Source organism: Salinarimonas ramus, assembly GCF_014645695.1.
Lineage (GTDB): Bacteria > Pseudomonadota > Alphaproteobacteria > Rhizobiales > Beijerinckiaceae > Salinarimonas > Salinarimonas ramus.
On record NZ_BMMF01000007.1, the window covers coordinates 1 to 111,281 of the forward strand.

General features: G+C 71.6%; 104 protein-coding genes and 2 tRNA genes (1 of these 106 running past the window's edge). 55 read left to right on the forward strand and 51 right to left on the reverse strand.

Translation table 11 applies throughout. From position 1 onward, the window contains the following. Positions 1-304, forward strand: a 304-nt coding sequence (locus IEX89_RS12540) for a transketolase C-terminal domain-containing protein (protein ID WP_280513921.1), incomplete at its 5' end; no start/stop codon positions are given. An 80-nt stretch (positions 305-384) separates the two neighbouring features. On the opposite strand, the gene IEX89_RS12545 is transcribed toward IEX89_RS12540, so the two are convergent. Then, positions 385-1,290 (reverse strand): PRC-barrel domain-containing protein, encoded by a 906-nt coding sequence (locus IEX89_RS12545; protein WP_244645358.1) that lies wholly within the window; start codon positions 1,288-1,290, stop codon positions 385-387. A 179-nt stretch (positions 1,291-1,469) separates the two neighbouring features. Next, complete coding sequence (locus tag IEX89_RS12550) at positions 1,470-2,747, reverse strand: O-acetylhomoserine aminocarboxypropyltransferase (protein WP_188913440.1); 1,278 nt, start codon at positions 2,745-2,747, stop codon at positions 1,470-1,472. 278 nt (positions 2,748-3,025) lie between these two features. Here IEX89_RS12550 and IEX89_RS12555 point away from each other — a divergent pair, with 278 nt between their 5' ends. From IEX89_RS12555 to IEX89_RS12575, 5 genes are all read left to right on the forward strand, one after another. Continuing rightward, positions 3,026-4,345, forward strand: coding sequence for a homoserine dehydrogenase (locus tag IEX89_RS12555; RefSeq protein ID WP_188913442.1), 1,320 nt, complete (start codon positions 3,026-3,028; stop codon positions 4,343-4,345). Between the two features lie 61 nt (positions 4,346-4,406). Then, positions 4,407-5,405, forward strand: a complete 999-nt coding sequence (gene glpX, locus IEX89_RS12560) for a class II fructose-bisphosphatase (RefSeq protein ID WP_188913444.1) — start codon at positions 4,407-4,409, stop codon at positions 5,403-5,405. A 121-nt stretch (positions 5,406-5,526) separates the two neighbouring features. Next, a complete protein-coding gene (locus IEX89_RS12565) occupies positions 5,527-6,372 on the forward strand; it encodes a rhomboid family intramembrane serine protease (RefSeq protein ID WP_188913446.1) in 846 nt (281 codons plus the stop codon). Positions 6,373-6,466: 94 nt separating this feature from the next. After that, complete coding sequence (locus IEX89_RS12570) at positions 6,467-7,735, forward strand: multidrug effflux MFS transporter (protein WP_244645359.1); 1,269 nt, start codon at positions 6,467-6,469, stop codon at positions 7,733-7,735. An 84-nt stretch (positions 7,736-7,819) separates the two neighbouring features. After that, positions 7,820-8,056 (forward strand): Lrp/AsnC ligand binding domain-containing protein, encoded by a 237-nt coding sequence (locus tag IEX89_RS12575; RefSeq protein WP_188913449.1) that lies wholly within the window; start codon positions 7,820-7,822, stop codon positions 8,054-8,056. Positions 8,057-8,069: 13 nt separating this feature from the next. Here IEX89_RS12575 and IEX89_RS12580 read toward each other — a convergent pair whose 3' ends face one another. Further along, a complete protein-coding gene (locus tag IEX89_RS12580; protein WP_188913450.1) occupies positions 8,070-9,122 on the reverse strand; it encodes an ABC transporter ATP-binding protein in 1,053 nt (350 codons plus the stop codon). 79 nt (positions 9,123-9,201) lie between these two features. Then, positions 9,202-10,008 (reverse strand): undecaprenyl-diphosphate phosphatase, encoded by an 807-nt coding sequence (locus tag IEX89_RS12585; RefSeq protein ID WP_188913452.1) that lies wholly within the window; start codon positions 10,006-10,008, stop codon positions 9,202-9,204. 177 nt (positions 10,009-10,185) lie between these two features. Here IEX89_RS12585 and IEX89_RS12590 point away from each other — a divergent pair, with 177 nt between their 5' ends. Continuing rightward, complete coding sequence (locus IEX89_RS12590) at positions 10,186-10,878, forward strand: glutathione S-transferase family protein (protein WP_188913454.1); 693 nt, start codon at positions 10,186-10,188, stop codon at positions 10,876-10,878. Further along, positions 10,875-11,987 (forward strand): tRNA epoxyqueuosine(34) reductase QueG, encoded by a 1,113-nt coding sequence (gene queG / locus IEX89_RS12595; protein ID WP_188913809.1) that lies wholly within the window; start codon positions 10,875-10,877, stop codon positions 11,985-11,987. The genes IEX89_RS12590 and queG overlap by 4 nt, the downstream gene beginning before the upstream one ends. Positions 11,988-12,003: 16 nt before the next feature. On the opposite strand, the gene IEX89_RS12600 is transcribed toward queG, so the two are convergent. Together IEX89_RS12600 and IEX89_RS12605 are read right to left on the reverse strand one after the other, a co-directional pair. Then, a complete protein-coding gene (locus IEX89_RS12600) occupies positions 12,004-13,095 on the reverse strand; it encodes a quinone-dependent dihydroorotate dehydrogenase (RefSeq protein ID WP_188913456.1) in 1,092 nt (363 codons plus the stop codon). Beyond that, entirely contained in the window at positions 13,092-13,472 is a 381-nt protein-coding gene (locus tag IEX89_RS12605; RefSeq protein WP_188913458.1) for a DUF952 domain-containing protein, read from the reverse strand. The genes IEX89_RS12600 and IEX89_RS12605 overlap by 4 nt, the downstream gene beginning before the upstream one ends. Before the next feature lie 228 nt (positions 13,473-13,700). Here IEX89_RS12605 and IEX89_RS12610 point away from each other — a divergent pair, with 228 nt between their 5' ends. Beyond that, positions 13,701-14,327, forward strand: coding sequence for a S24 family peptidase (locus IEX89_RS12610; protein ID WP_188913460.1), 627 nt, complete (start codon positions 13,701-13,703; stop codon positions 14,325-14,327). A 111-nt stretch (positions 14,328-14,438) separates the two neighbouring features. Continuing rightward, a complete protein-coding gene (locus IEX89_RS12615) occupies positions 14,439-15,128 on the forward strand; it encodes a hypothetical protein (protein WP_188913462.1) in 690 nt (229 codons plus the stop codon). Positions 15,129-15,149: 21 nt separating this feature from the next. Here the strand turns inward: IEX89_RS12615 and IEX89_RS12620 are convergent, their stop codons facing one another. Further along, positions 15,150-16,916: a methyl-accepting chemotaxis protein gene (locus IEX89_RS12620; protein WP_188913473.1), complete on the reverse strand. Its 1,767-nt coding sequence runs from the start codon at positions 16,914-16,916 to the stop codon at positions 15,150-15,152. A 235-nt stretch (positions 16,917-17,151) separates the two neighbouring features. On the opposite strand from IEX89_RS12620, the gene IEX89_RS12625 reads away from it, so the two are divergent. Next, positions 17,152-18,102 (forward strand): DMT family transporter, encoded by a 951-nt coding sequence (locus IEX89_RS12625; RefSeq protein WP_188913475.1) that lies wholly within the window; start codon positions 17,152-17,154, stop codon positions 18,100-18,102. Next, positions 18,099-19,295 (forward strand): multidrug effflux MFS transporter, encoded by a 1,197-nt coding sequence (locus tag IEX89_RS12630; protein ID WP_188913477.1) that lies wholly within the window; start codon positions 18,099-18,101, stop codon positions 19,293-19,295. The genes IEX89_RS12625 and IEX89_RS12630 overlap by 4 nt, the downstream gene beginning before the upstream one ends. A gap of 3 nt (positions 19,296-19,298) precedes the next feature. Here IEX89_RS12630 and IEX89_RS12635 read toward each other — a convergent pair whose 3' ends face one another. After that, positions 19,299-19,505: a hypothetical protein gene (locus tag IEX89_RS12635; RefSeq protein ID WP_188913480.1), complete on the reverse strand. Its 207-nt coding sequence runs from the start codon at positions 19,503-19,505 to the stop codon at positions 19,299-19,301. A 27-nt stretch (positions 19,506-19,532) separates the two neighbouring features. Continuing rightward, complete coding sequence (locus IEX89_RS12640; protein WP_188913482.1) at positions 19,533-19,754, reverse strand: hypothetical protein; 222 nt, start codon at positions 19,752-19,754, stop codon at positions 19,533-19,535. A 230-nt stretch (positions 19,755-19,984) separates the two neighbouring features. On the opposite strand from IEX89_RS12640, the gene IEX89_RS12645 reads away from it, so the two are divergent. Continuing rightward, positions 19,985-20,182, forward strand: a complete 198-nt coding sequence (locus IEX89_RS12645) for a con-10 family general stress protein (protein WP_188913484.1) — start codon at positions 19,985-19,987, stop codon at positions 20,180-20,182. 167 nt (positions 20,183-20,349) lie between these two features. Here IEX89_RS12645 and IEX89_RS12650 read toward each other — a convergent pair whose 3' ends face one another. The 3 genes from IEX89_RS12650 to IEX89_RS12660 all read right to left on the reverse strand — a co-directional run bounded on the left by IEX89_RS12650 (position 20,350) and on the right by IEX89_RS12660 (position 23,614). Continuing rightward, on the reverse strand, positions 20,350-22,005 hold the full coding sequence (locus IEX89_RS12650; protein WP_188913486.1) for a methyl-accepting chemotaxis protein: 1,656 nt from the start codon (positions 22,003-22,005) through the stop codon (positions 20,350-20,352). A 365-nt stretch (positions 22,006-22,370) separates the two neighbouring features. Then, positions 22,371-22,937, reverse strand: a complete 567-nt coding sequence (locus IEX89_RS12655; RefSeq protein ID WP_188913488.1) for a hypothetical protein — start codon at positions 22,935-22,937, stop codon at positions 22,371-22,373. A 398-nt stretch (positions 22,938-23,335) separates the two neighbouring features. Further along, entirely contained in the window at positions 23,336-23,614 is a 279-nt protein-coding gene (locus IEX89_RS12660) for a hypothetical protein (RefSeq protein WP_188913490.1), read from the reverse strand. A 319-nt stretch (positions 23,615-23,933) separates the two neighbouring features. On the opposite strand from IEX89_RS12660, the gene cysS reads away from it, so the two are divergent. From cysS to cimA, 3 genes are read left to right on the forward strand one after another with little or no spacing between them, the layout of a single operon-like run. Further along, the gene (gene cysS, locus IEX89_RS12665) at positions 23,934-25,370 is read left to right on the forward strand and encodes a cysteine--tRNA ligase (protein WP_188913492.1); all 1,437 of its coding nucleotides are present in this window, start codon (positions 23,934-23,936) and stop codon (positions 25,368-25,370) included. Beyond that, on the forward strand, positions 25,367-25,882 hold the full coding sequence (locus tag IEX89_RS12670; protein ID WP_188913494.1) for a GNAT family N-acetyltransferase: 516 nt from the start codon (positions 25,367-25,369) through the stop codon (positions 25,880-25,882). Before cysS ends, IEX89_RS12670 begins: the two co-directional genes overlap by 4 nt. Continuing rightward, positions 25,879-27,471 carry a citramalate synthase gene (cimA, locus tag IEX89_RS12675; protein WP_210317628.1) on the forward strand — a complete coding sequence of 531 codons (1,593 nt, stop codon included), beginning with the start codon at positions 25,879-25,881 and terminating at the stop codon, positions 27,469-27,471. Before IEX89_RS12670 ends, cimA begins: the two co-directional genes overlap by 4 nt. 115 nt (positions 27,472-27,586) lie before the next feature. On the opposite strand, the gene recA is transcribed toward cimA, so the two are convergent. The 8 genes from recA to flgB all read right to left on the reverse strand — a co-directional run bounded on the left by recA (position 27,587) and on the right by flgB (position 34,960). Then, entirely contained in the window at positions 27,587-28,678 is a 1,092-nt protein-coding gene (gene recA / locus IEX89_RS12680; protein WP_188913498.1) for a recombinase RecA, read from the reverse strand. Between the two features lie 305 nt (positions 28,679-28,983). Continuing rightward, the gene (gene cckA / locus IEX89_RS12685; RefSeq protein ID WP_188913500.1) at positions 28,984-31,515 is read right to left on the reverse strand and encodes a cell cycle histidine kinase CckA; all 2,532 of its coding nucleotides are present in this window, start codon (positions 31,513-31,515) and stop codon (positions 28,984-28,986) included. A gap of 33 nt (positions 31,516-31,548) precedes the next feature. Then, entirely contained in the window at positions 31,549-32,616 is a 1,068-nt protein-coding gene (flhB, locus tag IEX89_RS12690) for a flagellar biosynthesis protein FlhB (protein ID WP_188913502.1), read from the reverse strand. A 13-nt stretch (positions 32,617-32,629) separates the two neighbouring features. Continuing rightward, positions 32,630-33,388, reverse strand: a complete 759-nt coding sequence (gene fliR, locus IEX89_RS12695) for a flagellar biosynthetic protein FliR (RefSeq protein ID WP_188913504.1) — start codon at positions 33,386-33,388, stop codon at positions 32,630-32,632. Positions 33,389-33,464: 76 nt separating this feature from the next. Then, positions 33,465-33,731: a flagellar biosynthetic protein FliQ gene (locus IEX89_RS12700; RefSeq protein WP_188913506.1), complete on the reverse strand. Its 267-nt coding sequence runs from the start codon at positions 33,729-33,731 to the stop codon at positions 33,465-33,467. A 45-nt stretch (positions 33,732-33,776) separates the two neighbouring features. Beyond that, positions 33,777-34,106 (reverse strand): flagellar hook-basal body complex protein FliE, encoded by a 330-nt coding sequence (fliE, locus tag IEX89_RS12705; protein WP_188913508.1) that lies wholly within the window; start codon positions 34,104-34,106, stop codon positions 33,777-33,779. 24 nt (positions 34,107-34,130) lie between these two features. After that, complete coding sequence (gene flgC / locus IEX89_RS12710) at positions 34,131-34,541, reverse strand: flagellar basal body rod protein FlgC (RefSeq protein ID WP_188913510.1); 411 nt, start codon at positions 34,539-34,541, stop codon at positions 34,131-34,133. Positions 34,542-34,561: 20 nt separating this feature from the next. Continuing rightward, a complete protein-coding gene (flgB, locus tag IEX89_RS12715; RefSeq protein ID WP_188913512.1) occupies positions 34,562-34,960 on the reverse strand; it encodes a flagellar basal body rod protein FlgB in 399 nt (132 codons plus the stop codon). A 283-nt stretch (positions 34,961-35,243) separates the two neighbouring features. On the opposite strand from flgB, the gene IEX89_RS12720 reads away from it, so the two are divergent. Together IEX89_RS12720 and fliP are read left to right on the forward strand one after the other, a co-directional pair. Continuing rightward, positions 35,244-37,163 (forward strand): flagellar biosynthetic protein FliO, encoded by a 1,920-nt coding sequence (locus tag IEX89_RS12720; protein ID WP_188913514.1) that lies wholly within the window; start codon positions 35,244-35,246, stop codon positions 37,161-37,163. Between the two features lie 93 nt (positions 37,164-37,256). Beyond that, the gene (fliP, locus tag IEX89_RS12725) at positions 37,257-38,027 is read left to right on the forward strand and encodes a flagellar type III secretion system pore protein FliP (RefSeq protein ID WP_188913516.1); all 771 of its coding nucleotides are present in this window, start codon (positions 37,257-37,259) and stop codon (positions 38,025-38,027) included. Positions 38,028-38,054: 27 nt separating this feature from the next. On the opposite strand, the gene IEX89_RS12730 is transcribed toward fliP, so the two are convergent. The 9 genes from IEX89_RS12730 to IEX89_RS12770 all read right to left on the reverse strand — a co-directional run bounded on the left by IEX89_RS12730 (position 38,055) and on the right by IEX89_RS12770 (position 51,639). Then, positions 38,055-41,609, reverse strand: a complete 3,555-nt coding sequence (locus IEX89_RS12730) for a tetratricopeptide repeat protein (protein WP_188913518.1) — start codon at positions 41,607-41,609, stop codon at positions 38,055-38,057. Between the two features lie 125 nt (positions 41,610-41,734). Next, positions 41,735-42,577, reverse strand: coding sequence for a YhjD/YihY/BrkB family envelope integrity protein (locus IEX89_RS12735; protein WP_188913520.1), 843 nt, complete (start codon positions 42,575-42,577; stop codon positions 41,735-41,737). Next, positions 42,574-43,815 (reverse strand): CCA tRNA nucleotidyltransferase, encoded by a 1,242-nt coding sequence (locus IEX89_RS12740; RefSeq protein ID WP_188913523.1) that lies wholly within the window; start codon positions 43,813-43,815, stop codon positions 42,574-42,576. Before IEX89_RS12740 ends, IEX89_RS12735 begins: the two co-directional genes overlap by 4 nt. Next, entirely contained in the window at positions 43,815-44,072 is a 258-nt protein-coding gene (locus IEX89_RS12745; protein WP_188913525.1) for a DUF6111 family protein, read from the reverse strand. Before IEX89_RS12745 ends, IEX89_RS12740 begins: the two co-directional genes overlap by 1 nt. A gap of 22 nt (positions 44,073-44,094) precedes the next feature. Then, a complete protein-coding gene (locus IEX89_RS12750; protein ID WP_188913527.1) occupies positions 44,095-44,721 on the reverse strand; it encodes a CoA pyrophosphatase in 627 nt (208 codons plus the stop codon). 54 nt (positions 44,722-44,775) lie between these two features. Next, positions 44,776-46,848, reverse strand: coding sequence for a hypothetical protein (locus IEX89_RS12755; RefSeq protein WP_188913529.1), 2,073 nt, complete (start codon positions 46,846-46,848; stop codon positions 44,776-44,778). Between the two features lie 13 nt (positions 46,849-46,861). Then, on the reverse strand, positions 46,862-49,681 hold the full coding sequence (locus IEX89_RS12760; RefSeq protein ID WP_188913532.1) for a DUF4159 domain-containing protein: 2,820 nt from the start codon (positions 49,679-49,681) through the stop codon (positions 46,862-46,864). A gap of 1 nt (position 49,682) precedes the next feature. Then, complete coding sequence (locus tag IEX89_RS12765; protein ID WP_188913534.1) at positions 49,683-50,615, reverse strand: DUF58 domain-containing protein; 933 nt, start codon at positions 50,613-50,615, stop codon at positions 49,683-49,685. Between the two features lie 10 nt (positions 50,616-50,625). After that, a complete protein-coding gene (locus IEX89_RS12770; RefSeq protein WP_188913535.1) occupies positions 50,626-51,639 on the reverse strand; it encodes an AAA family ATPase in 1,014 nt (337 codons plus the stop codon). A gap of 248 nt (positions 51,640-51,887) precedes the next feature. Here IEX89_RS12770 and IEX89_RS12775 point away from each other — a divergent pair, with 248 nt between their 5' ends. The 3 genes from IEX89_RS12775 to IEX89_RS12785 all read left to right on the forward strand — a co-directional run bounded on the left by IEX89_RS12775 (position 51,888) and on the right by IEX89_RS12785 (position 54,297). Next, positions 51,888-52,487: a DUF1285 domain-containing protein gene (locus tag IEX89_RS12775; protein WP_188913542.1), complete on the forward strand. Its 600-nt coding sequence runs from the start codon at positions 51,888-51,890 to the stop codon at positions 52,485-52,487. A gap of 181 nt (positions 52,488-52,668) precedes the next feature. After that, the gene (locus IEX89_RS12780) at positions 52,669-53,277 is read left to right on the forward strand and encodes a transglutaminase-like cysteine peptidase (protein ID WP_188913544.1); all 609 of its coding nucleotides are present in this window, start codon (positions 52,669-52,671) and stop codon (positions 53,275-53,277) included. A 330-nt stretch (positions 53,278-53,607) separates the two neighbouring features. Then, complete coding sequence (locus tag IEX89_RS12785; protein ID WP_188913547.1) at positions 53,608-54,297, forward strand: transglutaminase-like cysteine peptidase; 690 nt, start codon at positions 53,608-53,610, stop codon at positions 54,295-54,297. Between the two features lie 34 nt (positions 54,298-54,331). Here IEX89_RS12785 and IEX89_RS12790 read toward each other — a convergent pair whose 3' ends face one another. Next, positions 54,332-54,862 carry a gamma carbonic anhydrase family protein gene (locus IEX89_RS12790; RefSeq protein WP_188913549.1) on the reverse strand — a complete coding sequence of 177 codons (531 nt, stop codon included), beginning with the start codon at positions 54,860-54,862 and terminating at the stop codon, positions 54,332-54,334. A 164-nt stretch (positions 54,863-55,026) separates the two neighbouring features. Here IEX89_RS12790 and IEX89_RS12795 point away from each other — a divergent pair, with 164 nt between their 5' ends. Both IEX89_RS12795 and IEX89_RS12800 read left to right on the forward strand, forming a co-directional pair. After that, complete coding sequence (locus IEX89_RS12795; protein WP_244645360.1) at positions 55,027-55,281, forward strand: DUF6460 domain-containing protein; 255 nt, start codon at positions 55,027-55,029, stop codon at positions 55,279-55,281. Between the two features lie 11 nt (positions 55,282-55,292). Further along, the gene (locus IEX89_RS12800; protein ID WP_188913553.1) at positions 55,293-56,657 is read left to right on the forward strand and encodes an MATE family efflux transporter; all 1,365 of its coding nucleotides are present in this window, start codon (positions 55,293-55,295) and stop codon (positions 56,655-56,657) included. A gap of 108 nt (positions 56,658-56,765) precedes the next feature. Here the strand turns inward: IEX89_RS12800 and IEX89_RS12805 are convergent, their stop codons facing one another. The 3 genes from IEX89_RS12805 to IEX89_RS12815 all read right to left on the reverse strand — a co-directional run bounded on the left by IEX89_RS12805 (position 56,766) and on the right by IEX89_RS12815 (position 61,258). After that, complete coding sequence (locus tag IEX89_RS12805; protein WP_188913555.1) at positions 56,766-57,497, reverse strand: Bax inhibitor-1/YccA family protein; 732 nt, start codon at positions 57,495-57,497, stop codon at positions 56,766-56,768. Between the two features lie 459 nt (positions 57,498-57,956). After that, the gene (locus IEX89_RS12810) at positions 57,957-60,551 is read right to left on the reverse strand and encodes an ABC transporter permease (protein ID WP_188913557.1); all 2,595 of its coding nucleotides are present in this window, start codon (positions 60,549-60,551) and stop codon (positions 57,957-57,959) included. Positions 60,552-60,565: 14 nt separating this feature from the next. Then, positions 60,566-61,258 carry an ABC transporter ATP-binding protein gene (locus IEX89_RS12815; protein WP_188913559.1) on the reverse strand — a complete coding sequence of 231 codons (693 nt, stop codon included), beginning with the start codon at positions 61,256-61,258 and terminating at the stop codon, positions 60,566-60,568. A 90-nt stretch (positions 61,259-61,348) separates the two neighbouring features. On the opposite strand from IEX89_RS12815, the gene IEX89_RS12820 reads away from it, so the two are divergent. The 3 genes from IEX89_RS12820 (at position 61,349) to IEX89_RS12830 (ending at position 64,270) form a co-directional block, all read left to right on the forward strand. Then, positions 61,349-62,023 (forward strand): arylesterase, encoded by a 675-nt coding sequence (locus tag IEX89_RS12820; RefSeq protein WP_188913561.1) that lies wholly within the window; start codon positions 61,349-61,351, stop codon positions 62,021-62,023. Positions 62,024-62,070: 47 nt separating this feature from the next. Next, positions 62,071-63,120: an aldo/keto reductase gene (locus IEX89_RS12825; protein WP_188913563.1), complete on the forward strand. Its 1,050-nt coding sequence runs from the start codon at positions 62,071-62,073 to the stop codon at positions 63,118-63,120. A 79-nt stretch (positions 63,121-63,199) separates the two neighbouring features. Then, on the forward strand, positions 63,200-64,270 hold the full coding sequence (locus IEX89_RS12830) for a dipeptidase (protein ID WP_188913565.1): 1,071 nt from the start codon (positions 63,200-63,202) through the stop codon (positions 64,268-64,270). A 13-nt stretch (positions 64,271-64,283) separates the two neighbouring features. On the opposite strand, the gene IEX89_RS12835 is transcribed toward IEX89_RS12830, so the two are convergent. Continuing rightward, positions 64,284-64,910, reverse strand: a complete 627-nt coding sequence (locus IEX89_RS12835; protein ID WP_188913568.1) for a glutathione S-transferase family protein — start codon at positions 64,908-64,910, stop codon at positions 64,284-64,286. 158 nt (positions 64,911-65,068) lie between these two features. On the opposite strand from IEX89_RS12835, the gene IEX89_RS12840 reads away from it, so the two are divergent. Continuing rightward, complete coding sequence (locus IEX89_RS12840) at positions 65,069-66,502, forward strand: PQQ-dependent sugar dehydrogenase (RefSeq protein ID WP_188913570.1); 1,434 nt, start codon at positions 65,069-65,071, stop codon at positions 66,500-66,502. Positions 66,503-66,563: 61 nt separating this feature from the next. Here IEX89_RS12840 and IEX89_RS12845 read toward each other — a convergent pair whose 3' ends face one another. Both IEX89_RS12845 and IEX89_RS12850 read right to left on the reverse strand, forming a co-directional pair. Then, positions 66,564-67,223, reverse strand: a complete 660-nt coding sequence (locus tag IEX89_RS12845; protein ID WP_188913578.1) for a haloacid dehalogenase type II — start codon at positions 67,221-67,223, stop codon at positions 66,564-66,566. A gap of 62 nt (positions 67,224-67,285) precedes the next feature. Then, positions 67,286-68,938, reverse strand: coding sequence for a sensor histidine kinase (locus IEX89_RS12850; RefSeq protein ID WP_188913580.1), 1,653 nt, complete (start codon positions 68,936-68,938; stop codon positions 67,286-67,288). A 263-nt stretch (positions 68,939-69,201) separates the two neighbouring features. On the opposite strand from IEX89_RS12850, the gene IEX89_RS12855 reads away from it, so the two are divergent. Then, positions 69,202-70,320 (forward strand): GNAT family N-acetyltransferase, encoded by a 1,119-nt coding sequence (locus IEX89_RS12855; RefSeq protein ID WP_188913582.1) that lies wholly within the window; start codon positions 69,202-69,204, stop codon positions 70,318-70,320. 9 nt (positions 70,321-70,329) lie between these two features. Here the strand turns inward: IEX89_RS12855 and IEX89_RS12860 are convergent, their stop codons facing one another. Genes IEX89_RS12860 through IEX89_RS12870 form a run of 3 tightly spaced genes read right to left on the reverse strand, consistent with a single transcriptional unit; the run spans position 70,330 to position 75,375 of the window. Beyond that, positions 70,330-73,494 (reverse strand): efflux RND transporter permease subunit, encoded by a 3,165-nt coding sequence (locus tag IEX89_RS12860; RefSeq protein WP_188913584.1) that lies wholly within the window; start codon positions 73,492-73,494, stop codon positions 70,330-70,332. Positions 73,495-73,554: 60 nt separating this feature from the next. Next, positions 73,555-74,667 (reverse strand): efflux RND transporter periplasmic adaptor subunit, encoded by a 1,113-nt coding sequence (locus tag IEX89_RS12865; RefSeq protein ID WP_188913586.1) that lies wholly within the window; start codon positions 74,665-74,667, stop codon positions 73,555-73,557. 9 nt (positions 74,668-74,676) lie between these two features. After that, complete coding sequence (locus IEX89_RS12870; RefSeq protein ID WP_188913588.1) at positions 74,677-75,375, reverse strand: TetR/AcrR family transcriptional regulator; 699 nt, start codon at positions 75,373-75,375, stop codon at positions 74,677-74,679. 335 nt (positions 75,376-75,710) lie between these two features. On the opposite strand from IEX89_RS12870, the gene dctP reads away from it, so the two are divergent. The 3 genes from dctP (at position 75,711) to IEX89_RS12885 (ending at position 78,653) form a co-directional block, all read left to right on the forward strand. Continuing rightward, positions 75,711-76,739: a TRAP transporter substrate-binding protein DctP gene (gene dctP, locus IEX89_RS12875; protein WP_188913591.1), complete on the forward strand. Its 1,029-nt coding sequence runs from the start codon at positions 75,711-75,713 to the stop codon at positions 76,737-76,739. Positions 76,740-76,833: 94 nt separating this feature from the next. After that, entirely contained in the window at positions 76,834-77,331 is a 498-nt protein-coding gene (locus tag IEX89_RS12880; protein ID WP_188913593.1) for a TRAP transporter small permease subunit, read from the forward strand. Then, entirely contained in the window at positions 77,331-78,653 is a 1,323-nt protein-coding gene (locus tag IEX89_RS12885; protein WP_188913595.1) for a TRAP transporter large permease, read from the forward strand. Before IEX89_RS12880 ends, IEX89_RS12885 begins: the two co-directional genes overlap by 1 nt. A gap of 72 nt (positions 78,654-78,725) precedes the next feature. On the opposite strand, the gene gltA is transcribed toward IEX89_RS12885, so the two are convergent. The 3 genes from gltA to IEX89_RS12900 form a co-directional block, all read right to left on the reverse strand. Then, positions 78,726-80,018 (reverse strand): citrate synthase, encoded by a 1,293-nt coding sequence (gene gltA, locus IEX89_RS12890; RefSeq protein ID WP_188913597.1) that lies wholly within the window; start codon positions 80,016-80,018, stop codon positions 78,726-78,728. Between the two features lie 227 nt (positions 80,019-80,245). Beyond that, on the reverse strand, positions 80,246-81,670 hold the full coding sequence (gene gltX, locus IEX89_RS12895) for a glutamate--tRNA ligase (protein ID WP_188913599.1): 1,425 nt from the start codon (positions 81,668-81,670) through the stop codon (positions 80,246-80,248). Positions 81,671-81,758: 88 nt separating this feature from the next. After that, a complete protein-coding gene (locus IEX89_RS12900; protein WP_188913601.1) occupies positions 81,759-82,724 on the reverse strand; it encodes a nuclear transport factor 2 family protein in 966 nt (321 codons plus the stop codon). Positions 82,725-82,879: 155 nt separating this feature from the next. On the opposite strand from IEX89_RS12900, the gene IEX89_RS12905 reads away from it, so the two are divergent. The 11 genes from IEX89_RS12905 (at position 82,880) to IEX89_RS12955 (ending at position 95,013) form a co-directional block, all read left to right on the forward strand. Next, positions 82,880-83,986 (forward strand): ABC transporter ATP-binding protein, encoded by a 1,107-nt coding sequence (locus tag IEX89_RS12905; RefSeq protein ID WP_188913603.1) that lies wholly within the window; start codon positions 82,880-82,882, stop codon positions 83,984-83,986. Between the two features lie 46 nt (positions 83,987-84,032). Continuing rightward, entirely contained in the window at positions 84,033-85,256 is a 1,224-nt protein-coding gene (locus IEX89_RS12910) for an ABC transporter substrate-binding protein (RefSeq protein ID WP_188913611.1), read from the forward strand. Between the two features lie 68 nt (positions 85,257-85,324). Next, on the forward strand, positions 85,325-86,353 hold the full coding sequence (locus tag IEX89_RS12915) for a carbohydrate ABC transporter permease (protein ID WP_188913613.1): 1,029 nt from the start codon (positions 85,325-85,327) through the stop codon (positions 86,351-86,353). A 4-nt stretch (positions 86,354-86,357) separates the two neighbouring features. After that, on the forward strand, positions 86,358-87,533 hold the full coding sequence (locus IEX89_RS12920; protein WP_188913615.1) for a carbohydrate ABC transporter permease: 1,176 nt from the start codon (positions 86,358-86,360) through the stop codon (positions 87,531-87,533). A 244-nt stretch (positions 87,534-87,777) separates the two neighbouring features. Further along, positions 87,778-89,085 carry a histidinol dehydrogenase gene (gene hisD, locus IEX89_RS12925; RefSeq protein ID WP_188913617.1) on the forward strand — a complete coding sequence of 436 codons (1,308 nt, stop codon included), beginning with the start codon at positions 87,778-87,780 and terminating at the stop codon, positions 89,083-89,085. Beyond that, positions 89,082-89,882, forward strand: coding sequence for an SDR family NAD(P)-dependent oxidoreductase (locus IEX89_RS12930; RefSeq protein WP_188913619.1), 801 nt, complete (start codon positions 89,082-89,084; stop codon positions 89,880-89,882). The genes hisD and IEX89_RS12930 overlap by 4 nt, the downstream gene beginning before the upstream one ends. Continuing rightward, the gene (locus tag IEX89_RS12935) at positions 89,879-90,922 is read left to right on the forward strand and encodes a LacI family DNA-binding transcriptional regulator (RefSeq protein ID WP_188913621.1); all 1,044 of its coding nucleotides are present in this window, start codon (positions 89,879-89,881) and stop codon (positions 90,920-90,922) included. Before IEX89_RS12930 ends, IEX89_RS12935 begins: the two co-directional genes overlap by 4 nt. A gap of 2 nt (positions 90,923-90,924) precedes the next feature. Beyond that, positions 90,925-91,902, forward strand: coding sequence for a nuclear transport factor 2 family protein (locus IEX89_RS12940; RefSeq protein ID WP_188913623.1), 978 nt, complete (start codon positions 90,925-90,927; stop codon positions 91,900-91,902). Positions 91,903-91,909: 7 nt separating this feature from the next. Continuing rightward, complete coding sequence (locus IEX89_RS12945; protein WP_188913626.1) at positions 91,910-92,890, forward strand: cupin domain-containing protein; 981 nt, start codon at positions 91,910-91,912, stop codon at positions 92,888-92,890. Between the two features lie 170 nt (positions 92,891-93,060). Beyond that, positions 93,061-94,203, forward strand: coding sequence for a cobalamin-independent methionine synthase II family protein (locus tag IEX89_RS12950; RefSeq protein ID WP_188913628.1), 1,143 nt, complete (start codon positions 93,061-93,063; stop codon positions 94,201-94,203). Positions 94,204-94,212: 9 nt separating this feature from the next. Beyond that, positions 94,213-95,013 (forward strand): alpha/beta fold hydrolase, encoded by an 801-nt coding sequence (locus tag IEX89_RS12955; RefSeq protein ID WP_244645362.1) that lies wholly within the window; start codon positions 94,213-94,215, stop codon positions 95,011-95,013. Here the strand turns inward: IEX89_RS12955 and IEX89_RS12960 are convergent. Further along, a complete protein-coding gene (locus IEX89_RS12960; RefSeq protein WP_188913630.1) occupies positions 94,939-95,913 on the reverse strand; it encodes a nucleotidyltransferase family protein in 975 nt (324 codons plus the stop codon). The two genes, IEX89_RS12955 and IEX89_RS12960, sit on opposite strands and share 75 nt — an antisense overlap. A 337-nt stretch (positions 95,914-96,250) precedes the next feature. Between IEX89_RS12960 and IEX89_RS12965 the strand changes: the two genes are divergently transcribed. The 6 genes from IEX89_RS12965 to IEX89_RS12990 all read left to right on the forward strand — a co-directional run bounded on the left by IEX89_RS12965 (position 96,251) and on the right by IEX89_RS12990 (position 102,054). After that, complete coding sequence (locus IEX89_RS12965) at positions 96,251-96,418, forward strand: lasso RiPP family leader peptide-containing protein (RefSeq protein WP_210317629.1); 168 nt, start codon at positions 96,251-96,253, stop codon at positions 96,416-96,418. Between the two features lie 106 nt (positions 96,419-96,524). Beyond that, positions 96,525-96,863, forward strand: a complete 339-nt coding sequence (locus IEX89_RS12970) for a PqqD family protein (RefSeq protein WP_188913632.1) — start codon at positions 96,525-96,527, stop codon at positions 96,861-96,863. Further along, positions 96,841-97,287: a lasso peptide biosynthesis B2 protein gene (locus tag IEX89_RS12975; RefSeq protein WP_188913634.1), complete on the forward strand. Its 447-nt coding sequence runs from the start codon at positions 96,841-96,843 to the stop codon at positions 97,285-97,287. Before IEX89_RS12970 ends, IEX89_RS12975 begins: the two co-directional genes overlap by 23 nt. Beyond that, complete coding sequence (locus IEX89_RS12980; RefSeq protein ID WP_188913637.1) at positions 97,284-99,200, forward strand: asparagine synthetase B family protein; 1,917 nt, start codon at positions 97,284-97,286, stop codon at positions 99,198-99,200. The genes IEX89_RS12975 and IEX89_RS12980 overlap by 4 nt, the downstream gene beginning before the upstream one ends. Then, positions 99,197-100,159, forward strand: coding sequence for a serine kinase (locus IEX89_RS12985; protein ID WP_188913639.1), 963 nt, complete (start codon positions 99,197-99,199; stop codon positions 100,157-100,159). The genes IEX89_RS12980 and IEX89_RS12985 overlap by 4 nt, the downstream gene beginning before the upstream one ends. Continuing rightward, positions 100,156-102,054, forward strand: a complete 1,899-nt coding sequence (locus IEX89_RS12990) for an ABC transporter ATP-binding protein (protein ID WP_210317630.1) — start codon at positions 100,156-100,158, stop codon at positions 102,052-102,054. Before IEX89_RS12985 ends, IEX89_RS12990 begins: the two co-directional genes overlap by 4 nt. A gap of 34 nt (positions 102,055-102,088) precedes the next feature. Here the strand turns inward: IEX89_RS12990 and IEX89_RS12995 are convergent. Both IEX89_RS12995 and IEX89_RS13000 read right to left on the reverse strand, forming a co-directional pair. Continuing rightward, positions 102,089-102,162: transfer RNA gene (locus IEX89_RS12995), tRNA-Gly, on the reverse strand. A gap of 33 nt (positions 102,163-102,195) precedes the next feature. Further along, positions 102,196-102,280: transfer RNA gene (locus IEX89_RS13000), tRNA-Tyr, on the reverse strand. 186 nt (positions 102,281-102,466) lie between these two features. Between IEX89_RS13000 and IEX89_RS13005 the strand changes: the two genes are divergently transcribed. Continuing rightward, positions 102,467-103,330, forward strand: coding sequence for a TrmH family RNA methyltransferase (locus tag IEX89_RS13005; RefSeq protein ID WP_188913641.1), 864 nt, complete (start codon positions 102,467-102,469; stop codon positions 103,328-103,330). A gap of 41 nt (positions 103,331-103,371) precedes the next feature. On the opposite strand, the gene IEX89_RS13010 is transcribed toward IEX89_RS13005, so the two are convergent. The 3 genes from IEX89_RS13010 to IEX89_RS13020 all read right to left on the reverse strand — a co-directional run bounded on the left by IEX89_RS13010 (position 103,372) and on the right by IEX89_RS13020 (position 104,909). Further along, positions 103,372-103,674 carry a hypothetical protein gene (locus tag IEX89_RS13010; RefSeq protein WP_188913644.1) on the reverse strand — a complete coding sequence of 101 codons (303 nt, stop codon included), beginning with the start codon at positions 103,672-103,674 and terminating at the stop codon, positions 103,372-103,374. Between the two features lie 113 nt (positions 103,675-103,787). Further along, positions 103,788-104,318: a protease adaptor protein RcdA gene (rcdA, locus tag IEX89_RS13015; protein WP_188913646.1), complete on the reverse strand. Its 531-nt coding sequence runs from the start codon at positions 104,316-104,318 to the stop codon at positions 103,788-103,790. 384 nt (positions 104,319-104,702) lie between these two features. Continuing rightward, entirely contained in the window at positions 104,703-104,909 is a 207-nt protein-coding gene (locus IEX89_RS13020; RefSeq protein WP_188913648.1) for a DUF1192 domain-containing protein, read from the reverse strand. A gap of 178 nt (positions 104,910-105,087) precedes the next feature. Here IEX89_RS13020 and IEX89_RS13025 point away from each other — a divergent pair, with 178 nt between their 5' ends. The 6 genes from IEX89_RS13025 (at position 105,088) to IEX89_RS13050 (ending at position 108,441) form a co-directional block, all read left to right on the forward strand. After that, entirely contained in the window at positions 105,088-106,116 is a 1,029-nt protein-coding gene (locus tag IEX89_RS13025; protein ID WP_373290581.1) for an NAD(P)H-quinone oxidoreductase, read from the forward strand. Positions 106,117-106,240: 124 nt separating this feature from the next. Further along, positions 106,241-106,429: a hypothetical protein gene (locus tag IEX89_RS13030; protein ID WP_188913650.1), complete on the forward strand. Its 189-nt coding sequence runs from the start codon at positions 106,241-106,243 to the stop codon at positions 106,427-106,429. 260 nt (positions 106,430-106,689) lie between these two features. Further along, positions 106,690-107,430 (forward strand): DUF1013 domain-containing protein, encoded by a 741-nt coding sequence (locus tag IEX89_RS13035; protein ID WP_188913652.1) that lies wholly within the window; start codon positions 106,690-106,692, stop codon positions 107,428-107,430. Between the two features lie 217 nt (positions 107,431-107,647). Then, positions 107,648-107,881, forward strand: a complete 234-nt coding sequence (locus tag IEX89_RS13040) for a DUF1127 domain-containing protein (RefSeq protein ID WP_188913654.1) — start codon at positions 107,648-107,650, stop codon at positions 107,879-107,881. 18 nt (positions 107,882-107,899) lie between these two features. Continuing rightward, a complete protein-coding gene (locus tag IEX89_RS13045) occupies positions 107,900-108,226 on the forward strand; it encodes a hypothetical protein (RefSeq protein ID WP_188913656.1) in 327 nt (108 codons plus the stop codon). Positions 108,227-108,249: 23 nt separating this feature from the next. Further along, entirely contained in the window at positions 108,250-108,441 is a 192-nt protein-coding gene (locus tag IEX89_RS13050) for a hypothetical protein (RefSeq protein ID WP_188913658.1), read from the forward strand. 32 nt (positions 108,442-108,473) lie between these two features. Here the strand turns inward: IEX89_RS13050 and IEX89_RS13055 are convergent, their stop codons facing one another. The 3 genes in view from IEX89_RS13055 to IEX89_RS13065 are tightly spaced (at most 38 nt apart) and all read right to left on the reverse strand, a layout consistent with a single transcriptional unit that may run on beyond the window. Then, positions 108,474-109,220 (reverse strand): response regulator, encoded by a 747-nt coding sequence (locus IEX89_RS13055; protein ID WP_188913661.1) that lies wholly within the window; start codon positions 109,218-109,220, stop codon positions 108,474-108,476. Then, positions 109,217-110,980 carry an ATP-binding response regulator gene (locus IEX89_RS13060; RefSeq protein WP_188913663.1) on the reverse strand — a complete coding sequence of 588 codons (1,764 nt, stop codon included), beginning with the start codon at positions 110,978-110,980 and terminating at the stop codon, positions 109,217-109,219. Before IEX89_RS13060 ends, IEX89_RS13055 begins: the two co-directional genes overlap by 4 nt. 38 nt (positions 110,981-111,018) lie before the next feature. Beyond that, positions 111,019-111,281 carry the end of an ABC transporter substrate-binding protein gene (locus IEX89_RS13065; protein WP_188913665.1) on the reverse strand. It continues 1,333 nt past the right edge of the window, so the window shows 263 of its 1,596 coding nt (coding positions 1,334-1,596); its start codon lies off the right edge, out of view; it ends in the stop codon at positions 111,019-111,021.

Genomic DNA, 111,281 nt, shown 5'->3' on the forward strand with positions numbered 1-111,281 from the left:
CAAGCCCCTCGACCTCGACCTGATCGCGCGCCTCGCGCGCGAGCACGAGGTGCTGATCACGATCGAGGAGGGCTCGATCGGCGGCTTCGGCTCGTTCGTCATGCAGGCGCTCGCCGAGAGCGGCGCGCTCGATCGCGGCCTCAAGGTCCGCGCCATGGTGCTGCCCGATACCTTCATCGACCAGGACAAGCCCGCCAAGATGTACGCCAAGGCCGGCCTCCACGCGGACGGCATCGTCGAAAAGGTGTTCGCGGCGCTGGGCGGGGTTCAGGCGCAGTCGACGGCAGGCCGCGCGCGGGCGTGACGTCCTCTCCCGAAAACGCATGAGGGCCGGGCGGCACGTGCCGCCCGGCCCTCCGGCCTTACGCTCTACTCGGGCCGTGCTTACTGGCGCGGCTGCCCCTCGGTCGCGGGCATGTCGCCGGCGGGCGGGACGATCGTCGTCTCGCTCTCGGTCTCCATCTCGGTCGTGCCGGTGGCGCCCGTGGCCTCGACCGGCTCGGTCGCCGGAACGGTGCCCTCGGCCGTCGCCTCGGGCTCCTCGCCGAGGCGCGTGAAATCGGGGGCCGCCTCGAGCTGCTCGCGCGTGAAGTCGACGACGATCATCTCGATGTCGACGCCGCCCGTCGCGGCGAGGTTCGAGCCCGGCTGCACGGAGAGGGTATCTCCCTCCCGGGCGTCCGCCGCGGCCATGTCGGTCTCCATCTCGGCGCTGTCCGCCGCCGGGAGACCGGCGCCGGCTTCCGCCTGCATCTCCATCGCGTCGTCGAAGCGGACCTCGATCGACTCCGTGGGGATCGCCACCCGCTTCTCGCCGATGCCGAGGAAGCCGCCGACGCCCACGACCACGCCGAGGACGCGGCCCTGCGCGCTGATCAGCACGTCCTCGACGCTGCCGAGGGATTCGTCGGCGACGGTGCGGACCTCGGCGTCCATCAGCTCGGAGCCCAGCAGATGGTTCTCGCCCTGGCGGGCGATGAAGCCGCCCTGGAGCTCGACGTCCATCGAGCCGCCTTGCGCGGTCTGCATCTGCTGGTCGGACGGAACGACCTCGACCGGCACCGACTCGGCCTGGATCGGCTGCGAGCCCGTCTGCATCCCGGAGCCGGCACCGCGGGTCGCCTCGCTGCCGGTCCCCTCGGGAGCGGCGGGAAGCGTGTTCATCATCTGCTGCGACGTGCCCGCCTGCCCGGCGCCGGCGGCACCGTCGGTCGCGGTCTGGGCGAGAGCCGGCGCGGCCACGATCAGCGCGCCGAGCGCGCAGGCAGTAGCCAAGTGCTTGGAAAGCATGTACGATCTCCTGCGATCTGCTTCCATGAGGAAGCTTCGGCCCGGCAACGCCCCGCCCGGTCGGCGGTTCCGCTGATGCCGTGCGCGAATACGCAGCGAGATCAGAGATAATACTGTGGAACTTTCTACGAGGACGGAGGCGCGCACGCCCCCGTCCTCTGCGTCTCGCTCGCCGTGCCTCAGGCGAGGGCCTGGGCGAGGTCGGCGACGAGGTCCTCGGGATCCTCGATGCCCACCGAGAGGCGCACGACGTCCGGCCCCGCGCCCGCGGCGACGCGCTCGGCGTCCGTGAGCTGGCGGTGCGTCGTCGAGGCGGGATGGATCACGAGCGAGCGCGTGTCGCCGATATTGGCGAGATGCGAGAACAGCTCGAGCTTGGAGACGAGCTTCACGCCCGCGTCGTAGCCGCCCTTGAGGCCGAAGGTGAAGACCGCGCCCGCGCCCTTGGGCGTGTAGCGCTCCGCCAGCGCGGCGTACTTGTCCCCCGGGAGGCCCGGATAGGACACCCATTCCACCGCCGGATGCTCGGAGAGGAAGCGCGCCACCGCGAGCGCGTTGTCGCAATGGCGCTGCATGCGCAGCGGCAGCGTCTCGATGCCCTGCAGGATCATGAAGGCGTTGAAGGGCGAGAGCGCGGGCCCGAGATCGCGCAGGCCGAGCACGCGCACGGCGATGGCGAAGGCGAAATTGCCGAAGGTCTCGCCCAGCACCATGCCGCCGTATTCCGGGCGGGGCTTGGAGAGCATGGGATAGCGCTCGTCGCCGACCCAGTCGAACGTGCCGGCGTCGACGATGACGCCGCCGATCGAGTTGCCGTGGCCGCCCAGGAACTTCGTCGCCGAATGGATGACGATGTCCGCGCCGTGCTCGATCGGGCGGCAGAGATAGGGCGTCGCCATGGTCGAATCGACGATGAGCGGCAGCTTGTGGCGCTTGGCGATGGCCGAGATGCCGGCGATGTCCACGACGACGCCGCCGGGATTGGCGATCGATTCGATGAAGATCGCCTTCGTGCGCTCGTTGATCGCCGCCTCGAAGGTCGAGAGGTCCTCCGTGTCGGCCCAGCGCACCGTCCAGCCGAAGTTCTTGTAGGAATGGTTGAACTGGTTGATCGAGCCGCCGTAGAGCTTCTTCGCCGCCACGAACTCGTCGCCCGGCTGCATCAGGGCGTGCATCGTCAGGAACTCGGCCGCGTGGCCGGACGCCACCGCGAGCGCCGCCGTGCCGCCCTCCAGAGCGGCGACACGCTCCTCGAGCACCGCGCAGGTCGGGTTGCCGATGCGCGAATAGATGTTGCCGAAGGCCTGCAGGCCGAAGAGCGACGCGGCGTGGTCGACGTCGTCGAACACGAAGGAGGTCGTCTGGTAGATGGGCGTCGCGCGCGCACCCGTCGTCGGGTCCGGCGTGGCGCCGGCATGGATGGCGAGCGTGTTGAACCCGGGGGTGCGGTCGGTCATGAGCGCGTCCTCGTTGGCGTCTTGACGAAAGAACGATCGTTCTTTTAAGAGAACGCGACCGGGGCGTCAACAGCCCCTCATTCGTGGAAAATGCGCGGCGAAACGTTGCGCGCCCGGGGCTTCGTCGGGTCGAGCCCGGCGGCGAGGACACATTCGGTTTTCCGAACGCGACGCCTTCCGTCCCGCCGGGCTTCCTTGAAAGCCTTCGCGAAAGGGTGCAATACCGTCAAGCCGTGCGCCGGCCGGCCGAAGGGCTGGCGTGCCGAGGGAGCTCGTCTATGAAACAGCCGTTGCGGGTCGGGATCGCCGGGTTGGGTACGGTCGGTGGGAGCGTCGCGCGTCTCCTCGCGCGCCATGCCGAGGGCCTCGCCCTGCGCGCGGGCCGGCGGGTGGCGCTCACGGCGGTGTGCGCGCGCGATCGTACGCGCGATCGCGGCGTCGACCTCGGGCAAGCGACCTGGCACGAGGACGCCGTCGCGCTCGCCCGCGACCCGCAGGTGGATTGCGTCGTCGAGCTGATCGGCGGCGACGAAGGACCCGCGCGGACGCTGGTGGAGACGGCGCTCGCCGCCGGCAAGCACGTCGTGACGGCGAACAAGGCGCTCTTGGCCAAGCACGGCATGGGGCTCGCGCGCATCGCGGAGGAGAACGGCGTCGCGCTCGCCTTCGAGGCGTCCGCGGCGGGCGGCGTGCCCGTGGTGAAGACGCTGCGCGAAGGCCTCGCCGGCAATGCCGTCTCGCAGGTCTCCGGCATCCTGAACGGCACCTGCAACTACATCCTCTCGCGCATGGAGGCCGAGGGGCTCTCCTTCGCCGAGTGCCTCGCCGACGCCCAGCGCCTCGGCTACGCGGAAGCGGACCCGACCTTCGACGTCGAAGGCTTCGACACCGCCCACAAGCTCGCCATCCTCACCTCGCTGGCCTTCGGCGTCGCGCTCGATCCGGAGGCGATCTACGTGGAGGGCATCTCCAAGATCGCGCCGCTCGACCTGAAGATGGCGTCCGAGCTCGGCTATCGCATCAAGCTGCTGGGCGTCGCCGAGCGCACGCAGACGGGAATCGAGCAGCGCGTCCATCCCACCATGGTGCCGCGCATCTCCTCGCTGGCGCAGGTGATGGGCGTGACGAACGCCGTCACCATCGACGCGGACGCGGTCGGCGAGCTCACCCTGATCGGCCCCGGCGCGGGCGGCGACGCCACCGCCTCGGCGGTGATCGCCGACATCTGCGACGTGGCGGCGGGCGTTGTGCGCCCGGCCTTCGGCCTGCCGGCCGCGCGGCTCGCGCCGCCGGAGCGCGCGCCGATGCAGCGCCACGAGGGCGGCTACTACATCCGCCTCTCCGTCTACGACCGGCCGGGCTCGGCCGCGGGCATCGCCACGCGCATGGCCCAGGCGGACATCTCGCTCGAGAGCATCATCCAGCACCGCGCCCGCACCGCCGACGCCGACCCGACGGGGCGCTCCGGGGCCCCCGTCCCGGTGGTGCTGATCACCTACGCGACGACCGAGGCCGCCATTCGCGAGGCGCTCGCGCGCATCGACGCGGACGGGCACGTGGCCGAGCCGCCGCAGGTGATACGGATCGAGCGCGAGTGAGCGCCGTTGTAAGCAAGCGGGCGCGAAGAGCCCGCGAGGACCTCTCGAGGAGACCCGCTCAATGAAGCCGCCGTCACACATCGCCCCCAACGTCTTCATCGAGCGGATCCTGACGTTGGAGCTCGTGCGCGTGACGGAACGCGCCGCCGTCGCGGCCGCGCGGCTGCGCGGGCGCGGCGACGAGAAGGCCGCCGACCAGGCCGCCGTCGACGCCATGCGTCGCGAGCTCAACCGGCTCGGCATCGACGGCACCGTCGTCATCGGCGAGGGCGAGCGCGACAAGGCGCCGATGCTCTTCATCGGCGAGCGCGTGGGCAACGGCTCGGGCCCGAAGGTCGACATCGCCGTCGATCCGCTCGAGGGCACGACGCTCTGCGCCAAGGACATGCCGGGCTCCATCGCCGTCATGGCCATGGCCGAGGGCGGCACGCTGCTCGCCGCGCCCGACGTCTACATGAACAAGATCGCGGTGGGCCCCGGCTATCCCACGGGCGTGGTCGATCTCGACGCCTCCGCCACCGACAACATCCACGCGCTCGCCAAGGCCAAGGGCGTCGCGCCCTCGGAGATCACGACGCTGATCCTCGACCGGCCCCGCCACCACGACCTGATCGCGGAGGTCCGCGCCACCGGCGCCGCCGTGCGGCTGATCTCGGACGGCGACATCGCCGGCGTGATCTACACGACCGATCCGGCGAGGACCGGCATCGACCTCTATCTCGGCATCGGGGCCGCACCCGAAGGCGTCATCGCCGCCGGCGCGCTGCGCTGCATCGGCGGCCAGATGCAGGGCCGCCTCGTCCTCGACACCGAGGAGAAGCGCGAGCGCGCCCTCGGCATGGGCGTGAAGGACCCCAACAAGAAATACGACGTCGGCGAGCTGGCCTCCGGCGACGTCATCGTGGCCGCCACCGGCGTGACCGATTCGGCGCTGACCGCCGGCGTGAAGTTCGGCCCCGAGGTGATCGAGACGGAGACGGTGGTCTACCGTTCGGCCACGGGGACCGTGCGCAAGATCGCGGCCGAGCACCGGGAATGGGCGAAGTTCCACCTCGACTGAGGATTGCGCGAGCGGGCGCGGCGCCCTTTCCGCCGCGCCGCTTCCCTTTCGCGGCGCTCTCGGCCAAGCTCCGGTGCCCGGTGGGAAGCCGCGGCGCGCCTCGCCTTCGGAGCCCTCCCCCATGCTGGTCATCGGCGACGACAACCCGCTGCGGCACATCGGCCGCGCCTGGGTCAACCATGCGCTGATCGGCGTGATGATCGTGGCCTTCCTCGCGGGCCCCGCGCTCGAGGGCCTGATGCTGTTTCCCGCGCAGGTGACGGGCGTGGCCGATCTCGGGCCGGAGATCGACGCCGTGCCGGCGTGGGCGCGCCTCGTCGGCTACGCCTTCCTGCATGCGGGGCTTCTTCACATCGCCGGCAACCTGATCACCCTGTGGGTCTTCGGCGACAACGTCGAAGATGCGATGGGGCACGTGCGCTACGTGCTCTTCTTCGTGCTGGCCGCCGTCGCGGGGGGGCTCGCGGAGGCGTACATGACGAGCGATCCCACGCTCCCCGTCGTCGGGGCGAGCGGCGCGGTGTCGGGGGTCATGGGCGCCTACCTCATGCTCCACCCGCGGGCGAAGGTCTTCGTGCTCGTGGGATACCGCGTCCCCGTGGCGGTGCCGGCGGGGATCTTCGTGGGCTTCCTCATCGCGCTCAACCTGCTGATGGCGCTGAGCGGTGCGGGCGAGGGCTCCATGGTGGCGTGGTGGGCGCATCTGGGCGGCTTCGCGGCCGGCATGATCCTCGTCGTGCCGCTGCGCCACCGGGACGTCGCCCTGTTCCAGCCCGCGCACGCCTTCCCCGAGCGCACGGGCCGCTTCGCCTCGGCCAAGCGCTTCGCGGAGCGCTTCGTCATCGACCTCACGCCGAAGCGGTCCGCCGGGATCGCGCGCAGCTTTTCCGATCGGACGGTCGCGGTGATCAAGGCGCTTGCCTTCTTCATCGGCATCACCCTCGTCGTGGAGCTGTTCGTTCCGTGATCGGCGCGCGCGGGCCCGCGGCCCTGCCATGCGCGATCCCGGCTTGCTCGGCGACGCGGGCGGGCGCACAAAACCCGCTCGCGAGGATCCCCCGATGAACGACACCGCCCCCGCCGGCCTCTCGGCGGCCGCCCCCGCGCCGGCCGAGGACGATTCGCGACGCCACGCGCCGATGACGTTTCGCGAGTTCGTGGCGATGATCGCGGCGCTGATGGCGCTCAACGCGCTCGCCATCGACATCATGCTGCCGGCCCTCCAGGACATCGGCGCGGCGCTCGGCGTCGCCGACGAGAACGACCGGCAGGCGATCCTGCCGGCCTACCTCATCGGCTTCGGCGCCGGCCAGCTCCTCATCGGGTCGGTGTCCGACCGGTTCGGCCGCCGCCCGGTGCTGCTGGTGGGCCTCGTCTTCTACGTCGCCGCCGCCATCCTGTGCGCCTTCGCGCCGAGCTTCACGGCGCTCCTGATCGGGCGCTTCGTCCAGGGGCTCGCCTCGGCCGCGCCGCGCGTCGTCACCACCTCCATCGTGCGCGATTGCTACGGCGGGCGGCGCATGGCGAGCGTGCTGTCGCTGGCGATGACGATCTTCATGGTCGTGCCGGTGATCGCGCCCTCGATCGGCCAGGGCATCGTGCTGTTCGCGCCCTGGCAGGGCATCTTCTGGCTCCTCGCGCTCTACGGGCTCGGCATGCTGGCCTGGACCTGGGCGCGCCTGCCGGAGACGCTCGAGCCCGAGCGGCGCCGCGCCATCGGCCCACGCGCGCTGGCGGTCGCGTTTCGCGAGGTCTTCACGACGCGCCAGACCTTCGGCTACGCCGTCGCGGCGGGCGCCATGTTCGGCGCTTTGTTCAGCTTTCTCGTCACCGGCGAGCAGATCTTCGCCCAGCTCTACGGGCTCGGGCCGCTCTTCCCCGTCGCCTTCGCGGGGATGGCCGGGGCGATGGCGGTGTCCTCGCTGATCAATTCGCGCCTCGTCGGGCGGCTCGGCACGCGGCGGCTCTCCCACACCGCCATGACGGGCTTCGTTCTCGTGGCAGCGGCGCTGCTCGCGCTCGCGCTCCTCGACGTGCTGACCATCGTGCCGCTCGTCGCGCTGATGTCCTGCGCGCTCTTCCTCGTGGGCATGATCTTCGCCAACCTCAACGCGCTCGCCATGGAGCCCATGGGCCACATCGCCGGCACGGCCTCCTCCGTCTTCGGCTCGGTGACGACGCTGATGGCGGCGACGATCGGCGCGGTGCTGGGCCAGGCCTTCGACGGCACGGTGGTGCCGCTCTTCACCGGCTGGACAATACTCGGCGTCGCCGCGCTCGGCGTCATCGCGATCACCGAGCGCGGGCGGCTCTACGGGCGGGGGGCTTGAGGGCTCGCGCCACCACCACCTTGCGCCGCGCCTCCGGGCGCCGTACCAAGGGGCGTCGATCGTGAGCCATCGGGGAGCGCCGCCGTGCAGACCTTCTTCGTCGAGATCAAGTGCAAGCTCGGCAAGACCTACGACGTCGCGCGCGAGCTGGCGGATCGCGAGATCGCGTCCGAGATCTACTCGACCGCCGGCGATTACGACATCCTGGCCAAGTTCCACATCGATCGGGACGTGGACATCGGCCATTTCGTCGCCCAGAAGGTGCAGACGATCCCGGAGATCGACGACACCAAGACGGTGATCACCTTCAAGGCCTTCTGAGGCGTAGCCCTGCTTACGCGGGGAGCGCCCACGCGTCCTCGATCGCGAGCCCCACGGGTGCGCCGGACGCGAGTGCCTCGCGGGAGGCCACCTGCACGAGCGCGCCCTCGACGCCGTCGATCGCGATGTCGAGCGTGTGGAAGCCCCCGCGATAGACCGCGTCCACGACCCGCGCCGGCACCCCATCGGGCGCATCCGAGAGCGCGAGCGTCTCCGAGCGCAGGACGAGGCGGCCCGGGCCCGCGGCCTCGGCGGCGCTGCGCACGACGAGCGTGCGGCCGGCGAGGCGCACGGGCGCGCGGCCCTGGCGTGCGGGCTCCAGGATCTCGACGGGCAGGAGCGCGCCGCGGCCGATGAAGCGCGCCACCATCTCCGTCGCCGGCGCGGCGTAGAGGTCCTGCGGCGGCGCCACCTGCTGGAGGCGGCCCTCGTGCATCACGGCGATCGTGTCGGCGAGCGCCATGGCCTCCGCCTGATCGTGCGTCACGACGACAAACGTGGCGCCGGTCTCCCGGTGCAGCCGGCGGAACTCGCGCTGCATCGTCTCGCGCAGGTGGGCGTCGAGATTGGCGAGCGGCTCGTCGAGGAGGACGAGGGGCGGCTCCAGCGCGAGGCAGCGCGCGAGCGCCACACGCTGGCGCTGGCCGCCGGAGAGCTGGGCGGGCTTGCGATCGGCGAAGGCGTCGAGCCCCACCATGGCGAGCGCGTCGGCGACGCGCCGGCGACGCTTCTCGGCGGGGAGCTTGCGCACCCGCAGGCCGAACGCGACGTTCTCGGCCACCGACATGTGCGGCCACAGCGCGTAGGACTGGAACACCATGCCGAGCCCGCGCTCCTCGGCCTCGACGAAGCGGCCCGGGTCGGAGACGACGCGCCCGGCGATGGCGATGCGCCCCGCGCTGGGGCGCTCGAGCCCGGCGACGAGGCGCAGGAGCGTGGTCTTGCCGCAGCCCGAGGGGCCGAGCAACGCGAGGAACGCGCCGGGCTCGACGCGCAGGCTCACGTCGTCGACGGCTCGGCTCGCGCCGAACGCCTTCGTCACGCCTTCGAGCTCGAGCCCACCCATCGCCTCACGCTTTCGCCCTTCGTGTGTCGAGCCGTGTGTCCTGCGCACGGGTCATGACGCGCTGATGACGTGCGCCGCCTCAGCCGAAGACGAGGAGGCCGACGAAGCCCACGCTGCCCACGATGATCCGCCACCAGCCGAACAGCGCGAAGCCGTGCTTCGAGACGTAGTCGAGGAGCGAGCGCACCACGAACAGCCCCGCGACGAAGGCCGACACGAAGCCGATGGCGATCATCGTCGCGTCGTCCGCGGAGAGGTCGCCGTAGGATTGCCCGAGCTCCCAGACGAAGGCGCCGGCCATCGTGGGCATCGCGAGGAAGAACGAGAATTCGGCCGCCGCACGCTTCGACGACCCCATCAGCATGGCGCCGACGATGGTCGCCCCCGAGCGCGACACGCCGGGGATCATGGCCAGGCACTGGATGATGCCGATCTTCAGGTACATCGAGATCGGGAAGCGCGTGGCGTCCTCGTGCCTCTGCGGCAGGTTCATGCGGTCGACGAAGAGCAGCACGATGCCGCCGAGGATCAGCGTCGTGCACACGACGCGCGGATCGAACAGCACGCCCAGGATGAAGTCGCGCGCGAGCACGCCGATGATCGCCGCCGGCAGGAAGGCGACGAGAACGCCGATCACGAAGCGCCGGGCCTTCGGGTCGTGCGGCAGCGCGAGCGCGATCGACCACAGCCGCGCGAAATAAGCGGACAGGATCGCGAGGATCGCGCCGAACTGGATGAGGATCGCGAAGGTCTTGTCCGCGTGCCCGTCTAGCCCGAACAGGCTCTGCAGGAGGATCAGATGCCCCGTCGAGGAGACCGGGATGAACTCGGTCGCGCCTTCGAGCAGGCCGAGGAACAGGGCCTTGAAGGCCTCGAGGAGGGTCATGGATCGCCGCTCGCGCTGTGTCGGTGGGGCCGGGTCGCGCAGGGCCCGGTGCGTCGTCGGCTGTCTAGCCGTCCGCGCGCGCGAGCGCCAGCCCGTCGGGGACGGGTCGAGAAGGTTACCGCCCGTTAACGACCCGCGGCCTTAATGTCGCCCGGCTCCGAGCGTTCCCAGGGACTCATGTCGACGCTTCACCACTATCCGCTCTGCCCGCACTCGCGCTTCGCCCGCCTCGCCCTCGCCGAGCTCGGCGTCGAGGTCGATCTCGTCGAGGAGCGCCCCTGGGAGCGCCGCGACGAGTTCCTGGCGCTGGATCCCGCCGGGCAGACCCCGGTTCTCGTCGCCGAGGGCGGCCTCGCCGTGCCCGGCGCGAGCGTCATCGCCGAATGGCTCGACGAGACGGTGGGCGCGGGCGCCGGCGAGCGGCGCCTCATGCCCGACGATCCACGGGCGCGCGTCGAGGTGCGCCGGCTCGTCGCCTGGTTCTCGGGCAAGTTCTGGGACGAGGTGACGGGCTATCTCGTCAACGAGAAGATCTACAAGCGCTTCGTCCCGCCCGCGTCCGGCGGCGGGCCGCCGGACATGGCCTCGATCCGCGCGGCACGGGCGAACGTGCGCTACCACCTGCGCTACATCGGCTTCCTCGCCCAGCGCCGGAATTTCCTCGCCGGCGATGCGCTGACCTATGCGGATCTCGCCGCGGCCGCCCATATCTCCTGCGTCGACTATCTCGGCGACGCGCCATGGGGCGAGGACGAGGCGGCGAAGACGTGGTACGCGCGGGTGAAGAGCCGCCCGAGCTTCCGCGCGCTCCTCGCCGACAAGATCCCCGGCATGGCGCCCGCCGACAGCTACGCGGATCTGGACTTCTGAGACCCGAACGCCTCAAGGACGAGCTCGCCGCGCGCGCCGCCGCGCTCGGCTTCGACGCGCTGCGGGTGACGCGCCCCGAGGCCGTGCCCGACCTCGGCGCGCGCCTCGCCGCCTGGCTCGAGGCCGGCCATCACGGCACGATGGGATGGATGGTCGAAACCGCCGAGCGCCGCGCCAGCCCACGCGCGCTGTGGCCGGAGGTCCGCTCCATCGTCATGCTGGGCATGAATTACGGCCCCGACGAGGACCCGCTGGAGGCCGTGCGCCGACGCACGTCCGCCGCCGTCTCCGTCTACGCGCAGGGGCGCGACTATCACGACGTGATCAAGGGACGGCTGAAGGAGCTCGCCGGCGTGCTCGCCTCCAAGGGCGGCGCGGACGTGAAGGTGTTCGTCGACACCGCGCCCGTCATGGAGAAGCCGCTCGCGGAGGCCGCCGGTCTCGGCTGGCAGGGCAAGCACACGGTGCTGGTCTCGCGCACGCTCGGCAACTGGCTCTTCCTCGGCGCGATCTTCACGACCGCCGAGCTGCCGGTCGACGCGCCCGAGCGCGACCATTGCGGCTCCTGCCGGCGCTGCCTCGACGCCTGCCCGACGAACGCGTTCCCCGCGCCCTACGTGCTCGATTCGCGCCGGTGCATCTCCTACCTGACGATCGAGCATGCGGGAACGATCCCGGAGGACCTGCGCGAGGGTATCGGCAACCGCGTCTACGGCTGCGACGATTGCCTCGCCGTCTGCCCCTGGAACAAGTTCGCGAAAAGCGCCCGCGAGCAGAAGCTCGCCGCGCGGCGCGACCTCGCGGCGCTGCCGCTCGCGGATCTGGCGCGGCTCGACGATGCCGCCTTCCGCGCGCTCTTCGCGGGCACGCCGATCAAGCGCACGGGGCGCGACCGCTTCGTGCGCAACGTGCTGATCGCCATCGGCAACAGCGGCGAGCCGACGCTCGCCACGCCCGCCCGCGAGCGGCTCGACGACGCCTCGCCGCTCGTGCGCGCCATGGCGGTGTGGGCGCTGCGCCGGCTCCTGCCGCCCGCCGATCTCAGTGGCGTGCGCGCCGAGCGGCTCGCGACCGAGACGGATCCCGACGTCGTGCGCGAATGGGGATGAGGCGCGCCGCCTTCTCTCAAGCGCCGCGCGCCAGCTCCGCGGCGCGACGCCCGACGACCGGCGCGAGGCTCGCATGGCCCTCCCGCGCGAGGCGGTCGAGGAGGCCCGTCTTGATGTCCGCGATCAGCCCGGGGCCTTCGTAGACGAGGGCGGTATAGAGCTGCACGAGGCTCGCGCCGGCCTCGATCTTGGCCCAGGCCGCCTCGGGACCGTCGACGCCACCCACCCCGATCAGCGGCACGGCCGCGCCGACGCGAAGCCGCACCTGCGCGAGCACCCGCGTCGAGAGCGCGAAGAGCGGCCGGCCCGAGAGCCCCCCCGCCTCGCCGGCGAGGCGCGCGTCGCGCAGGCTGGCGGGGCGCGCGATCGTGGTGTTGGAGACGACGAGCGCATCCACCCCACGACGCAGCGCCGTCGCCGTCACGGCGTCGAGCGCGTCCTCGGCGAGATCGGGGGCGATCTTCAGGAGAAGCCGCGTGCGTCTTCCGCCCGCCGCCGCGTCGGCCCGATCGCGAGCGTCGATCGCGCGGGCGAGGACCTCGTCGAGGAAGGCCTCGCCCTGGAGGTCGCGCAGGCCCGGCGTGTTCGGCGAAGAGACGTTCACGGTCAGGAAATCGACGAGCCCGGCGAGGCCCTCGACCAGCGTCGCGTAGTCCGCGATGCGGTCGGCGCTCTCCTTGTTGGCCCCGAGATTGACGCCGACGATGCCCGGTCGCCCGCGCCTGCGCTCGAGACGCTCGCGGCAGCGGGCGAGCCCGTCGGAATTGAGCCCGAAGCGGTTGATCAGCGCCCCGTCCTCCGCGAGGCGGAAGACCCGCGGGCGCGCATTTCCGGGCTGCGGGCGCGGCGTCACGCCGCCGAGCTCGACGAAACCGAAGCCGAGCCCCAGCAGCCGGTCGGGCACCTCGCACTGCTTGTCGTAGCCGGCGGCGAGGCCGACGGGGTTGGGGAAGGAAAGCCCCATCACGTTCGTCGCGAGGCGCGGATCGTCCGGCGCCGGCCGCAGCGGCGGGGCCGCGGCGAGGCTGCGGATCGTCAACGCATGCGCCGCTTCGGGATCGAGGCGATGGAGCAGCGGGCGCAGGATCGGGAAGGCGCCGCGGATCACGCCGTCTCCTCCGGGAGGAGCCCCGTGAAGTCGTGCGTGCCGTCGGCCGCGCGCGGCAGCGGCGCCTGCGAGACGACGGCCGTCATCGGCAAGGGCCCGTAGAGATGCGGGAACAGGTCCCCTCCCCGCGACGGCTCCCAGACGAGCGCCGAACCGAGCACGGCGGCGTCGACGGCGACCAGGACGAGGTCGTCCTGCCCGGCGAAGTGCCGCCGGGCGGTCTCGCGCACCTGCGCGGCGGAGGAAAAGTGGATGAAGCCGTCGGCGAGATCGACGGGCGCGCCGGTGAACACGCCCGCCGCCCGCGCCTCCTCCCAGAGGCCGCTCGGCGCGATCTTGTAGACCCGCGACGGGAAGGCGGCGTCTGTCTCAGCCATGGCGGGTCTCCGGGTGCGATGGCGCGTGTGCAACGCCGAACGGCGTTCGTCTACGCCGCGGGCGCCCGCGCGGCAAGCCGCAGGCGCCATCCGGGCGGCATCCGGGCGAGATCGCGGCGCTCGGCGGCGAGAACGCATGGAACCGCGCCGCACCCGGGTGTTTGTCTTCCCCTGAGGCCCGGGGATTTCCTAGGCTTGGGTTTGCGGTCACAGGTACGAGGGAGCTTCATGCTCACGCACGGCCAGATTTGGATGGCGATCGATCGGCTGGCGGAGCGCTACGGGCTCACCGCCTCGGGCCTCGCACGGCGCGCGGGGCTCGACGCGACGAGCTTCAACCGCTCCAAGCGCGTGAGCCCCGACGGACGCGAGCGCTGGCCCTCCACGGAATCGATCGCGAAGGTTCTCAACGCCACGGGAGCGGGGCTCGACGAGTTCACGAGCCTCATCGAGCCGGGCGAGCCCAAGAGCGGCGCGACCGTGCCCATCGTCGGCTGGCGCGACGCGGGCGCGCCGCCGCTCTTCGCGCAGGACGGCATGCCGTCGGGGGCGCGCTGGGACGAGATCGAGTTTCCCGACGTGGGCTCCGAGCGCGTCTTCGCCGTGGAGGTAGCCGGCGGCGCGCACGAGCCGGTCTATCGCGACGGCGACGTGCTCATCGTCTCGCCGAGCGCCGGCCTGCGCAAGGGCGACCGCGTGCTCGTGCGCGACGCGCAGGGCAAGGTGAGCGCCCGCGAGCTCGTGCGGCGCACGGTGCGCACGTTGGAGGTCAAGCACGTCTGCGACGGCGGCGAGGCGAGCCTGCCGGTGGCGGAGCTGGAATATGTCGCGCGCATCATGTGGTGCAAGCAGTGATATAATTAATCCTAATGACAACGGCGTTCAAATAATATATGTTGACGATCTCTAACACGCTTGGCATCTTCCGCCGGTGTTCGCAGCAGGCGATCGCCCAGGACGTGCCGGATGAGCCACCAGCCCCTCACGGACTTCTTCGTCGCATTCGATCCCGGCGCCGACGCCATCGGCGAGGCGGAACTCGTCGCGCGCCTCTGCGCCCTCGTCGGCGCGCCCCCGCACGATCTCGACGCCGCGCTCCACGCGCTCCCGCCGGCGCGCCTCGTGCGCGTGCTTCACGAGCCGGCGTCCGCGCCGCGCCGCCTGCGCGAGCGCCTACGCATCCTCGACCGCAGCACGACGACCCTCGCCGTCGCCGAGGCGCGCCTGCGCTCGGAGATGAACGGAGAGCGTCCGGTGGCGGCGCTCCATGCGGCGCTCCTCGCGCATGCGAGTCGCGCGCCGATCACGGAGCAGGAGCGGCTCGTGGCGGAAATCGAGGACGCGCGCGCGGAGGTCCTCGCCCTGTGGCCCGCCGCCTTCGATGCCGTCGCCCGCTGGGGCGAGATCGACCAGCGCGCGGCCCTGTCGCTCGGCATCGGCCCGCGGATCTGGGGGATGGTCTCGGGCGCGCTCGGGCGCTCCGCCGAGGAGCGGATCACGCGGGCGGAATTCGTCGAGATCTGCCCTCGCCTCGTCGCGTTCTGGCCGCTGACGCCGCAGACGCACGAGGCCATGTACGCTCTGCTCGGCATCGTGCGCGCCGCCGCGCAGGGACGGGCCTGGAGGCCCCCGACGGCGCTCGAGCGGGTCAACTGACCCGCTCCGACGCCGCCTCCCTCAGAGCTTGTAGGCGGTGCGGAAACCGCCCCAATGACGCCCGCCGACGCGGATCGGGGCGTCGACCTCCTGCATCATCACGAGCTTGCCGCCACCCATGTCGCGCGAATAGGCCTGGATCAGGAAGGGCCGCGTCGAGCGCGCCGCGGCGATGCCGGCGCGGTCGTCGAAGATGCGGCGATCGCGGCAATTGGCGGCGTTCCAGACCGGGTCGTCCGGCCGCTGGGGCTGCGAGTAGATCTTGTTGTGGACCGGGATGTAGCCGTTGCGGTCGATGGCGAGGCAGAAGGCCATGCGCTTGTCGGTGCCCAGCAGCGGCTCCATGATGCCGGGGAGGATCTCGGAGAGGATCGGGCGCGCCAGCGTCTCGAATTGCTGCGGGTTCGTGCCCTTGATCGGCCGGTAATCCACGTCGAACAGCGCCTCGCGGGAGAGGCGCCCCTGCGCGATCGCCTCCTCCATGGCGGCGGAGACCTTGGCCGCCGCCTCCTGCGCCCGCACGATGAGCGGCCGGTAGGAGGCCTCGATGCCCCCCACCGCGTCGGCGATACGCGCGCGCACTTCGGCGTCCGCGGTCTCGAACGCGAGATGCACGCCCATGGCGCTGACGTTGGCGACGCGGCCGGGAACGGCGCCGACGCCCTCGATCTCGAGCGACACCCGCGAGCCCGCGGCGAGGCCGTGGCGGGCGGGCGCGGCGACGAGGGCGCCGCCGAGCGAGAGGTCGATCGTCTTCGTCACGGCGTCGAGCCCGCCACCGGAGAGCCGGGCGCGGCGCTCGACGGGGAAGCGGTCGTGGGCGCGGCGCTCGCCGATCTCGCTCTGGCGCACCACGGCGACGAAGCGCCGCGCGAGGCCCTTGGCGCCGTCCTCGGCTCTCGCGGATTCGGCACGCGCCGCCTCGGCGCGCACGGCCGCCTCGGCAGCGGCGACCTCGATGCCGCGGGCGCGCTCGCCCACCTCGCCGACGCGCGCGGACGCCTCGCCGGCGCGGCCGGCGGCCTCCTCGATGGCCCGGTTCTGCTCGCCCACCGTCTCGCGGACCGTGAGGAAGACCGGCTGGATCGCCTCGATCGCCTGCGCCACGCGCTCGACGGCGGCGATCGACGTCTCCGCGCTCTCGCGCAGGGAATCGATGCGGGTGCGGATGTCGCCGGCGGCGGTGCCGGTCTCCACCGAGAGCGCCTTCACCTCGGCGGCGACGACGGCGAAGCCCTTGCCCGCCTGGCCCGCCCGCGCGGCTTCGATCGTGGCGTTGAGCGCGAGCAGGTTGGTCTGGCGCGCCACGGCGGCGATGGTGTCGACGATGCCGACGATCTCGCGGGTCGCCTGGGAGAGCGCGCCGATCATGCCGTTGGCCTCGCGGGCGAGGCCGACGGCGTCGCCGATGCGGCCGTCGGCGACGCCGACCGCGCCGTCGATCGCGGCGACGGTGCCGGCGAGACGCTCCGTGATCGCGGCGAGCGCGCGGGTCTCGGCGCCGGCGGCGTCGCTGGCGCCGGCGAAGCCGTGCATCTCCTCCTCGATGCGCGCGAGGCCGTCCTTGGCCGCGCTCGCCGCGGCGCTCGCCGCCTCGATGGAGATCCCCACGCTTTCGATCGCCCGAAGCACGTCGGCCTCGAGCACGTCGACGATCTCGCCTTCCAGCCCTGCACCGGCCTTGCCCGTGGAGAGGGCTTCGGGCTGCGGCGCGGGCGCGGATCGGCTCTGGGTCTCCTCGACGCCTCGGGGGTTGGCGTTCGAAGCGGCCTTCAGGAATCCGAGCACGGTTCACCTCGCGTGGTTACGCAAAGTGACTTTGGCCGCATTTTCTTAAGGCGTGCCTAATTCCTCATCGGAGTTGCGCGCGCACGAACGGGCGCACCATTCAGGGTGCGGTGAGAGGATGCCCAGCCCGGAACGGCGCCATGCGGGGCTGCGCCGGGGTCGACGGATCGTCGCGGACGCTCTAGGTCGGAGCGTCGGGTGGCGACGTCACCCGCTCCCCACAGGACGTGCTCTCGTGCTCGCCACGGCTTCCTCAGCGGACAATCGCCGCGGCATCCTCGCGATGCTGGTCGGCATGGGTCTCTTCGTCGTGAGCGACGCGACGATGAAGCTCGCCTCCGCCCACTTCCCCACGGGACAGATGCTCGCGGTGCGCGGCGCGTTCGCCAGCGCGCTCGTTCTCGTCCTCGTCGTCGCGATGGGGGAGGCGCACCGGCTGCGCGCCCTGGCGCAGCCTTTCGTCGCGGGCCGCGCGCTGATCGAATCCGTCATCGCCTTCATGTTCATCTCGGCGCTGGCGACGGCGCCGCTGGCTGACCTCACCGCCATCCTGCAGGCGGCGCCGATCATCGTGACGCTGCTCCTCGTCGTTCTCGGCCTCGAGAGGGTGGGCTGGCGGCGCTGGGCGGCGATCCTCGTCGGCTTCGCGGGCGTGCTGCTGATCGTGCGTCCGGGGCCGGAGGGCTTCGACACGAGCGCACTCCTTGCGCTCGCGGCCGCGATCCTGGTCGCGGGGCGCGACCTCGTCACGCGGCTGATCCACGCGGACGTGCCCTCCATCGTCGTCGTGCTCGGCACGACGGCCATGGTGGCGATCGTCGGACCGGCGATCGGCCTCGCGCTCGGCGAGGAGTGGCGGCCGGTCCTGCGCGCCGAGACGCTCATCCTGGTTGGTGCCGCATGCCTCTACGTGCTCGCCAACATCGCCATCGTCACCGCCTTCCGGAAGGCGGACGTCTCCGTCGTGGCGCCCTTCCGTTACGCCTCGGTCGCGGCGGCGCTCGTCGTCGGCTTCCTCGTCTTCGGCGAGTTCCCCGACGCGGTCGCGCTGTCGGGCTTTGCCCTCGTCGTCGGCGCCGGCATCTATTCCTGGCACCGAGAGCGCATCCGCCGCGACGAGGCGCTCGATCCGTCTGCGACGACGCATCAGCCGGCCGCATCCCCCCGCCGAGGAGATCCCGCATGACGGCGCCGCGCCGCCCTCCCCTCGCGATCCTCGTCGCGATCTCCGCGCTCCAGCCCTTCGCGCTGAACGTCCTCGCGCCTGCGACGCCGGGCCTCTCGCGGGCGCTCTCCGTCGATTACGCCACCGTCCAGCTGACGCTGACGATCTACCTCGTCGCGGTGGCGGCGACGCAGCTCTTCGTCGGCCCGATCTCGGATCGCATCGGCCGTCGCCCCTGCATCCTCGCGGGCGCGGCGCTCTTCCTCGTGGGATCGCTCGTCGGGGCGGCGGCGAACGGCATCGAGACGCTGATCCTGGCGCGCGCCATCCAGGCGGCGGGCGGCGGCACCTGTTTCGCGCTCGCCCGCGCCGTCGTGCGCGACACCGCCTCGAAGGACGAGAGCGCGAGCCTCATCGGCTACATCACCATGGCGATGGTGGTCTCGCCCATGGTCGCGCCGCTCTTCGGCGGCTTCCTCGACGAGCGCTTCGGCTGGCGCGCGATCTTCGTCGCCACCGCGATCCTGGCCGCGGGCGTCGGCGTCGCGACCGTGATGCTGCTCGGCGAGACGGCGCCGCGCAACGCGAGCTCGTCCATCGTCACGACTTTGCGCGGCTTCCCGACCCTGCTGCGGGACCGGCTCTTTCTCGCCTATACGCTGGCTCTCGCCTTCACGTCGGCGGCCTTCTTCGGCTTCATCGCGGGAGCGCCCTACGTGGTCGTCGAAACCATGGGCCGGCCCGCCGACGTCTACGGCGCCTACTTCATCCTGAGCGCCGGCGGCTACATGGCGGGCAACTTCCTCACCGGGCGCTTCGGACGGCGGATGGGGACCGAGCGGATGATCGTCTTCGGAACCGCCGCCTCGGTCGTGACGACGGCCTCGGCCGTGGTGCTGGCCCTGATCGGCCCCTGGACGCCCGCGACGCTGTTCGTGCCGCTCGCCCTCAACGCCGTCGCCAACGGCCTCTCGATCCCCAGCGCCACGGCGGCGGCGCTCTCCGTGAGGCCCGACCTCGCAGGCACCGCGGCGGGCCTCGCCGGCTCGACGCAGCTCGGCACGGGAGCGCTCGCCGCCTTCGTCGTCGGCGATCTCGTGACGCGCTGGGCGCCCTCGCTCGTGGTGATCATGTTCGCCTGCACCGGGGCGGGCTTCGCCTGCGCCGTGATGGCACGGCGTACGGAGCGGCTGCGCGCGAAGCCGGCCGCGTGACGCTCAACCGCGCTTGAGCCCCGCCTTGGCGCGGGCGTTGATCATCGGCTTGAGCTGGTTGGAATCCTGCGGATCCGACTCGTCCGGGAACTGCTCGTCGCGGATGCCATCGCGCGGCGTCGTGCGCGCGTGCTCCTCGCGGGCCAGATCCGCACCGGGCGACTTCGCCTTCTCCGGGTCGACCGACTTGACCATGTCCTTGTTGGTCATCGCGTCCTCCGATCCTCGCCGTGGCGATCAGTAGCGGTAGCAGACGTCGCGGCCGTAGAGCTCGTCGAACTCGCACGCGACCCGCTCGCCGCCCGCGCCCGCCCCGCGCTCCACGGTAACGCCCCCGATCGCCGCGCCCGTCGTCGCGCCGGTGGTCGCGCCCGGTCCGTAGGGCGAGCACGCCGCGAGCGATCCCGCGAGGAGGATGCAGATGACAGGTGCGGCAAGGCGACGCAGTGTGACGCGCATGGGACGGGGCTCCTCGAGGCTCGCATCTTCCGAAGCGCGGCCAACGCCCGCGCGCGGCCCAGGTTCCGTCCACGTTCCGCTCCGGCTTCCGCAGCGCTTTGCGCCGGAAGGCGATGGGAGCCTCTCCGATTTCACGGTGCCGCGCACCTAGGGCGGTTTCGCGCCGCGGGAACCCCACCGGAGCCTGTCGGTTGAGGTCGCGTCCAAGCAAGAGGCCCGAGGAGGCGAACATGGCCACTGGCAAGACCGCGTCGAAGCGCGGTTTCGCGTCTATGAGCCCGGAGAAGCAGCGGGAGATCGCGAGCAAGGGCGGGCAGAGCGTCCCCGCCTCCAAGCGCTCCTTCTCGCAGAACCGCGAGCTGGCGTCGGAAGCCGGTCGGAAGGGAGGCCAGTCCTCCACCGTCCCGCGTCCCGCCGAGACGGCTTGAGGGCGCACGCGAGACGCGCGATCGGGGCTCCCCGATCGTGGTGACGAGCGAAGCCCGGACGTCCGCGTCCGGGACCGCGTGACCCACACGTCCGGTCACGTACGGCGCCGCGGCAAGACCTGCCGCGGCGCGGTTCTTTCGCACGGGCGCCGGCGACGTCGCGCGCCTCAGGCCGCGCGAATGCCGTGGACGAAGGCGCTCACCGCCTCGTCGAGCTGGCTCGCCGTCTGCGCGAGCTCGTTGGCCGCGCTCAAGACCTGACCCGATGCCGCGCCGGTGGCGGTCGCCGCCTCGCGCACGCCCCCGATGTTCCCGGTGACGTGCTCGGTGCCGCGCGCCGCCTCGTTGACGTTGCGCGCGATCTCCTTCGTCGCCGCCTGCTGCTCCTCCACCGCCGAGGCCACCGCGGTCGCGATGCGGTTCATGTCCTCGATCGTTGCCATGATGCCGCCGATGGCGGTGACGGCGCGGCCGGTCGTCTCCTGCACGCGGGCGATCTGGCCCGAGATCTCGTCCGTCGCCTTCGCCGTCTGGTCGGCGAGCGTCTTCACCTCGGCCGCGACCACGGCGAAGCCCTTCCCGGCCTCCCCGGCGCGCGCCGCCTCGATGGTGGCGTTGAGCGCGAGAAGGTTCGTCTGGCTCGCGATCTGGCTGATCATGTCGACGACGTCGCCGATGCGCTGCGCCGCCTGGGAGAGATCCTGGACCGACGCGTTGGTGGCGCGCGCCTCGTCCACCGCGTGACGCGAGCGCGAGGCGGTCTCGCCGACCTGCACGCCGATCTCGCCCGCGGAGGCCGCCAGCTCCTCCGTCGCCGTCGCCACCGCCTGGACGTTGGACGAGGTCTGCCCCGCCGCGGAGGCGACCGCGGCCGAGCGACCGTTCGTCTCTTCCGCCGACGCCGTCATGGCGCGGGCCGTCGCCTCCATCTCCGTCGCGGCAGCGCCGACGCTGCGGGCGAGCCCGCCCACCTTCGCCTCGAACTCGTCGGCGAGCGTGCGCATCGCCCGACGCTTCTCTTCTTGCGCGCGCGCGTCGCGGTCGCGGGCCTGCGCTTCCATCTCGCGATTGCGGTGGAGCGCCCCCCGGAAGACCTCGAGCGCCGCCGACATCGCCCCGATCTCGTCGGCGCGTTCCCGCCCGGGGATCGCCGTGTCGAGGTCGCCGTCGGATATCCGCTTCATCGCCGCCGTGATCGCACCGAGCGGGCCCGTGATGGAACGCCCGAGGAGGAAGGCGACGACGACGCCGAACAGCACCGCACCCGCCGTCGCCCAGATGGCGAGCGTCGCGGCCGACGAGATCGTCGCCTCGATGCGCGGGCCGATCTCGTCGCGCTTCGCGTCGAGACGCCGCCCCGCCTCCTCGATCGTCCGGCCGGCATCGCGCCCGGCTTCGAGGAGCGCGAGATAGGCGGGCGTCTCCCCCGTTTCGCGCCGCGCGGCCTCGAAGGCGCGTGCATAGGCGGCAGGCTTCTCGCCGAGGCCGGCGATGATCGCCGTGAGGGACGGGTCGACCGCGATCTCGCGCGCATGCTCCAGAGCCGTGACGGCGTCGGCGAGGCGCTCGTCGTAGCGCTCCACGTGGCTGGCATCGCCGCTGAGCACGTAGCTCTCGGCCGCCACGCGCACGCCGTACATCCGCGCGCGCATCTCGCCGATGGCGGAGGAGACGCGCGCCACCTCGCGGTAATCCTGGTAGAGCGCGCTGGCGTCGAGCAGCGCGAAGGTCGTCTTCACGGCGACGCCGGCGAGCGCCACGAGCACGATCGCGAAGCCGAGCGCGATCTTCGTCTTGATAGTGGCCCGCAGGATTGAGCCCATCGTCTTGCCCTCGGTTGGCCCGGCACGTCACCGGGGTTCGGTCATGTTTCATGGGCCGGCGAGGATCGGGGGCGCCGTGGCGAGCGCGCACGCGACATCGTCCGCTCGCCGCCTCGATGGCGACGGCGTCGGCGCGCCGGTCTCGACCGACGGTCTCCCGATCTCCGCGAGAGCCCCCATGCGGCCGAACGCGCGCGCCGACGAAGCGCGCTGCGGATGTCGGCTCTTGCCGGACGCGTCGTTCCCGTGCGCGTCTGCCTTATGTTAAAAAGTGGACGCCGGACGTAAACGCCGGCTTAAAATCCATTCGGTGAGCGTGAAATTTTGAATATTCACGGGCTCTGGTTGGTCGTTCGCACGACCGGTCAATGCGGCATCGACATCCGGCGCGCAGGATCCCCTTCGGCCTCCGTCACTGCGTCGCGGGAGGCCATGAGCGGGGCCCAGTCCGTGTCGGAGACTTCGAGCCCGGCCGCTTCGAGGCGCGTGCCCATGTCGCGCGACAGCGAGGCGATCGTCGCGTTGAGCCGCACGCCGAGGCGTCGCGCGGCGTCGGCGGCGAGCGCCGTGTCGCCCGCGCGCGCGGCGGCGATGAGCGCGAGCGTCGCGCATTCGTGGGCGGTCGCACGACGCGCGCCGATGGCGTGCATGTCCCAATCACGGTGCGGCCAGCTCGTGTCCGTGCGCTGGTTGCGCAGCGCGAAGCCTAGCAGCAGCGCGTCGGACACCACGGCGCGCGCCGTCTGGCCGTCCGTGGCCCCGGTGAGCCGCTGCTCGAGCATGTCGATCACCGCGACGTCGTAGGACGCCTCGAAATCGCCGAGCGCGCGAAAGATGTCGACGACGAGCGCCGTGGTGGGACCGAGCAGGACGTCGACCGTCGCGCGAGGCGCCGATCGCTCCGTCGTGCCGAGGTTCGTGTCGGTGGTCATGGGCGCCGTCCCGTCCGCGGCGGCCGCTCTACCGGCCGTGTCGAAAGCTATGCCGGGTCTGGGTTTCGGCGACCCGGCGGTGAGGTCGCAGGGCCAACGTCTCCTTTCGCGCGGGGGTTCCTCGCCTGCGGCGTCGCGGCCCGAGGGGATGCTTCTCGAGAGCTGTGCGGGCGGCGTGAGGACGGCTGGAAAAAAAGTTTGAGACCCGCGGAACCGCTCTGCGGCACGTGCGTTGTCGCGACAACCGGCTCTTTCTGCCCCCACGGGCCGGCACCTAGGGCGCGGGCGCTTCGGCGACCGCGCCCTTTTCTGTTTCGCGCCCGCCATGACGAATCGAAACGCCCGCCGCGAGCGAGCCGGGCGGGCGACCGATCCTCCGAAGCGAACTGGATCAGGGCTCAGCGCGCGCAGGAGATCGCGAGCGCGCCCTCCTCGCCGGCGCCGAAGCGCACCGCGCGGGAGAAGCCGTGGGCGTTGCACCACGATTGGGCGACGATGGCGCCGCATTCCTCGCCCCGCTCCAGGCAGCGCGTCGCCCCGTAGCCGTCGGCGGCGGGGATGACGAAGTCGCCGGTCTCCGACGCGGCCCGGGAGGCCTCGGTGGGAACGAGCATGAAGGACAGGGAGAGAGCGGCGCCGAGCGCCAGGAACGCGGTGAGGGCAACGACGCGACGCATGATGGACAGTCCGGTTCTACAGCGGGACGATGCCGCAGATTGACGCGGCCGGGTTTTCGGTTCGTTAAGCGTCGCCCCGCCGCCGGGAACGCATCACGCACGCGGGCGGCGTCTTGACTGATTTGCGCGAAAAAGGCAATCAGGTTCCATGCAGACGGCGCGTCCCATCGCCATTTCCATTTGTCGCTAGCGCTCACCCGCTGGCTGGAGCCGTCACGTCCTCACGACAGGTCGACATCTCCCCGAGCCGGCGGGCACCGGAGGTTGTCGCATGGGTGATCATCGCGTCGAGACATCGGCCGGACCCGCGGAGGAACGTATGCCCGAGAGGCGAGAGGAGCCGGCGCGCGAGACGCCGCTCGTCCTTTACAACACCCGCACCCATGCCAAGGAGCCGTTCGCCCCGATCGATCCGGCCCATGTGCGGATGTACGTCTGCGGACCGACCGTCTACGACGACGCCCATATCGGCAACGCGCGCCCGGTGATCGTCTTCGACGTGCTGTTCCGGCTCCTGCGCCACGTCTACGGCGCGGGCGCGGTGACCTATGTCCGCAACATCACGGACGTCGACGACAAGATCAACGCACGTGCCGCCCGCGACTTCCCCGGGCTGCCGCTCAACGAGGCGATCCGCCGGGTGACCGAGGCGACGCAGGCGCGCTACGAGGCCGCCGTCGCGGCGCTGGGCAACCTGCCGCCCAGCGTCGAGCCGCGGGCGACGGAGCACATCGCCGAGATGCGCGAGATCATCGAGCGCCTGGTCGCGCGCGAGGTCGCGTATGTCGCGCAAGGCCATGTCCTATTCTCGGTCGCCGCCATGGAGCGGGCCTCAGGCGTGCCGCGCTACGGCTCGCTGGCGCGCCGCTCGCTCGACGAGATGATCGCCGGCGCGCGGGTCGACGTCGCCTCCTACAAGCGCGACGAGATGGACTTCGTGCTCTGGAAGCCCTCCTCGGGGGGCGAGCCGGGCTGGCCCTCGCCAGCGGGGATCGAGGGGCTCGGGCGGCCGGGCTGGCACATCGAGTGCTCGGCCATGGCGTGGAAGCACCTCGTCGCCCCCTTCGCCGGGCGCCTCGCCTGCAGCGACGTCGAGGCCGAGATCTTCGACATCCACGGTGGCGGCATCGACCTCGTCTTCCCGCACCACGAGAACGAGGTCGCGCAATCCTGCTGCGCCTTCGAGATCCCGCGGATGGCGAACGTGTGGATGCACAACGGCTTCCTGCAGGTCGAGGGCGAGAAGATGTCGAAGTCGCTCGGCAATTTCGTCACCATCGCCGATGTCCTGAAGGACTGGCCGGGGGAGGTCGCGCGGCTCGCGATGCTCAAGACGCATTACCGCCAGCCGATCGACTGGACCTTCCGCGGGCTGGAGGAGGCCGAGCGCAACCTGACGCGCTGGTACGCCGATCTCGGCGATGCCGACGCGGGTGCCGACGCGGATCCGGCGGTCCTCGCGGCGCTCGCCGACGACCTCAACACGCCCGCCGCCGTCGCGGCGCTGCACCACGCGGCGCCGGCGGGGCGGCGCGCGGCTTTGGCGCTGATGGGCTTCTCGGGCGATCCCGCATCGCTCGCCCGCTCGGCCGAAGGACTCGACGTCGCGGCCGTCGAGGCGCTGGTCGCCGAGCGCGACGCGGCACGCGCGGCCAAGAACTGGGCCGAGAGCGACCGCCTGCGCGACATTCTCGCCGGCATGGGCGTGACCGTGAAGGATTCGAAGGCGGGGACGACATGGGAGGTGGCGCGATGACCCGCACGCCGCCCGTCGCGCTCCGCCCCCTCCTCGCCGACGACGTCGTCGTCTGCGCGCAGATCTTCCGCGACGCCATCGAGGCGCTGACGGGAGAGGATTACGACGTCGGGCAGCAGGAGGCCTGGGCCTCGGCCGCCGACGATCTCGACGCCTTCGGCGCGCGCCTCGGCAAGGCCCTGACCATCGTGGCCGTGGAGGACGGCGAGGTCGTGGGCTTCGCCTCGCTCGAGGGCAACGAGACCTTCGACATGCTCTACGTCGCCCCCGACGCGTCGGGGCGCGGCGTCGCGACGACGCTCTCCGACGCGATCGAGAAGCTCGCCGGCGCCCGCGGCACGAAGGTTTTGTCGGTGAAGGCCTCCGACACCGCCCTGCCCTTCTTCATGGATCGCGGCTACGAGCCGCGCGAACGCGCCACCGTCCATCGTGCGGGCCAATGGCTCGCCAGCACGACGATGACGAAGGCGCTCGAGCCGCCGCAGACGAGCGGCCAAGGAAGACCCTCATGACCGCGCGCATCCACCTGTTCGACACGACGCTGCGCGACGGCGCCCAGACGACGGGCGTCGACTTCTCGCTCGCCGACAAGATCGCCATCGCCGGCCATCTCGACGCGCTCGGCGTCGATTACGTCGAGGGCGGCTATCCGGGGGCGAACCCGCTCGACACCGAGCTCTTCCGCGAGAAGCGCACCCAGCGCGCCCGCTTCACCGCCTTCGGCATGACGAAGCGCGCGGGGCGCTCGGCCGCCAACGATCCAGGCATCGCCGCTCTCCTCGACGCGGAGGCGGACGCGATCTGCTTCGTCGCCAAGGCCTGGGACTATCACGTGCGCGTCGCCCTCGAGATCGAGCCGGAGGAGAACCTCGCCGCCATCCGCGAGAGCGTCGCGGCGGCGATCGCGCGCGGGCGCGAGGCCATGGTCGATTGCGAGCATTTCTTCGACGGCTACAAGGCGAACCCGGACTACGCGCTCGCCTGCGCGCGGGCGGCCTACGAGGCGGGGGCGCGCTGGGTGGTGCTGTGCGACACCAACGGCGGCACGCTGCCGAGCGAGGTCGCGGCCATCGTCACGCGGGTGTCGGAGGTGGTGCCCGGCGACAATCTCGGCATCCACGCCCACGACGATTGCGGCTGCGCCGTCGCGAACTCGCTCGCGGCTATCGAGGCCGGGGCGCGCCAGGTGCAGGGGACGTTGAACGGGCTCGGCGAGCGCTGCGGCAACGCCAACCTCGTGACGCTGATCGGCACGCTCGCCTTGAAGCCGCGCTTCGCGGAGCGCTTCGCGACGGGGGTGACGCCCGAGGCGCTCTCGCGCCTCACCCCGGTCTCGCGGGCCATCGACGAGCTGCTCAATCGCCAGCCGAACCGGCACGCGCCCTATGTCGGCGCGAGCGCCTTCGCCACCAAGGCCGGCATCCACGCCTCCGCCGTGCTCAAGGACCCCAAGACCTACGAGCACGTCGAGCCGGAGCGGGTGGGCAACCTGCGCCGCGTCCTCGTCTCCGACCAGGGCGGCAAGTCGAACCTTCGCGCGGAGCTCGAGCGGCTCGGCCTCGATCTCGGCAAGGACGACCCGCGCCTCGGGCGCATGCTCCAGGTGCTCAAGGAGAAAGAGGCTCTGGGCTACGCCTACGAGGGCGCGGACGCCTCCTTCTACCTCCTCGTCAAGCGCGTCATGGGCGAGGTGCCGGACTTCTTCGACGTGGAGCGCTACTCGGTGAACGTCGAGCGGCGCTGGAACGCCAAGGGCGAGCTCACCACCGTCGCCGAGGCGATCGTCAAGGTGCGCGTCGGCGACGAGGTGCTGATCTCGGCCGCGGAGGGCAACGGCCCCGTCAACGCGCTGGACGTCGCGCTCCGCAAGGATCTCGGCCGCTACCAGGAGCCCATCGCCGGCCTCGAGCTCATCGACTTCAAGGTGCGAATCTTCCAGGGCGGCACGGACGCGGCGACCCGCGTCCTCGTGGAGTTCCGCGACGGCGACGGCAGTCGCTTCACGACGGTGGGCGTGTCGCCCAACATCATCGACGCGTCGTTCGAGGCGCTGACGGACGCCATCGACTACACGCTGCTCAAGGCCGGCGCGACCGCCTGAGAGATCCCGCCGGCCGCGCGGGCGAGGGGGACGGCGCGCGTGCGCGGCGTCCCCTCCCCGTGCCGACCGAGCGCTGCACTGCCGCGCCCGGCGGCGTGCCTGCTCGGTGCGCGGATCAGGCCTCGCCTTCGTCGAGATCCTCGGCCGTCGGCGTCGCCTCGTCGAGGATGCGGTCGGCGAGCACGCCCGAATTCTGCCGGATGGCGTCCTCGATGCGCTTGGCGACGTCGGGATTGTCCTTGAGGAAGGTCTTGGCGTTCTCGCGCCCCTGCCCCAGCCGCTGGCTGTCGTAGGAGAACCAGGCGCCGGACTTCTCGACGATGCCGCCCTTCACCCCGAGGTCGAGCAATTCGCCGACCTTCGAGATGCCCTCGCCGTACATGATGTCGAACTCGACCTGCTTGAACGGCGGGGCGACCTTGTTCTTGACGACCTTGACGCGCACCTGGTTGCCGATCGCCTCGTCGCGGTCCTTGAGCGTCGAGGTGCGGCGGATGTCGAGGCGCACGGAGGCGTAGAACTTCAGCGCGTTGCCGCCCGTCGTCGTCTCCGGCGAGCCGTACATGACGCCGATCTTCATGCGGATCTGGTTGATGAAGATCACCATCGTCTTCGAGCGCGAGATCGAGCCCGTGAGCTTGCGCAGCGCCTGGGACATCAGGCGCGCCTGCAGGCCGGGCTGCACGTCGCCCATCTCGCCCTCGATCTCGGCGCGCGGCGTCAGCGCCGCGACCGAATCGACGACGAGCACGTCGACGGCGCCGGAGCGCACGAGCGTGTCCGTGATCTCGAGCGCCTGCTCGCCCGTGTCGGGCTGGGAGATCAGCAGGTCGTCGAGCTGCACGCCGAGCTTGCGGGCGTAGACCGGATCGAGCGCGTGCTCGGCGTCCACGAAGGCGCAGACGCCGCCCTTCTTCTGGGCCTCCGCGATCGTGTGGAGCGCGAGCGTCGTCTTGCCCGACGATTCCGGCCCGTAGATCTCGATGATTCGCCCGCGCGGCAGCCCGCCGACGCCGAGCGCCACGTCGAGCCCGAGAGATCCCGTCGACACCGTCTCGATCTCGACCAGCGGCTGGTTCTTGCCCATCCGCATGATCGAGCCCTTGCCGAACGAGCGCTCGATCTGGGAGAGCGCCGCATCGAGCGCCTTCGCCTTGTCCTTGTCCATGGAGGAGCCTTCCACCAGCCTCAGCGTAGCCTGAGCCATATCGCGATGTCCTTATTGCACGGGGTGGAGAGAAATCTCAACGCGGCGTCGACATCCCGAATGTACGCACTTCGTTCTCGTACGCAAGGGAGAAAACGAAAGCGGAACGAATTTTTCGTCTCTTGCAGCAGGCATCCTTCAGGGCCTGCAGACGCGCCGGGCGGAAAGCGCGTTCGCGGCCTGTTCCTTGCGCGGATGCATGAACGCTCGGACGCTCCGACGCGCGTCGCAGGCGCCCCCGGCCCGCATCGCTCCACAGGAAAGACCGCTCCGCGACGCGAGCGCGCAGTGCGGTCACCGGCCCCTCAGCGCCCCATCGTCTCCTTCACCGTCTCCACCAGCTGCTTGAGCGTGAAGGGCTTGGGCAGGAAGGCGAATTCCTCGCCCTCGGGGAGGTTCTTCTTGAAGGCGTCCTCGGCATAGCCGGAGACGAAGATCACCTTGAGGTCGGGGTGGGTCTTGCGCAGTTCGCGCAGGAGCGAGGGCCCGTCCATCTCGGGCATCACCACGTCCGAGACGACGATGTCCACGGGCGTCTCCGCCTCGGCGATCGCCTCCAGCGCCTCGACGCCGGACGCGGCCTCGAGCACCGTGTAGCCGCGCGCCTTCAGCGCACGCGAGTTCACCGCGCGTACGGGGTCCTCGTCCTCGACGAGGAGCACGACGCCCTGGCCGGTGAGGTCGGCGGCGGGGCGGCGCAGCGTCTCCAGCCGCTCGGCCGCGACCTCGGCGGAGGTCTGCACGTGGCGCGGCAGGTAGACCTTGAAGGATGCCCCCTCGCCGGGCTTCGAATCGACGTAGACGAAGCCGTTCGACTGCTTGACGATGCCGAACACGGTCGAGAGGCCGAGCCCGGTGCCCTTGCCGATCTCCTTCGTCGTGAAGAACGGCTCGAAGATCTTGTCCATCACCTCGGGCGGAATGCCGGTGCCGGTGTCCGCCACCTCGATGAGGACGTAATCCGCCGCCGGCATGCCCGGCCGCTCCAGCCGCCCGGCCTCCTCGGCGGGGACGTTGGCGGTGCGGATCGTCAGCTTGCCGCCGTCGGGCATGGCGTCGCGGGCGTTCACCGCGAGGTTGATGACGACCTGCTCGAGCTGATGCACGTCCGCGCGGATCGGCCACAGGTCGCGCCCGTGGCGCAGGTCGAGCTCGACGCGCTCGCCCAGCAGGCGCTTCAGGAGCATGGTCAGGTCGGACATGGTGTCGCCGAGATCGAGCACCTCCGGGCGCAGCGTCTGGCGGCGCGAGAAGGCCAGCAGCTGGCGCACCAGGCTCGCCGCCCGGTTCGCGTTCTGCTTGATCTGCATGATGTCCTGGAAGGCCGGATCGGTGGGCCTGTGGTTGGCCAGCAGCAGGTCCGAATAGCCGATGATCGCCTGGAGCACGTTGTTGAAGTCGTGCGCCACGCCGCCGGCGAGCTGGCCCACCGCCTGCATCTTCTGCGCTTGCGCGAACTGCGTCTCGAGCTGGCGCTGCTCGGTGGTCTCGAGCGCGTAGACGATGGCGACCTCGCCCTCGCCGTCGGTCTCGTTGACCGGGCTCGTCCAGATCCGCGCCGAGCGCTCGGCGGGGCCGACGATGCCGATCTCGACGGGCTCGGCCGCGCGCGCCTGCTCGGCGGCGGCGAGGGCACCCAGCAGCGCCTCGCGGTCGCGCTCCAGGATGCGATCGGCGAGATGCGCCTCCTCGCCGCCCGGCTCGGCGCGCGGCATCGTGTTGAACAGCCGCACGAAGGGCGCGTTGGCGCGCAGGATGCGGCCCTCGCGCCCGAGCGTGGCGATGGCGATCGGCGTGTTGTTGAAGAAGCGCGCGAAGCGCACCTCCGCCGCGCGCTGGGCGTCGGCGGAGCCCTCCTCGCCGGCGGAGCGGTTGATGACGAGGGTGCGCGAGGCGCCGCGCTCGCCCTCGATGCCGAAGGCGACGCGGTGGTAGAGCCGCACCGGCAGCGCCTGCCCGGCGCGCCGCACCATGTCGATGTCGAAGATCTCGGTGCGCACCTCGCCGGGGGCGCCTTCGACGGAGGCGAGCAGGGTCGCGACGTCGAAGGGCACCATGTCCTCGAGCGCGAGCCCGCCCGAGCCGACCTTGGCGAGGTCGTGGTCGAGCCAGGCGGCGAGCGTGGCGTTCATGTAGGCGACGGAGCCGTCGGGCTCCACGGAGAAGAAGCCCGCCGGCGCGTGGTCGAGATAGTCGATGGCGTGCTGGAGCTCCTGGAAGACGTTCTCGTGGCGCTCGCGCTCGTGGGTCACGTCGGCGATGGACCAGAGCACGGCGGGCTTGGCGCCGGGGCGCGGCAGCGGGCGCACGCGCACGCGGTACCAGCCGTAATCGGCGCGGCTTCCGAGCGCGGGCGAGAGGCGGATCTCCTCGGCGAGCGCCCGCTCCTCCCGCGCGGCCTGGGCGAGGCGGTAGATCGCCTCGGAGACCTCCGGCGCGCCCACGAAGAGGCGCTCCACGGTCTTGATCTCGGCGAGGTCGGTCGCGGCGGCAAACGAGAGATAGGCCTCGTTGGCGTAGGCCACGCGCCCGTCGCCCTCCACCACGACGAGCCCCTCGGAGGACGAGTCCGCCATCGCCTTCGTCAGGTCGTTGCGCGCGCCCTGGCCGGTGAAGCCGAGCGCGCCGATGGCGTAGGCGGTCACGAAGAACACGCCCGCCATGGCGAGGAGCGCCAGCAGCGCGGTGATCAGCGGCTGGGCCTGCTCGCTCGTGACGAAGGAGAGCCCGAAGAAGGCCGCCGGCAGGACGAGGGCGAGAACGACGAGGAGCCAGATCTTGCCGGGCTTCTCGGTGCGCTCGACCGCGCGGGAAGGCTTGTCGCTCGTCGGAGCCATGGCTCGTGTTCGCTCGTTTTCTCGCATACGCGGTTATGCCCGACGCCGCCTGAGCCGCAAGACGTATCCGATGACTTCGGCCACGGCGGCGTAATGTTCCACCGGGATCTCCCGGTCGATCTCGACCGTCGCGTGCAGCGCGCGCGCCAGCGGCGGGTTTTCGATGATGGGCACGTCGTGCTCGCGCGCCTTCTCGCGGATCTTCAGCGCGAGGGCGTCGACGCCCTTGGCGAGGCAGATCGGCGCGGGCATGCCCTTCTCGTACTTGAGCGCCACCGCGTAGTGGGTCGGGTTGGTGATCACCACCGTCGCCTCCGGCACGGCCGCCATCATGCGCCTGCGGGCGCGCTCCATGCGCAGCTGGCGCTGGCGGGCCTTCACCTCGGGCGAGCCCTCGGTCTGCTTGAACTCCTCCTTGATCTCGCGCCGCGTCATGCGCTGGCGCTTGAGCCAGGCGAAGCGCTGGTAGAGCGCGTCCCCGATCGCGACGAAGAAGAACAGCGCCAGCGTGCCGCCGAGCAGCTTCACCGAGAGGTCCTTGACCTCCACGAAGAGCAGCGTGGGGCTCTCCTGCACCAGCGTGTCGATGCGCGCGCGCTCGTTCCACAGGAGGATTGCGACCAGCGTGCCGATGATGGCGAGCTTGAGCAGCCCCTTGGCGAAGTTGACGAACGCCTCCATGCCGAAGACGCGCTTGAAGCCGGCGATGGGGCTGATGCGGTCGAGCTTGGGCGTCAGCGGCTCGACGGTCCAGAGCGGGCGGTGCTGCAGCCCGCCGCCGACGAGGCCCGCCACGATGAAGATCGCGAAGGGCGCCGCGAGCGCGATCAGCACGGTGGCGATGGCATCGCGCCCCACCGCGAGGTGCCCCGCTCCGTCCGTCACCTGGTGCGCGTTGGCGAAGAAGCCGGTGACGCCCTGCAGGATCGTCTGCGCGCTCCAGCCCGACGTGAGGAGGGCGGCCAGCGTGAAGCCGCCGAGCACGAAGAAGGTGGTGATCTCCTGGCTCTTGGCGACGTCGCCCTTCTGGATCGCCTGCTCGAGCTTCCTGGCGGTCGGCTCTTCCGTGCGATCGTCCTGCTCGGTGTCCTGGTCGGCCACGCGCCCCTCCTCCTCACAGGCCCGAGATCAGGGCGAGGAAGGCGCGCAGGTCCTCCAGGAACACGCTCATCATCACGCCGACGACGATGGCCAGGACGAGGAAGCCGCCGAGGATCGTCGCGGGCAGCGCCAGGAAGAACACCTGCAGCTGCGGCATCAGGCGCGAGAGGATGCCGAGCCCGAGATTGAACAGGATCGCGAAGACGACGAAGGGCGCGGAGATCTGCACCGCGAGCGCGAAGCCGCGCCCCACGGCCTCGATGCCCAGCCGCGCCACGTCCCCGCTCTCCGGCAGGCCGCCGGGGGGCAGCATGTCGTAGCTCGCCCGCACCGCGGCGATGGCGAGGTGGTGCAGGTCGGTGACGAAGATGAGCGTGATGGCGAGCAACGTGAGGAAGTTGCCGACCGCGGTCTGCTGGCCGCCCATGGACGGGTCGACGGTCATGGCGAAGCCCAGCCCCATCTGCTGCGCGATGATGGTGCCCGCCGTCTGCAGCGCGCCGATCACCATGCGCACCGCGAGCCCGAGCACGAGGCCCACCAGGATCTCGCCGAAGAGGAGCGTGAGGGTCTCCGGGCCCGCGACGCCCTGCGGCTCGACCAGCGGGCGCACGGCGGGATAGACGACGATGGTCAGGAGCACCGCGAAGGCGAGGCGCACCCGCGGCGAGATCAGCTGCTCGCCGAGCCCCGGCAGCAGCATGACGAGCGTCCCCACCCGCGCGAAGGCGAGCATGAACGTCGTCGCGACGGCTGGCGAGAGGAGCTCCATGGCCGTGGACGATACGAGATTCGCGCGCCGTGCGCGCGGGTCGGCCGCAATCGCCGGGATCGCGACCGCCCCCACCTCACCCGCCCGCCACGATGCGCTCGGCGACGCGGGTCATGTAGCCGGCGAGCGCGTCGCTCATGAGGGGGAGCATGACGAGCAGCGCCGCGAAGACGGCGATGATCTTGGGCACGAAGACGAGGGTCTGCTCCTGGAGCTGCGTGAGCGCCTGGATGAGCGAGATGACGACGCCGACGCCCAGCGCGACGAGCATCACGGGCGCGCCCACGACGAAGAACACCATGATGCCGTCGCGGGCGATGTCGAGGATGGCGGCACCGGTCATGGGGGATCTCGTCTTTCTCTCGTTTCGTCTTCTCGCGCGTCGCCGTCAGATCGGCATGCGCATGATCTCTTCGTAGGCCTGGATGACGCGGTCGCGCACGGCGACGAGCGTGTTGAGCGCGGCCTCGCTCTCGGCGACGGCGGTGACGACGTCGACGACGTCGGCGCGGCCCGCCGCCGCGGCGCTCGCCTGCGCCTCGGCGGCGCGGCCGGCCTCGGCCACGGAGCCGAGCGCACCCTGGACCATGGCGCCGAAATCGGGGCGCTCGCCCCCCGCGCCGCCGAGGCGGCCGGCGGCTCCGCCACCGCGATCGAGCCCCTGCGCGATCCCTTGCACCGAGGCGTAGGCGTTGGCGGCGAACAGGTTCGTGGACATCGTTCAGATCTCCCCTCTCGCGGCTCAGGCGCGCAGGATGTCGATGGTGCGGCTCAGCATGCGGCGCGTCGCGTTGACGAGATTCAGGTTCGCCTCGTAGCTGCGCTGCGCCTCGCGCATGTCCATGCTCTCGACGAGAGAGGACACGTTGGGCAGCTTGACCTGGCCGTCCTCGTCGGCGGCCGGGTGGCCCGGGTCGAAGCGGCTGCGGAAATCGCTCTGGTCCTCCTGCACGCGGCCGAGCTCGACCGTGCGCACGCCCAGCTCCCGGTCCAAGCGCTCGACGAAGGTGGGGATGCGCCGCCGGTAGGGGTCCGCGCCGGGCGTGGCGGCGGTGGAATCGGCGTTGGCGATGTTCTCCGCGATGACGCGCATGCGCCCCGACTGGGCCTTGAGGCCCGAGGCCGCCACCGCGATCGTCCTGAGGAAGTCCATGATCGGTCTCCGTCCCCTGCTCAGCGACGGCCGACGGCCGTGCGGAGCATCGCGAGGTTCCTCTCGTAGAGCGAGGCGGCGAGCTGGTAGTCGGCCTGGTTCTGGGCGACCTTCAGCATCTCCTCCTCGAGGTTCACGGCATTGCCCGAGGGCCGCACCTCGAAGCGCGCCCCGTCGGTCTCGGACACGTTGCGCGAGGCGTTCGCCGGGGCGATGTGCAGCGGGCTCGTGCGCACCGGCGAGAGCGTCGTCGAGACCGCGCGCCCGTCCGCGCCGAAGCGCGGTTGGGCCACGTCGCGCGGGGCGAAGCCCGGCGTGTCGGCGTTCGCGACGTTCTCGGCGAGCAGCTTCTGGCGCGCCTGATGCCAGTGCAGGCGCGTCTTCAGCATCTCGAGGAGGGGCAGGCCGGCGGCGCTCACGGCGGTGGCTCCGGGTGCGTGTCGGCGGGCGATCCGCCGTTCGGGCGTCGACGGCGCCCGATTCCGGCCCCGCCTTGGGCAAAATTTGCCGGCATGTTGGTTAACGGCGCGTTAAAGAACTCCCACCGTCTGGTGGTTTCGTGTTAACCGCGCGACGGTTATGGTGCAGGGCGCGCTCGCGGGCGCGGCCATCCGCGCGCCTATCGAGAGACGCCGCACGGGATCTCGCGCCCCGACGGCCTCTCGACGGGACGCCGTTCAGTAGAGAGCGCGACGACCTGCCATGCTCGGCTTCGAGAATACCTCCATCGTCCAGTACCTGATCGCCTTCGCCGTGGTGATGGGGCTCCTCGCCCTGTTCGCCTGGCTCGCGCCGCGGCTTCTCGGCCGGCGCATCGGCGGACAGAACCTGTCATCGGGCAAGAACCGTCAGCCGCGGCTCGGTATCGTCGACGTCTACGACCTCGACCGCCAGCGCCAGCTCGTGCTGCTGCGGCGCGACGGTGTGGAGCACCTCCTCCTGATCGGCGGGCCCAACGACGTCGTCGTGGAGAGCGGCATCGGCCGCGCGCCGCCCCGGCCCGCCCAGCGCCCCGGCGGCGCGCAGGCGCCGATGCCGGCGGCCGTGCCGCCCGTGGCAGCGGCTCCCGCGTCGATGCCCTTCGCGCCGCCGCCTCCGGAGCCCGCCCGCGATCTCGGCGTGCAGGCGGCGGTCGGCGCCGCCGCTGCGGGTGTCGCGGCCGTGAGCGTCGCTACCCCGTCCTTCGCGCCGAGCCCCGAGGAGGCGCGTGACCCCGCCGGCGTCTCCGACGCCGCGCTCGCGGCGCGCGCGCCCGATACCGTCGCGCCCGAGGCGCCCGCGCCGGAGACGGTGCTGCCGAAACAGCAGGAGCCCACGTTCCAGGAGCCGGTGCTCCCGGAGCCCGCGCGGCCGGAGCCGATCGCCGCGCCGCGCGTCGAGCCCCGTCCTTTCCCGCGCGCCGGCGAGCCGCAGGCCGTGCCGGCCCCCGCCGCCCCCGCGGTGCCGCCCGCGCGTCGCGGCCTCATGGATCTCGCCCGCGCCGCGGCCGGGGGTGCGCCGGTGATGCCGCAGCGTTCGCGTGCCACCCCGACGGTCCCGCCGCAGGAACCCGCGCCCGCGCCGCGGCGCGAGCCCGTCTTCGACGCTTCGCCCGCGCAGGCGCCCCTCCCGGAGGCGGACGTGCCGCCGCCGTCGGTGGAGACCCAGGCTTCGCGTGGCGACGATGCCGGTGCGCTCTCCGACGTCGCCCGCCAGCTGGAGGAGGCGCTGCGCCGCCCCCTTCCGCACGGCGCGACGCCCCGCCGTCCTGCCGAGAGCGAACCCACCGTGTCGCTCGCACGCCCCGCGCCGCGGCCGGCACCGGCGCGCGAGACCGCCTCCGAGTTCGACTTCGCGAGCCTCCTGCGCCGTCCCGCCACCGCTCCGGCCGCGCGCCAGGCGCCTCCGGTCGTGCCCCCAGTCGCAGCCCCGCCCCCCGCCGAGATGCCCCGCGCGGTCGAGGAGCCGGCGCCGCGCGTCGAGATCGAGCGGGCTGCCGCCGACGACGCGCTGGCGCGTTTCGGCGTCGAGGAGCCCCAGCACGACGAAGCGCCCGTGCGGGACGAGCCGACCATGCGGGACGAGCCGCCCGCGTCGGTGACGGCCCCCGTCGAGGAGGTCGTCGTCGATGAGACCACCTCGGAGGAGACGACGATCGAGGAGCCTGCCATCGAGGAGACCACCGCCCGGGAGCCCGCCGCGGACGAACCGCCGCGCTTCTCCATGGACCCGGAGGAGGAAATCGCCGCCACACCCGAGGCGAGCCCGCCCGAGGAGCTGCCGGCGACCGTCGCCGAAGCCGAGGCCCCCGACGCGGAGCCCGAGCCGCACCTCGTCGACGAGGCGGAGCGCGATTTCGAGCCGGAGCGCTTCCCCGAGGCCGAGACCACCGACCTCGAGACCACCACGCCCGAGCCGGTCGCCACCGTCGTGCCGGTCGAGCCCGAGAGCGCCGCGGAGGCGCCCGCCGAGCCGGAGCCGGAGCCCCTCCCGGCGTCCGCCGCCATCGAGGAGCCCGCCCCGGCGGCTGCCCCCGAGGAGCCGGCCCGGCCGCGCGCCATCGATCCCTTCTCGGTGGAGGAGATCGAGGCGGAGTTCGCCCGCCTGCTCGGCCGCGCGCCGAGCCGCGACGAGAAGTCCTGACCTCGTCCACCGACTTCGCCGCGGCGCCGCTTGCGTAGCGGCGGCCCATTGCGCAGCGTCGTCGGCCGTGGCGGCAATGGGCGAATCAGGAGCATGAACGGTCTCGACATCGAGGCGTCCAGACGGGTCGCGCTCGGCTTCGCTCTCGCCGCCGGGCTCGGCGCCCTCCTCCTGTCGGCCGCGCCCGCTGCCGCGCAGACCCTCACCCTCGATTTCGGCGACGGGGACGGCGTCACGGAGCGCGCGCTCCAGCTCGTCGCGCTCATCACGGTCCTGGCGCTCGCGCCCTCGATCCTGGTGATGATCACCTCCTTCACCCGGATCGTGGTGGTGCTCTCGCTGCTGCGATCGGCGATCGGCACGCAGACGGCGCCGCCCAACGGCGTCATCGTCTCGCTGGCGCTCTTCCTGACCGCCTTCGTGATGGCGCCGACCTTCCGCGTCGCCTACGAGGAGGGCATCCAGCCGCTCCTCGCCAACGAGATCAGCGCCGAGCAGGCCTTCGAGAGCGGCATCGCCCCGTTCCGCACCTTCATGCTGGCGCACGTGCGCGAGCGCGATCTGGAGCTCTTCGTCGAGCTGTCGGGGGATCCGATCCCGGAGACGCCGGAGGACCTCGGCCTGCACGTGCTGGTGCCGGCCTTCATGATCTCGGAGCTGCGCCGCGCCTTCGAGATCGGCTTCCTGCTCTTCGTGCCCTTCCTGATCATCGACCTCGTGGTCGCCTCGATCCTGATGTCGGTGGGCATGATGATGCTGCCGCCGATCACGGTCTCGCTGCCGTTCAAGCTGATCTTCTTCGTGCTCGTGGACGGCTGGAGCCTGGTGGCGGGATCGCTGGTGCAGAGCTACGGCGGGGGGTAGCGCGAGCGCTTCGTGAGCGCCTCGCCGTCAGAGCGCCTCGCGCGTCGCCTCGGCGCGGGCCTCGGGGCCCGGTATCGAGACCGGCGTCGGCTCGGTGATCGGCGCCGGCGCCTCCGCCTCGGGGGCGGCATCGGGCTCGGGCTCGGGCGTGCGCAGGCCCACCTCGACCACCGGCGCGACGGAGAGCGCCGCTTCCGGGTGGCGGGCCTCCAGCGCCGCGAGGAAGTCGAGGAGCGTGTCCTCGCTGGAGATGTCGCGGGCCGCGTCGCGGAAGCCCGGCGTGGCGAGCGCGTCGGGATCGCCGAGCAGCGCGAACAGCCGCGCGTCGGCCGAGGCGTTCATCGGGTCGGCGAACTTCGCTTTCAGCCGATCGAGCCCGATCCCGTCCTGGCCGAGATTGTAGGCGAGCGCCGCGCGCAGCACGTCGGTGCGCTCGCGGTCGGTGAGCTCGCGATCCTCCTGCCAGCTCGTCCCGGCGAGCGCCTCGTGCGCCTCGCCCGCCTCGCGCCAGCGCCGGCCTGTCCACCAGATGTCCGCGCGCAGCCGGTCGATCTCGGGCCCCGCCTCGTCCTCGATGACCTCCAGCGCGAGATCGGTGCGGGAGAGGTCCGAGAGCGCCCGCGCCTCGATGAGGTTGCGTACCCGCCGCACGGCCTGCGGCAGCTCGGCGATGCGGGTGTTCTCGATCGTGGTGAGCGCGTCGGCGGGGTGGCGGTTCATCAGGTGGATCGTCGCGAGCCGCGCCGCCACCGCCGCACGGCCGGCGCCCTCGAGCCGGTTGTCGACCTGGTGCGCCAGGAGCTCGGAGGCCTTGTCGAGGAGGCCCAGCGTCACGAGCCGGTCGGCGAGACGCCGGACGATCTCGTCGCCGCGCCGCCCGATGGGCAGGAACTCCTTGAAGTCGAAGAACAGCGCCACCGCCTCGACCTCGTCGAGGTCGTCGGCGCGCCCCGAGAGGAACAGGTCGTCGAAGGCCTGCGCCGTCGTCTCGTGCAGCGCCAGCGTTACCGGGTGGTCGGGGAAGACGAGGTTCGCCATGTGCGCCGTGAAGAAGGCGTCGCGCCAGCGCCCGGCATCGGCGTAGAGGCGGCCCAGCATGCCCATGGCCTCGACCTCGACGCTGTCGCCGCGCCATGCGATGGCGAGGCGCTCCAGCGCCTCGATCGCCTGGTCGGGCGTGATCTCGTCCTCGACGAGGGCGAGACGCACGCGCGCGAGCTCCGCCTCGGCGGCGATCGGGCGCGCGCCCTCCTGCGCGAGGCGCGTCAGCTCGGCCAGCGCGAATTCCGTGCGCCCGGTCTCCACGTCGACGAGAGCGCGCACGAGGTCGACCTCGTCCGCCGCCACGGCGCCCGGGTGGAGGCGGGCGATGTCGGTGAGCTGCTCGTCGGCATAGCCGAAATCGCGCATGGCGAGGCCCGCCCGCGCGGCGGCGAGGCGCATGCGGCCCTGCAGATCGTCCGGGTAGGCGTCGAGCACCCGCGCGGCGCGGCGAAAGCCGGTGAGCGCCGGCACCCAGCGCTCGCGCATGGCGTCCGCATAGGCGCGCCAGAGGCTCGCCTCCGGGTTCTCCGTCATGGCGTCGGTGGAGAGCAGCGCCTCCGCCTCGTCGAAGCGGCGGCGCTCGGCGGCGAGGATCGCCTCCATCATCTGCACGTCGGCGCGCGCGGCGAGCTCCGGATCCTCTTCGAGCGCGTATTGGAACATCCCCGCGGCCTCCGGCGCGAGGCGGTTGGCGAGGAGCGCGAAGGCGAGGTCGAGCCGGGCGCGGCTGCGCTCGGGGATCGGCGCCTCGACGATGCGATCGAGACGCGCGCGCATCTCGTCGCGGATGTCGCCGCGCTGGGCCTGCGTCCAGGCATCGAAGTCGATCACGAGGTCGAGCGGCACGCCCGCCGCGCCCTCGCCTGGACCGGAGGGGAGCGCGATGGAGAGGCCGTTGCCGCGGGTGACGTGCACGCCGTCGAGATCGGCGCGCACGACGACGTCGTCGGCGAGCGCCGCCACGGCGATGCCGTGAGCGGTGGGCAGGAGCTCCAGCTCGGCGAAGCGGCGGGTCGAGGACATGTTGCGCGCCGGCCCCGGCGCGGTGACGACGGCGAGGCGCTCGCCGCCCTCGTGCAGGTCGGTCCAGTGCACGCCCGTCGCGTCGAGGAGGTCGAGCTCGAGCGCCGTGCGCCCCGCCTCGTCGACGATGGAGCCCACCGCGATCGGGTCCGGCGCCGCGTCGGCCGCGCCGCCGACGGTGAGCGTCCAGCCCGCATCCTCGGGCGTGAGGCGCGCGACGCGGGGCTCTGGCAGCCGCATGCGGGCGGTGACGAAGGGGCCCTCGCGCACCACGGATTCGAGGATCGCATAATCCGACGCCGCACCGCCGAGGTCGGGCTCGGCGAGGGTGGCGGGCGTCTGGAAGACGACCATGAGCACGCCGGCGCGGGTGAAGGCGGCCGCCGGCACCGTCGGCCCGAAGGGGAAGACGACGCGCAGCCCGTCGTCGACGACCGACACCACCGGCACCGAGCGTGGCGGAGCCGGCTCGGCCGGAGCCGCAACGGGGGCGATGGCGGGCGCCTCGGAAACGGCTGCGGCGTCCTCGACGACCGGCTCGTCGGCGGGCTCCTCCACGAGCTGCGTCGCGGCGGCGTCGTCCTCCATGGATGCGCTCGCGGCCGCGGCCTCCGCTCGCGGGCGCGCGGGCGGGATCGGCGCGGCGTCGCCCTCGCCGGGCAGGAACGGCACGAGCCCGAGTGCCGCGCGCACGGGCGCGACGCCGCCGGCTTCCGCGTCGCGGGGCTCGACGTCGAGAACGAAGCCCTCCTCCTCGCGGAAGCCGCGGGCGACGAAGCCGTCGTCGAGGTCGATGCGCACGTAGAGCGCCTCGCCGGTGTCGTCCTCCTCCACCGCGGCGACGCCGGGGATGGTGGGAAGGAGCCGCTCGGGCTCGAGGTCGAGCCGCTCGTCGAAGAAGAGCGTGATCGAGCCGTCGCTGGAGCGCGCCTCCACCGGCACGCCCTCCGGCGCGGCGAAGATCAGGCGGGTGAGCCCGGGCAGCTCGGCGACGCGCACGGGCATCGGGGTCGGCATGCCCTCGCGGCGCGCGGCGCGCTCGGCGGAGAAGCGCGCTTCGGCGGCCTGCGCCCGGCGGGCGAGCTCGGCCACGACGTCCTCCGGCAGGCCCGGCGGCATGCCCCGCCAGGCTTCCGGCAGGAGGTCGACGAAGACGATCTCGCCGGCCGGAAGCACGCTGGCCGAGAAGTTCTGCGTCAGCGCCATGCGCAGGCCGGTCCCGTCGGGATCGCGGCGCACCTGCGAGACGTAGGAGGGGATCTCCTCGCCGATGCGCTCCGCGACGATCTCCACGGGCTCGGCGAAGCGCACGACGAGGACGCCGTTCTCGGCGCGGGCGACCGTGGTGACGGGCGCCGCGAAGTCGAGGCGAATGCGCGCCCAGGTCGGCTCTTGCGTGCTCGTGATCATCAGGGCGGGACGCGTCTCGCCGCCGGCCTGCTGGGCGGCGGCGGGGGCGATCCCGCGCACGGGCGCGTCCGGCAGCGCCGCCAGGAGCGGCACGAGCGCGAGCACGAGGACGCGCCGCGTCCCCCTCGTCCGCCCGTTCCGATGTCCGCAACGCTTCGCCACGTACGCCCCCCACGGCGATCTTCTTCCGCCGCTGGGTCCAGGCTAGAGCGTCGCGGTTAACGGCGCGCTTAACGCCGCGCGCGCCCGGCGAGCACGGCGTTGAGCGCCGCGCCGTAGAGCACCGCGCAAGCGCCCGCGAAGAAGAAGAGCAGCGTCCCGAACGCCGCCGCGAAGGGGCCGTAGAGCGCCTGAGGCGGCGCGACGTGGGTTTGGTAGAGCGCGAGCGCGTTGACGCTCGCGATCCACGCGAGGACGGAGACGGCGATGCCCGGCGCCGCCGCGCGGGGCGACAGGCGGCTTCGCGAGAGCCGCGTGTGCGCCGCGAGCAGCAGCCCCGCGACGATGGCGAGCCCGCCGAGCGTCTGTGCGGCGAACAGGATCGGCCCCGCCCCCGGCGGCGGGGTCGTCGGCTCCACGGGAGGTGCCGTCGGCGGCAGGTCGACGAGGACGGCGACGAGAGTCGCCAGCGCGAAGGCGAGGAGCGCGCCGAGGCCGGCCCACCGAAAGGCCCGCAGGCGACGCCGGAGCGCGCCGTCGGCAGCGCTCGCCTCGCCGTAGAAGCGCGCGAGCCCCCGGCGCAAGACCTCGAGGGCGTTGCCGGCGAGCAGCAGGAAGGCGAGCGCCATGGCCGGCATGGCGGAGACGGAAAGGTCGTCGGCCGCGCTCGCGATCGCCTGCGCCACGGGGCGCGCGATGACCTTCGGCCACAGCGCGAAGACGCCGCGCTCGGCGGCGTAGAGGATGTCGGGCATGTCGAGCGCCCGCGCGGCGAGCGCGATCGCGACGAACATGGGCAGCGTCGCGAAGGTCGCGGTCATGGCGAGGAGCGCCGCATGCGCCGGGCCGTCCCGCTCGGCGAAGAGCCTCCCCGCCCGCAGGAGCGGCGCGAGACGGCGCGCCGGCGCGCTCACGAGTGATCCGCCCCGCCGAGCGCGGTGGTGATCAGCGCTTCCCGCGTGCCCTCGCCCGTCGGGCAGCCCAGAGCGAGCCAGCGGGCGCGCGCACGCGCCATCGCCTCGCCGATCGCGGGACCCTTCGGGACACCGGCGGCGATGAGGTCGCGCCCGCGCAGCGGCAGGACGGGGATGCTCTCGGGATCGGCCTCGAAGCCCGCGAGCGCCGGGCGCGCCTCGTCGTGCACGCGCAGGCGCGGCTCGCCGTCGAGCGCGGCGAGGGCGTCGGCCGCCGCGACCGGCGGGTGATCGGCGACGAGCCGGCGCAGGGCGGCCTCGTCGATGGGATCAGCGGCGTCGTGGAGATGCTCCACCAGCCGCGCGTAGGAGGCGAGCCGCGCGCGCTCCGCGTTCGAGAGCCGCAGCGTCTCGCCGAGCCGATCGGCGTCCTCGCGGGTGCGCACGAGAGCGGCCGCGAGCCGGCCCACGGCGTCGCGTCCCGCCGCCGCCGCGCGCGCGAGCCGCCCCTGATCGGCGACGCCGCCGAGGAGGAGGCCGAGGAAGCCCGCGTCCGAGATGGTCCCAACCACCTCCACCGCGCGCTTCGCCTCGAGAAGGCGCACGATCTCGTTGCGTACGCGCTCGCGGGAGAGGATGGCGAGCCCCTCGCGCTCGACGATCGCCGCGTGCAGTCCCTCCGCGTCCAGGGCGCCGGTGGCGAAGTCCGCGGAGAAGCGGAAGAAGCGCAGGATGCGCAAATAGTCCTCGCGGATGCGCTTGCGCGCGTCGCCGATGAAGCGCACGCGCCCCGCCTCGAGGTCGGCGAGCCCGCCGGCATAATCGTGTAGCCGCCCTTCGGCGTCGAGCGAGAGCGCGTTGATGGTGAAGTCGCGCCGCAGCGCGTCCGCGGCGAAGTCGCGCCCGAAGCGCACCACGGCGTGGCGCCCGAAGGTCTCCACGTCCTCGCGCAGGCTCGTCACCTCGTAGGGCTCGCCGGAGACGACGAGCGTGAGCGTGCCGTGGGCGAGGCCGGTCGGCACCACCTTGAAGCCGGCGGCCTCGCCGCGGGCACGGGTCTCGTCCGGCGTCGCGGTGGTGGCGAGGTCGACCTCGTGCACGTGCCGCCCCACGAGGGCGTTGCGCACCGCGCCGCCGACGATGCGCGTCTCCTCCCCCGCCCCGTTCAAGGCGGCGAGGAGCGCGGCGACCCGCGTATCCACGAGCAGCGCATCGAGACGGGAATGGTCGAGGGGCATCAGTCGAACCGGCCGGGATTGATCTCGCCGGCCTCGTAGGAGGGCGGCACGTAGACGCCCGTGGAGCGCGGGGCGACGACGCCCGTATAGACGAGCGCGGCGACGACGAGAACGAGGCCCGCGACAGCCAGCGGCGGGATCGAGCGCTCCCAATGCGCGAAGGCGAGCGGGTTGCGCCGGCGCAGCAGGAGATAGACGAAGAAGGCGACGAAGGGCAGGAAGAAGATCACTGCCTGCTGCAGCAGCACGCGGGTCATGTCGGCTCCTCGGTCCGGCGCGTCACGCGACCGGCTCCTTCGTGGCGAGCCGCTCGTAGAGGTGCCGCAGGATGCCCGCCGTGACGCCCCAGATATAGTGGTTCTCGTGCGCGATGGCATAGAAGCGGCGCAGATGCCCGTTCCAGCAGCGCACCTGCAGCTCCTGGTTCGCCTCGTCGAAGGCATACGCGAGCGGGATCTCGAAGACCTCCGTCACCTCGGCCGGGTTGAGCGTGAGCGTGAAGCCCTCCGAGACGAGGCCGACGACGGGCGTGACGAGGTAACCCGTCGTCGAGAGGTAGGTGTCCGAATAGCCGAGCCGCTCGACGAAACGCGCCTCGAGCCCGATCTCCTCGTGCGCCTCGCGAAGCGCGGCGTGCCAGGCGCAGGCGTCGCTCTCGTCGATGCGCCCGCCGGGGAAGGCGATCTGGCCCGAATGGGCCCGCAGGCGGCTCGATCGCACGGTCAGCAGCAGCGTCGGCCCCGCCTCCCGGCGCACGACGGGGATGAGCACCGCCGCCCGCTTCGGGTCGCGCGCGCGGGGCGCGCCGGCATTGAGGTCGTGGTCTCCCCGCGCGAGGGCGAGCCGCCCGATCGGCTCCGGCGAGAGCCGGGTCCGGGCGAGGTCGAGGAACTCGGATTCGGTCATGGAGCCACTGTTCCACGCCGAACCCGCCCGTGTCATCCCCGGCATGCGACCGGGTCACGCGCGCCGGCGCGCGCCCTCGGCGAGCCAGCCGGCGAGCGCCGCGCCCAGCAGGAGGACGAGACCGACGAAGCCGAGCGCCAGCGGCGTCACCGAGACGCCGCGCACGATGGCGCTCTCGCTGGGGCGGATGCCGATCCAGTCCGCGCCCGACAGCCGCGTGTCGGAGCGCACAGTCTGGATGCGCGGCACGACCGGCGGGCCGCCTTCGGCCGCGACGCGACGGACGGAACCGCCGGTCGCCTCGGTGATCGGCGCGAGCGCCTCGGTCGTCGAGAACACGTCGCGCATCTCGCGCGGATTGGCGGGGCCGACGCTGACGAAGGCCACGAGCTCGTCGGCGCGCAGCTGGTGAAGGCCGAGCTCCGCCCCGGTCACCCGCGCGCCGTAGAGGCCGGGCTCGCGCTCCACGAGATCGACGCGCACGCTTTCGCCCGAGGGTGCGGTCAGCACCACCGGGGCCGGCGTCTCGCCCATCGTCTGGCGCTCGATGGTGATCGTGCGCCCGTCCGCGGACGCGCGCAGCGCCTCCTCCTCGAGCGCGGGCTCCTTCATCAGCCAATGCGCGGTGCGGCGCAGGAGGTCGAGATAGGGGCCGCCCTCGCGAAAGCCCCGGGCCCAGAGCCAGGCGTGATCCGACAGGAGGAGCGCGACGCGGCCCTCGTCGTAGCGCTCGAGCACGAGGAGCGGGCGCCCGTCGGCGCCGGACATCACCGTGTCCCCGGCATCGACATCCGCGTCGAGAAGGCGCAGCCACTCGCCCCAGGAGGGCGGGGACGTCTGCGAGCCCTCGAGACCGCGGGTGACGGGATGGCGTGCCCCCACGCTCGTGATCTCGGCGCGGTAGGGCTCCTCCACGATCTCGCCGGTGGGCTGGCCCGGTATGATCGGCGACAGCCGGGTGCGCGCCAGCGACGCGACCGTGGCGAATTCAGGCCCGGCGGCGAAGAGCACCGCGCCGCCGTTCTCCACGTAGGTGACGATGTTGTCGAAATAGATCGACGGCAGGATCGACTGGTTGGCGTAGCGGTCGAAGATGATGAGGTCGAACTCCTCGATCTTCTCCTGGAAGAGCTCGCGGGTGGGGAACGCGATGAGCGAGAGCTCGTCGATGGGCGTGCCGTCCTGCTTGTGCGGCGGGCGCAGGATGGTGAAATGCACGAGATCGACGTTGGCGTCGGACTTGAGCAGGTTGCGCCAAGCCCTTTCCCCTGCGTGAGGTTCTCCCGATACGAGAAGGACCCGCAGGTTCTCGCGAATGCCCTCGATCTCGACGACGGCGCGGTTGTTGGCGCGCGTCAGCTCCTGCGGCAGCGGCTCGACCTCGATCTCGACGACGTTGGCGCCGCCGGTCTCGATGCCGACGGGCACGGAGAAGGGCCGGCCCGTGAGCACCTGGCGGCGCGCGAGCACCTCGCCGTCGCGACGAACGGTGACGTTCGCCGAGCCGGTGCCGTTGCGCTCCTCGACCATGGCCTCGATCGTCTGCTCGCGCCCGACGATGCCGAAGCGCGGGGCGCGCACGAGGCGGATCTGGCGGTCGCTCTCCGCCTCGCTGCCGGTGACGAGGGCGTGCATCGGGGCGCGGAAGCCGAGCTGGCCGGCATTCTCGGGGATGTCGTGGACGACGCCGTCGGTGACGAGGATGACGCCCGCGATCCGGTCCGGCGGCACGTCGGCGAGCCCGTTGGCGAGTGCCTGGAACAGCCGCGTCCCGTCGTCCCCCGCACCGTCCTCGACGGTGATGAAGCGGGGAATGACGTTCTGCATGGAAGAGAGGCGCCGGTCGAGCTCCTCGCGCACCGCCTGCGTCATCGCTCCGCGCTCGCCGAGCCCCTGCGAGGCGGTCTCGTCGATCACCACGGCGACGACGTCGTCCACCGGCTCGCGCTCCTCGTCGACGAGGGCGGGGTTGGCGAGCGCCACGACGAGGATCGCGAGCGCGAGCGCGCGCAGGGCCGCCGGCGCGCCGCGGGCCAGGAGGGCGAGCAGCGCGAACAAAGCCGCGAAGGCGGCCGCGGCCCATAGGACGGGCTCGGGGACGAGGGGCGAGAAGGAGAGCGTCAGCAAGACGTTGCGGCCTTCAGTTTCCGAGCCGCTCGAGCAGAGCGGGGACGTGCACCTGGTCGGCCTTGTAGTTGCCGGTGAGCGTGTACATCACGATGTTGATCCCGGCCCGGTAGGCCATCTCGCGCTGGCGCGGATCCGAGCCGGAGACCGGGTACATCGCTTCCCCGCCGGGCCCGATCGCCCAGGCGGCGGCGAGGTCGTTGCCGGTGATGATGATGGGCGAGACGCCGTCGCCGGAGCGGGCGGGTCGCACGATGCCGTCGGGCGAGGCGTCCGGCATCGCCTCGACCCAGGTCTCGGAGCGATCGAAGCGGCCGGGCAATTCGCGCAGGATATAGAAGGTCTTGGTGATGACGTGGTCCGCCGGCAGCGGCTCCAGCGGCGGGATGTCGAGGGTCGCCAGCATGGAGCGCAGATAAGCGGTCTCCGGCGTCGGGGCGCCGGAGGCGCGGGCCGTGAGCGCATCGCGCGTGTCGAAGATCACCGTGCCGCCGTTCTTCATGTAGGCGTCGAGGGCGCGGATCGCCTCGAGCGAGGGCAGCGGCTGGTCGGGGGTGATCGGCCAATAGACGAGCGGGAAGAAGGCGAGCTCGTCGCGCTCCGGATCGACGCCCACCGGATCGCCGGGCTCCAGCGCCGTGCGGCGCGCCAGCGCCCGGGAGAGGCCGTCGAGCCCTGCGCGGCTCGTCTCGTCCACCCGGTCGTCGCCGGTGATCACGTAGGCGAGACGCGTCTCGAAGGCGCCCTCCAGCACCTCGCGCGACAGCGGCGGCAGGTCGTCCGCGGCGGACGACTGCGCACGGGCGATCTCCGGCGCGGCGAGCAGGCCGATCGCGGCGAGCGCGATCGCGGCGGCGGCACCGGAGCCGCGGGCGCGGCCGGTCACGCGCCCGGCGAGGCGCCCGAGATGGCCGCCGAGCCAGAGCGAGGCGAGGGTGTCGAGCATGAGGAGCACCAGGGCGGCGGTGAGAAGCGGCGCACGCAAATCCACAGTCTCCGCCGGCTCGAGCGGCGCGCGCTCGGCGTCGAGAGGGGTGAGATCGACGGGGGCGAGCCGGTCTCCGGGAACGAGGGCGTTGACGGCGAGCGCGGAATCCACCGGCCCGTAGAAGCCCGGCGGGTGCTCGGGCTCCGCGCGCCCGGCGAAGGCGCGGGTCACCGGCATGGCGTTGGGCGGCGGCGAGACGAAGGCGCCGAAGCCGTCGAGCACCTGGCGCGGCGCCACCGGCGGCCCGCTCTCCGCGCCGCCCTGAGCCTGCGTCGAGGCGGGTGCGGCGGAGAAGGCGATGGTGCGCCGGAGCATGTCGACGAACAGCCCCGTCAGCGGCAGGTTCGACCAGCTGGCATCGGCCGTGACGTGGAAGAGGACGACGAGGCCGTCGCCGCGCCGCTCGGCGGTGACGATGGGGGTCCCGTCGTCGAGCGCGGCCCAGGTGCGCTCGGGGAGCGTCGCGTCGGGCTCGGCCAGGATCTGGCGACGCACGCCGAGATCGTCGGGCACCGCGAGGCCCTGGAAGGGGCTCTCGCGGGTGAAGGGCGCGAGCGTGCGCGGCGTGTCCCAGGAGAGCGCGCCGCCGAGCGTTCGCCCGCCACGGCGCAGGCGCACGGGGACGAGATCGTCCGATCCCGCCGACAGCCGCGGCCCGGCGAAGCGCAGCAGAAGGCCGCCGTTCGCGACGAATTCCTCCACGCGGTCCGCGATGGCGGGCTCGAGCGCGCCCACGTCGGCGAGGACGAGCACGGAGACGCCGTCGTCGAGCATGCGCTCGACGCCCTCCGAGGCCGAGCCGCGGGCCTCGCGCACCTCGGCGAAGGGCGCGAGCGCGCGCTCGATGTAGAAGGTGGGCGCCAGCAGCGGCTGGGCCTGGTCGAGGCTCGCGCCGGAGACGATGCCCACGCGCCGGCGCTGCGAGCGCTCGTCGACGAGGGACACCGCCGCCGCGGAGCCCTCGCCGGAGATCTCGACGCGCGCGATGGCGTTGCGCAGCTCGATCGGCAGATCGAAGCGCGCCGTCGCCTCGGTGGCGCCGGGCTCGAAGGCGAAGGGCGTCTCGCCCACGGGCAGGCCGCGCAGGTCCACCGCGCGCAGCACGCCCGCGTCCCGCCCGTTCGGCTCGGCGCGCACGAGCGTCGCGACGAGGCCGGCGGCGGTGTTGTCCGTGCCGGCGAGCGCGCGCGCGGGTGCGCGGGTCTCGCCGAAGACGATGACCGAGCGATCGCCCAGCACGTCCGCGAGGTCGCCGGCGAAGCCCGCCTCGTCGGGGCCGGAGACGCCGTCCGACAGCCAGACCACCTGCGCGTCCGGATGCGCGGCGACAAACGCCTCGATCGCCGGCAGCGTCGCGGCGCGCGCGGCGAGATGCGGCGCGGGGCGGATGGCGCGAAGACGCTCGAGCGCCGCGGCCGGGGTGAGGAGCGGGATCTCGGCCACGGGCTCGGCCGTCGCGACGATGCCGAGCGAGCGGCCCTCGCGGGCGAGCGCCTCGCCCTGCTCGACGAGCACGTCGGCGCGCCGGCGCCAATCGCCGGCGGCGAGGGCGCCGTTGTCGACGAGGAGGAGCACGGGCGCGTCCGCATCGCCCTCGATGGCCGGCGGCGGGTTCAGGATCGGGCCCGCGGCGGCGAGGATCAGGGCGGCGGCGATGAGGAGGCGCAGCGCCAGCAGCCACCAGGGCGTGCGCGCCGGCGTCTCGCGGCGGGGCGCGAGGTCGCGGATGATCTTGAGCGGCGGGAAGGCGATGAGCCGCGGCTGCGGCGGCGTCACGCGCAGGAGCAGCCAGATCGCGGGAAGCGCGACGAGTGCGGCGAGGACGAGGGGCGCGGCGAAGCTCATGTCAGGCCGCTCCCGTGAGGCCCTGGCCGGCGCGCGAGGCGCCGACGAGGGTGAGGACGCGAAGGGCCGCCTCGCTGGCGGGGCGGTCCGTGCGATGGAGCGTCAGCGTCCAGCCGCGTCGGCGCGCGAGATCGGCGAGCGCGCCGCGATGCTCCGCGAGGCGCGTGCGATAGGCGTCGCCCCAGGCGGCGGCGTCCCCGACGCGCAGCCGCGCACCGCCCTCGACGTCCTGCAGGACGGCCTGGCCGGCGAAGGGGAAGGTCTCCTCCACCGGGTCGGCGATCATCACGAGGTGGCCCCGCGCCCCACCGGACGACAGGCTCTCGATGCGCGGCGCCAGCTCGTCGAGAGGCGTGAGGAAGTCGGAGACCAGCAGCGCCTCGTCCTGCGTGCGCAGCGGCGTCTCCGGCGGGAGGTCGTCGTCCATGCCGGCACGATCGGCGGCGATCGCCTCCGCGAAGCGCTCGACGATGCGCCGCGAGGCGCGCGGCGGCAGGAGGCCGAGCAGCCCCACCCGCTCGCCGGCCTCGACGAAGGCGTCGGCGAGGGCCAGCCCGAGCACGAGGGCGCGCTCGATCTTGGGGCATTGGGCGAGATCGGAGGAATAGGCCATGGACGCCGAGCGATCGACCCAGACGTAGACGGAATGCGCCGCTTCCCATTCGCGCTCGCGCACGTAGAGGCGATCGTCGCGCGCCGAGCGGCGCCAATCGATGCGCGCCGCCGGCTCGCCGGGATGGAAGGGACGGAACTGCCAGAAGCTCTCGCCCGGCCCGGCCCGTCTGCGGCCGTGGATGCCGTGGGCGAGGGTCGCGGAGACGCGGCGCGCCTCCAGGACGAGCCGCGGGAGCCGGTTGGCGAGGAGCAGCGCCGCGTCCGTCTGGGACCGCCCTGGACTCCGGATCTCGGGCTCGTGGACCGCGACGCGCGCCATGCGCCCACCCTCAGCCCTGGAGCCGCGCCACGAGGCGCTTGACGAGGGCGGGCACGGTCTCGCCGTCGGCACGAGCGGCGAAGGAGAGCGCCATGCGGTGCTTGAGCACGGGCTCGGCCAGCGCGACGACGTCCTCCACCGACGGCGACAGCCGCCCCTCGATGAGCGCACGGGCACGCACGGCGAACATCAGCGCCTGCGAGGCGCGCGGGCCCGGCCCCCAGAGCAGCTTGTCGGTGACCGACGCATCGCCCTCGCCGGGGCGGGCGGAGCGTACGAGATCGAGGATCGCCTCGACCACGCTCTCGCCCACGGGAAGCCGCCGGGCGAGGCGCTGGGCGTTCATCAGCTCCTCGCCGGAGAGGGCCGGCACGGGCCGCGCCTCGTCGGCGCCGGTCGTCTCGATGAGGATGCGCCGCTCGGCCACGCGGTCGGGATAGCCGACGTCGATCTCGAGCAGGAAGCGGTCGAGCTGCGCCTCCGGCAGGGGGTAGGTGCCCTCCTGCTCGATGGGGTTCTGCGTCGCGAGCACGTGGAAGGGCCGCGGCAGGTCGTGGCGCTCGCCGCCCACCGAGACGTGGTGCTCCTGCATGGCCTGGAGCAGCGCCGATTGCGTGCGCGGGCTCGCGCGGTTGATCTCGTCGGCCATCAGCAGCTGGGCGAAGATCGGCCCCTTGACGAAGCGGAAGTGGCGACGCCGGTCGGCGCTCTCCTCCAAGATCTCGGAGCCCAGGATGTCGGAGGGCATCAGGTCGGGCGTGAACTGCACGCGCCGCGCGTCGAGGCCGAGAACGGTGCCGAGCGTGTCCACGAGCTTCGTCTTGGCGAGCCCCGGCACGCCGACGAGGAGGCCGTGGCCGCCGGCGAGAATCGTCACGAGGGCGAGGTCGACGACCTTCTCCTGCCCGAAGATGACGCCGTGGATCGCCTCGCGGGCACGGGAGAGCGCCTCGAGCGTCGTCTCCGCGGAGCGGGCGATCGCCTCGTCGAGATCCGTCGCGGGATACGCGGGAGACTGAGCCATGCGCCACCTTTCGTGTTCTGGCCGGGCCGCGCCGGGACGCGCCCGCGCCCCGGACCGATCGCACGTCCGGGAGGCAAGTCTGGGGCCGTTCGCGCCACCCTGGCAAGCGAGGCGTGCCGCCGCAGCCCGGTCTTCCACGAACGCCGCGGGCTCCGCGGCGTTCGACATGGCGCGCGTGCCGCCCCATCTTCGCGAGGCGGCGTCTCGCGTCCCTACGAGATGGCGCACGATGCGCGGGAGGATGGCCCATGGCCGATCACGAATTCGAGACCGGCGCGGACGCGCCCGTTCCCGATGCGCTCGCTCGCCTCGTCGCGGCGGCGAAAGAGGGGCGCGGCGCACCGCCGGTGGAGCGCTGGAACCCGGAATATTGCGGCGAGATCGACATGCGCATCGCCGCCGACGGCACCTGGTTCTACCAGGGCACGCCCATCGGCCGCCCCGCGCTCGTGAAGCTCTTCGCCTCCGTCCTGCGCAAGGACCCGGAGCGATTCGTGCTCGTCACGCCGGTGGAGCGCGTCGGCATCGCCGTCGAGGACGCGCCCTTCCTCGCCGTCGAGATGGCGGTGGAGGGCGACGGCGACGCGCGCGAGATCGCGTTTCGCACCAATGTCGACGACGTGGTGAAGGTGGATGCCGAGCATCCCCTCGTCTTCGCGCGCGACGCGCACGGCGGCGTGAAGCCCTACCTGCGCGTTCGCGGCGGGCTCGACGCCCTCGTCACCCGGGCGCTGGCCTACGATCTCGCCGAGCTGGCGGAGCTGCGCCGGATCGACGGCCGCGAGGTCTGGGGTGTCGCCGCGGGCGGCGGCTTCTGGGAGATGATGGAGGCGCACGAGGCCGGCTGAGCCGGCATTCTTGCGCGAAACCGCGCAATTCGATGCAATCCGCGAACAGGATCTTGGTCCTGACGCGCAATGCAGGGGCATTCGTGGCCGTTCACGGCCGATTCGCTCGAATTGTCTCTATCGATTTCAGCGCCGGGCGAAACACCGCCGGCAGTCTCTCCCTCGGACAGGGAGAGACGACATGCGCAACACCATTCTCACCTCGGCACTGGCGGGTGCCGCCATGCTCGCGGCGGGCGCGGCCCAGGCGCTGCCGGCGATGTCGGTGGCGAGCTGGGACGCCGGAGCCGCGGAGCCGATCCAGGGCTGGGTCGAGTTCTGCCGCTCCTATCCCGGCGAATGCGCCGTGGACCGCAGCGAGCCGGAGGTGATCCGCCTCGACGCCGCCACCTGGCGCACGATCGTGGAGATCAACGAGCGGGTGAACCAGGCGGTGCGGCCGACCACCGACTGGGAAGCCTACGGCCTCGCCGACCTCTGGACCTTCCCCACCGGCGGGTTCGGCGATTGCGAGGACTACCAGCTCCTCAAGCGCAACCTCCTCGCCCAGGCCGGCGTGCCGCGGCGGGCGATGCGGATGACGGTGGTCATCGACGAGCGCAACGAGGGCCACGCCGTGCTGATGCTGCGCACCGATCGCGGCGACTTCATCCTCGACAACGTCCGCGACGCCGTCCTGCCCTGGCACGACACGGGCTACGTCTACGTCAAGCGCGAAGGCTCGAACGGGGCGCAATGGACGTCGCTCGGCCATGCGCGCTCGCCCGTCTCGACGGCGCGTCGCGACTGATTCGATTTCCCGCGACGGCGTCGGCCCATGCCGAGCGACGTCGCGCAAGAGATGCGACACCCGGTCACGTCCCCACCCTCCCCGTCCCCGACCGGGCTCGCAGAGGGGCCAGCCGCGAGGCTGGCCCCTCACCCATTTCAGGGCTCCTCCCTCGGAGAATGTCCGAGCACGGACAGCCTACGGCCAAGCTTATGAGAAAAATCAGGGTGTTGCGCGGAACCAACGCCCGCGGCTCACGTTGTCGCCCTTCGCGTTTCGGTGCTTGAGCCCCGCCCCACCCCGTGGCAGCCTCTGAAGAGAAGCTTAACAAACGAACCGTGGGGCGCGGTCATGTGGAACTTCGGGAATGCCGGCGGCGAGGGCCGCGACATCATCGTGCGTCTCGCGCGTGGCATGCGCAAGATCGCGGTCTCGAGCCTCTTCGTCGCGGGAGGATTCCTCGCGCTCGTCGCGAGCCCGGCGGGCGTCGCCGCGAGCCCGTTTCCCGAACCGTCCTACCAGCTCGCGACGACGGGCGGCGCCCGCCCCGTTCCGGCCTGGTCGCGCTTCTGCCAAGCCAATCCCGCGGAATGCAGCGTCGATCCGAGCGAGCCGGAAGCCATCGTGCTGACCGAGCGGATCTGGCGGACCATCGTCTCCGTCAACCGCGACGTGAACCGCCGCATCCGCCCGATGACGGACCAGCAGCAGTGGAACGTGGTCGACAGCTGGGACTTTCCGGAGACCGGCTACGGCGATTGCGAGGACTACCAGCTCCTCAAGCGCGCGCGCCTCGCGGACGCCGGCATCCCGCGCCGGGCGATGCGCATGACGGTGGTGCTCGACGAGAACAACGAGGGCCACGCGGTGCTCGCCATCCGCACCGATCGCGGCGACATGATCCTCGACAACAAGGTCGACGCGGTGAAGCCCTGGGGCGCCACCGGCTACACCTACATCAAGCGCGAAGGCGCCACGAGCCAGGCCTGGGTCTCGCTCGGTGGCGTCACCTCGCCGGTGACGGTCGCGACCGCGCAGTGAGAAGCGCCGGGCTGCGCGGGCCGGCGCGGACGGGTCAGTCGACCCGGCGCAGGCCCGCGGCGTACCGGCGCCAGTTCTCCACGTAGCGCTGCGCGGAGTGCCGCAGCGCCAGGATCGCCTCCTCGTCGAGGGTGCGCACGACGCGCGCCGGCGCGCCGACGATGAGGGAATTGTCCGGGAAGGTCTTCTTCTCCGTGATCAGCGCGTTGGCGCCGACGAGGCAGCCCTTGCCCAGCACCGCGTGATTGAGCACGGTGGCGCCCATGCCGACCAGCGTTCCCTCCCCGATCGTGCAGCCGTGCAGGATGGCGTGATGCCCGATCGTGCAATGCGCGCCGATGGTCAGCGGCGCGCCGGGATCGGTGTGCAGCAGCGCGTGCTCCTGGATGTTCGAGCCCTCGCCGACGTCGATGAGCTCGTTGTCGCCCCGCAGCACGGCCCCGAACCAGATCCCGACGTCCGGCCCGAGCCGCACCTTCCCGATCACCTGCGCATCCGGCGCCACCCAGTACCGCCCCTCGCCGGGGACCTGGGGGGTGTCGTCGTCGAGGGCGTAGAGGGGCATGGCGGGGGTCCTTAGCGGGGGATCGTATTTGGGATGCGTCCAGCGGGTGGAGGGAAGCGCCGCGGGCCGCCGACGTCAAGCGACGATTGCGTGGCGGTGTTCATGGCTTGCAATGGCACGCGGGGCCTGCGATGACCGGCTCGTCCGATCAACGGAGCTCGGCGATGCAGCGCCTCCTCGGCGGGTCTCCCGCCACGATCCTCGTGAAGCTCGTGTTCCTGTCGCTCCTCGTCGGCGCCTTCATGTCGCTGATGGGCATCACGCCGCAGGGGCTGTTCGAGGGCGCGTTCGAGCTCGTGCGCGACCTCTGGGAGACCGGGTTCGAGGCCTTCGGCACGCTCGGCCGTTGGCTGATCTACGGGGCGATGGTGGTCGTGCCCGTCTTCGTCATCATGCGCATCCTCGCGGCCCTGCGCTGAGCGCCGCCCCCATGAGCGCACCCGCATCGGCCGCCCCGCCGGAGGTCTCCCACCGGCGCATGTTCCTCATCGCGCTGCCGATGATGCTCTCGCACATCACGGTGCCGCTGCTCGGCTTCGTCGACACGACCGTGATCGGGCGGCTCGGCGACGCGGCGCTGCTGGGGGCCGTCGCCGTGGGCGCGGTGATCTTCGACTACATCTTCTGGAGCTTCGGCGCCCTGCGGATGGGCACGGCGGGCATGACGGCGCAGGCCGTCGGCCGCCGGGACGATCGCGGGGTCGCCGAGACGCTGGCGCGCGCCCTCGTCGTGGGCGGCGCCGTCGGCCTCCTCATCGTCCTTCTGCAGGTCCCCATCGGCTGGGCCGCCTTCGCCGCCATCGGCGCGTCGGACGCGGTGAACGCCGCCCTCGTCGAGTATTTCACCATCCGCATCTGGGCGGCGCCCGTCACGCTGATGAACTACGCGCTGCTCGGCTCGCTCACGGGCCGCGGGCGCACCGACCTCGCCTTCCTGACGCAGGTGGCGACCAACGTCGTCAACATCGCGCTGACGATCCTCTTCGTCGTGGGGATGGAGATGGGCGTGGGCGGCGCCGCACTCGGGACGCTGATCGCGGAGGTGCTGGGCCTCGCGCTCGGCTTCGTCGTCGTGCTGCGGCTGGGCGACAACCCGTTCGCGGTGCGCCGCGCCGCGCTGCTCGATCGCGCGGCGCTGGCGCGCATGCTCGCGGTGAACGGCGACATCGTGGTGCGCACGCTCGCGCTCGGGGCCGCGTTCCTCATCTTCAACGCGCTCGGCGCGCGTACCGGGGACGAGACGCTGGCCGCCAATGCCGTGCTCTACAACATGTTCGCCATCGGCGCCTATTTCCTCGACGGCTTCGCCACGGCGGCGGAGGCGGTGTGCGGTCAGGCCTACGGAGCCCGGCGCCCGCGCGACTTCCGCCGCGCTGCGGGCATCGCCATCCTGTGGGCGCACGTCTTCGGGGTCGCCGTCGCGGCGGGCTTCCTCGTCGGCGGCGGCGCCTTCATCGACTTCGTCTCGACGGACCCGCAGGTACGCGAGACGGCGCGGCTCTACCTCGTCTTCGCGGCGCTCTCGCCGCTCGTGGGCGCCCTCGCCTTCGCGCATGACGGCGTCTATATCGGCTCGACCTGGACGGCGCCGCTGCGCAACCTGATGCTCGTCTCCTTCGCGTTCTATCTCGCGCTGCTCTTCCTGCTGCGCGACCTCGGCAATACCGGGCTCTGGATCGCCTTCCTCGCGTTCCTGGCCTCGCGCGGCATCGGCCAGCAGCTCGCCTTCCCGATGCTGGCGCGGCGCCACATCCCCCTCGACGGCTCCCCCGATCCCCTCCCCTCGCGGACCTGACGTTCCGCCGCCACGGCACGAACGAAAACGCCCCGGCCGTTGCAGGCCGGGGCGTCTCCCATCAGTCCTGGGTCGGCGGGTCGGGCGGCCCGCCTCACCGGTTCCGGATCACTCCCGGTTGCCCATGAGGGCGAGGAGGAACTGGAACATGTTGATGAAGTTCAGGTAGAGCGACAGCGCACCCATCACCGACACGCGGCCGGCGGTCTCGCCGTCGAAATTGCCGTAGAGGTACATCTCCTTCAGGCGCTGCGTGTCCCAGGCGGTGAGGCCCGCGAAGATCAGCACGCCGATGATCGAGATGGCGAAGGCCATCGCCGACGAGGCGAGGAAGATGTTGACCACCATGGCGATGATCAGGCCGATGAGGCCCATGATCAGGAACGAGCCCATGCCCGACAGCGAGCGCTTCGTCGTGTAGCCGTAGAGGCTCAGGCCGCCGAAGGCCGCGGCCGTGACGAAGAACACCTGCACGATCGACTCGCCCGTGAAGACGAGGAAGATCGTCGACAGCGACAGGCCCATCACCGCCGAGAACAGGAAGAACATCGAGCGGGCCTTGGCGGCGCTCATGCTCTCGATCTTGAAGGTGAAGAAGAAGATGAAGGCGAGCGGGGCGAGCATCAGCACCCAGCGCAGCGGGCTGCCGTAGAGCGCCTGCGCGACCGCCGGGGACGACGCCGCGACGAGATAGGTCGCGAAGGCGACGACGCCGGTGATGCCGAGGCCGAGCGCCATGTTGTTGTAGACGCCCAGCATGAACGCCCGCAGGCCCTGGTCGATCTCGGCTTGCGGACGCGCCACGCCGGTGCCGTAGGCGAAGCGGTTCTGGTCGTTCATCGGAACCTCATCCTCTCGAGACTGGATCCACGGCCGCGCGACGTCTCGAACGCGTCGACGCTCCGTCGCCGCACGAGGGGCGGCGTATCGCTCCGGAATATGTGGGGTCGCGCCCCGCTTCGCAAGGCCTTCTCGCGCGCGAGACGTCGCAGGCGAAGAAGAATCGTGAACAGTTTCCGGCGCCATCGTGAAGAAACGCGGCCACGTCGCGTATATCTCCAACCGCCGTATGTATAAACGAGCCGCCCGCCGCGGCGGAGCCACCATTCTCCTTCCCTGTAGGGGAAGGTGGCGCGCCGCGAAGCGGCGTGACGGATGGGGCACGCCGTAAGGCGTGTTCCGCGCAGCGGAAGCCTCGGTTTCCACGATCGCACGCCCGTTTCGGCTTCGCCGAACGCTCCGCGCCCCATCCGTCTCGGCTGCGCCGAGCCTCCTTCCCCTACAGGGAATGAGGGGATCTCACAGCGTGCGAAGATACGGCGCGGGCTTCTGGGAGAGGATGCGCCAGGTGCCGACGAGGCCGAAGGTCACCGTCACCACGATGGCGATGGCCGCCGCCGCGAGCGGGCCGCTCCAGACCATGACGAAGTCGAGCCGCATGATCTGCGTGACGATCACCCAGCCGGCGAGCCCCCCGGCGACGAGGCCGAACACGGCGGTCGCGAGACCCAGTATGCCGTATTCGAGCGCGTAGGCGCCCACCAGCTTCGCGCGCGTGGCGCCCAGCGTCTTGAGCACGACCGCGTCGTAGAGCCGCGCGCGATGCCCGGCGGCGAGGGCGCCGGCCAGCACGAGCACGCTCGCGACGACGGCGATGGAGGACGCCCCGCGGATGGCGAGGACGAGTTGCTCGACGACGGCGTTGACCGCCTCGAGCGCGTCCTTGACCCTCACCGAGGTCACCATCGGGTAGGTGCGCGCGGCCTCGCGCAGGAGCGCCACCTCCGTTGCCTCGCTCGCCGCATCGTCGGGCAGCGCGAGGGTGGCGAGATGGCTGTGGGGCGCGCCCGCGAAGGTGTTGGGCGAGAACACCATGACGAAGTTGATGCCCAGCGATTCCCACTCGACCTTGCGCAGGTTCGAGATCGTCGCCTCGATGTCGCGCCCGAGCACGTTGACGACGACCTCGTCGCCCACCGAGAGCCCCAGGCCCGCCGCGAGCTCGTCGTCGAAGGAGACGAGGTTCTCCTGCGGGATCTCGTCCCACCATTCGCCGGCGACGACCTGCGAGCCCTCCGGCAGGTCGGTCTCGTAGGTGATGCCGCGATCGCCCTCGAGCACCCAGGCCGCGTCGGGCTCGGCCTCGATCTCCTCCACGGGCACGCCGCGCAGGGAGACCAGGCGCCCGCGCAGCATGGGCACGCGCTCGATCTCCCCCTGCGGCGCCTGCGCGCGCAGGAAGTCGACGAAGCCGTCGACCTCGGCGGAGGGGATGTCGACGAAGAAGAAGCTCGGCGCCTCGCCGGGCAGCGTCTCGGTGAGCTGGCGGCGCATGTTGCCGTCGATCATGGCGAGCGCGACGAGGAGCGTGATGCCGAGCCCGAGCGAGAGCACGAGGGAGGGCGTCAGCGCGCCGGGCCGGTGCACGTTCGACAGAGCGAGCCGCGGCGCGGCGGCGCGCGGGCGCGGCAGCCGGCGCGCGATCGCCATCATGCCGGTGGCGACGACGCGCAGCAGCACGAAGGCGGCTGCCGCCGCGCCGATGAAGATGAGCGCCACCATGCGGTCGAAAGCGGCGAAGACGGACAGCCCGAGCAGCGCCGCGATGGCGAGGGCGACGCCCGCGAGGTAGCGCTTGCGCGCGAAGCGACGATCGGGATCGATCTGGTCGCGGAAGAGGCCCGAGACCTGGATGTCGTGGGCCCGCCCGAGCGGCGCCAGCGAGAAGGCGAGCGCGGTCAGGACGCCGTAGAGCGCGGCGAGCGCCAGCTCCAGCGGCGCCAGCGTCGGTGCGATCGGGATCGGCAGGATCGCGCCCAGCAGCGCCGCGAGCGCGAAGGGCATGGCGGCGCCCAGCGCGAGCCCGATGAGGATGCCGATGCCGGCGATCGTCATCACCTGGGTGAGATAGATGCCGACCACCCGCCCTCCCGGCGCGCCGAGGCTCTTCAAGGTCGCGATCGACTCGCGCTTCCTGTCGACGAAGCCGCGCACGGCGTTGGCCACGCCCACCCCGCCGACGATGAGGGCGGTGAGGCCGACCAGGGTGAGGAATTGCGCGAAGCGCTCGATGTTGCGCTCGAGCTCCGGGTTGGCGTTGAGGCGCGAGCGCGCCTCCCAGCCCGCCTGCGGCTGCGCCGCCTGGATGGCGGCCTCGGCGCGAGCCAGCAGCGCGTCGTCGTTGGGCGGGCCGTCGAGATCGACGCGGTAGGTGAAGCGCACGAGGCTGCCGGGCTGGATCAGCCCCATCGCGTCGAGCGCCTCGCGGGAGACGAGGAGGCGCGGGCCGAAATCGATGCCGGCCTGGATCTTGTCGGGCTCCGAGCGCAAGGCCGTGCGCAGGACGATCTCCTGCGTGCCCACGCGGATCGTGTCGCCCACCTCGAGATCGAGCCGCCCGAGCAGGACGGGATCGACGGCGGCACCGTAGGCGTCGCCCGCGCGCGCGAAGATCTCGGACGGCGGCAGAGCCGGCTCGGTGACGAGCTCGCCGGCGATCGGGTAGGCTTCGTCGACGGCCTTGATCTCGACGAGCGCCGCCCCGGTCTCGGCATTGGCCATGCCGCGCATGGTGGCGACCACCGAGACGTCGCCCCATTCCTCCAGCGTCGCGATCTCGGCCGGCGTCGCCTCGCGGTGGATCAGGCGATAGGAGAGATCCCCGCCGAGCAGCGTGCGCCCCTCGCGCGCGAGCCCCTCGGTCAGCGCGCGCGAGACCGACGAGACGCCGGCGATCGCCATCACGCCCAGCGCGATGCAGGCGAGGAAGATGCCGAAGCCGGAGAGCCCGCCGCGCAATTCGCGCATGGCGAGCCGCAGGACGAGGGGGACGCGGGAGGGACGAGCCGAAGGCGTCGCGCCCTCGCGATCGCCGCCGGAGACGGTGCCGTGCATGATCTCGCCTCTCCTCACGCGGCCTGCGAGGCGGCGTCCGCCTCGATGCGGCCGGAGCGCAGGCGCACCGTGCGGTCGCAGGCCCGCGCGAGGCCCGTGTCGTGGGTGACGAGGACGAGCGTCGCGCCGCGCTCGCGCTTCAACGCGAACAGCAGGTCGACGATGGAGCCGCCCGTCGTCTCGTCGAGATTGCCGGTGGGCTCGTCGGCGACGAGGATCGCGGGATCGGGCGCGATGGCGCGGGCGATGGCCACGCGCTGCTGCTCGCCGCCGGAGAGCTGGGCCGGATAATGCGAGAGGCGCTCGCCGAGACCGACCGACCGCAGCTCGGAGGCGGCGCGCTCGAACGCGTCGCCCGCGCCGGCGAGCTCGAGGGGAAGCGCGACGTTCTCGAGCGCCGTCATCGTCGGCACGAGATGAAAGGACTGGAAGACGATGCCGATGCGCCGGCCGCGAAAGCGCGCGAGCGCGTCCTCGTCCATGGCCGTGAGCTCGGCCCCGTCGATGGTCACGCGCCCGGAATCGGGCCGCTCGAGACCGGCCATCGTCATCAGCAGCGTCGACTTGCCCGAGCCCGAGGGACCCACGAGCCCCACCGCCTCGCCGCGCCCGACCGTGAGCGACACGCTCTTCAAGATGTGAACGCGCGCGGCGCCCCTGCCGAGGCTCAGGTCGACGTTTTCGAGGACGATGCTCTTGTCGCTCATGCGAACGTTCCGATCTTCATGCGTTGACGTCGTGACCCGCGCGGCGGTCGTCCGACCGTGCGCCACAGCAGATATGGGGTACTCTCCGCCATGCGCCACATGCGACCCTCGCGTCCTGCGCCGACGCGGCTCGCCGCCGCCTGCCTCCTCGCCGTCACGCTGGCCGCCCCGGCGGCGGCGCAGGACGGGCAGGAGGAGGTCTCGATCGTCGCGTTCGGCGACAGCCTCATGGCGGGATACGAGCTGCCGGGGCCCGCGGCCTTCCCGATGGTGCTCGACCGGGCGCTCGACGAGGCGGGCTTCGCGAACGTCACGATCGTGAACGCGGGCGTGTCGGGAGACACGGCGTCGGGCGGCCTGGCGCGGCTCGACTGGTCGGTACCCGACGGCACGGACGGCGTGATCCTGGAGCTCGGCGCCAACGACATGCTGCGCGGCGTCGACCCGCAGGTGACCTACGAGGCGCTCGACGCGATGATCGAGCGGCTCGACGAGCGCGGCATCCCGGTTCTGCTCGCGGGCATGTACGCCGCGCGCAACATGGGGCCGGATTACGTGGAGGCGTTCGACGCCATCTACCCGCGTCTTGCCGAGGAGCACGACCTCGTGCTCTACCCGTTCTTTCTCGAAGGCGCGCTCGGGAACCCCGAGATGATGCTCTCCGACGGGATCCATCCCAACGTCGAGGGCGTCGAGACCATGGTGGAGAACATGCTGCCCACCGTGATCCGCTTCCTGGAGGAGCGGGTGCTCGTCGAGGGCTGAGGCGCGCCGCGGCAGCGAACGAGACGCAGGAACAGGCGGAAGAAGACATGCAGAGAAAGCCGCTCGGGCGCACCGGCCTCGAGGTCACCACGCTGTGCCTCGGCACCATGACCTGGGGCCAGCAGAACAGCGAGGCCGAGGGCCACGCCCAGCTCGACTACGCGATGGAGCGCGGCATCGACTTCATCGACACCGCCGAGCTCTACGCGATCCCGCCCAAGGCCGAGACGCAGGGCTCGACGGAGCGGATCATCGGCACCTGGATGAAGGCCAGGCGCAACCGCTCGGACGTGATCCTCGCCACCAAGATCGTCGGCCGCTCGGGCAATACCTGGTTTCGCGACGACGGCTCACCCACCGAGCTCTCGCGCGCGCAGATCGTCGAGGCCGTGGACAAGAGCCTGCAGCGTCTGCAGACGGACTATATCGACCTCTACCAGATCCACTGGCCGGATCGCTCGGTCTCCCAGTTCGGCGCCAATCCGGTGGTCTGGAAGCCCTCGGAGCCGGGGCCGGAGCATCCCGTCGAGGAGACGCTCGAGATTCTGGGCGAGCTCGTGACGGCAGGGAAGATCCGGCACGTGGGCCTCTCCAACGAGAGCGCCTGGGGCACGATGACGTACCTCAAGCACGCGGAGGCCAAGGGCCTGCCGCGGGTGGCCTCGATCCAGAACGCGTATTCGCTGATCAACCGCACCTTCGAGACCGCGCTCGCGGAGGTCGCGATGCGCGAGGACGTGGGGCTCCTCGCCTATTCGGCGCTGGGCCAGGGCTACCTCACCGGCAAGTACGAGGGCGGCGCCCGGCCGGCGGGCGCGCGCCTCACGCTCTTCGACCGCATGCAGCGCTACCAGACCCCGGGCGCGCCCGCGGCGATCACGGCCTACGTGGATCTCGCTCGCAAATGGGGCCTCGACCCGGCGCAGATGGCGCTCGCCTGGGCGGCCTCGCGGCCCTTCATGACCTCGGTCATCATCGGCGCGACCTCGGTCGAGCAGCTGAAGGCCAATATCGACGCGCTCGCGGTGACGATCTCGCCGGAGCTCGAGGCGGAGATCGACGCGATCCACCTGCGTCACACCAATCCCTGCCCGTGAGGGAACGCCCGGCCGGCGGCCTTGCCGGCCGGGCGCCCCCGTGCGAGCCTTTCCGCTCCCGCCGCGCTCGAAGCACCCCATGCCGACCCGTCCCGTTCCCGTCTTCGACGGCCACAACGACGCGCTCCTGCGCCTCCTGCGAACCGCCCATCCGCGCCCGGAGGACGGCTTCCTGGCGGGCGAGCCGCTGTGCCATCTCGACCTGCCGCGCGCCCGCGCCGGCTCCTTCGCCGGCGGGCTCTTCGCCATCTACGTGCCCGACCCGCACGCCGCCGGCGCCGAGATCGACGCGATGATGGCGCGTCCGCGCTACGACGTACCGCTTCCGCCGGCGCTCGAGCCGGGCTACGCCCGCGACGTCACGCTCGCCATGCTGGCGATCCTGCTGCGGCTGGAGCGCGCCTCGGACGGCGCGCTCGCGATCTGCCGCAGCGCCGCCGAGATCGAGGCGGCCATGGCGCGCCGCTCCATCGCGGCGGTGGCGCATCTCGAAGGCGCGGAGGCGATCGGGCCGGACCTGCGGATGCTCGACGTGCTGCACGCGGCGGGCCTGCGCTCGCTGGGTCCGGTGTGGAGCCGCCCGACCATCTTCGGCGAGGGCGTGCCCTTCCGCTTTCCGTCCGGCCCCGACATCGGGCGCGGCCTCACCCCCGCCGGCGAGGCGCTGGTGCGCGCCTGCAACCGCCTGCGGATCATGGTCGACCTCTCGCATCTCAACGAGCGGGGCTTCTGGGACGTGGCGCGGATCTCGACGGCGCCTCTCGTCGCCACGCATTCGAACGCGAACGCGGTGTGCCACCACGCCCGCAACCTCACGGACGCGCAGCTCGTGCGCATCGGCGAGACGCGCGGCATGGTGGGGCTGAATTTCGCGACGTCCTTCATCCGCCCCGACGGGCGGCGCGACCCGGCGACGCCGCTGTCGATGATGGTCGACCACATCGACCATCTCGTCGCCAAGGTCGGCATCGACGGCGTCGGCCTCGGCTCGGATTTCGACGGCGCGACGGTGCCCGACGCCATCGGCGACGCGGGCGGGCTCCAGGCGCTCGTCGAGGCGCTGCGCGGGCGCGGCTACGACGGCGAGGCGCTGGAGAAGCTGTGCTACCGCAACTGGATCCGCGTGCTCCGCGAGACCTGGGGCGGCTGAGGCCGCTCCCGCATCAGGCCAACGGCGGCAGGAGCGCGTCGTCCATCTCCTTCGCGCGGATCGCCGCCGGGCGGCTCATGCACCGGGCGGCATAGGCCTCGAAGGCGGGCCGGGTCTCGATCGTGCCGAACTGCACCCCCCAGCCGACCTGCGCCCCGACGAGCACGTCAGCCGCGCTGAAGCGCTCGCCCAGGAGATAAGGCCCCGCGCCGAGGGCGCCCTCCAGCGTGTCGAGCATGCGCTCGTAGCTGCCGTAGCCCACCATGCGCGACTTCTCCTGCGGCGGCACGTAGCCGAGCGCGCGATGCGTCACGGCCGCCTCGATCGGGCCCGCCGCGAAGAACATCCAGCGGTAATAGGTCCCGCGCTCCCGCGATCCGGGCTCCGGCGCGAGGCCGGCCTGCGGGAAGGCGTCGGCGAGATAGGCGCAGATGGCGGCGCCCTCGGTGATCACGGTGTCGCCGTGCTTCAGGGCCGGGACCTTCGCCATGGGGTTGATCGCTCGGAAGGCGGCGCCCTGCATGGCCTCGCCGTAATCGACGATCTCGGTCGTGTAGGAGGCGCCGACCTCCTCCAGCATCCAGCGCGCGATGCGCCCGCGCGACATGGGGTTCGTATAGAGGACGAGCGCGTCCGACATCTGATTCCACCTCCAAGGAGCCCTCGCGGGCGTCGCCCGAGACTACCGCGCGGCGGGCTGTCGCGCGACCGTTGCGCGCGCCCACGCGCGCGGAACCGCGACGCTCGCCCTCCTGTTGCCCCAGCGACCATTCCCCCGGGACAGAACGGAGACGCTCCTTGACGAACCGCATCCCCCATCTCGCCGCCGCCAGCGCCCTCGCCATCCTCGCCGCCGGCGCCGCGCACGCTCAAGGGCAGGCCGCCGCGCCGGGCGAGGGCGCCGTCAGCCCGGCGATCCCCGCCTTCCAGGACCAGGCGATCGGCAAGCGTTTCCAGGTCGAGCCCGCCGACCTGCCCGCGCCGCAGCCCGACGAGGCGGTGCGCAACGCGGCGCTGACCGTCTCGCGCGACGGGCGCACGCCCACGGTGCCCGAGGGCTTCGAGGTGGCGCTGTTCGCCGAGATCGAGGGGCCGCGCAAGCTCTTCGTGCTGGAGAGCGGTGATCTCCTGGTCGCGCGCCAGTCGCAGGGCGACGTGATGTTCCTGCGCGATTCGGATGGCGACGGCTCCGCGGAGACGATCAGCCTCTTCGCACGTGGCTTCCAGCAGCCCTACGGCATCGATCGCATCGAGAGCGGCGAGAATGCGGGCGACGTCCTCGTCGCCGACGTGCGCGGCATCTGGCGCGTGCCCTATTCCGACGGCGAGATCCGCGCGAGCGGGCCGGAGATCTTCTATCCCTCGCCGCTCTCCGAGGTGCCGGAGGACGAGCGGCGGCCGCAGACGCCGATGGATCATTTCGCGGTGACGGACGAGGGCGTGTTCGGCCGGCCGATCGGCCACACGACGCGCTCGCTCCTGCGCGACGAGGACGCCGGCGTCATGTACGTGGGCGTCGGCTCGGCCGGCAACATCGCGGTCGAGGCGGAACCCCGCGCCACGATCCAGGCCTTCGATCTCGACGGCTCGAACCAGCGCACCTACGCGTCCGGCACGCGCAACCCCATCGGCATGGCGCTCCACCCCGAGACCGGCGAGCTGTGGGCGATCGTCCAGGAGCGTGACGGCCTCGGCAACGAGCTCGTGCCGGACTTCCTCACGCAGATCGAGGAGGGCGGCTTCTACGGCTGGCCCTACGCCTATGCGGGCGGGCTCGAGCAGCCGGGATTCGCCGAGCGTGCGCCCGATCTCGTCGAGGCGACGATCACGCCGGACCTCCTGTTCGAGGCACATTCCTCGGCCATGAACCTCGCCTTCTACGACGAGGAAGGCTTCCCGGAGGACTATCGCGGCGACGCCTTCGTCGCGCTCAAGGGCTCGTGGAACCGCGCCGACCCCACCGGCTACAAGGTGGTGCGCGTGCCCTTCGAGAACGGCGAGCCCGAGGGCGGCTACGAGAACTTCATGACCGGCTTCTGGGTCGAGGGCGACGAGCGCGCCGTCGTCTGGGGCCGCCCCACGGACGTGGCGGTGATGCCCGACGGCGCCCTCGTCGTCGCGGACGAGACCTCCGGCACGCTCTGGCGCGTCACCTACGAGGACGCGCCCGAGGCGACGGGCGCGACGCCCATGCTCGACATGGATGGCGAGGGTGACGACACCGCGCAGTAACGCGCGACAGCGCACCCGATGAGCGCATTGCGGCGCCCCGTCCCCTCGCGGGGGCGGGGCGTCAGCGTATGGCGTCGAGGGTACCGACGACCATGGCGGCGGCGAGATCGGCGTATTCGTCCGGCACGCCCGCGCGGTTCACCCAGGCGGCCTCGAAGCCGAAGGCGACGGCGCCCGCCACGTCCCAGCGGTTGGAGGAGACGAAGAGCACGTCCTCGCGCCCGCAGCCGAACTCCTGCTCCACCAACGCGTAGGTGCGCGGGTCCGTCTTGAAGACGCGCACGCGGTCGACTGAGAGCACCGCATCGAACGCGCCGCCGATCCCGGCCGACGCGACCGCGTCCGCGAGCATCGCCTCGTCGCCGTTCGACAGGATCGCGGTGCGCGCGCCCCGCGCCTTCAGCCGCGCGAGCGTGCCGGGCACTTCCGGATAGGCGTCGAGCGCGCGGTAGCTCGTGAGCAGCGTGTCGCGCACCACGGGATCGACCTCCGGCGAGCGCGCCAGCGCCTGGTCGAGCGCGCGCTCGGTGAGCCGCCAGAAGGGCTCGTAGCGGCCCATGAGCGAAAGCGTCCAAGTATATTCCAGCTGCTTTGCCCGCCAGATCTCGGAGAGATGCACGGAAGCCGGGCCGATGCTCGCGGCATTGCGGGCGACGGCGGAATGGACGTCGAAGAGCGTTCCGAAGGCGTCGAAAACGACGACCGAGCGCGCGTTCGGCATGGTGAGCCCTCCTCTCGCGGTGGGCGATCGTGCCGCCGCGTGAGGCGTCGCGCAAATTCGTATCAGGCCGGATGCATCGTCTGCTCGATGGGGAAGCGCATGACGAAGACCGTTCCCGTCCCCTCCTCGAAGCGGACGTCCGCCTCGAGCTGAACCGACAGCGAGCGGATCAGCTTCATGCCGAAGCCGTCGGCGCGCGTCGCGCTGTCGAAGCCGCACCCGTCGTCCTCCACGCGCAGCTCGGCGTGCCCGTCGATGTGGTCGAGGATGATGGCGATGCGTCCCTGCCCGTCGGGAAAGGCGTGGCGCAGCGCGTTCGTGAGAACCTCGGAGAGGATGAGCGCGAAGGGCATGGCCCGGTCGAGGGTCACGGCCACATGGTCGAGATCGTGGGAGAACGCGACGCGCGTGCCCGCCGGCGCGCCGCCGGCGAGGGTGTCGGACAGGCGGCGGACGTAGGCGCCGAGATTGACGCTCGCGAATTCGCCGTGGCTGTAGATCAGGTCGTGGACGAGCGCCATCGCCTGCACGCGCCGGATCGTCTCCTCCGGCGAGGTATGCACCCGCTCCTGCATGCGGATGAGGCTGGACACGATCTGCATGTTGTTCTTGACGCGGTGGTGGACCTCCTTGAGGAGCTGGTTCTTCTCCGCCACCGCCTCGGAGAGCGCGCGGGTGCGCAATTCCACCTTCTCCTCGAGATCTCGATGGCTGCGCCAGGCGAGGGAGCCGAGGAAGAGCAGCGCCGCCACCGCCGGCACGAAATACACGACGTAGCCCGCGAGCCGGCTACGCCAGGCCTGCTCGAGCGAGGCGCGGTCGATGGCGAAAGCGGCGTAGACCGGGAGGTTGTCGAGCCGCGTGAAGGCGTGGATGCGCTCCTCCTCGTCGAAGGCGGAGGGCCCCTCGTAGACCGCGCGGCTGTAGCGGCTCATGCGCGCGAGGCCGTCGGCGGTCTCGGGGATGCGCGGCGGGATGCCGGCTTCCGGCGGATAGCTGACGAGCACCTCGCCGTCGCGCAGGAGGAGCGCGATCAGCCCCTCGTCCGGATAGGCGTTGGCGTAGAACTCGGTGAAGTATTCCGGCGAGATCGAGATGCGCACGAGCCCGTCGAAGCTCTCGCGCACGGCGCCCTCGACGCGCGGGATCGTGATCGTGAAGAAGTCGTCCTGGTGGACGAGCCCGATCTGCCGCGGGCCGACGACGAGACCCGAGCCCGTCTCGCGCATGGTGGTGAACCAGGGGCGGGCCGAGAGGTCGAGATCGGGTGCGGGCATCTCGCGGCTGGAAGCGCGAAGCCGACCCTCCCCGTCCACGAGCCAGATCGCATGGACCTCGTCGAAATTGCGCTCGATCTGCGCGAGATAGCCTTGGAGGTCCTCGGAGGCCGCGATGTCGGGCCAGCCCATTCCGGCGATGCGCTCGCGCACCGAGAGCGCCACCAGCTCGTGGGTCTGGAAGACGCGCTTGGCGTGCTCGGCGATGGCGTCGCGGATGTAGACGATGCGGTCGCGCGCGTCGCTCTCGATGGCACGCCAGTCGCCCGCGGCGGCGAGCGCGAAGAAGACGAGCGGCGCGAGCACGGCCAGCATCAGGTAGAAGGGCAACACCGCGCTGCCGACGAGGCGCGGCACCCAGCCGGCGTTTCGCGCGCCTTGGGCCTCGGTCGTCGCGCGCATCTCCGGCGGCGTGGTCTGCGTGAGCCTCTCGAGCATGTCTCAGGCGTTCATGGACTCGTGCCGTCTCCGATGCGCATGCTGGTCGTACGGTCGACAAGCTCGACAGTAAAGAGGGCCAAACACGCGTTCGATAACCCGCATCGCTTTTGTCCGGTTCCATCCTGCTGCGAGGCATCCCGCCCGCCGCGGTCGCGTCCGACGGTCGCAGGACGATGACGAGGGGCGGGGAAACCTCCCGGCCTCGGGGAAGTTCAAGCCCCGTGACGACGGCACGCACGCCGTCGAGCGGACTAGGCCTCATGACGGCACTGACGATCGACATCCTCGACCGCGACGAGCTGGAAGCGGACCGCGACGGGTGGGACGCGCTCGCGGCGGGTGCGCGAGCGGCGAACCCGTTCTTCGCCCGCCCTCTCGTCGACGCGCATCTCGCGCATCGCTTCGTCGCGCCACGCCCACGCTTCGCCTGCGTCCGCGAGGGCGAGCGCCTCGTCGCGATGCTGCCGGTGACGAGCCGCGCGGGGCGGCTGGGCTGGTGCGATGCTCCCGGCGCCATGGGCTCGCCCTTCACGACGCTGTCGACGCCGCTCGTCGCCCGCGACGCGCCCGAGGGCTGGGCGGACGCGCTGGCTCTCGCCATCCGTCGCGCCTGCCGGGGCGGCGCCTTCCTGTTTCCGATGTTCCCGATCGCCTCCCCCATCGGCATCGCGCTCTCGGAGGCCTTCATGCGCACGGGCGCGGAGATCGCGGCGCTGGCGCCCTTCGCCCGCCCCGCCCTCTCCGCACGCACGCATTACGACGCCTATGCCGCGGAGGCGCTCGGGCGCTCGCGCCGCAAGGGGCTCGCGCGCCTGCAGCGGCGGCTCGCGGAGCGCGGCGCGCATGCGCACGTCGTCGCCTCGAGCGGGACGAGCCTCGTGGAGGCGGTGGACGCGTTCCTCGCGCTCGAGCAGAAGGGATGGAAAGGGCGCATGGGTACCGCGCTCGCCGCGCATCCGGTGACGCGCAGCTTCGCGCGCGACCTCTTCCTGCGGGCCCGCGGCCCGGTGACGGCGCGCGCCGATCTCCTGATGCTCGACGGCGCGCCCATCGCCGCGAGCCTGTCGCTGATCAGCGCCGGCACGGCCTTCCTGATGAAGACCGCCTACGACGAGACGCATCGGGTGCTGGGTCCGGGCGTCCTCCTGGAGGACGCCATCGTGCGCGCGCTCCATGCGGAGCGCTTCTGCGAGCGGCTCGATTCGGCGACGCTGCCGGGATCGGTGCTGGAGACGCTCTATCCCGATCGCATCGCCATCGCCGATCTCGCGGTCAACCTGCGCCCCGGCGACCCGCTCTTCCCGGCGCGGGTCGCGACCGAGCGCTGGCAGCGCGGGGCCCGCGCGCGGGTCAAGCGGCCGCTGCGCGAGCCGGCCTGAGCGGCCCGGCTATTCCGCCGGCTGCACCGGCATCGCGCCGCTCGCCTTCGCCGCGCGCGAGGCTGCGCGCGCGGCCCTGCGCTCGGCCCGCCTCGCCTTGCGGCGATCGTTCCAGGCGGCGAGATCGGCGAGCGCCATCAGCATGGCCGGCGTGACGATCAGCGTGAGCAGCGTCGCGAAGGACAGGCCGAAGACGATCGCGGTCGAGAGGTGCACCCACCATTGCGTGGAGGGCGCGCCGATGTCGATCGCCCGCTGGACGAGGTCGATGTTGACGCCGAAGGCGATGCCGAGCACGCCCAGCACGGCGGTGACCGCGGTGAGCATCACCGGGCGAGCGCGCTCGTTGCAGGTGCGCAGGATCGCCTCGCGCGCCGCCACCCCCTCCCGCCGCAAGCGGTCGTAGGTGTCGATGAGCACGATGTTGTTGTTCACGATGACGCCCGCATTGGCGATGATGCCGATGCCGGTCATCACCACGCCGAAGGCCTGGCCCATGACCATGAGGCCGATGAGCACGCCGATCGTCGACATCACCACCGCCGAGAGGGTGATGAGCACGCTCGTGAACTTGTTGAACTGCGCGAGCAGGATCGCGAAGATCAGGAACAGGGCCGCGCCGAAGGCGGAGGTGAGGAAGGCGCTCGCCTTCTCGCGCTCCTCGTCCTCGCCCTTCATGCGCCATGTGATGCCGGGCCCGAGATCGGCGGCGGCGAGGCTCTCCATCACCGCCTGCTGCACGGCGGCGGACTGGACGCCCTCCGCCACGTTGGCGGTGACGGTGACGACCCGGCGCCCGTCGACGCGGTTGATGAGGCCCACGCGCTCCACCGGCTCGCGCTGCACGAAGTTGGCGATCGGCACCGCGCCCATCGCCGTGTTGACGCGAAGCTCGTCGAGCTGATCCAGCGAGCGCCGCTCGGCGGGGAAGCGCACCAGCACGTCCACCGAGGTGTCGGTGTCGTTGGGGCGGTATTCCGTGACCTTGAGCCCGTTGGTGACGAGCTGCACCACGTTGCCGACGGTGAGCGCGTTGGCGCCGTAGCGGGCGGCCTCGGCCTTGTCGACCTCGAGGGTCCAGTCGACGCCCGGAAGCGGCAGGCCGTCGTCGATGTCGCGCACCTGCGGGTTCTCGTGGAGCATCGCCGCGACGCGCTCGGCCGCCGGGAAGAGCAGCGCCGGGTCCAGCGCGCCGATTTCGACGGTGATCGGCTTTCCGGTGGGCGGGCCGGCGTCGGGCTTCGTCACCTCGATGACGGCGCCGGGAATGTCGGCGGTCTTGCCGCGGATCTCCGCCATGATGTCGGAAGCCGTGCGGCGATCGCGCCAGTCGACGAGCTCGAACAGGATCGTGCCGATCGTGTCCTCGGTCACCTCCTGCGAGCCGCGCTGGCCCTGGCCGACACGGGCGTAGACGGTCTCGAGCTCCTCCATGCCCAGAAGCCGCTCCTCGACGGAGCGCACGAGCGCGTCCTTCTCGGCGATGGCCATGTTGCCGCGCGCGCGGACCTGGACGAGGGCGAACTCGGGCTCGACGTCGGGGAAGAACTCGACGCCGTTGCCGTAGCGCCGGTAGGTCTGCACCACGGAGACGAGGAGCGCGATGGTGAGCACGATCGTGACCACCGGGTGCTTCGTCACCGTGCGGATCAGCGCCATGTAGGGCCCGCGCTGCGGGAGCTTGCCCTCCTCGTGGATCTCCTTGGGCGGCCGCGCCAGGAGCGCGCCGAGGGTGGGCGTGAAGATCAGCGCGATGATCAGGGACGCGGTGAGCGTCGCGATCAGCGTGAGGGGCATGTACATCATGAACTCGCCGACGATGCCCGGCCAGAAGAGCAGCGGCGAGAAGGCGGCGATGCGCGTCGCGGTGGACGCGACGACGGGCCCGGCCATGCGCTTTGCCGCGAGCGAGTAGGCCTGCGGCGCCGGCATGCCCTCCGCCATGCGCCGCTCGGCGAATTCCGAGACGATGATGGCGTCGTCGACGAGCATGCCCACCGCGAGGATGAGCGAGAACAGGACGACGATGTTGACGGTGAGCCCCGCGAGATAGAGCCCGAGGATGCCCGCGAGGAACGCGCCGGGAATGGCGATGCCGATGAAGATCGAGGCCCGCGCGCCCAGCGTGTAGAGCATGATGACGATGACGAGCAGCACGGCGGTGGCGACCGAGTTCTGCAGGTCGTGCAGCATGGTGCGGATGTCGCCGGACTTGTCCTGGGTGAACGTCACCTCGACCGTGGCGGGCCAGGTCGCGCGCAGCTGCTCGACGACGGCCTTCACCGCGTCCACCGTCTCGATGAGGTTCGCGCCCGTGCGCTTCGAGACCTCGAGCACGATCGCCGGCTTGCCGTTGATGCGGGTGATCGATTCCGGGTCCTTGAAGGTGGGGCGCACCTCGGCGACGTCGCCGAGCCGCACCACGGCGTCCCCGGAGGCGGCGATGGGGAAGTCGAGGATGTCCTGCGCGTTCTCGATGAGCGCCGGCACCTTCACCGCGAAGCGGCCGGTCTCGCCCTCGAGCGCGCCGGCCGCGACGAGGCTGTTGCCGGCGTTGAAGGCGTTGATCACGTCGGTCAGGTCGAGCCCGTAGGAGCGCAGCAGCATCGGCTCGGCGATGATCTCGACGACCTCGTCGCGCGCACCCTGCATCTCGGCCGTCAGCACGCCCGGCACCTGCTCGATCGCGGTCTCGGCGTCGCGCGCGAGGCGCAGCAGCGTGCGCTCGGGAATGTCGCCGCCGAGCCCGACCACGAGGACGGGGAAGAGCGAGAGGTTGACCTCCTCCACCGTCGGCTCGTCGGCATCGCGGGGGAGCTGGGAGCGGGCGGTGTCGACCTTGGCGCGCACGTCGGCGAGCGCGGCGTCGCCGTCGAAGCCGGCCTCGAACTCGAGGAGCACGAACCCGCCACCCTCGTAGGCGGCCGAGCGCATCTCCTTGACGTTCTCCACCGACTTGAGGTCGGTCTCCATGGGCCGTAGCAGCAGGCGCTCGGAATCCTCCGGCGAGATGCCGCGCTGGTGCAGGCCCACGTAGACGAGCGGGACCTGCACGTCCGGCTCGGCCTCCTTGGGGATCTGCTGGTAGGCGATGAAGCCCGCGACCAGCAGGAAGGCGAGCACGGCGAGCGTGAGGCGCGCGTGCGAGATGGCGTAGTCGACGATGCGGCCCATGATGACCTCCCGGCGCGCGGCCGAGCTCCGTTCGGTAGAGGCGACGGCGCGAGCGCGCCGTCAGCGGCGCGCGGCGGCGACCGCGAAGGGGACGGGAGCCACGTGCTGGCCCTCGACCACGAAATCCTGGCCCTGGACGATGACGGCCGCACCGTCGGGCAGTCCTGAGACCCAGAGCGTCTCGCGCCCGTCCTCGACGATCGCCACCGGCGCGAAGGCGACCGTGTCCGCCGCGTCGACGAGGCGCACGCCGAGCTCGCCCGCGCTCGAGAAGGTGAGCGCGGAGCGCGGGATCTCCGCGGACGGCACCGCGGCCAGCGCCAGGGTCGCCTCGGCGGTGATGCCGTCGGCGATGGCGCCGTCGGCGTTGTCGATGCCGATCTCGACGCGATAGGTGCGCGTGCCCTCGGATGCCCGGTTCGAGACGAAGCGCACCTCGCCCGAGGCGGTCTGGCCCGTGACGAGCCTCACCGACGCGCGGTCGCCGACGTTCACGCCGCCGAGCTGGCGCTCGGCGATCTCGACGACGGCGAGCATCGGGTCGAGCGCGATGATCTCGGCCACCGGCTCGCCGACCTGCATCGCCTGGCCGAGCTCGGCCGGGACGGCGTCGACGACGCCGGCCAGCGGCGCGCGCACGAGGCCCCGATCGGCCTCGGCCTCGGCCTGCGCGAGCGCGGCCTCGGCGGTCTTGAGGTCGGCCTCGATCTCGGGGCGCTGGAGCGCGGGCAGCGTGCCGTTCTCGATGAGGCGCATGCGCGCCTCCGCCTCGGCGATGCGCTGCTCGAGCCGGGCGCGGGCCTCGATGACCTGCGCCTCGCGGGCCTCGTCCGAGAGAACGGCGACGACGTCGCCCTTCTCCACCTGCGTTCCGCGACGCACCGCGAGCTCGACGACGACGCCCTGCGTGCGGGTGACGGCGGAGGCGCGCCGGTCGGCACGGGTGAAGCCCGAGAGCGTGATGGTGCGGGCGTGGTCGACGAGGCCGACGCGGTGGACCGCGACGGAGAAGAGCGCCTCCTCGGGCGCTGCCGCCGGGGCGGCCTCCTCGGGGGCCGCGGCGATCGCCGACTTCGGCTCGCCGAGGATCGTCGTGACCACCGCCTGGCCGGACGCCACCCAGGCGACGGCGCCGATGATGATGGCGACGGATGCGATGCGTGAGGCGTTCATGGCTTGACCTCAGGAGACGGTGCCGGGCGTCGGCGCCGCGGCTGATGGTTCGGTCGAGTTCGTGTCGGTGACGGGGACATGCGGAGCGCCGGCCGCGCCGTCGATGGCGCCGTGAAGCACCGCGCCGATCAGCGCGAGCGCGCGCTCGATCTCGGACGACGGATCGAAGGTCTGGGATACCGCGCGGCGCACGAAAAGCCCATCGGCGATGGTGCCGACGGTGACCGCGAGCGCGCGCGGATGCGCCTTGGAGCGGATCGCGCCGCGAGCCTGAGCGAGGCCGAAGGCGCGCTCGAGGCCGCCGAGCATCTCGAGCTCGAAGGCGCGGGTGATCTCGGCGAAGACGGCGTTGCGCGTCGCCTCGGCCCAGATCTCGAGGCAGATGGCGGTGCGCGTCGGCGGCGCGTCGCGCAGGTGCTTCTCGCCGATGGCGCGGAAGCAGGCGACGAAGTCGTCGACCGCCTCGAGCTGGCGGAAGTCCTGCGCCACCTCCATGCGATCGCGCTCGCCGAGCGCGATGATCACCGCGTCCTTGTTGGCGAAATAGCGGTAGAGGTTGCCCACCGACATGCCCGCCTCGCCCGCGATGTCCTGCATCGTGGTGCGATGGAATCCGGTGCGGGCGAAGCAGGCCTCCGCCGCATCGAGGATGGCGACGCGCCGATCCTGCGCCGCGCCCGCCTGCATGCCGTGTCCCTGATCGTCCATCTGCCGGTCTCTCCGCGTCACCCGGTGCCCGCTCGCTCGGAGCGGAGGAGTGAATGAACGCTCATTCACTGCGGGTGAACGGTCGTTCATTTGCACCTGCCGCGACAGGCTGTCAAGCCTTCGAAGGCTGGTTGTGGGATTCTTTTGCTGCGCTGCGGCAGAAAGGCCGCGTTTTGTGAGCGCCACTCTCGGCTGCGATCCGTGCCGCTGGAAATGCACCGATGCAACACCATTAGGGCGAGCACAACACTAATCAAGCGTTGTTCGATCAAGGATTTCGTGGTGCGGTTCCGCATCGGGAAGCCCTGACCCACCCCGACCGGAGGACACCCGCCATGCGCGCCCGTCTCGCCGCCGCGGCAATGCTCGCCGCCGCCTGCGCCCTCGCCGCCCCCGCTCCCGCCGCGGCAGCGGAGGTCACCTGGAGGATGCAGACCTCCGCCGGTGCGGCGACGACCGAGCTCGACGCCCTCGTGCGCAACTTCGCCGATCGCGTGGCGGAGGCGTCCGACGGGCGCATGCGCATCGACGTCTTCCCGGCGGGGCAGCTGGTACCGACACCGGAGGTGGTGGAAGCCGTTCGCGCCGGTGCGCTGGAGCTCGGCCACACCTACCTCGTCTACTATGTGGGGCGCGAACCGGCGCTCTTCGGCATCAACGAGTGGGCAGCGGGCTACGACCCGCTCCAGGGCGTCGGCTGGTTCTACGACGGCGGCGGCGCCGAGCTGCTGCGCCCGGTCCTCGCCGAGCACGGCCTGCACTATCTCGGCGTCTCCCCTCTGCTCGGCGAGCAGCTCTGGTTCTCCGATCCGGTGGAGAGCCTCGATGCGCTGTCCGGCGTCAAGATCCGCTCCACCGGGCTCACCGCCGACGCCTTCTCGCGGCTGGGCGCGGCCATCGTCTCCATGCCGGCGGAGGAGATCTACACGGGCCTCCAGCGCGGCGTCATCGACGGCGCGGAGTTCACGAGCCTGCCGATCCATCACGGCCTCGGCTGGCAGGAAGTGGCACCCTACGTGGTGATGCCGCCCTTCACCGCCGGCGGCTCCTCCGACTGGATCGTCAATTCCGACGCCTGGGAGGCGCTGCCCGACGACCTCAAGGGTATCGTCGACGCCGCCCTGCGCGCCGCCGCCTTCGACTATTACCGCGCCGCGATCGCCGAGGAGGCGCGGCTCGTGCGCGACATGGAAGCCGGCGGCACGACCTTCCTCGCCTGGCCAGAGGAGGACATGCGCCGCATCGAGGCGACCCGCGTCGCCGTGATGAAGGAGGTCTACCTGCCCCGCTCGGAGGCCTTCGCCGCCGCGTTCGCCTCGCGCAACGACTACCTGAGATCGCTCGGTCACGACATCGTCGAGTGATCGACGCGGACACCGAGCGACCGACGGCCCGGCGTGCATGCCCCCTCCCCGCGCCGGGCCGTCGTCACCCACGCCAAGCGGACGAGGATCGACCATGCGGTTCGTGGAAGCGCTCTGCGCGCGCACCGGACGGCTCGCGAGCCTCCTCGTCCTGCCGATGATCGCCATCGTGCTCTTCGAGGTGAGCGCCCGCTACGCCTTCGGCGCGCCCACCATCTGGGCGGGCGAGCTCGTGCAGATCCTCTTCGGCGCCCTTTTCTTCCTGTGCGGTGCGGAAGCGCTCAAGGCCCGCGCCCACGTGCAGGTCGATCTCCTACACCAGGCGGTGGGGCCGCGGATGCGCGCAGGGCTCAACGGGTTCGCCCACCTCCTCGTCCTCGCCTATCTCCTCGTCCTCGGCTTCATCGTGCACGAGCGCGTGATCGAAGCCGTGGCCCGCCTCGAGCGCACGCGGACGCCGTGGGACCCGCCGATCTGGCCGTCTTGGGTCGTCGTCGCGCTCTCCATCGTCCTGATGGCGCTGCAGGCGCTCGCCATCGCGCTGCGCGAGCTGCGCACGGCGATGCGCGGCCCCGCCGAGCGGGCGCCGTGATGGACGGGGCGACGCTCACCCTCGTCCTCTTCGGGCTCCTGTTCGCGACCGTGCTGATCGGCGTGCCCATCGCCTTCGCGCTCGGCATCGTCGCCATCGTCGTGGGCTTCCTCGAATGGGGGCCGTTCTCGGCCTTCCTGCTGTCGAGCCAGGTCGCGGGCGCGCTCTTCAATCAGACGCTGATCGCGCTCCCCTTCTTCATGTTCATGGCGAGCGTGCTCGACCGCGCGGGGATCGCCGAGGATCTCTACGCCGCCATGCATCTGTGGATGGGCGCGCTGCGCGGCGGGCTCGCGGTCGGCACCGTGCTGGCCTGCGCGGGCATCGCGGCCATGTCCGGCGTCAGCGCGGTGGGCGTCATGGCGATGGGGCGGCTCGCGCTGCCCGCCATGCTGGGGCGCGGCTACGACAAGGGCATCGCGCTCGGCGTCATCCTCGCGGGCGGCGCGCTGGGGCAGCTCATCCCGCCGAGCCTCATCGCCATCGTCTACAGCGGGCTCGCGGGCGTCTCCATCGGGCAGATGTTCCTCGCCGGCATCGGGCCGGGGCTGCTCCTCACCACGCTCTTCTGCGTCTACGTCCTCGTGCGCGCAGGGCTCGATCCGCGGCTCGCGCCGGCGCTGCCGAAGGCGGAGCGCGCGGCGATCGGCCGGCGCGAGCGCCTCGTGGCGACACTGAAGGTCGCGCCCGCCATCCTCGTCGTCCTCGCCGTGCTGGGCTCGATGTTCGCGGGCCTCGCGAGCCCGACGGAGGCGGCGGCGGTGGGCGCCGCGACGAGCCTTCTCGTCGCCGTGCTCCAGCGGCGGCTGCGCCTCGCCGACCTCGCCACCATGTCGCTCGAGACCGGGCGGCAGACGGCCATGGTGATGTGGATCGCGATCAACGCGCTGCTCTTCGTCGCGGTCTATTCCGGCATCGGCGGCGAGGCGTTCATCCGCGGCCTCGTCGAGGGCCTCGCGCTGCCGCCCACGGCAATCGTCCTCGTGATGATGGCCATCGTCTTCGCGCTCGGCTTCGTCATGGACCCGATCGGAATCCTGTTCCTCACGATGCCGATCTTCATCCCCATCGTGGAGGCGATCGGCTTCGACCCGATCCTGTTCGGCGGGCTCGTCATCCTCAACCTGGAGATGGCCTACCTGACCCCGCCCTTCGGCTACAACCTGTTCTACCTCAAATCGGTCGCCCCGCCCTCGGTGACGCTCGCCGACCTCTACCGCGCCGCCCCGGCCTTCGTCGCCCTCCAGGCGCTTGGGCTCGCCATCTGCTGGCTCGTGCCGGAGATCGTGACGGGGCTGCCGCAGGCGGTGCTGGGTCGGTGAGATTGTGCCGTGAACGAGAAAAGGCGGGCCCGAAGCCCGCCTTTCCGGCATGTCGTCGCGCGATGCGCGCGATCAACCGCGCTGGGCGATCGGCGTGTAGTCGCGCTTGGGCTCGCCGACATAGAGCTGGCGCGGGCGGCCGATGCGCTGGGACGGATCCTCGATCATCTCCTTCCACTGGGCGATCCAGCCGACCGTGCGGGCCACCGCGAAGAGCACGGTGAACATGGTCGTGGGGAAGCCCATGGCCTTGAGCGTGATGCCCGAGTAGAAGTCGATGTTCGGGTAGAGCTTCTTCTCGACGAAATACTCGTCGCGAAGCGCGATCTGCTCGAGCTCCATCGCGACCTCGAGGAGCGGATCGTCCTTGATGCCGAGCTCGCTCAGGACCTCGTGCGTCGTCTTCTGCATGATCTTGGCGCGCGGGTCGTAGTTCTTGTAGACCCGGTGGCCGAAGCCCATGAGGCGGAAGGGGTCGTTCTTGTCCTTCGCGCGGGCGACGAACTCGGGGATGCGGTCGGGCGTGCCGATCTCCTCGAGCATCTTCAGCGCCGCCTCGTTGGCGCCGCCGTGGGCGGGCCCCCAGAGGCAGGCCACGCCCGCGGCGATGCAGGCGAAGGGGTTCGCGCCCGAGGAGCCCGCGAGGCGCACCGTCGAGGTCGAGGCGTTCTGCTCGTGATCGGCGTGGAGGATGAAGATGCGATCGAGCGCGCGCGAGAGGATCGGGTTGACCTGATACTCCTCGCAGGGCACCGCGAAGCACATGCGCAGGAAGTTCGACGCGTAGTCGAGCTCGTTCTTCGGGTACACGAAGGGCTGGCCGATCGAGTACTTGAACGCCATCGCCGCCAGCGTCGGGATCTTCGCGATCATCCGCATGGAGGCGATCATGCGCTGCTGCGCGTCCGAGATGTCGGTCGAGTCGTGATAGAACGCCGACATGGCGCCGACCGAGCCGACCATGATCGCCATCGGGTGGGCGTCGCGGCGGAAGCCCATGAAGAAGCGCTGCATCTGCTCGTGGACCATCGTGTGACGGGTCACGCGATAGTCGAAGTCGGCCTTCTGGGCCGCCGTCGGCAACTCCCCGTAGAGGAGCAGGTAGCAGGTCTCGAGGAAGTCGCCGTGCTCGGCGAGCTGCTCGATGGGGAAGCCGCGGTAGAGGAGCGTGCCCTCGTCGCCGTCGATGTAGGTGATGCTCGATTCGCACGACGCGGTGGAAGTGAAGCCGGGGTCGTAGGTGAACGCCCCGGTCTGCGCGTAGAGCTTCGAGATGTCGACGACGCTCGGCCCGATCGTCCCGGCTTTGACCGGGAACTCGACCCCCTTGCCGTCGATCTGCAGGGTGCTCGTGTTGCTGCTCATGCGCAAGGCCCTTTCATGCTGAGCGCCTGCCGGAGCGTGCCCGCGGGAGCGCGGCCGTGCAAGCGCCCGGCGCGGTGCGGACCCTCTCCGACGGCTGTCGCTGACGCGAAGGTGGGGACGGGTTAACCGATCCAATTCCCCGGTTCAAGCACGCCTTAAGGTGAGGCTCGCGACCGATCGTGCGGAAAGCCCGCGGAATTCGGCTCCGAATCGGTGTTTTTCCCTATTCAGGTATGGGCCTGATCACCCAGCCGGGCGAGGGTCTCCTCCCGGCCCAGCACGGCCATGACGTCGAAGAGCGGGGGCGAGGTCGTGCGCCCGGTGAGCGCCGCGCGCAGGGGCTGGGCCACCTGCCCGAGCTTCACGCCCGCCTCCTCCGCATAGGCGCGCACCGCCTCCTCCGTCGCCTGCGGATCGAACGTGTCGAGCATTGCCAGCCGCTCGCGCACGCCTGCTATGCGCGCGCGGGCGCCCTCGTCGAGGAGCTTGGCGGCCTTCTCGTCGAGGGCGAGCGGACGCGCGGCCCACAGGAAGGACGCGGAATCCAGCAGCTCGACGAGCGTGCGCGCGCGCTCCTTGAGCCCGGGCATCGCCGCGATCAACTTTTCGCGAACGTCCGGTGCGAAGGCGGTGCCGACGCCCTGCGCCGGGCCGATCTCGGGGAGGATCGTCTCCAGCGCCTCGACGAGGCGCGCGTCCTCGCTGTGGCGCATGTAATGGCCGTTGAGCGCCTCGAGCTTGACGAAGTCGAAGCGCGCCGCCGAGCGCCCGATGCTCTCGAGGTCGAAGGCCGCGATCATCTCGTCGGTCGAGAAGATCTCCTGGTCGCCGTGGGCCCAGCCGAGCCGCACGAGGTAATTGCGCAGCGCCTCCGGCAGGTAGCCCATGGCCCGGTAGGCGTCGACGCCGAGCGCCCCGTGGCGCTTGGAGAGCTTGGCGCCGTCGGGCCCGTGGATGAGCGGGATGTGCGCCATCACCGGCACGTCCCAGCCCAGCGCATGGTAGATCTGGCTCTGGCGCGCGGCGTTGGTGAGGTGGTCGTCGCCGCGCACGATGTGGGTGACGCCCATGTCGTGGTCGTCGACGACGACGGCGAGCATGTAGGTGGGATTGCCGTCCGAGCGCAGGAGGACGAGGTCGTCGAGCTCCTTGTTCGACCAGGTGACCTTGCCCTGCACCTGGTCGTCGACCACCGTCTCGCCCTCGAGCGGCGCCTTGAAGCGCACGACGGGCTTCACGCCCTCGGGTGCCTCGGAGGGATCGCGGTCGCGCCAGCGGCCGTCGTAGCGCATGGGACGCTTCTCGGCCTTGGCCTTCTCGCGCATCTCGGCGAGCTCGTCCTGGCTCGCGTAGCAATAGTAGGCTTTGCCCTCGGCGAGCAGCTGGAGCGCCACCTCGCGATGGCGCTCGGCGCGCGCGAACTGGTGCACGGCCTCGCCGTCCCAGTCGAGGCCGAGCCAGGTCAGGCCGTCGAGGATCGCGGCGATGGCGTCGTCCGTCGAGCGCTCGCGATCGGTGTCCTCGATGCGCAGCAGCATCTTGCCGCCGTGCCGGCGGGCGAGGAGCCAGTTGAACAGGGCGGTGCGCGCCCCGCCGATGTGGAGGAAGCCCGTCGGAGACGGCGCGAAGCGGGTGACGATCGTGTCGCTCATCGGACGAGGACGCCTTCCTTGGCTCACATGTGCCTGATCGGGCGCCTCTCTAGAGCATTTCGCGCGAGGGCGAAACCGGCCGGCCCCTTCAGACGAGCCGCACGCCCATCTGCGCGAACAGGTCGCCGAAGTCGAGGAGGACCCAGTTCTCGCGGATCGAGCCCGCCTCGCAACGCCAGAAGTCCATCACGCGTAACGTCAGCGCCCGCCCCGTCGCCGGCACGCCGAGATAGGGGCCGGCATGCGTCATCGTCATCGACGGCCAGCCGCCGGAGCAGACGTAATCGCCGTCGCCGAAGCGGCAGAAATGGTTGCCGCCGACCCGGTCCGGGAAGGCCGTGAGGAAGGGGATGCGGTGGTCGCGCTGGAAGCCCGGATAGGTGAAGTTCGCGCCGATGCCGCCGGGGCCGTACCAGAGCATCTGGCGGTGCCAATAGCCCATCTGCCCCTGCGATTCGTAGCTCTCCGGGTCGAAGGCGCGCAGGTCGCGCAGCATCGCCTCCACGAGCTCGGCGGAGGCCTGCGAGCGCTCGGGATGCTCGGGCATCACGCCGTCATGCGTCGCCGGACCGGGAAACAGCATCTCCGTGCCGAGCATCGCCGGGAGCGGCATGGCGCCGGACTGGCGCATGAGGTCGACGAGGTCGAACAGGATCGTCGCCTCGACGATGGTTTCGCCGTCCATCCGGTACATCTCGCCGGCGCGCAGGAAGACGAGCTTGCCGCTCGGCGTCACCCGGGCGAAGGGGCGCTCGAAATTGCCGACGTGGTGGGTGAGCGCGGTGACGAAGTCCCCCTCCCCCATCCGCGTCGTGCCGGCGATGAAGATCTCGTCCCGGCGCATGCCGCCGGGCAGAGCCCGCCGCAGCGGCAGGAGGAAGCCCTCCAGGAACGCCTCGACGCCGACGAGGTCGCCGATCGGATAGGCGCAGCGCACCCGCACGTCGGGGGCGAAACGCTGGGTGAGCAAGGCGTGGAGCTCCGTCTCGGGAGTGACGATCAGGGCGTGCAGGAACGAATGTGTCGCGCGGCGGACGGCGGAGGTGTCGAACATGTTGCACCGAGGGGCGGGAGGGTCGCAAAAAATGCTTGCCAAGGGGAAAGGACGCCGTCAATCTCGTTTTGCATAGGTATGCAAACCAGAGAGCCAACGGGCCGTCAGAGCCCGCGGACGAGCGCCCGAGCAGGGCCCCCCGGGAGAGCGCGAACATGGCCGAGGTGCGCCTCGAGCACGTCACGAAGCGGTGGGGCGCCTTCGTCGGCGTCGCCGACTTCGACCTCACCATCGCCGATCGCGAGTTCCTCGTGCTGCTCGGGCCCTCGGGCTGCGGCAAGACCACGACGATGCGCATGATCGCGGGCCTCGAGGACGCGACGTCGGGCTCGATCTACATCGGCGATCGGCGGGTGAACGACCTCGACCCCAAGGATCGCGACGTGGCGATGGTGTTCCAGAGCTACGGGCTCTACCCGAACATGAACGTCTACGAGAACATCCGCTTCCCCTTGAAGGTGCGCAAGGTGCCCGCCTCCGAGCACGACGAGCGGGTGCGGCGCGCCTCCGCGATGGTCGAGCTCGACGCCTTCCTCCACAGGAAGCCCGCGGAGCTCTCCGGCGGCCAGCGCCAGCGGGTGGCGCTCGCCCGCGCCATCGTGCGCGAGCCGACCGTGTTCCTCATGGACGAGCCGCTGTCGAACCTCGACGCGAAGCTGCGCGTCTCCACGCGCGCGCAGATCAAGAACCTCCAGCACGAGCTGAAGGTGACGACGATCTACGTCACCCACGACCAGATCGAGGCGATGACGCTCGCCGACCGCGTCGTGGTGATGAACAAGGGCGTCATCCAGCAGGTGGGCACGCCCACCGAGATCTACGACGACCCGGCCAACACGTTCGTGGCGGGCTTCATCGGCTCGCCGGCCATGAACCTGATGGAGGGCAAAGTCGAGCGCGGCGTCTTCGTGGGGCAGAACGTGCGCGTGCCCGGCGTCTCCACCAAGGAGGGCCCGGCGACCCTGGGCTTTCGCGCCGAGGACGCCTCCCTCGTCATGGAGGGCGCGGGCGAGCGGCCCGGCGAGATCGTCGCGCCGATCTACACGCTGGAGCTGCTCGGCGACGCCACCATGATCACGGTGCGCGCCGGCGGGGCGCTCGTCTCGGTGAAGGCGCACAAGGATTACAGGGCCGAGATCGGGGACATGGTGGGCATCCGCCTCGCCCCCGAGCTCTGCCATCTCTTCGACGCCGAGAGCGGCGCGCGGCTCACGCCGGCGCGCGCGGCCGGCGGCGTCCGGGCGGTCGCCGCCGCCCGCTGAGGGCTCGACCGGCGAAAAGAAACCAACGGGGAACGAGGACCATCGGATGAAGACAAGCCATCTCGCGCTCGCCGCCGCGCTGTCGCTCGCGGCCGGACCCGCCCTCGCCCAGGGCGAGTGCGCATTCACCACGGACATGGAGATCAAGCATCTCTCCGCCGCCTTCCCGGCCTGGGTGGCGGTCACCGACGCCATGAAGGAATGCGCGCCCAACCTCGTGGTCGAGCTCGACCAGGAGTTCCGGCAGAAGCAGCCCACCGCCTTCGCAGCGGAGCCCTCGCTCTACCATATCGGCGGCGTCGCCAACGGCACGCTGACCCCGCTCCTCAACGACGGCACGATCCGGCCGCTCGACGCCTATGTCGAGCAGTACGGGCAGGATCTCTCGCCCAACCAGCTCATCCGCATCGACGGGCGCATCATGGCCATCGCCATGATGGTGAACACGCAGCACCTGATGTACCGCACCGACATTTTCGAGGAGCTCGGCCTCGAGGTGCCCACCACCTACGCCGAGGTGCTCGAGGCGGCCGAGGCGATCCGGGCCGCCGGCGTCGTGGAGTACCCGATCGGCGCGACCATGGCGTCGGGCTGGGACCTCGCCCAGGATTTCGTCAACATGTATGCGGGCTTCGGCGGCGAGTTCTTCGACGAGAGCGGCATGACGCTCATCGACTCGGAAGCCGGCGTCAAGGCGCTCGAGACGATGAAGGCGCTCACCGAGTACATGGACCCCGAGTTCCTGGTGTCGAACTCGACCTACGTCCAGCAGCAGTTCCAGCAGGGCAAGATCGCCATGGCCAACCTGTGGGCGACGCGCGCGTCGGCCATGGACGACGCGGCCGAGAGCCAGGTCGTCGGCAAGGTCGGCATGGCCCCCGCCCCGCTCGCCGAGGCGGGCGCACGCCCGGCCACGACGATCTGGTGGGACGGCATCGTCATCGCCGCCAACGTGCCCGACGAGGAGGCCGAGGCGGCCTTCCGCCTCGCCATGGAAGGCCTCTCGCCGCGCACCGTCGCCGAGCACAACGACGACGCCGTCTGGCTCGTCCCCGGCTACGAGCCGGGCCCCATGGCCACCGGCGCCATCGAGACCGCGATGATGGGCCCCGTGGCCTATCCCTCCTCGGTGGAGATGGGCCTCCTGCACACGGCGATCGGCAACAACATCGCCGACTTCCTCACCGGCCAGGAGAGCGCCGAGCAGTCGCTCGCCGACGCCAAGGACGCCTACACCGCCGCCGCCCGCGAGGCCGGCGTCCTGCAGTGATCGCATGCCGGCGGCGGCCACGCGCCGCCGCCGGCTCCTTCGACGGACGAGATCAGGGAGGGACCGGGATGAGGCCGCGCACGTTCTTCGCCTTCGTCGGGCCGTCCCTCGTCCTGATGATCCTCTTCATCGCGATCCCGCTCGTGTCGGTCTTCCTGCAGAGCTTCTGGCAGACGCAGACCGTGTTCGAGCGCGTCGAGATCGAGAACTGCACGCCGGGCTTCCCGGCGCCGAACTGCACGACGCAGACCGTCACCCGACCGCTCCTCGACGAATCCGGCCGCACCGTCACCGAGACGATCTACGTCGGCCTCGACGCCTACCGCGCCGTGGTCCAGCCGGAGGCCGTCGCCGCCGCCTTCGCCGCGGGCGAGGATTTCTGGTCGCGCCTGTCGAACATCGACTTCTGGAAGGCGCTGCGCTTCACGCTCACCTTCACGCTGATCACGCTGCCCCTCGTCGTCGGGCTCGGCCTCGCCATCGCGCTCGCGGTCAACGCCGCGCTGCGCTCGCTACGTGGGCCGATCATCTTCGTCTCGCTCCTGCCCTTCATCGTCACGCCCGTCATCGGCGCGCTCTCCATCCGCTGGCTCTTCATCGGCGACGGCATCCTCACCAATGCGCTCGAGGCGATGACGGGGACGCAGATCTTCATGTTCGCCCAAGGGTGGACGATCGAGATCCTGATGCTGACCTACCGCGTCTGGCACGTGGCGCCCTTCGCCTTCGTGGTGTTCTACGCCGGCCTGCAGACCGTGAACCAGGACACGCTCGAGAGCGCGGTCATCGACGGCGCCTCGCGCTTCGAGCGCCTGCGCTACGTCGTGATCCCGCACCTGATGCCGCTCATCGTCTTCGTCTCGCTGATCCACCTGATGGACGCCTATCGCGTCTTCGAGGAGGTGATCGGCTTCTCGAGCCAGGCGCATCGCATCTCGCTGCAATTCCTCACCTACGACTTCCTGATGCCCGACGATTCGGGCAACCGCTCCATCTCCCGCGCCTCCGCCTCCTCGATGCTGACGATGATCGGGATCGTGATCCTGCTCGTCCCGCTCCTGATGCGGACGTGGCGCGACTACAAGCCGAGGGGATGAGGCCATGATGAGCGCCAAGACCGTCCAGCCGTCGGCGCCGCTGCGCTGGACCATCGGTCTCTTCCTCGCGACCTGGTGCCTGATCGCGGCCTTCCCGCTGTTCTGGATCGCGGTGATGAGCTTCAAGCTCCCCGTCGACGCGTTCTCGGCCAATCCGCTGACCGTGATCTTCGGGCCGCAGACCCGCGCCGCCGGCCAGGGGCTGTCGCTGCTCGACCTGGCGCTGGGGCTCGCGACCCTCGCCGCGCTCTACGTTGTCGCGGCGAAGAAGCTCGGCGGCTGGGTCGAGCGCGTGGCGGGAGAGACCTGGCTGCCGCTGGGCTGGGTCGTCGGCGGCCTTCTCTACGGCGCCGTCGCGGCGGGCGTCCTCGTCGTGCTCCTGCCGGCGGTCGCGGGCGGGCTCGAGGCGGTGGTGCGCCCGATCCCGCTCGTCGGCCTCCTCGCCGAGCCGGCCATCGGCCTGACGCTCGAGCATTACGCCAACATCTGGTTCGAGCAGGAATTCTACCGCAATTTCATCAACTCGCTCGTCGTCACGGCGGGCGTGGTGACGATCTCGCTGACCGTCGGCACGCTCGCCGGCTACGCGTTGGCGCGCACGCGCTCCTCGCTCGCCTTCTGGCTCCTGATCTCGGCGCTGATCTTCCGGGCGCTGCCGCATTCGGTGCTGGTGTCGGGCTACCTGCCGCCCTTCATCAACTCGGCCGAGATCCTCGAACCGTTCCTGGGCGACGCGGCGCCGACGCTCTACGGCCAGCCCTGGGCGGTCATCCTCGTGCTCGTGGCGATCAACCAGCCTTTCACGATCTGGATGCTGCGCTCGTTCTTCGCCAACATCCCGGCCGAACTCGACGAGGCGGCGCGGGTGGACGGCTGCACCCATTTCGGCGCGTTCCGCCGCGTGATCATGCCGGTGATGTGGCCGGGCGTGATCACGACGGGGCTGTTCTCCTTCCTGCTCGCCTACAACGACTTCCTCGTGACGTCGCTGCTGCTCGACGCGCAGAACCAGACCATGGTCCCGGCCATCGCGAGCTTCTTCAACCGCGAGACGACGACGACCGACCAGGTCCGCGCGGTGGCCGCCGCCGTCTCGATCACGGCGCCGCTCTTCCTCCTGGTAATCGTTTTCCAGCGCCAGATCGTCTCGGGCCTCACCGCGGGAGCGGTGAAGGGATGAGCGGGCGCACTCACCTGCTCTCCTTCCCTGTAGGGGAAGGTGGCTCGGCGAAGCCGAGACGGATGGGGCGCGAAGCGTTCGGCGCAGCCGAAATCGGGCGCGACCGCCGGCCGCCGTCGAGCCGCTCCCGCTTCGCGGAACGCGTCGCTGCGCGCCGCGCCCCATCCGTCACCGCGCTGCGCGCGGCGCCACCTTCCCCTACAGGGATGGAGGAACGAGGCGATCCTTCAACTCAGGTGATCCCATGGCCGAATTTCTGAAGACCGCCCGCACGGAGGCCGAGCGCGCCGAGGACGATGCGCGCGTGCGCGCCACCGTCGAAGGCATCCTCGCCGACATTCAAGCCCGCGGCGACGCCGCCGTGCGCGAGCTCTCCGCCAGGTTCGACCGCTACGAGCCCGCCGCCTTCCGCCTCACGCAAGCCGAGATCGAGGCGGCGATCGCGCAGGTCGCGCCCCGCGACCTGGAGGACATCCGCTTCGCTCAGGCGCAGATCCGGCGCTTCGCGGAGGCCCAGCGCGCCACGATGCAGGATCTGGAGGTGGAGACGCGGCCCGGCGTGATCCTCGGCCACAAGCACGTCCCCGTCCAGGCGGTGGGCTGCTACGTGCCCGGCGGCAAGTACCCGATGGTCGCCTCCGCCCACATGTCCGTGCTCACCGCCTCGGTGGCCGGCTGCAAGCGCATCGTCGCGGCCGCACCCCCTGTCGACGGCAAGCCGCATCCGGCGATCGTCGCGGCCATGCACATGGCGGGCGCGACCGAGATCCTGTGCCTCGGCGGCGTCCAGGCGGTGGGCGCCATGGCGCTCGGTACCGAGAGCATCGCGCCGGTGGACATGCTGGTCGGGCCCGGCAACGCCTTCGTGGCGGAAGCCAAGCGCCAGCTCTTCGGGCGGGTCGGCATCGACCTCTTCGCGGGACCGACGGAGACCCTCGTCATCGCCGACGACACCGTCGACGGCGAGATCGTCGCCACCGACCTGCTGGGCCAGGCCGAGCACGGCCCGACCTCGCCTGCGGTGCTGATCACCAATTCCCGCAAGCTCGCCATGGAGACGCTGGCGGAGGTGGAGCGGCTCCTCGGCATCCTCCCCACCGCCGACATCGCCCGCGCCTCCTGGGCCGATTACGGCGAGGTGATCCTCTGCGAGAGCTACGAGGAGATGCTCTCGGAAGCCGAGCGGATCGCCTCCGAGCACGTCCAGGTGATGACGGACCGCGACGACTGGTTCCTCGAGCACATGACCGCCTACGGCGCGCTCTTCCTCGGCCCGCGCACCAACGTCGCCAACGGCGACAAGGTGATCGGCACGAACCACACGCTGCCCACCAAGCGCGCCGGGCGCTACACGGGCGGGCTGTGGGTCGGCAAGTTCCTCAAGACGCACACCTACCAGAAGGTCACCACGGACGAAGCCGCCGCCGAGATCGGCGCCTATTGCTCGCGCCTGTGCATGCTGGAAGGGTTCGTCGGCCATGCCGAGCAGGCGAACGTGCGCGTTCGCCGCTACGGTCGGCGCAACGTGCCTTACGGAACGGCAGCGGAATGAGCGACGCGCGGGTCCCTTCGGCTGCCGCTGCTCCCGCGAGCGACGCGCTGCCGCGCACGCCGAGCTTCCGGCTCGACGGCAAGCGCGCACTCGTGGCCGGCGCCTCGCGCGGCATCGGGCTCGCCTGCGCGGCGGCGCTGGCGGAGGCGGGGGCCGAGTGCGTGCTCGCTGCGCGGGACCCGAGGGCGCTGGAGGAGGCCGTCGCCGCGATCCGCGAGGCGGGCGGCAGCGCGCGCGCCCTGCCGCTCGACGTCGCGGACGTGGCTGCGATGCGCGCGGCGGTGGAGCGCGAAGGGCCCTTCGACATCCTGGTCAACGCCGCCGGCATGGCCCGCCACGGCCCCGCGCTGGAGACGCGAGAGGACGATTTCGACGCGGTGATGAACGTCAACCTCCGCGGCACCTACTTCCTGACGCAGGCCGTCGCCCGCGGTATGGTAGCCGGCGGCTCGATCGTCACGATCTCGAGCCAGATGGGGCTCGTGGGCGGTGTCGACCGGGCGGTCTACTGCGCCTCGAAACACGCGGTGGAAGGCATGACGAAGGCAATGGCGATCGAATGGGGGCCGCGCGGCATCCGCGTGAACACGGTGTGCCCCACCTTCATCCGCACCCCGCTCACGGAGGCGACCTTCGCCGACCCGGAGCGGCTGGCGTGGATCCGGTCGAAGATCAAGCTCCCGCGAGTCGGCGTCCCGCAGGACGTGATGGGCGCCGTCGTGTTCCTCGCGAGCGACGCGGCGGCGATGATCACGGGCTCCGCGCTCGTGGTCGACGGCGGGTGGACGGCCGGATGACGAAGCCGCAGCCCAATTCCATGGACGTCGCGCGCCGGGCGGGTGTATCCCAGTCCGCCGTGAGCCGCACGTTCACGCCGGGCGCGTCGGTATCGGAATCGACCCGCGCCAAGGTGCTCGCCGCCGCGGAGGAGCTCGGCTACCGGCCGAACGTGCTCGCCCGCTCGCTGATCACCGGGCGCTCGCACATCGTCGCTCTCGTCGTCGCCTATCTCGACAACCAGTTCTATCCGGTGGCCTTGGAGAAGTTCTCCAAGGCCTTCCAGGCGCTGGGCTACCACGTCCTCGTCTTCATGGCCTCGAACGCCGACGAGGACGTGGAGAACGTGCTGGAGGGGCTGCTCGACTACCAGGTCGACGGCGTGATCATGGCCTCCGTCTCGATCTCGAACCGCCTCGCCGAGCGCTGCGAGAGCGCCGGCGTGCCGGTCGTGCTCTTCAACCGGCGCCAGGACGACGAGCGGCTCTCCGCCGTCACCTCGGACAACGTCGCGGGCGGCGCGCGGGTGGCGGACCACCTCGTCGCCTGCGGCCATCGGCGGATCGCGCACGTGTCGGGCTGGTCGGGCTCGTCCACGGGGCGGGACCGCCGCAACGGCTTCGTCGACCGCCTCGCCGCGCACGGCATCGAGCCGGTGGCGATCCTCGACGGCATGTACGACCGCGACGTCGCCGCAGCCGCCACGCGCACGCTCTTCTCGGGCGAGGCCGCGAGCCGGCCGGACGCGATCTTCGTGGGCTCGGACCACATGGCCTTCGCGGTGATGGACACGCTGCGCTTCGAGCTCGGCCTGCGCATCCCCGACGACGTCGCCGTGGTCGGCTACGACGACGTGCCCATGGCCGGCTGGCCCGCCTACGACCTGACGACGGTTCACCAGCCGGCCGACGGCATGGTGGACGCCACCGTCGAGACCCTGATGGCGCGCATCGCCGACAAGACGATCGCGCCCCGCATCCTGCGCATCGACGGCCCGCTCGTCGTGCGCGGCTCCACCCGGCCGCACCCGGATCCCACCGGCGGCCATTCGCGAGACTGACGATGAAGGGCTTCGATCCCCGCTGGCGCGACTTTCCCCACTACATCCTCGGCATCACCGAGGAGATCTGGGAAGGCCGCGCCATCCACACCCTGCGCGAGACGTATGCGCCCGACATCCCCGTGCGTGCCCCCGCCGGGCTCGTCGTCGGCAACGAGACCGTGATCGGCGCCACGATGGCGACGCTCGCGGAGTTCCCGGACCGCACGCTTCTCGGTGAGGACGTGATCTGGTGCGGGGACGACGAGGCGGGCTACCTCTCCTCCCACCGCATCCTCTCCACGGCGACGCACGCGCGCGACGGCGTCTACGGCCGCGCCACCGGCCGAACGCTGCGCTACCGGATCATCGCGGACTGCGCGGCGAAAGCGAACGTGATCTACGACGAGTGGATCATCCGCGACCAGGGCGCCATCGTGCGCCAGCTCGGGATCGACCCGCAGGACTACGCCCGCGACCAGATCGCGGCGGAAGGCGGTCCCGAGCGCGCGCGCCGTCCGCTCTCGCCCGCCACCGACGCCCCGCCGAAATACGTCGGGCGTGGCAACGACGACGAGTGGGGCCGGCGCTACGCGGACGTGCTCTCGCGCATCATGAACGCCGAGGTCTCGGCGATCGCGACGGCCTACGACCGCGGCTGCCAGCTCGAGCTGCCCGGCGGCGTCACGGGCCACGGCCGCCCGGCGGCGGACACGTTCTGGCTCGGCCTGCGCGCCGCCATGCCGTCGGCCACCTTCACCATCGAGCACGTGATCGGCCGCGCCGATCCGATGATGCCGCCGCGGGCTGCGCTGCGCTGGTCGCTCCACGGCCGCCACGACGGCTGGGGCGCCTTCGGGCGACCGACGGGGGCGGAGGTCTACGTCATGGGCCTCTCCCACGCCGAGATCGGCCCCGCCGGCATCCGCCGCGAATGGGTCCTCTTCGACGAGACCGCGATCTGGAAGCAGATCCTCCTCCACACCGGCCAGGTCGGATAAGAAAACCATGGAAACGCTCACGCTCTCTCCCTCCGAGATGGAGGCGCGCATCGTGCGCTACGGCGCGCTGGTGCCGTGCCGCACCGCCTTCATCGACGCCCACACGCCCGGCTCCGACCAGAAGGAGAACTTCACCATCATCGGTGGAGGCGTCTCCGAGAGCCCGGATCAGCACGTCCACATCAAGGAGACGCCGGGCTTCAACATCGGCGCCGCCGGCCAGCCGCCGAAGTGCCGCAACTCGCTGCACTCCCACCGCACGGCGGAGGTGTTCTTCGTGCTCAAGGGCCGCTGGCGCTTCTTCTGGGGGCGCTGGGGCAATGCGGGCGAGGTGGTGCTGGAGGAAGGCGACATCTTCGACATCCCCACCGGCATCTTCCGCGGCTTCGAGAACATCGGCACCGACTACGGGATGATCATGGCCATCCTCGGCGGCGACGACGCCGGCGGCGGCGTGATCTGGGCGCCGCAGGTGATCGAGGACGCGCGCGAGCACGGCCTGGTGCTCGCCGAGACCGGCAAGCTCTACGACACGAAGAAGGGCCAGCGCCTGCCCGATGGCGTGAAGCCCATGCCGCTCCTCACGGACGAGGAGCTGAAGGCCTTCCCCGAGCTGCCGCCCTCCGCCGTCGTGCGCGACTACGTCGCCCGCTACTGGGACCTGATGGCGCTCGCCAAGCACGAGCCCGCGCGGGTGATCGGCGAGAGCGCGCTCCTGAAGGACCGCCCGGGCTTCGAGGTCGAGCTCCTCGCCCGCGGCTCGATCCCGGAGGACGCCTACGTCACCGACCGGCACGAGGTGCTGATGGTCATGCGCGGCCATTGGCGGCTCGCGTGGTCGGGCGGCGAGACCGTGCTCGCGCCGGGCGACACCTGCGCCGTCCCGCCGGGCCTGTCGCGCGCGCTGGCGCCGTCCATGTCGGGCGAGGCGAGCCTCTACCGCGTGCGCAACACCGACGACCCCGCCGGCCCGACCAGGCGGGGGTGACATTGTCCACACCTCCCCGCGGGGAGGTCGACGGCCGCGGGCCGGACGGGTGGGGGCGAGCGCCGTTCGACCCTTTCGCCCCCACCCGTCCGCTTCGCGGACTCCCTCCCTGCGGGGCTTCACCGGCGCAGCGCGCTTCCCCAGCCCTATCGAGAAAGGACACGGCCCCCATGACCCTCGACGTCACCCATGTCGGCTCGCTGCCCCGCTCCCAGGCGGTGGTGGACCAGCTCTTCGCGCGCGAGCGCGGCGAGGCCTGGGACCGGGCCACGTTCGACGCCACCATGCGCGCGGCGGTCTCCGAGACGGTGCGTCGGCAGGTGGAGGCGGGGGTGACGATCGTCTCCGACGGCGAGACCTCGAAGATCTCCTATGCCACCTACGTCAAGGACCGTTACGAGGGCTTCGCCGGCGACAGCCCGCGCAACGCGCCCGCCGACCTGAAGCTGTACCCGACCTTCCTCGAGCGCCTCGCCAAGTCCGGCGGCACGCCGACCTACGCGCGCCCGCAATGCGTCGGTCCGGTGCGCTCCAAGGGCCAGGGCGAGCTGGAGACGGACATCGCCCACCTGAAGGCGGCCATGGCCGAGCACGGCGCCGAGCGCGGCTTCATGAACGCCGCCTCGCCCGGCGTGATCTCGCTCTTCCTGCAGAACGCGTACTATCCCAGCCGCGAGGCCTATCTCGCGGCGCTCGCCGACGTGATGAAGGCGGAATACGAGACCATCGTCGCCGCCGGCCTCGACCTGCAGCTCGACTGCCCGGACCTCGCGCTCTCGCGCCACATGCTCTTCACGGACCTCTCCGACGAGGAGTTCGTGAAGGTGGCGCAGACCCATGTCGACGCTCTCAACCATGCGCTGTCGGATGTGCCCAAGGAGCGGGTGCGCGTCCACATCTGCTGGGGCAATTACGAGGGCCCGCACGTCTGCGACATCGCCATGGACAAGGTCTTCTCGACGTTGATGTCGGTGAAGGCGCGCTACGTGCTGTTCGAGACCTCGAACCCGCGCCACGCCCACGAATGGACCGTATTCCGCGACCGCGCGCGGGAGATCCCCGACGACGTCGTGCTCGTGCCCGGCGTCGTCGACACCACGACGAACTTCGTCGAGCATCCGGAAGTCGTCGCCCAGCGGCTCGAGCGCTTCATCCCCGTCGTCGGGGCCGAGCGCGTGATCGCGGGCTCGGATTGCGGCTTCGGCACCTTCGCGGGCTTCGGCGCCGTCGATCCCGAGATCGCCTTCGCCAAGCTCCGCGCGCTGGCGGACGGCGCCGCACTCGCCGGCGCCCGCGCCGCCGCACCCGCCTGAGGCCCCGCCGTGCTCGCCCATCCCCCGCTCCTCCTCGTCCCCGGCATGATGTGCGACGCGCGGCTCTTCGCGCCGCAGATCGCCGCCTTCTCGGCACGCCGCGGCGTGCAGGTCGCGACCACCGCCCACGGCGAGACCGTCGAGGCGCTCGCCGCCGCCATCCTCGCCGACGCGCCCCCGCTCTTCGCGCTGGCGGGACTCTCCATGGGCGGCATCGTCGCCATGGAGATCGTGCGCCGTGCGCCCGGCCGCGTCGCCGGGCTCGCGCTCCTCGACACCAACCCCATGGCGGAGACGCCCGAGACCGCCGCGCGGCGCGAGCCGCAGATCGAGCGGGTGCGCGCCGGCAATCTCGCCGGGGTGGTCCGCGAGGAGCTCGCTCCGCTCTACGTCGAGCCGGATGCGCCGGCGGCTCAGGCGATCCGGGAGCTGTGCGTGGCGATGGCGCAGGCGCTCGGCCCCGCCACCTTCGAGCGTCAGTCGCGGGCGTTGCAGCGCCGGCCGGACCAGCGCGAGACCCTACGCGGCGTGCGCGTTCCCACCCTCGTGCTCTGCGGCGCGCAGGACCGGCTCTGCCCGCTCGATCGCCACACGCTCATGGCGGAGCTCGTCCCAGACGCGGAACTCGTCGTCCTGCAGGGCACGGGGCATCTGCCGACGATCGAGGCGCCCGAGGCCACGAACGCGGCGCTCGACGGCTGGCTCGCACGTGTCGACGTCGCCGCCTCGCGTCCTTCACGCAGGGCGTTCCAGGCGCTTGCGAACGGCTTCCGCAGCGAAGGCGCGCGCGGCCTCCCGCAGGAAGCGTAGGGGCGCGCGCCCGCACAGGGCGTAGAGCAGCCGCCTGCGGCGCGGGGCGTCGGCGCCTGCCATCCAAGGCGCGACCACCATGCGGACGAGGGTCTCCTCGTCGATGAAGCCGAGCGGGTCCGCACCGGGGCTTTCGCGCTCGAGAAGCCGTGCCGCCAGCGCGCGGGCGGCGGCGAGGGTCTCCGCGAGCCCCTGATGCGCCGCGGCCGCCTCGAGCGCGCGCGCCTCCTGCGGATCCAGCCGCGCGAGGGCGCGGCGCAGGTCGGCGACATGGTCGAGGCAGGGCTCGCGGGCGAGCAGCGCCTTCACGACGTTGAGGGCCACGACGAGGCAGGTGTCGACGGCGGAGAGCGTCGGCACCGCCCTCCCCTCAACCGTCACGGGACGGACGTTCGCGAGGAGCCGCTCGGGGTCGCGCAGGCCCGGGCTGCCGGGGCGGTGGAGTGCGTGGTGGAGGTCGATCGTCGGCGCGCCCGCCGGGCCGTCGAAATGCTGCTCCCCGAGATGCCCGACCCACCAGCGCGCGAGCCGCGCGTCCGACGTGCGGTAGCCGAGGCTCTCGACGATCGCCGCGGCCCGGGCGCGGTCCACGGGCGCCACGAGCACGTCGACGTCGGCGCTCGCCTTCAGCATGGGCGAGCCGTGGAGCAGCATCTGCTGGATCGGCCCCTTGAACAGGGCGTGCGGAATCCCGCCAGCGGAAAGGGCGTCCGTGACGCGCACGGCGGTGGCGAGGCAGGCGCGATTGATGGCGAGCGTGCGCAGCCGATAGGCGTCGAGCTGCGCCATGGCCACCGGTACCTCCGTGCGCAGATCGTCGCGCACGGCGTCGAGCGCGTGCAGCACCTTGTTGCGCCGCGCGAGGTCCAGCAGTGCCGGCGCCCGCGCATCTGCAACCATCGCATGCGGCCTCGGAGAAGCAACGAGGGCGATCAGCGCATGCGGTTCACAAGACTTCAGATCGATCGGCGTCGTGCGGCTGACTCTTCTGCTCATGGGCTTCTCGTGGGGCTTCCGTTTCATTCGCGACGGCGGCGAAGCTGAGGCTATACGGGCGTTGCCTTAGTATTCGGCCAATCACCAGATAACTTATGTTGTATTTTCGAGACTTAGGAACGATTCTCGCAGGCGACTGTTCCGGATGGCGTCGTGTGCGGACGAAAGCGGTCGTGCATGTCGGGTGGGCGGCCGCTCGCTTCCCACTTCCCGTAGCAAAGAAGATAGGAAAGGACCTCTCATGCAGAACGTCTTCATGAAGGCCGACACCGAGAAGCTCGCCTACGAGACCCCGGAGCTCGAGGTCATGGGTACGCTCGAAGAGATCACCCACGGTAACTCGACCGGGTCGAACCTGGATGCGGACTTCCAATCCGGTGCATCGTTCGACGATCTCACCTTCTCCTGATCGGCGGCATACGCCGAAAACGGCCGGCGGCGGGCCTTCCCGCCGCCGGCATTCCGCTCGTTCGGGAACAGCTCCCGACGACGATCCTGCCGCGAAGGAGAATGGAATGACCGAGACCGCCCGCCTCGTCGCGGCATCGCCGAGCTGCGTCGAGACCGCCTTCGGCGAGGGGATCGTGCTCCTCGATCTCGGCGACAACACCTGCTTTCGCCTCAACGCCGTGAGCACCATCGTCTGGCGCGCCCTGCCGCAGGCAGGCACCGGCGCGGTCCCCGTCGACGACCTCGTCGCGCGGGTCACCGACACCTTCGCCGTCGACGAGGCACGCTGCCGCGCGGACGTCGAGCGGCTCGTGGGCCTCATGGCCGAGCGCGGCCTCGTGCGTGTGGAAGAGACCTCGACCTCGGCCGCGGAGGACGCCCATGCGCCCGCCGTCGCTCCATGAGGCGCGCCTCCTCGCCCGCGCCCTGATCAGCGTCGCGCGCACCCGCGCGACGCTGCGCCCGAACCGCCTGGGCGCGATCCTCGACCGCACCGCCGCGACTCCTTCCGCCCCGCGCACGCCGGCGAGCCTCGCCGACATGCGGGAGATCGCATGGTCCGTGCGCAACGCGGCCCGGCTCGTGCCCGGCGCGACCTGCCTGACGCAGGCGCTCGCCGGCCGCGAGCTCCTCGCCGCGCGCGGGCGACGCTCCGCGATCTCGATCACGCTGCCCAAGGGCGGCGACGCACCGCGTCCGCACGCCTGGCTCCTGTGCGAGGATACGATCGTGCTGGGCGGCACGGCGGTGGAGCTCGCCGGGCATCGCCCGCTGACCGCCTATGCCAGCGACACGCCGGATACCGTCGTCGCGGAGACGCCGCGATGAAGGGCCTCGTCGCGCATCTCCCTCTCGACGGCGCGCCGGCGGGGCCTGGTACGCTCGCGGCCGTGCTCGCGGCGCAGGCGCATCGCGGCGAGACCTCCCGGGAGATCGCATCCGGCGCGGCCCGGCTCGGCATCCGCGAGCGCGCCGACGAGGCGAGCGGCCTCGCGGGAGACGATGCCGACGGCCCCGCCCTCGTCGGCGACCTGCGCCTCGACGACACGGCCGCCCTCGCGGAAATCCTCGGACTCCCCCGCGATACGGCACCCGCGCGGCTGGCGCTCGCGGCCTACGAACGCTGGGGTGACGCCTTCGCCGAGCGGCTGGAGGGCGAGTTCGCCCTCGTGATCCACGATCCACGGCGGCGCCGCCTCGTCGCCGTGCGGGATCGCTTCGGCGTGAAGCCCCTCTACGTGCACGCCGACAGGGCGGGCCTGACCTTCGCGAGCGAGCTCGGCGCCCTGCTCGCCGCGCTGCCGGCACCGCCGCCGCACGACCCAGAATGGATCGCGGACTACCTCGCCGGCACGCCGAGCGACGCGAGCCGCACCGCCTATCGCGACATCCGCCGCCTCGCGCCGGGCCACGTCCTCGTTGCCGAGGCCGGGCGCATGGAGACGCGGCCCTACTGGACGCTCGTCCCCGAGGAGCCGACGGACGGTTCCGGCGCGGAGATCCTGCGCGATCTCCTGGAGGACGCCGTCGCGCGCCGGATCGAGGCGGGGCGCACCGGCGCCATGCTCAGCGGCGGGCTCGATTCGAGCAGCATCGCCCGTCTCGCGGCGCGCGGCGGCGGCTCGGGCGGCCCGTCCTTCCCCGTCTTCACCCTCGCCTTCGCGGCTCTCCCCGAGATCGACGAGCGTCGGCATGTGGACGCCGTTCTCGCCATGGGCGGGCTCGCGCCGCATAGGCTCGTCGTCGAGGCGCCGGACGCGATCCTCGCCGGGCGCGCGCTGCTGACCGACAATGCCGAGCCGCTGCCGGCGCCGGGCCTCGTCGTCACCCGCGCGCTCTACGAGGCGGCGGCGCGAGCGGGCGTCGACATCCTGCTCAACGGGCACGGCGGCGACGAGGTCGTGAACGACGGCGTCGCGCATCTGCCCGATCTCGCCCGCGCGGGACGGCTCGGCGCGCTCTGGCGCGGCTGCGGCGCGGCGGCCGCGCTCTATGGCGGTGATCGCACGGCGACGCTCTTGGAGAGCCTCGCGGGCGGCGCGGGATGGCCGCTCGGCGGGATCGCGCGACGCCTGCACGCGCGTCGCGCGGGCGCGAACGACCCGCGCGCCTGGCGCCGGATCGTCTCGGACGAGGCGGCCCGGCGCACACGCCTCGTCGAGCGCCGCCGCGAAAGCCGCAGCGCCGCATCCGCCGACCTCCCCCGCGCCACCCGCGCCCATTTCGCCGCCCTGACCGGGCCGCGCAGCGCGCTCGGCTTCGACGTGCTCGACCGCGCCGCGGCTTCTCACGGCGTCGAGCCGCGCTACCCGTTCTTCGACCGGCGCGTCGTCGCGCATTGCCTGTCGCGCCTGCCCGAGGAGAAGCTCGCCGAGGGGCGCACTCGCGCGCTCCTGCGCGGCGCGATGGCGGGCGTCCTGCCCGAAAGCGTTCGCCTTCGCCCCGACAAGACCGATTTCCGCGCCGTCGCGCGGGCGAGCCTCGCGGCACCGGCGAGCCGCGCCTTCCTCGCGGCGCTCGCAGCCGATCCCGACGCGGTCGCCGATCACGTCGACGTCGCCGTCCTGCGCGAGAACGTCTCGGCGCTCGCGCGCGGCGAGGACGACGTCGCCTGCCTCGTGGAGACCTGGCGCGCGAGCCAGCTCGCGCTCTTCCTCGGCGCGAAGCTCCCCGACGAGGCGATCGATGCCGGTCGGCGGCACGACGAAGCGCATGCCCGCATGGCGAAGATCCCCGCATGAGCCCGCACCTCGCCTCCCCCGCATCCTCGTCCACCTCCCCGGACCTGCGCCTCGCCTATGGCCTGCGCATCCGGAGCGCCGTTCCCCTGCCGGAGCTGCCCGCCTGGCCGGACACCGGGGAAACGGCGGATCTCGTCATCTCGTGCGAGCCGGCACGGCCCGTCGCGGAGCCGTACGGCGCCACCTTCGACGATAATGGCGTGCGCCTCGCCTGGCCGGCCGTGGGAGCGTTCCGGATCGACGATCGCGGCGAGGGGATCGTGGTCACGCCGACACGTGAGGCGAGCGCAGACCTCCTCGCCTTCCCGCTGCTCGGCCCCGTCCTCGCCTGCGCGATGCATCTGCGGGGCCGCTTCGTCCTGCATGCCAGCGCCATCGCCGTCGGCGACCGCGCCGTCGCGATCATGGGCGACAAAGGGGCCGGCAAGTCGAGCACCGCCTGCGCCCTGCTGCGCGCGGGCCACGCGCTCCTGGCGGACGACCTCGTCGTCGCCAATCCGGTCGCCGAGGGCTTCGTCACGCCACCCGGCTGCGCGCAGATGAAGCTCGACGCCCCCGCGCTCGCGCGGCTCGACGACCCGCTTGCGCGGGTGCTGCCGCCGGCGCATCCGAGCGTGCCGAAGAGCCGCGTCCTCGTCGGGCGCTTTCGCGACCGTCCGGCACCGCTCGCACGGCTCTTCGTCCTCTCCCGCGGCGGCGAGGCGGCGATCGTGCCGCTCGCGGGCGAGGAGGCGCTGCGGGCCGTGCTGCGCTTCGCCTACGTCGCCCGCTTCGGCCAGCCGGCTCTCGCACAGGGGCGCGCGGGCGCGCATCTGCGGCGTGCGGCGGAGCTGGCCGATGCCGGCCTCGTCCACCGCCTCGTCGTCCCCGACGGTCTCGACCGCCTGCCCGAGGCCGTCGCCGCCATCGAGGCGGACCTCGCCCGCGCGGCGGTCTCGCGCGCGGAGAGCGTCGCGTGAGCGGCGCGCGGGCGACAATGGAGAAGCCGGCGGGCGCCACGCGCACGACGGGAGATACGCCCGCTCCGGGAGACGTGGGCTCGCTCCTCGCCCTCGCCCGCGGCATGCTGCGCCTCGTCGGTGCCGTGCGGCGCGCGACCGGCGCCAAGCTGCCCACCGCGATCATGTATCTCGTGCTCGGGACGCTCGGCGAAGGCGCCTCCATCCTGCTCCTCGTGCCGATCCTCCAGACCGCCGGCGCCGCCGGCGGCGAGACGCTCCCCCTCCCCGACCTGCCGTTCCTCGGCGGCGCCGACGCGCTGGCGATCGGCCTCGAGCCGCTGCTTCTCGCCCTCGTCGGTCTCGTCGCTCTGCAAGCCTGGTTCGCGCGGCGGCGCGCGACCTATTTCGCGGACCTGCTGCAGCGTTTCTCCAACGACATCCGCGCCTCGCTCTTCCGCGCCGTGGCGGATGCGCGCTGGGACGCGCTGGCGCGCATGCGCATCGGCTCCATCGAGTTCGCGCTCACGGGCGAGATCGAGCGGCTGAACCAGAGCGTCTTCGCGGTGCTCGGCATGCTCCAGAGCCTGGTGGGCCTCCTCCTCCTGCTGGGGCTCAGCGCCGCCGTGTCGCCGGGCATGACGCTGCTGGCGCTCGCCTGCGGCGCCGCCGCTCTCGCGGCGATGGGACCGTTCCGGCGGGCCTCCTCGATCTTCGGCGCGGCCGTGGCGCGGCGGCGCACGGACCAGTTCGGCATCGTCACGGGCTTTCTGCGCGGGCTCAAGACCGCGCGCAGCATGAACGAGGAGCCCCGCCACGTCGCCGCCTTCGAGGAGAGCCTCGCGCGCACGCGCGCAGAGGCGGTGGCGCACAGCCGCCGGCTCGCCACGGGCAACGGTCTCTTCCGCGTCGGCCTCGCCGCGGGCGCCGTGCTGTTCGTGTGGATCGGCCTCGAGGTCGCCGGCCTCACGGTGGGCGCGCTCCTCGTGATGCTGCTCGTCCTCGTGCGCGTCGCCCCGCGCTTCCTCGCGCTGCAGGCGCAGGCGAGCCTCTTCCTCGCCAACGAGACCGCCTACGGCGACGTGCGCGCCCACCTCGCGCGCCTCGAGACCGTGCGCGAGCGCGCCCGCGACGCGGGGACGCGGCCGGTGCCGCGGCCGCGCCGGGAGATCCTCGTCGATCACGTCAGCTATCATCACGCGCAAGGCGGGGAGAGCCGCGAGACGCCGCCGGGGCTGAGCGACGTCACGATCCGCCTGCCCGTCGGCGAGGCGGTCGCGGTGATCGGCGCGTCGGGCGCGGGCAAGAGCACGCTCGCGGACATCGTCACGGGGCTGATCGCGCCGGCCACCGGCGCGCTGCGCATCGACGGCGAGGCGGTCGCGTCCGATCAAGCCCGGGCCTGGCGCGAGCGCATCGCCTACGTGCCGCAGGAAACGGCGCTGCGGCACGGCACCATCCGCGAGAACCTCCTCGCCGGCGCGCCGGAGGCGGACGATTCCCGCCTTCTGCGCGCACTCCAGGACGCCGCCGCGGCGGACTTCGTGCGCGCCCTGCCCGACGGCCTCGACAGCCCCGTGGGCGACGCCGGCACGCTCCTCTCCGGTGGCGAGCGCCAGCGCATCGCCCTCGCCCGCGCGCTCCTGCGCGAGCCCGATCTCCTCGTCCTCGACGAAGCGACGAGCGCGCTGGACTGGGAGAGCCAGGCCCGCGTGGGCGCAGCGCTACGGGCGCTGCGCGGACGCACAACCATCCTCACCATCGCCCACCGCCCCTCGATGGCCGCCTTCGCCGACCGGGTCTACACGCTGGACGCGGGCCGCGTCGTCGAGGAGGGCACGCCGACGGACCTCGCGCGAGACGCGCAGAGCCGCTACGCGCGCATGCTGGCGCACGAGACGGGCGGGGTGGGGTGAACACGCAGGGGAAGAGGCGCCACGGAGATCACGCTGGAGCGGGTGAAGGGAATCGAACCCTCGTCATCAGCTTGGAAGGCTGTTGCTCTACCATTGAGCTACACCCGCATCTGCGCGATGGGTGTTCTAGCGCGTCGCGGGTGGTGGGGGAAGTAGGACTCGAACCTACGAAGGCATAGCCAGCGGATTTACAGTCCGCCCCCTTTGCCGCTCGGGACATTCCCCCGTCCCGCGACGACGGCCCGAAGAGGCCGATCGGCGCGACGCCGGGCTGGTGGGCGCCGGCGTGGGGGCTCTTATGGTGAGGTGGACCGGGCGTGTCAACGACGAAATCGCCTGCGCTGAGCAGTTTTCACGCCGACCAGGGAGCCTTCGCGAGACCCCGGCCTTGACCCGAAGGCGAGGCGCGCGCATGCGGGAGATCGCCCATCGACCGGAGCCGAGACCCGTGGCCGACGACAAGAAGCCGCCCCGCAAGCCGAATGCAAAGCGTCCCGCTCCGTACCGGACGGGCGCCGGCGCGCGCGCCCGGGCGCGCGGTCCGCGCACGCGCCCGCCGCGGCCGGACCTCGACGACGTCGTGGTGCTTTACGGCTGGCATCCCGTGACGGAGGCCCTGCGCAACGATGCGCGCGAGATCCGCCGCCTGCTCGCCACCGAAAACGCCGCGCGCCGCCTCGCCGAGGAGCTGCCGGACGTCGCCGCGAGCCCGCAGATCGTGCGCCCCGGCGAGATCGACGCGCTCGTCGGCCCGGACGCCGTCCATCAGGGGCTCTACGCCGAAGCCGAGCCGCTCGAGGGCTACGACCTCGACACGCTGCCCGACGACGCCCTCGTCCTCGCGCTGGACCAGATCACCGATCCGCACAACGTGGGCGCCATCGTCCGCACCGCGGCCGCCTTCGGCGTGACCGCCATCGTGACGACCGCGCGCCATTCGCCGGCGGCGACGGGGGTTCTGGCGAAGTCGGCCTCGGGCGGGCTCGAGCACGTGCCGTTCGTCGTGGTGCGCAACCTGGGTGATGCGCTCGATCGACTGGGCGAGCGCGGCTTCCTGCGGATCGGGCTCGATTCGGAAGGCGACGAGACCTTCGAGAGCCTGCCCGCGCGCCGTCCGGCGCTCCTCGTGCTCGGCGCCGAGGGCAAGGGCCTGCGGGTGCGCACGCGCTCGCTGTGCGACGTCGTCGCGCGCCTCGACATGGCGGGCGCGATCAAGAGCCTGAACGTCTCGAACGCCGCCGCGATCGCGCTCTACGCGCTGACGCGGCGGCTCTGATCGGTGGCGGTAGGGCGCGTCCCGGAGCGGGACGCCGTGCCTCAGGACGGATCGACGAGGACCGTGCCGGCCGCCTCGATGACGTAGATCGCCGGCGGCTCCACGGGCGCGGGGCGGATGCCGAGGACCTCGGGCACGCCGCGCGTGACGATCACCTCCCGCGGCGCCGGGCGGCGCGGCGTGACGACGACGTTGCGCTCGCCGTCGCGCACGATGGGCGCCTCGACGGTGGAGGCGACGACCGCGTCCTCGTGCGCGGCGCTCTCCCAGGAGCATTGCGCGAAGGCCGGCCCGGCGGCGAGAAGGGCGAAACCGGCGACGGTGGCGACGAATGATGCACGCATGACGACCGCTCCCTCTTCGTTATGGTGAAGGAGAGGTTAACGGAAGGCGTGCCGCCTGTCTCCCCGCGCGCTTCGCCGCAGGGCACGGGCTTCGCCTTCCGAAGGCCGCGCGCTCAGCCGCGGCCGAAGGCGGAGCGGATCAGCCATTGCTGCATGGCGACGGGGCTGTCGGCCTCGGGCTGCTGCTGGCGCGCGGCGGCCTCGGAGAGCACGCCGTCGAGATGGACGATGCGCGAATGCATCCGCACGCTCGCGCCGATGAGCTCCTTGAGCCGCGAAGGCAGCGCCTCAGCGTCGAAGAGCGGGCTCGCGCTCTCCTGGCGGGTGAGGCGAACGCGGGTCTTCTCCCTGAGCGCGTCCTCCGCCGTGATCTCGCCCTCGGCGACCGCGCGCTGCACGAGCAGCCAGGAGGCGATCTGCATCAGGCGCGTGGTCAGGCGCATGCTCTCGCTGGCATAGGTCAGCGCCGCCTGGCGCGGCAGGAGCCGCGATTCCTCGCGCCCCTCCCCGTCGAGATAGGCCGCGGTCTCCTCGACGAGCGCCATCCCGTCCCGGAACAGCGCGCGGAAGGCGTCCGAATGCACGAAGGTGCGCCCGAAATCCACGGGATCACGGGTGTCCCGGAAAGTGATGTCCGCGTTCATGTGCCGCCTCCTCACGAACAATTTGGCTCGAATTGTGCCGGCGCGATACGACGCGCGGCGTTCCCGAGTCGTGGGAGCAAAGCTAGCGCCGAACGCCCCCGCCCGCCGCGTTAGGATGCGGTTAACCTTAACGCGGAAGACGGGGAAAAGGAGGGTCGCCGTGCGATGGCGTTGCGGCGCACAAAAAAGAGCCGCCCGTGAGGCGGCTCTGAAGTGGTCAACAGGGAGGCGTCAAACAGAGTGGACAGGAGCCACTCGCATCCAGAAGACTGGATGACGCCATTCATGAAGCAGGAAGCTTAATGACGGGTTAAGATCCTGCGGAAAGTCGAAACGGCATGGCCGATTTCGGCACAGCCATGCGCACCACCCGGGCGAGCGGCCTCAGCTCGCGGGCTTGAAGAACGCGTCCGCGGCCGAGCGGGAATCCTGCTTCTTCGCCTTCGCCTGGCGCAGGCGGCCGATCTCGGTCTCCATCGCGGCGATGCGCTCGTCGAGCTCCTCGATGGAGAGATGCGCGAGATCCTGCCCGATCACGTGCGTGTCTGGGCGGGGGCGTGGCAGCTCCTCGCCGAACGGGTCGATGGACATGTCGCTCTCCTTCGGGCCGGTCCGCGAAGCGGGATCATAGCGCGGGCACGCGGGTGAGGCCAACCGGGGGCGACGCCAGCCGGGACGGCCCGCAGTGCGTCGCGCCGGCACGCGGGTTGCCAGCAGGCGACCGCGCGTGTCACCTCGAATGGACCTGCAGACGAGAGGGAGACGAACCATGGCCGAGACGAGCCGGGATGCGAGCGGGGCGCCGCTCCCGAAGACGATGCGCGCCGTGATCGCTCAGGGCGGCGGCGGGCCGGACGTGCTGACGATCGTCGAGCGCCCGGTCCCCTCCCCCGGCCCCGGCGAGATCCTGGTGAAGGTCGCCGCCGCCGGCATCAACCGTCCCGACGTGATCCAGCGCGAGGGGCACTACCCCCCGCCCCCCGGCGCGCCGGACGTGCTCGGCCTCGAGATCGCGGGCACGGTCGTCGCCCGCGGCGAGGGCGTCTCCCGCTACTCCATCGGAGAAGCTGTGATGGCGCTCGTGCCCGGCGGCGGCTACGCCGAATATTGCCTCGCGCATGCGGACAACGCGCTGCCGGTCCCCACCGGCCTCTCGATGGTCGAGGCAGGCGCGATTCCGGAGACCTACTTCACCGTCTGGACCAACGTGTTCGACCGAGGCCGGCTCGCTTCGGGCGAGACGCTCCTCGTCCACGGCGGCTCGTCGGGCATCGGCACGACGGCGATCCAGCTCGCCAAGGCCTTCGGCGCGCGGGTGATCGTCACCGCGGGCTCCGCCGAGAAGTGCGAGCGCTGCCTCGCGCTCGGCGCCGACCGCGCGGTGAACTACCGCGAGGAGGACTTCGTGGAAGCCGCCAAGGACTTCACCGACGGGCGCGGCGTGGATCTCATCCTCGACATGGTGGGCGGCGACTACATCCCGCGCAATTACGAAGCCGCGGGCGTGGAGGGACGCATCGTCCAGATCGCCTTCCTGAAGAGCCCCAAGGTCGAGGTGGACTTCCGCCGCCTGATGATGAAGCGCCTCACCCACACCGGCTCGACGCTGCGCCCGCGCACGGTGGCCCAGAAGGCCGAGATCGCCGCCGCGCTGACCCGCGAGGTCGTCCCCCTCATCGGAGAAGGCCGCTGCCGCCCGGTGATCGATTCGACCTATCCGCTGGAGGACGTCCGCGCCGCGCATGCGCGGATGGATTCGAGCGCGCATGTGGGGAAGATCGTGCTGACGATGGGGTGATGGGTGCACTTGCGAGGAGTCCGCGGCGCGGACGCGTCGCATCACGCATCGACGAGAACCGCGACGCGGCTGCGCAAAAACGTTGCTTCCGGTATGGTCTCATTCGAGGAAAGGGAAGGACGCTATGGACACCGTGCTGCTGACGAACGCCGAGGGTCCGATCATCGATGATGCGTGGCTGAAGCGCGAGGTTCTTCCCGTCATCGAACGCGTCGACCGAGGCGAGGAGGACACCGTGCCGCTCGAGGAGGCGTTCGCAAAAGTCGAGGAACGCTACTTGGCGCGCAAGGCAGCCGACCGCGGCGGAGAATGAACGCGAAGCCGGTCACCTCCATTCGGTTCTCGTGCTGAGGATCATCCCCCCGGGCGGCGATCTCCCCGGCGAGCGTCCATAGCCCACCCTCCATCCTCGTTGCGCCGCGCGCGCGAAACGCCTATATTCCCCGCGTCCCCTCACAATCGGGTACGTCGTCGCTCCGGCCGGGTCCGGGTCGGAGCACGGAGAAGGTTTGCCGCGCGCCGGCGCATCGCGAGAGATCCCGCGGTCCGGCGTTCGTTTCAGGAGGAAGTCCCGTGTCCGCTGTTCCCTTGATGCCGAAGGCGACCGCCGTCTGGCTCGTCGAGAACACCTCGCTGACGTTCGACCAGATCGCCGACTTCTGCAAGCTCCACCCCCTCGAGGTGAAGGGCATCGCCGACGGCGAGGTCGCGGCCGGCATCAAGGGCTCGAACCCGATCACGACGGGGCAGCTCACGCACGACGAGATCGAGAAGGCGCAGAAGGACACGAATTATCGTCTCAGGCTCGCCCCGCCCAAGGTGCGCCTGCCCGAGATCAAGACGAAGCGCGGCCCGCGCTACACGCCGGTGTCGCGCCGCCAGGATCGCCCGAACGCGATCCTCTGGCTCTTGCGCAACCATCCCGAGCTCAAGGACGCGCAGATCATGCGCCTCGTCGGCACGACGAAGCATACGATCCAGCAGATCCGCGACCGCACCCACTGGAACTCCGCCTCCCTCGCGCCGATGGATCCGGTGACATTGGGCCTGTGCTCGCAGATCGATCTCGACCTCGAGGTCCAGCGCGCCGCCAAGGACCGTCCGGTGACGCCCGTCGTCGACGGCGGCCAGACGCTGCTGCCCGCGGACGTGTCGACGAACCCCGACTACGAGCCCTCCTACGAGCCGGAGGACGAGTACGGCGGCTACGGCGCCCAGCGCCGCCGCGAGGACGTGGAGCGCGCCGAGGCCGATTCGGTCTTCGCCAAGCTCAAGAACCTGCGCGGCCCGCAGGAGGAAGAGGACGAGGGCTGAGCGCCTCGCTCCACGTCGGACGATCCAACGAAGGCGGCTCCTCGGGGCCGCCTTCTTTCGTTTCGCGAGCCGTAACGAAAGACGCACGAAACACGATTCCTCCCGCGTGACGTCGTGGCGCAACGTGGGCCGGCGATGGTCCGCGCCGTCGAGAGGCGCGGATCGCAGGAGCGGACGCGGTCTCTCGGCGGAACACCAACCGTCCGGAGAACACGCCATGTCCACGCTCAACCAACGCCGTCTCGCCGTCCTGGCGGCGGCCGAACCGGCCCCGGCCGTCGCCGCGCGGCTCTCGCTCCTCTCGCGCCTGCACGGCACCCTCGCCATGTGGCACGCCCGTGCCCAGGGTCGGCGTCAGCTCGCACAGATGAGCCCCTACATGCTGGCCGACATCGGGATCACTCCGTGCCAGGCGCAGTTCGAGGCGGCCAAGCCGTTCTGGCGCGCGTGAGAGGCCGGAGGAGAGACGATGTCCTTCCCACCGGCTCCGATCCGCCGCCTCCTGGTCTGCGGCCTCGCCATCGCCGCCTTCCTCGCCCCGCTCGCCCTCCACGCGAGCGTGGGCGAGGCCAAGCGCCAGGACCGCCTGCCCGCCGCGCCGCGGGCCATGCTCGAGACGGACGAGATCGCCCCGTGCGACGCCCGCCCGTGGCTCAATCGCGCACCTTCGTGCATGCGCGCTGCAACCCGAACCGAGCCGCCGCGTTTGGTGCGGGTGATCACGATCGAGCGGCTCGCCGGCCCTTCGACCTCGATCCTCGAGCGCACGGCGCTCGTCGAGGTCGCCGCGCGCTGAGAGCCATCACGGAGACGAGACCGATGAACCAGTCCACCCTGTCCCGTTCCCTGCCCGACGCCGTCGCCGAGGCCCGCGCTCGCTCCGCCCCGCGCGCGATCGCCGTCGCGGCGCCGGTCGAGGGCGAGGCCCCCAATTGGCGCGTCGCCGCGCTGGGCTTTTGCGTGTCGCTCGCCGCGACGGTGACGCTCGCCTTCGGTCTCGCGGCCCTCTGAGCCGCGGGACCTCTCTTACCGGAAGACCCCTCTCAATCCTCCTGCCCCTGCGGGTGATAGATGTAGCCCGCGCCGCGCACGGTCTTGATGTAGCGTGGCCGTGCCGGGTCCGGCTCGATCTTGCGACGCATGCGCGTGATGCGCACGTCGATGGAGCGATCGAAGGCGTCCGGATCCCGCGCATCGGCGAGATCGAGCAGCCGGTCGCGCGAGAGCACGCGGCCGGGATGGTCGTGGAAGGCCTTCAAGAGCGCGAATTCCGAGCGGGTGAGCACGAGCCGCCCGCCGTCCTCGTCGCGCAGCTGGTAGCTGTCGAGGTGCAGCCATTTGGTGCCGAAGCGCACCGCGTTCTCCGCCGGCGCCGCGTTCGCCGCCGCGGAGCCGGTCGCCGGCCCGCCCCCTCCCCGCCTCAGGACGGAGCGGATGCGCGCCACGAGCTCGCGCAGCTCGCAGGGCTTCGCCAGGTAGTCGTCCGCGCCGAGCTCGAGGCCGACCACGCGGTCGATGGGGCTCGCGGTGGCGGTGAGCATGATCACCGGCAGGTCCGGCCCCGCCTCCGTCGCCGATTTCAGCCGCCGCACGATGGAGAGCCCGTCCTCCTCCGGCATGTTGAGGTCGAGGACGACGAGATCCGCTCGCCGCTCGCCCAGCGTCGCGAACAGGCTCGCGCCGCCGTCGCAGAGCGCGACGTCGAATCCGTGCATCTTGAGGTAATCGCCCACCATCTCGCGGGCGGCGGGCTCGTCGTCAACGACGAGGATGCGATGCCCGGTCGTCATGCGAAGGCGCTCCCGGCAAGGCGCCCGGCCAGCGGGATGCGCAGGGTGAAGGTCGAGCCCCTCCCCGGCCCCGCGCTCTCGGCCGAGGCCTCGCCCTCGTGCAGCTCGGCGATGCGGCGCACGATGGACAGGCCGAGCCCCGTGGAGCTCTCGCCCGCCGTGGGCTTGGCGGAGAGGCGCTGGAAGCGCCCGAAGACGCGCGCGACGTCCTCCGGCATCAGCCCCGGCCCCACGTCGGTGACGAGGACGACGCCGCTCCCCTCGCGGGTCTGCGCCGCGATGTCGATCGGCGCGCCGCGGGGACTGTACTTCACGGCGTTGGAGACGAGGTTCTCGATCGCCTCGCGCAGCCGGTCCTGGTCGCCGAGCACGAAGACCTCGCCCGCCGTGTCGATACGGATCGTCTGCTCCTTGCGCTCGGCCAGCGGCCGGTTCGCCTCCGCGACGTCGCGGGCGAGCGCGGCGAGGTCCACCACCTCGCGCCTGACCGTGATGTCGAGGGCGTCGTTCATCGCGTCGGCGACGAGGGTCGAGACCATGTCGGTGAGGCGGAGCGCCGTCTCCCGGATGTGGCCCACCTGCGCGCGCATGCCGTCGAGGGGCGGCGGCGAGACGGCGATGAGATCGCCCAGCATCTCCGCGCGCCCGAGGATCACCGCGAGCGGGTTCTTCAGGTCGTGCGCCACCGTGCCGAGGATCTCGCTCTTGAGCCGGTTGGAGCGCGTGAGGTCGGCGCGCTGGTCGGCGAGGCGGCGATTGGCGCGGATCAGCTCGGCGGTGCGCGCGACGACGCGCTCCTCGAGCCTGGCGTTCGCCTCCTGCAGCTCCTCGTGGAGGATGACGTTGTCGAAGGCGACCGACAGGCGGCTCGAGAACAGTTCGACGAGGGCGCGGTCCGTCTCCGACAGCGGACGTTCCGCCTCGATGACGACGACGACCTCGCGCCCGCTCCCCGTGCGCGAATAGAGAACGGAGCGGACGCCCTCGAAGGCATGGGCGTGGCTCTCGAGCGCCGAGCGCACGCAGGCCTCGAGATCGGCGCCGAGCGCCGGACCCTCGGGGTCGGCGTGCGGCCCGTAGCAGCCCGAGGCCGCGAGCACGGTGAGCGCCTCGCCGACGGCGTTCTCGCGAAGGACGAGGATGCCCGCGCAATCGACGCCGAGCAGCGTCGCGATCTGGGTCAGCACGCCCTGGGCGAGCTTGCGCACGGAGCGCAGGTCGAACAGCATGGCGGCCGCGTCGACGATGATCTCGAGGCCGCGCCGCGTCGCCTCGAGCCGCTGCAGCTGCTGCCAGCTGCGAAGCGCCGCGGTGACGGAGGTGAACAGCTTGTCGGCGGTGAGCTCGGTCTTCGCCTTGTAGTCGTTGATGTCGTAATCGACGATGACGGCGCGCTCCGGCGCCTGGCCCGGCTGGCCCGTGCGCAGGATGATGCGCACGGTGCGATTCCCCAATTCGCGCCGGATGTCGTCGACCAGGGTGAGGCCGGCGTCGTCGCTCTCCATCACCACGTCGAGGAGCACGACGGCGATGTCCGGCCGCGCGGCGAGGATCTCCTTGCCCTCACGCGCCGAGTAGGCGGAGAGGATCTCGAGGCCCTGTCCGTCGAGCGCGTAATCGTAGAGCGCGAAGCGCGTGCCCTCGTGCACCGACCGGTCGTCGTCGACGACGAGGATCGTCCACGCGCCGCGCGCGCCGGCCACCCCCGGCTCGCCGCTGGGGGAGCCTTCTTCGAGGATCTCGACGAACTCGTCGCTCATGGCCGTTCTCGCTGCCGATTTCACTGCCGGCTTTCGTATCATTGTACCAGGTCCACGCCCTTGAACAGATGCCGGCCCAACGGATCCATGACGAAACCGCGCACCTCCCGACGCGTCGCCATGAACACCACCGAATGCGCGATGGGGATCCAGGGACGCGCCGCGGCCGCGATCTCCTGCGCCTCGTGGTAGAGACGCGTGCGCTCGCCCTGGTCGGAGACCTGCTGCGCACGGCTCACCAGCGCGTCGTAGGCGGGGTCGCACCATTTGGCGACGTTGTTGCCGCCGGTGCGGGCCGCGG

Excerpts from the sequence above, each read along its gene's own strand:
- IEX89_RS12835 (WP_188913568.1), bottom strand. The coding sequence starts at position 64,910 with ATGTCGGACGCGCTCGTCCTCTATACGAACCCCATGTCGCGCGGGCGC.
- IEX89_RS12555 (WP_188913442.1), top strand. The coding sequence starts at position 3,026 with ATGAAACAGCCGTTGCGGGTCGGGATCGCCGGGTTGGGTACGGTCGGT.
- IEX89_RS13060 (WP_188913663.1), bottom strand. The coding sequence starts at position 110,980 with ATGAGCGACGAGTTCGTCGAGATCCTCGAAGAAGGCTCCCCCAGCGGC.
- IEX89_RS13025 (WP_373290581.1), top strand. The coding sequence starts at position 105,088 with ATGGCCGAGACGAGCCGGGATGCGAGCGGGGCGCCGCTCCCGAAGACG.
- IEX89_RS12870 (WP_188913588.1), bottom strand. The coding sequence starts at position 75,375 with ATGGACGATCAGGGACACGGCATGCAGGCGGGCGCGGCGCAGGATCGG.
- rcdA (WP_188913646.1), bottom strand. The coding sequence starts at position 104,318 with ATGAACGCGGACATCACTTTCCGGGACACCCGTGATCCCGTGGATTTC.
- IEX89_RS12605 (WP_188913458.1), bottom strand. The coding sequence starts at position 13,472 with ATGGCTGAGACAGACGCCGCCTTCCCGTCGCGGGTCTACAAGATCGCG.
- fliE (WP_188913508.1), bottom strand. The coding sequence starts at position 34,106 with ATGTCCACGAACCTGTTCGCCGCCAACGCCTACGCCTCGGTGCAAGGG.
- IEX89_RS12825 (WP_188913563.1), top strand. The coding sequence starts at position 62,071 with ATGCAGAGAAAGCCGCTCGGGCGCACCGGCCTCGAGGTCACCACGCTG.
- IEX89_RS12900 (WP_188913601.1), bottom strand. The coding sequence starts at position 82,724 with ATGTTCGACACCTCCGCCGTCCGCCGCGCGACACATTCGTTCCTGCAC.
- IEX89_RS12550 (WP_188913440.1), bottom strand. The coding sequence starts at position 2,747 with ATGACCGACCGCACCCCCGGGTTCAACACGCTCGCCATCCATGCCGGC.
- gltA (WP_188913597.1), bottom strand. The coding sequence starts at position 80,018 with ATGAGCAGCAACACGAGCACCCTGCAGATCGACGGCAAGGGGGTCGAG.
- IEX89_RS13010 (WP_188913644.1), bottom strand. The coding sequence starts at position 103,674 with ATGCGTGCATCATTCGTCGCCACCGTCGCCGGTTTCGCCCTTCTCGCC.
- IEX89_RS12630 (WP_188913477.1), top strand. The coding sequence starts at position 18,099 with ATGACGGCGCCGCGCCGCCCTCCCCTCGCGATCCTCGTCGCGATCTCC.
- fliP (WP_188913516.1), top strand. The coding sequence starts at position 37,257 with ATGAACGGTCTCGACATCGAGGCGTCCAGACGGGTCGCGCTCGGCTTC.
- IEX89_RS13050 (WP_188913658.1), top strand. The coding sequence starts at position 108,250 with ATGAACCAGTCCACCCTGTCCCGTTCCCTGCCCGACGCCGTCGCCGAG.
- IEX89_RS13030 (WP_188913650.1), top strand. The coding sequence starts at position 106,241 with ATGGACACCGTGCTGCTGACGAACGCCGAGGGTCCGATCATCGATGAT.
- IEX89_RS12660 (WP_188913490.1), bottom strand. The coding sequence starts at position 23,614 with ATGCGTCGCGTCGTTGCCCTCACCGCGTTCCTGGCGCTCGGCGCCGCT.
- IEX89_RS12545 (WP_244645358.1), bottom strand. The coding sequence starts at position 1,290 with ATGCTTTCCAAGCACTTGGCTACTGCCTGCGCGCTCGGCGCGCTGATC.
- IEX89_RS12650 (WP_188913486.1), bottom strand. The coding sequence starts at position 22,005 with ATGGGCTCAATCCTGCGGGCCACTATCAAGACGAAGATCGCGCTCGGC.
- IEX89_RS12655 (WP_188913488.1), bottom strand. The coding sequence starts at position 22,937 with ATGACCACCGACACGAACCTCGGCACGACGGAGCGATCGGCGCCTCGC.
- IEX89_RS12915 (WP_188913613.1), top strand. The coding sequence starts at position 85,325 with ATGAGGCCGCGCACGTTCTTCGCCTTCGTCGGGCCGTCCCTCGTCCTG.
- IEX89_RS12585 (WP_188913452.1), bottom strand. The coding sequence starts at position 10,008 with ATGACCCTCCTCGAGGCCTTCAAGGCCCTGTTCCTCGGCCTGCTCGAA.
- IEX89_RS12815 (WP_188913559.1), bottom strand. The coding sequence starts at position 61,258 with ATGAGCGACAAGAGCATCGTCCTCGAAAACGTCGACCTGAGCCTCGGC.
- IEX89_RS12880 (WP_188913593.1), top strand. The coding sequence starts at position 76,834 with ATGCGGTTCGTGGAAGCGCTCTGCGCGCGCACCGGACGGCTCGCGAGC.
- gltX (WP_188913599.1), bottom strand. The coding sequence starts at position 81,670 with ATGAGCGACACGATCGTCACCCGCTTCGCGCCGTCTCCGACGGGCTTC.
- IEX89_RS12570 (WP_244645359.1), top strand. The coding sequence starts at position 6,467 with ATGAACGACACCGCCCCCGCCGGCCTCTCGGCGGCCGCCCCCGCGCCG.
- IEX89_RS12810 (WP_188913557.1), bottom strand. The coding sequence starts at position 60,551 with ATGCACGGCACCGTCTCCGGCGGCGATCGCGAGGGCGCGACGCCTTCG.
- IEX89_RS12740 (WP_188913523.1), bottom strand. The coding sequence starts at position 43,815 with ATGCCCCTCGACCATTCCCGTCTCGATGCGCTGCTCGTGGATACGCGG.
- recA (WP_188913498.1), bottom strand. The coding sequence starts at position 28,678 with ATGGCTCAGGCTACGCTGAGGCTGGTGGAAGGCTCCTCCATGGACAAG.
- IEX89_RS12850 (WP_188913580.1), bottom strand. The coding sequence starts at position 68,938 with ATGCTCGAGAGGCTCACGCAGACCACGCCGCCGGAGATGCGCGCGACG.
- IEX89_RS12930 (WP_188913619.1), top strand. The coding sequence starts at position 89,082 with ATGAGCGACGCGCGGGTCCCTTCGGCTGCCGCTGCTCCCGCGAGCGAC.
- IEX89_RS12945 (WP_188913626.1), top strand. The coding sequence starts at position 91,910 with ATGGAAACGCTCACGCTCTCTCCCTCCGAGATGGAGGCGCGCATCGTG.
- IEX89_RS12580 (WP_188913450.1), bottom strand. The coding sequence starts at position 9,122 with ATGGGTGGGCTCGAGCTCGAAGGCGTGACGAAGGCGTTCGGCGCGAGC.
- IEX89_RS13020 (WP_188913648.1), bottom strand. The coding sequence starts at position 104,909 with ATGTCCATCGACCCGTTCGGCGAGGAGCTGCCACGCCCCCGCCCAGAC.
- IEX89_RS12805 (WP_188913555.1), bottom strand. The coding sequence starts at position 57,497 with ATGAACGACCAGAACCGCTTCGCCTACGGCACCGGCGTGGCGCGTCCG.
- IEX89_RS13005 (WP_188913641.1), top strand. The coding sequence starts at position 102,467 with ATGCGGGAGATCGCCCATCGACCGGAGCCGAGACCCGTGGCCGACGAC.
- IEX89_RS13040 (WP_188913654.1), top strand. The coding sequence starts at position 107,648 with ATGTCCACGCTCAACCAACGCCGTCTCGCCGTCCTGGCGGCGGCCGAA.
- IEX89_RS12635 (WP_188913480.1), bottom strand. The coding sequence starts at position 19,505 with ATGACCAACAAGGACATGGTCAAGTCGGTCGACCCGGAGAAGGCGAAG.
- IEX89_RS13055 (WP_188913661.1), bottom strand. The coding sequence starts at position 109,220 with ATGACGACCGGGCATCGCATCCTCGTCGTTGACGACGAGCCCGCCGCC.
- hisD (WP_188913617.1), top strand. The coding sequence starts at position 87,778 with ATGGCCGAATTTCTGAAGACCGCCCGCACGGAGGCCGAGCGCGCCGAG.
- IEX89_RS12800 (WP_188913553.1), top strand. The coding sequence starts at position 55,293 with ATGAGCGCACCCGCATCGGCCGCCCCGCCGGAGGTCTCCCACCGGCGC.
- IEX89_RS13045 (WP_188913656.1), top strand. The coding sequence starts at position 107,900 with ATGTCCTTCCCACCGGCTCCGATCCGCCGCCTCCTGGTCTGCGGCCTC.
- IEX89_RS12775 (WP_188913542.1), top strand. The coding sequence starts at position 51,888 with ATGGCCGATCACGAATTCGAGACCGGCGCGGACGCGCCCGTTCCCGAT.
- IEX89_RS12960 (WP_188913630.1), bottom strand. The coding sequence starts at position 95,913 with ATGGTTGCAGATGCGCGGGCGCCGGCACTGCTGGACCTCGCGCGGCGC.
- IEX89_RS12645 (WP_188913484.1), top strand. The coding sequence starts at position 19,985 with ATGGCCACTGGCAAGACCGCGTCGAAGCGCGGTTTCGCGTCTATGAGC.
- IEX89_RS12865 (WP_188913586.1), bottom strand. The coding sequence starts at position 74,667 with ATGAACGCCTCACGCATCGCATCCGTCGCCATCATCATCGGCGCCGTC.
- IEX89_RS12790 (WP_188913549.1), bottom strand. The coding sequence starts at position 54,862 with ATGCCCCTCTACGCCCTCGACGACGACACCCCCCAGGTCCCCGGCGAG.
- IEX89_RS12935 (WP_188913621.1), top strand. The coding sequence starts at position 89,879 with ATGACGAAGCCGCAGCCCAATTCCATGGACGTCGCGCGCCGGGCGGGT.
- flgC (WP_188913510.1), bottom strand. The coding sequence starts at position 34,541 with ATGGACTTCCTCAGGACGATCGCGGTGGCGGCCTCGGGCCTCAAGGCC.
- IEX89_RS12885 (WP_188913595.1), top strand. The coding sequence starts at position 77,331 with ATGGACGGGGCGACGCTCACCCTCGTCCTCTTCGGGCTCCTGTTCGCG.
- IEX89_RS12745 (WP_188913525.1), bottom strand. The coding sequence starts at position 44,072 with ATGACCCGCGTGCTGCTGCAGCAGGCAGTGATCTTCTTCCTGCCCTTC.
- IEX89_RS12770 (WP_188913535.1), bottom strand. The coding sequence starts at position 51,639 with ATGGCTCAGTCTCCCGCGTATCCCGCGACGGATCTCGACGAGGCGATC.
- IEX89_RS12965 (WP_210317629.1), top strand. The coding sequence starts at position 96,251 with ATGCAGAACGTCTTCATGAAGGCCGACACCGAGAAGCTCGCCTACGAG.
- IEX89_RS12845 (WP_188913578.1), bottom strand. The coding sequence starts at position 67,223 with ATGCCGAACGCGCGCTCGGTCGTCGTTTTCGACGCCTTCGGAACGCTC.
- IEX89_RS12700 (WP_188913506.1), bottom strand. The coding sequence starts at position 33,731 with ATGACCGGTGCCGCCATCCTCGACATCGCCCGCGACGGCATCATGGTG.
- IEX89_RS12640 (WP_188913482.1), bottom strand. The coding sequence starts at position 19,754 with ATGCGCGTCACACTGCGTCGCCTTGCCGCACCTGTCATCTGCATCCTC.
- IEX89_RS12910 (WP_188913611.1), top strand. The coding sequence starts at position 84,033 with ATGAAGACAAGCCATCTCGCGCTCGCCGCCGCGCTGTCGCTCGCGGCC.
- IEX89_RS12750 (WP_188913527.1), bottom strand. The coding sequence starts at position 44,721 with ATGACCGAATCCGAGTTCCTCGACCTCGCCCGGACCCGGCTCTCGCCG.
- IEX89_RS12820 (WP_188913561.1), top strand. The coding sequence starts at position 61,349 with ATGCGCCACATGCGACCCTCGCGTCCTGCGCCGACGCGGCTCGCCGCC.
- IEX89_RS12980 (WP_188913637.1), top strand. The coding sequence starts at position 97,284 with ATGAAGGGCCTCGTCGCGCATCTCCCTCTCGACGGCGCGCCGGCGGGG.
- IEX89_RS12985 (WP_188913639.1), top strand. The coding sequence starts at position 99,197 with ATGAGCCCGCACCTCGCCTCCCCCGCATCCTCGTCCACCTCCCCGGAC.
- glpX (WP_188913444.1), top strand. The coding sequence starts at position 4,407 with ATGAAGCCGCCGTCACACATCGCCCCCAACGTCTTCATCGAGCGGATC.
- IEX89_RS12860 (WP_188913584.1), bottom strand. The coding sequence starts at position 73,494 with ATGGGCCGCATCGTCGACTACGCCATCTCGCACGCGCGCCTCACGCTC.
- IEX89_RS12795 (WP_244645360.1), top strand. The coding sequence starts at position 55,027 with ATGCAGCGCCTCCTCGGCGGGTCTCCCGCCACGATCCTCGTGAAGCTC.
- IEX89_RS12785 (WP_188913547.1), top strand. The coding sequence starts at position 53,608 with ATGTGGAACTTCGGGAATGCCGGCGGCGAGGGCCGCGACATCATCGTG.
- IEX89_RS12830 (WP_188913565.1), top strand. The coding sequence starts at position 63,200 with ATGCCGACCCGTCCCGTTCCCGTCTTCGACGGCCACAACGACGCGCTC.
- IEX89_RS12590 (WP_188913454.1), top strand. The coding sequence starts at position 10,186 with ATGTCGACGCTTCACCACTATCCGCTCTGCCCGCACTCGCGCTTCGCC.
- IEX89_RS12720 (WP_188913514.1), top strand. The coding sequence starts at position 35,244 with ATGCTCGGCTTCGAGAATACCTCCATCGTCCAGTACCTGATCGCCTTC.
- cimA (WP_210317628.1), top strand. The coding sequence starts at position 25,879 with ATGACCGCGCGCATCCACCTGTTCGACACGACGCTGCGCGACGGCGCC.
- IEX89_RS12780 (WP_188913544.1), top strand. The coding sequence starts at position 52,669 with ATGCGCAACACCATTCTCACCTCGGCACTGGCGGGTGCCGCCATGCTC.
- IEX89_RS12670 (WP_188913494.1), top strand. The coding sequence starts at position 25,367 with ATGACCCGCACGCCGCCCGTCGCGCTCCGCCCCCTCCTCGCCGACGAC.
- IEX89_RS12920 (WP_188913615.1), top strand. The coding sequence starts at position 86,358 with ATGATGAGCGCCAAGACCGTCCAGCCGTCGGCGCCGCTGCGCTGGACC.
- cckA (WP_188913500.1), bottom strand. The coding sequence starts at position 31,515 with ATGGCTCCGACGAGCGACAAGCCTTCCCGCGCGGTCGAGCGCACCGAG.
- IEX89_RS12950 (WP_188913628.1), top strand. The coding sequence starts at position 93,061 with ATGACCCTCGACGTCACCCATGTCGGCTCGCTGCCCCGCTCCCAGGCG.
- fliR (WP_188913504.1), bottom strand. The coding sequence starts at position 33,388 with ATGGAGCTCCTCTCGCCAGCCGTCGCGACGACGTTCATGCTCGCCTTC.
- IEX89_RS12970 (WP_188913632.1), top strand. The coding sequence starts at position 96,525 with ATGACCGAGACCGCCCGCCTCGTCGCGGCATCGCCGAGCTGCGTCGAG.
- IEX89_RS12760 (WP_188913532.1), bottom strand. The coding sequence starts at position 49,681 with ATGAGCTTCGCCGCGCCCCTCGTCCTCGCCGCACTCGTCGCGCTTCCC.
- dctP (WP_188913591.1), top strand. The coding sequence starts at position 75,711 with ATGCGCGCCCGTCTCGCCGCCGCGGCAATGCTCGCCGCCGCCTGCGCC.
- IEX89_RS12610 (WP_188913460.1), top strand. The coding sequence starts at position 13,701 with ATGCTCACGCACGGCCAGATTTGGATGGCGATCGATCGGCTGGCGGAG.
- IEX89_RS12765 (WP_188913534.1), bottom strand. The coding sequence starts at position 50,615 with ATGGCGCGCGTCGCGGTCCACGAGCCCGAGATCCGGAGTCCAGGGCGG.
- IEX89_RS12615 (WP_188913462.1), top strand. The coding sequence starts at position 14,439 with ATGAGCCACCAGCCCCTCACGGACTTCTTCGTCGCATTCGATCCCGGC.
- cysS (WP_188913492.1), top strand. The coding sequence starts at position 23,934 with ATGCCCGAGAGGCGAGAGGAGCCGGCGCGCGAGACGCCGCTCGTCCTT.
- IEX89_RS12905 (WP_188913603.1), top strand. The coding sequence starts at position 82,880 with ATGGCCGAGGTGCGCCTCGAGCACGTCACGAAGCGGTGGGGCGCCTTC.
- IEX89_RS12565 (WP_188913446.1), top strand. The coding sequence starts at position 5,527 with ATGCTGGTCATCGGCGACGACAACCCGCTGCGGCACATCGGCCGCGCC.
- IEX89_RS12975 (WP_188913634.1), top strand. The coding sequence starts at position 96,841 with ATGCGCCCGCCGTCGCTCCATGAGGCGCGCCTCCTCGCCCGCGCCCTG.
- IEX89_RS12855 (WP_188913582.1), top strand. The coding sequence starts at position 69,202 with ATGACGGCACTGACGATCGACATCCTCGACCGCGACGAGCTGGAAGCG.
- IEX89_RS12940 (WP_188913623.1), top strand. The coding sequence starts at position 90,925 with ATGAAGGGCTTCGATCCCCGCTGGCGCGACTTTCCCCACTACATCCTC.